Genomic DNA, 110,447 nt, shown 5'->3' with positions numbered 1-110,447 from the left:
GGAGCGCGCCGCATTCGCGCGCGTGCTGCTGGCGCGCGGCCCGTCAGCCCTCCGCCTCAACGAAGGCGAGGCCGCGGCGATCGGGGAGGCGGCGCTCGCGGAGGCCGAGGCGCGCGGCACCGTCGTGGCGGTGTCCGGCGCCGTCGACCTCCTGCGCGGCGCAGGCCGGCGCGCGACGGTGGAGACCGGGCACCCCCTCATGGCGGAGGTGACGGCGATGGGCTGCGCCCTCGGCGCGGTCGCCGCGGCCTGCCTCGCCGTCGAAGCGGATGCCTTCGCCGCCATCGCCGCTGCGCTCGACGGCTTCGGCGAAGCGGGCGCGCGCGCCGGCGCGGAGGCTGCCGGCCCGGGCAGCTTCGTGCCGCTCTTCCTCGACGAACTGCACGGCCTCGGCAGGCCGGCCGACCACCAAGGACATCCAGGATGAACCCAGTCGACCTGACGCTCTACGGCATTCTCGACCCCGCCCGCAGCCGCGGACGCCCGCTGCCGGACCTCGCCCGCGCGGCGGTCTCCGGCGGCGCGACCCTCCTGCAGTACCGCGACAAGACCGGCTCGACGCGGCAGATGGTCGACGCGGTGCGTGCCATCCGCGCTGCCGTCGCGGGGAGCGGCGTGCCGCTCCTCGTGAACGACCGCGTCGACGTCGCGCTGGCCGCGGGCGCCGAGGGCGTGCATGTCGGGCAGGACGACATGGCGGCCGGCGATGCGCGCCGGCTGCTTGGGCCGCAGGCGCTGATCGGGCTGAGCGTCAAGACGGAGGCGGAGGCGACCGGCTCCCCGCTCGACGAGATCGACTATGTCTGCGTCGGCGGCGTGTTCGAGACGCAGTCGAAGGACAATCCGGGCGCGGTCGGCGTGGCCGGATGGCGGGCGCTCGCGGCCATCCTGCGCCGCCGGCGGCCGGGCCTGCCGGTCGGCGCCATCGCGGGCATCGACGAGACGAATGCGGCGGCGATCGTCGCAGCCGGCGCCGAGGGCGTCGCGGTCATCTCAGCGCTCTTCATGGCGGACGAGGTGGAGGCGGCGGCCGCACGGCTCCGGCGCATCGTGGAGGACGCGCGCGGCGCGTCGGGGGCAGCCGCATGACGGCGATCGCGGTCACCATTGCAGGCTCGGATTCCGGCGGCGGCGCCGGCATCCAGGCCGACCTGAAGACCTTCTCCGCGCTCGGCGTCTACGGCGCGAGCGTGATCGCGGCGCTCACCGCCCAGAACACGCGGACGGTGACGGGCGTCCACGACGTGCCGCCGGCTTTCGTGCGCGCGCAGATGGACGCCGTCTACGGCGACCTCGCCGTCGGCGCGACGAAGATCGGCATGCTCTCCAACCCGGCGGTGATCGAAGCCGTCGCCGGCGGCCTCGACGCATGGGACACGGGCCCGGTCGTACTCGACCCGGTGATGGTCACGACGAGCGGCGCGAAGCTCATCGCCGACGAGGCCGTCGAGGTCCTGGCGCACACGCTCTTCACGCGCGCGCTCCTCGTCACGCCGAACCTGCACGAGGCGGCCCGGCTGCTGGACGAGCCGGTGGCGGACGGCAAGGCGGCGATGGAGCGGCAGGCCGACGCGCTGCTGGCGCAGGGCGCCCGCGGCGTCCTCCTCAAGGGCGGCCACGGCGAGGGGCCGACGGCGGCCGACCTCCTGGTCACGCCGGAGCTTCGCCGCTGGTTCGAGGCGCCGCGGCTCGACACGCCGAACACGCACGGGACCGGCTGCACGCTCTCTTCCGCGATCGCCGCCGGACTCGCCCGCGGCCTCGACCTCGAAGGCTCCGTGGCAGCCGCCAAAGCCTATCTCCACGCCGCGATCGCGGCCTCCGACACGCTCACGATCGGGTCCGGCCACGGTCCCGTCCACCATTTCCACGCCATCTGGAGCCGCTGATGACTTCCATCACACGACGCACGCTGATTGCCGGCGGGAGCGCCGCCGGCGCCGCCGCGCTCGCCGCACCGGCGCTTGCGCAGGCGCGCATCGAATGGCGCATGGTGACGTCCTGGCCGAAGAACCTGCCGGGCCCCGGCATGACGGCGGAGCGCCTCGCGCGCCGCATCGGCGAGATGAGCGACGGCCGGCTGACGGTCAGGGTCCATGCCGCCGGCGAGATCGTGTCGGGCCTCGAGGTGCTCGACGCCGTGCGCGGCGGGGCCGCCGATGCCGGCCACACCGCCTCCTTCTACTGGCAGGGCAAGCACCCGGCGACGGTGTTCTTCACCACCATGCCCTTCGGGCTGACGCCGACCGAGCACATGGCCTGGATCGAGCATGGCGGCGGCCAGGCGCTCTGGGACGAGCTCTATGCCGGCTTCGAGGTGAAGCCGTTCATGGCCGGCAATCCCGGCTTCAACATGGGCGGCTGGTTCGTGCGCCCGATCAGGACCCTCGACGACGTCCGCGGGCTGCGGCTTCGCGTCGCCGGCACGGGCGGGGAGGTCTACCGCCGGCTCGGCGCGACGCCGGTGACGACGCCGGTGGCCGAGATCCTGCCGGCGCTCCAGTCGGGCATGATCGACGGCGCGGAATTCCTCGGGCCGCAGAGCGACCTGGCGAGCGGCTTCTACAGGATCGCGCGCTACTACCACCATCCGGGCTTCAACAAGCCGAACGGGACCGGCGAGCTGATCGTCTCGCTGGCGGCGTGGAACGCCCTGCCGGCGGCGCTGAAGGCGGTGGTCGAGAACGCCGCGCGCGCCGAGAACGCCTACTCGCTCGCCGAGGCCGAGCTGATGAACGCGCGCGCGCTCGCCGCCCTCAAGGAGAAGGACATCGAGCTCGTCCGCTTCCCCGGCGACGTCATGGCTGCGGCCCGTTCGGCCGCCGGCGACATCGTGCGCGAAATCGCGGCGCGGGACGATCTTAGCGGCCGCATCGCACAATCCTATGCCGATGCCCGGACCGTGCTCGCGCCCTGGAGCGAGGTGTCGGTCCAGAGCTTCCTCGACGCGCGCCAGCCGGATTGAGGCGCGCTTGTCCGCCGGTTCGCCCGGCGGACGATCTCGCGCGGGGATCAGCCCTGGAAGGCGACGACCTTCTGGCGCTGCTCGCCGAGGCGATCCATGCCGAGGCGCATCTCGTCGCCCGCCTTCAGGAACTTCTGCGGCTTCATCCCGAGGCCGACGCCCGGCGGCGTGCCGGTGATGACGAGGTCGCCGGGCTCCAGGTCCATCTTCTCGGAGCAATAGGCGATCAGTTCCGAGACCGGGAAGATCATCGTCTTCGTGTTGCCGGTCTGCATGCGCTCGCCGTTCACGTCGAGCCACATGGCGAGGTCCTGCGGGTCGGAAATCTCGTCGGCCGTGACGAGCCACGGGCCGATCGGGCCGAAGGTCGGCGCGCTCTTGCCCTTGATCCACTGCCCGGTGCCCTCGATCTGGAAGGCGCGCTCGGAGACGTCGTTGGCGAGCACGTAGCCGAACACGGCCGAGAGCGCGTCTGCCTGGTCGACGTAGTGGCAGTGGCGGCCGATCACGAAGCCGAGCTCGACCTCCCAGTCGCCCTTCACCGAGCCGCGCGGCAGGATGACGTCGTCGTTCGGTCCGCTGAGCGAACTCGGCGCCTTGGAGAAGATGACCGGCTCGGCCGGGATCGGCTGGCCTGCTTCCTTGGCGTGGTCGACATAGTTGAGGCCGATCGCGATGAAATGGCCGGTCCGCGCGATCGGCGCGCCGAGGCGCGGATTGCCGTCGACGACCGGCAGGCCGTCGAGGTCGAGCGCGGTGAGCCGGTCGCGCAGCTCGATCGTCATCACTTCGGGCGTGAAATCGGCAACAATCCCGGAGAGGTCCCGGATGCGCCCATGCGCATCGATCGCCCCGGGCTTCTCCCGGCCCTTCTCGCCATACCGCACCAGCTTCATTGAGGTTCTCCCATCTGAATGTCGGCGGCGACGGTTGCAGGAGCGCGTTCGCCGCGTGCCGCGCCCGCAGACGCAGGATTTCGTTGCGCGATTGCCACACGGACGGCGCGGAATGATGTCATCCCGGCCGCCGTGTCAACTCGCAATTGCTCGCCGCTTGCGGCTGCTGGCTAACTGCAAGTTGCGATTCGCGCATGTTCAGCGACGCGTCATCGCGAGTGGGGGAAACGGTCCATGCCAAGTTCGAAGCGGATTGCCTTGCTGTTCGGCTCTGCCGCCGTCCTCGCACTGGCGGTGTCGGACGCCAATGCCGGCGCCTTCGCGCTTCGCGAGCAGAGCGCCTACGGCCAGGGCATGAGCTTCGCCGGCATGGCCGCGGGCGGCAGCCTCTCCTCGATCTTCTGGAACCCCGCGACGCTTTCGCAGGTCATGGGCTTCGAGGCGGAAGTGGTCGGCTCCGGCGTCTTCCCGAAGGTCGAGATCACCCCGTCCGCCACGACGGTCGGAACGCTGAACGCGCTGAGCGGCGGGCTCGCGGCCACCGGCGCAACCGGCGACATGGGGCAGGACGCCTTCGTGCCCGCAACCTACAGCGCCTACCGGCTGACCGACAGCCTCATCGCCGGCATCGCCGTCAACGGCCCGTTCGGCCTGGTGACGAACCCCGCGACGCAATGGGCCGGCCAGTCCTATTCGCGCACCTCCAAGGTGTTCTCGCTCAACGTGAACCCGATGATCGCCTATGAGATCAACCAAATGGTCTCGATCGGCGCGGGCCTGCAGTTCCAGTATTTCGACACCACGCTGAAGACCGCGACCGGCATCCTGCCGAACGACCCGACCGCGAACCTTTCCGGCGACGACTTCGGCTTCGGCTTCAATCTCGGCGTGCAGTTCCGCCCGTTCGACGGCACGGAGATCGGCATCGGCTTCCGCTCGTCGATCACGCAGTCGCTGGAAGGGACGCTCGCGATACCGGGCGCGGCGCCGCTGCCCATCACGGCCGATCTGGAACTGCCGGAGATGGTGTCCGTCGGCATCCGGCAGCGGGTCACCCAGGCCTTCACGGTTGCCGCTACGGCCGAATGGACCAACTGGAGCCGCGTCGACAGCATCGCCGTGCGCAGCCCGCTCCTTGGCGGCGCCCTGGTCGATCTCAATGCGGCGCAGGCCGGCAGCCAGGGGCTCGAGTTCGAGTACAGCGACGGCTGGTTCTTCGCGATCGGCGGCGAGTATGCCTTGAACGAGGCGACGACGCTTCGCGCCGGCATCGGCTACGAGCTGTCGCCGATCAACGATCGGGTCCGGTCCACGCGCCTGCCGGACAACGACCGCCTGTGGCTGTCGGCCGGCCTATCGCATCGCTTCGACGACCGGTTCTCCTTCGATCTCGGCTACAGCTTCATCAAGGCGGCCGACACTGATCTCAACATCACGACGGCGGCCAACCCGCACTTCAACGGGCTGCCCTTCACGGGCACCGCCGATTCCACCGTCCACGTGATCGCGGCAGCCCTGAAGGTGAAGCTCGGCGGCGCCCGTCCGCCCGCCGCGGACGTCTACGACGAGCCGCTTGTCCGGAAGTACTGACCAGGGCGCGGGCGGCGACGGGAAGAGGCCGCCCCGCCGGGCGGCCCGGCCGGCTTCTCAGAAGGCGGTCGGCTTCAACCCGCCGTCGAGCAGGAAATTCTGCCCGGTGATGTAGCCGGCGTGGTCGGAGCAGAGGAAGGCGCAGAGCTTTCCGAACTCCTCCGGCGTGCCGAACCGGCCGGCCGGCACCGCCTTGCGCTGGCGCTCGGCTTCCGCCTCCTCGCTGATGCCGGCCTGCTCCGCCGCCCAGCGCATGCCGCTGCGCAGCCGGTCGGTATCCATCTTGCCCGGCAGCATGTTGTTGATCGTGACGTTGGAGGCCGCAACCTGGCGGCAGATGCCGGCGAGGAAGGCGGTGAGCCCGGCCCGAGCGCCGGAAGAAAGGTCGAGCCCCGCAATCGGCATCAGCACCGAGGACGAGGTGATGTTCACGATCCGCCCGAACCGGCGCTCCACCATGCCGTCGAGGACCGCCTGAACGAGCTCGATCGGCGTGACCATGTTCTGGATCACGCCTTCGATCATGGCCTGGCGGTCGAGCTGGCGGAAATCCTTGCGCGGCGGCCCGGCATTGTTGTTGACCAGGATGTCCGGGTCCGGGCAGGCGGCGAGGAGGGCCGCCTGGCCCTCGCGGGTCGAGACGTCGGCGCCGACGGCGGTGACGGTGCCGCCGGTGGCGCGCCGGATCTCCTCGGCCGTCCGCTCGGCCGAGTCCTGCGTCCGCCCGTTGACCACCACCGACACGCCCTCGGCAGCGAGCGCCTCCGCGCAGCCGCGGCCGAGGCCCCGGCTCGATGCGCAGACGATCGCCTTGCGCCCCTTCAGTCCCAGTTCCATTCAAGTCTCCCTGTGCTGACCGGGCCGTTACGGCGGCCGCTCCGGCGCCGTCACAAAAGTGAGATCGGAATCGTGTCTTTGCCGGTCAGGCACATAACCGATGACCGACATGCTCGATCAACCTCCCTCGCGTCATCTGCGTACGATTTTCCTGTCCGATGTCCACCTCGGGACGCGCGGCTGCCAGGCGGGGCTCCTGCTCGACTTCCTGCGCGTGCACGACGCCGAGACGATCTATCTGGTCGGCGACGTCGTCGACGCGTGGCGCCTTCGCCGGGTCTGGCATTGGCCGCAACTGCACAACGACGTGGTCCAGAAGCTGCTCCGCAAGGGCCGCAAGGGCAGCCGGATCATCTACATCCCCGGCAATCACGACGAGTTCCTGCGCGACTATGTCGGCACGCATTTCGGCGGCATCGAGGTCCGTCGCAACGCCATCCACGAGGCTGCCGACGGGCGGCGGCTCCTCGTCGTCCACGGCGACGATTTCGACATGGTCGTCCGCCACGCCAAATGGCTCGCGCTGCTCGGCGACTGGGCCTACAGCCTCGCGCTCGGCGTGAACACCTATCTCAACGTCGTCCGCCGCGGCCTCGGCTTCTCCTATTGGTCGCTGTCGGCCTGGGCGAAGCTGAAGGTCAAGAACGCCGTGAACTTCATCAGCGCGTTCGAGGAGGCGCTGGCGCGCGAGGCGCACCGGTTCGAGGTCGACGGCGTCGTCTGCGGCCATATCCATCACGCCGCCATGCACGACCGGTTCGGGATCGCCTATCTGAACTGCGGCGACTGGGTGGAAAGCTGCACCGCGGTCGTCGAGCACCATGACGGCCGCTTCGAGATCATCCGCTGGACGCAGGCCATGGGTGCGGCCGACGTGACGGCGCCGGCCGCGCCGGAAGCGGTGGCAGCCTGAGCCGGTCCATGCGCCTCGTCATCGTGAGCGACGCCTGGCTCCCCCAGGTGAACGGTGTCGTGCGTTCGCTCCAGAGGGTCGCCGAGGTGCTGGTGGCGCAGGGCGACGTCGTCACCGTCATCGCGCCGCATCTCTTCCGCACGGTTCCCTGCCCAAGCTATCCCGAGATCCGGCTCGCCGTCACCACCTCCGCGAAGGTCGGCGCGCTCATCGAGGCAGCCGGCGCCGACCGCGTCCACATCGCGACCGAAGGGCCGCTCGGGCTGCTGGCGCGCCGGCACTGCCTGCGGACGGGCAGGGCCTTCACGACGAGCTACCACACCAAGTTCCCGGAATACCTGGCTGCCCGGCTGCCGGTGCCGCTCGCCTGGGGCTATCGCTTCATGCGCTGGTTCCACAATGCCGGCGGCGGCTGCATGGTGGCGACGCCGTCGCTGGAGGCCGACCTCGCCGCCCGCGGCTTTGGCCGCCTGATGCGCTGGTCGCGCGGCGTCGATGCCGATCTGTTCCGGCCGAGGCCGGATTGCGACCTTGGCCTGCCGCGCCCGGTCTTCCTCTCCGTGGGGCGCGTGTCGGTGGAGAAGAACCTCGAAGCGTTCCTCGGCCTCGATCTTCCGGGGACGAAGGTTGTGGTGGGCGACGGCCCGGCGCGCGCGGACCTCGAAGCCCGCTTTCCGGATGCACGGTTCCTCGGCATGCTCGAGGACGAGGCGCTTGCGCGCGTCTATTCGGGTTCGGACGTCTTCGTGTTCCCCAGCCTGACGGACACGTTCGGCAACGTCCTTCTCGAGGCGCTCGCGTCCGGCCTGCCGGTCGCGGCCTATCCCGTCACCGGCCCGAAGGACGTGCTGACTGACCCTGCCGTCGGCGTGCTCGATCCAGATCTCCGCAAGGCGGCGACTGCCGCGCTCGACCTGCGCAAGGACGACGCCCGAGCCTTCGCGCTGCAGTTCAGCTGGGAGGCGAGCGCGGCCGCGTTCCGGGCCAACGTGCTCGCGGTCCATTGACGGGCACTGCACGCGCCGCTTGCCGTTTGTGCCTGTGATCGTCTACGCCGCTCAAATGCCGATCCCGACCTACAGCGACATAATCGGCGCCGCGGAGCGGATTGCCGGCCGCGCGGTGCGTACGCCCCTCCTCGATGCGCCGGCGCTCTCCGAAGCGACGGGAGCGCGCGTCTTCCTGAAGCCGGAGTGCCTGCAGCGGACCGGCTCGTTCAAGTTCCGGGGCGCCTGGAACGCCGTCTCGCGGCTCGGCGCGAACCGCGCGGCCGGCGTCGTGGCGTGCTCCTCCGGCAATCATGCCCAGGGTATTGCCGAGGCAGCGCGTCTCGCCGGCATTCCGGCGACGATCGTCATGCCGTCGGACGCCCCGCTGGTGAAACGCGAGCGGACCGCCGCGAGCGGGGCGCGGATCGTGCCCTACGACCGTACGAGCGAGGACCGCGACGCGATCGCGGCAGCGATCGCGGCCGAGGAGGGCGCCACGCTGGTCCATCCCTACGACAATGCCGACGTCATCGCCGGGCAGGGGACCGTCGGGCTGGAGATCGCCGACGATCTCGATCGCCTCGGCCTCGCGCCGGACCTCGTCTTCGTCCCTTGCGGCGGCGGCGGCCTCACGGCGGGGGTTACGCTCGCGCTCACCGAGCGCTTTCCGGCGGTCCGCGTGAACGCGGTCGAGCCCGCCGGCTTCGACGATTACGGCCGCTCGCTCGCGGCCGGCGCGATCCGGCGCAACGAGCGCCTGTCCGGGTCGGTCGCCGACGCCCTGCTGTCCCCGTCGCCGGGCGAGATCGGCTTTGCGATCAACCGGTCACGCCTCGCCGGCGCGGTGACGGCGACGGACGACGAGGCGATGAACGCCGTCGGCTATGCCTTCGATCGCCTGCGCCTGGTGCTGGAGCCCGGCGGCGCCGTGGCGCTGGCGGCGGTTCTGGCGCGGTCGGCGGAGCTGCGGGGGCGCACCGTGGTGGTGGTTCTCTCCGGCGGGAATGTCGCCGACGAAATGCTTGCGGAGGCGCTGCGGCGCTACCGTTCCGCGTCGGCCTGACGGCGGGGAAAGGCGACCAGGACGAGGTCGTCTTCCACGTCGTCCGAGGCGGCGCGCTCGCGCGGGATCTCGGGGGCGAATATGTCGGCCGCGCCTGCGTCGTACAGGCCGGGCCGGCCGTGAGCCTCGGCGGCCGCGCCGGCGAGGCCGGCGGCCAGGCCCCGCAACTCCATCTGCAGCGAAGCGAGCTCCGACTGGGCGGCATCGCTGCGGCAGAGCCGCGCGACGCTGGAAAGCCGGCCGGCGAGATCGCTCAGCTCCTGCGGGACCGAGTCCGGGAGCAGTTCGTCGCGCACGAGCGCGATGTGTGTCTCCAGCCGCCGCATCGAGGCGACGAGCGTCTTCAGGTCCGCCGGCCGCTGTCGGCGGGCATACTCGCTCAGGAACGAGCGCCCCTTGGCCGTCGAAGTCAGCGCGTCGAGGATTTCCTGGTACTCACGGTCGTCGAGTTCGCATGGCCACGCCATACCCGCCATCTGCTCGCTCCCCTTCGCATCGAGTGTGCGGGCGGACAATGCGGCAACAAGGCTGAAAAATGCGTAAGCCGGCTTCAGCCCCAGAGCGCGGGGCCGGGCGGCTCCACCATCGAACCGGCATAACGGAGCCCCGGCTGCCGGTCGCGGGCGAGGAGGAGGGGGCCGTCGAGGTCGACGATGTGGGCGTGCTGGGCGAGCAGAACCGCAGGCGCCATCGAAAGCGACGTGCCGACCATGCAGCCGACCATCACGAGAAAGCCCCTCGCCCGCGCCTCGCGCACGATGCGCATGGCTTCCGTCAGCCCGCCCGCCTTGTCGAGCTTCACGTTCACGGCGTCGTACTTGCCGGCCACCGTGGCGAGGTCCTCGTGCGTGTGCAGGCTCTCGTCCGCGCAGATCGGCACCGGGTGCGGCACGCGGAGCAGCAGGTCGTCCCGTCCGGCGGGCAAGGGCTGCTCGATCAGGGCGACCTCGGCCTCGAGACAGGCGAGCATGTTCTCGAGGTAGTTCTCCTCCGTCCAGCCCTCGTTGGCGTCGACGATGATGCGCGCCTTGGGCGCGGAGGCCCGGACGGCACGGATGCGCGACACGTCGCCGTCCGCGCCGAGCTTGACCTTCAGGAGGGGACGGCCGGCCGCCATGCGGGCAGCCTCGGCCATGTCCTCCGGATCGCCGAGGCTGAGCGTAAGGGCGGTCTGCACCGGGCGGAGCAGCGGTCCCGCGCAGGATTCGGCGACCGAGACGTGCGAACGCTTGGCCTCGAAGTCCCAGAACGCGCAATCGAGCGCGTTGCGCGCGGCCCCTGGCGGCAGCAGGCCCTGCAGCGCGTGGCGGTCGGCGATCACACCGCGCACGGACTCGATCTGCGCCAGCACGCTGTCGGGCGTCTCGCCGTAGCGGGGATAGGGCACGCACTCGCCGCGGCCGACCGCCTCGCCTTCGGCGATCTCCACCGTGACGACCGTGGCCTCGGTGCGCGAGCCGCGCGCGATGGTGAAGCTTCCGGCGATCGGCCAGGTTTCGATCTGGGCCGTGATCGTGGGACTCATGGCGATGCGAACTCCTCGGCGATGCGGTCGACGATCGGCCCGACGCCGGTCCGGATCGGGTCGACGCTCGGCAAACCGAACCGGGCCTGCGTCGCCGCGAGGACCGCCTCGGCGGCGTGGGGGGAAAGCGCGGCGGTGTTCACGGCGATCCCGACGGGCCGGATCGCAGGGTTGGTCAGCCGTCCGAGGCGCACGGTCTGGTCGATCACGTCGCCGATCTCGGCGATCGGGTGATCGACGTTCCGCATGGTCCGGCGGGTCGGCTCGTGGCAGATCACGAAGGCGTCGGGCTGGCAGCCGTGGAGCAGGCCGAGCGAGACGCCGGCGAAGGAGGGATGGAACAGCGACCCCTGGCCCTCGACGATGTGCCAGTGGTCGGCATCGGCCTCGGGCGTGAGCCATTCCGCCGCCCCCGAGATGAAGTCGGCGACGACGGCATCGATGGCGACGCCGCGCCCGGCGATCAGGATCCCGGTCTGCCCGGTGGCGCAGAAGTCGGCATCGAAGCCGCGGAGCGTCATCTCGCGCTCGAGCGCGAGGGCGGTGTACTTCTTGCCGACCGCGCAGTCGGTGCCGACGGTCAGCAGGCGCTTGCCCGATCGCGGCGTGCCCTTGCCGACGGCGAAGGTGCGGCCGGCATGGCGAACGTCGACGAGGGCGACATTGCGCCGCGCCGCCGCCTCCCTGATCCCCTCGACCTCCCCGAGGCGGATGTGGAGCCCGCTCGCGACGTCCATGCCGGCCTCGATGGCCTGCACGATCGTCTCGACCCAGTGCTCCGGCAGCACGCCGCCCGGGTTGACCGCCCCGATCACGAGGGTTTCGGCGCCGGCCTTGCGCGCCGTCGCGAGATCCATGTCCGGCAGGCCGGTGTCCGCCCGACAGCCCGGCAGGCGCAGCTGGCCGACGCACCAGTCCCTGCGCCAATCGACGATTCCCTGCGCGGTCTTCGCCGCGAGCGGGTCCGGCACGTCGCCGAGGAAAAGAAGATAGGGTGTCCTGATCGCCATGGAGTGTGGCTTTCCTGCGCTTGCGAAGCCGGCTTCGAGGCTGCACCTTGCAGTGCAGCGACGAGTGCGTAGCACGGGCAGCGATCACCGTCAGCCGCTTGGGATTTGATGACCGCAGCGCTTGATCACCAGCTCGAGGCGGGCCGCCTCGTCATGCGGCCCGCAGGAAGCTGGGTGATCGAGGACGCGCGCCGTCTGGAAGCGGGGCTGACGGAGTTCGCGCCCGCCTCGGCCAGCGCCTCCACCGGCACCCTCGTCATCGACGTATCCGCGGTAAAGACGCTCGACACCGCCGGCGCCTATCTGCTGGTGAAGCTCGAGCAGGCCTGGAAGAGCGCGGGCCGCCAGGTCGAGTGGCTCGGCGCCGACCAGGCGCGGACCGTGCTCATCGACCGCGTCCGCGACGTGATCGCCGAGGAGCCGGCGCCGCCGCCGCCGTCGCGGCCGAACATCGTCTCGGAGATCGGCGCGACGATGATCGGCGTCGGCGCCGACGCACGGAACCTCGTCTCCATGCTCGGCGCGGTCGTGCGGGAATTCGGGGTCGCCATCGTCCGCCCCTCGACCTTCCGCGGGCATTCCGTCATCCAGCAGATGGACGTCGCCGGCCTTCGCGCCGTCCCGATCATCGCGCTGATGTCGTTCCTCATCGGCGGCATCCTCGCGCAGCAAAGCGCGTTCCAGCTTCGGGTCTTCGGCGCCGAGGTGTTCGCGGTCGATCTCGTCGGCATCATCGCGCTCCGCGAGATCGCGGTGCTCTTGACCTCCATCATGGTGGCCGGCCGGTCGGGCAGCGCCATCACCGCCGAGCTCGGCTCCATGAAGATGGCGGAGGAGATCGACGCGCTGCGGGTGATGGGGCTCGACCCGGTGAACGTGCTGGTCCTGCCGCGCGTGCTCGCCCTCGTGATCGTCGTCCCGCTCCTGACCTTCATCGCCGCGCTCGCGACACTCGCCGGCGCCATGCTGACCCTCTGGTTCTATTCCGGCATCGTACCGGAGGTGTTCCTGGTGAGGCTGCGCGACGCGGTCGACTTTACGTCACTCTTCAGCGGCCTGATCAAGGCGCCGTTCATGGCGCTCATCATCGCCTGCATCTCCTGCGCGGAAGGCATGGCGGTCGGCGGCAGCGCCGAATCCCTCGGCCGGCACACCACCGCCGCAGTGGTGAAATCCATCTTCATGGTCATCGTGGTCGACGGCGTGTTCGCCATCTTCTACGCCTCCATCAACTTCTGAGGGCGGGGCGTGGCCGAACAGGATACGGTGATCAGCGTGCGCGACCTGTCGGTCGGGTTCGGCGACCGGTACGTGCTCGAGAATCTTCAGCTGGACGTCCGCCGCGGCGAGATCCTGGCGATCGTCGGCGCCTCGGGGGCGGGCAAGTCCGTGCTGCTGCGCGCGATCCTCGGCCTGGTGCCGCGCGCAGCAGGCACGATCCAGGCCTTCAACCAGACGATCGGGGCGGACGGCCCGGACGTGGCGATCGAGAAGCGCTGGGGCGTGCTCTTCCAGTTCGGCGCGCTCTTCTCCGCGCTCACTGTGGCGCAAAACGTCGCGGTGCCGATGCGCGAGTTCCTGGACCTGCCCGTGCCGCTGATGGAGGAGCTCGCGCAGCTGAAGATCGAGCTCGTGGGCCTGAAACCCGGCGACGGACAGAAGATGCCCTCGGAGCTCTCCGGCGGCATGATCAAGCGCGCAGCGCTCGCCCGGGCGCTCGCGCTCGACCCGGAGATCGTCTTCCTCGACGAGCCGACCTCCGGGCTCGACCCGATCTCCGCCTCGGCCTTCGACACCCTCATCGAAGACCTTAGAAACACTTTGGGTTTGACTGTGGTGATGGTAACCCACGATCTCGATACGCTCCATGCGATCGTGGACCGGATTGCGGTCGTGGGGGAGCGGCGGATTCTCGTGGAGGGCGACATTGCGGCCATGCGCCGCTTCGATCATCCGTGGGTGCGAAGCTACTTCAACAGCCCGCGGGCGCGCGCGGCGCTAGGTTAGTGCGATGGAAACCAAGGCCAACACGACGCTCATCGGCGCCTTCACATTGGTCGTGCTCGCGCTCGCCTTCGGCTTCATCTACTGGCTCGCGCGGGGGCACGAGACCTCCGCGGCGAGCCGCATGTCCATCGTCTTCAGCGACCCGGTGACCGGCCTCGGCACCGGCGGGCAGGTGGTCTTCAACGGCATCAAGGTCGGCGACGTGCAGCGCCTGCGCCTCGATCCGAACAATCCGGCCCGCGTCATCGCCGACGTCGGCGTTGCCAGGGACACGCCGATCAAGACGGACACCGTCGCGACGCTCGGCTTCCAGGGGCTGACCGGCGTCGGCTACATCGAGCTGCAGGGCGGCACCGCCTCCGCGCCGAGCATCTGGACGATGGACCCGCCGGTGATCGAGGCGCAGCGCTCCAGCATGCAGGACCTCCTCGCAGGCGCCCGCAACATCCTCGCCCGCGCGGACGATACCCTGAAGGCGCTCGAGGGCCTCGTGTCGGACAACCGCGAACCCGTGAACCAGGCCGTCCGCAACGTCGCCTCCTTCACCGGCGCGCTCGCCGACAGCTCCGACGAGGTGACCGACCTCTTGCGCAACGCTTCGGACGCGTCGCAGGCGCTCTCCTCCATCAGCTCGCGCCTGGAGGCGCTCGTCGACCGCACGGAAGCGGTCATGGCGGCGGTGGACCCGACCGACATCCGCCAGACGATCAGCAACGTCCAGACCTTCACCTCGGCGCTCTCCGCGCGCACGGAGGACATCGATGCGCTGGTCACGCGCCTTTCCGCGATCTCCTCCGACGTGAGCGGGTTCACCGCGCGCCTCGGCGGCCTCGGCGACAAGGCGGACACGCTGATGACGGACGTCGCCGCGGCCGGCCAGCGCGTCTCGGAACTCGTCCAGGCGGTGGATGCCGAAGCGGTGAACCGCAGCATCACGCGCGTCGAGGAGATCACCGCGGCGGTCGACCCGGCGCAGGTCCGCTCGGCCGTCGCGTCCTTCGCCAGCGTGGCCGAGGCGATCGGCGCGCGGCGCGACGACATAGACGGCATGGTCACGCGCCTCTCCGCCATCACCTCCGACGTGAGCGGCTTCACGGCGCGGCTCGGCGGCCTCGGCGACCGGGCGGATACGCTGATGACGGACGTCGCCGCGGCCGGCCAGCGCGTCTCGGAACTCGTCCAGGCGGTCGATGCCGAGGCGGTCAACCGCAGCATCGCGCGCGTCGAGGAGATCACCGCGGCGGTCGACCCGGCGCAGGTCCGCTCCGCAGTCGATTCCTTTGCGAGCGTCGCCGAGGCGATCGGCGCGCGGCGGGACGACATAGACGGCATCGTCACCCGCCTTTCCGCCATCTCCTCCGACGTGAGCGGCTTCACCGCGCGGCTCGGGACGTTCGGCGACAAGGCCGATGCGCTGATGACCGACGTCGCCGCGGCGGGCGAGCGCGTTAACGAGATCGCCTCGTCCGTCGACACCGAGGCGCTCCGACGCACCATTGCCCGCGTCGACGAGATCGCCGGCTCCGTCGATCCGGCGCGCGTGCGCAGCACCGTGGATGCCGTGGCGAGCGTGGCCGAGGCGATCGGCGCGCGACGCGAGGAGATCGACGACCTCGTGACGCGCATCTCGGCCATCTCCGTCGACGTGGGTACCTTCGCCACCCGGCTCCCGACGATGGGCGCGCGGGTCGACGACCTGCTGGCCGCGGTGGACACCCAGAAGGTGCGGGAGTCGATCGACGGCGTGCATGAATTCGCGGACGCGCTCGGGCGCAACAGCGGGAACATCGACGCGATCGTGGCCGACGCCCGCGCCGTGTCGGGCCGCCTCAACGGGCTCAGCGAGCGTGCCGACGCGCTTCTGGCGAAGCTCGACGGCATGGTCGGCGAAAGCTCCGGCGACGGCATCATGAGCCAGGCGCGCGAGACGCTCGCAGCCGTCCAGCAGGCGGCGCGGACCTTCGATCAGCAGACCCGCGCCATCGGCGGCGGCGTCGACGACTTCACCAACAGGGGCCTGCGCGATCTGCGCAGCCTCATCAACGAAGGCCAGCGGGCGGTCAGCCGGCTGGACAGCGTCATTTCGAACCTGGAACGCGATCCGAGCCAGGTTCTGTTCGGCCCCGACGCCGTTCCGGAATATCGCGGCAGTCGGCGGCGCTAGGGGCAGGGGGCTCGGGACGTGAACAGCAGGTCGTTGACAGCCGCTCTCCGGCCCGGCCGGCCGTCGGCCCGGGCCATCCTCGGCCTGGCCGTGCTGATCGGGCTCTCCGGGTGCGCGCGGCTCCTGCCGCAGACGCCCGACGCGATCTTCGATCTCAGCGCCCCCTCGGGCTTCGCCGTGCCCTCGGGCACCAACGCGCAGATCCTGGTGCCGACGCCGTCGGCGCTGCGGGCCCTCGACACCGAGCGGATCGCGGCACGCCCCGCCGCGTCCGAATACGCGTATCTCCCCGGCGCCGTCTGGGCCGACAGCCTTCCGCGCCTCCTGCAGGCCCGCCTTCTCCAGACCCTCCAGGACAGCGGGCGCGTGCGCGCGGTCGCCCTGCCCGGGCAGGGCGTGCTGATCGATTACCAGATCATCCTGGACATACGGTCCTTCGAGATCGCCAACGGCGCGGCCGTCGCCGAGTTCGCGCTGAAGCTGATGGATGACCGGACCGGCCGCGTCGTGGCGACCGAGATCGTCCGCCAGTCGAGCCCGGTCGCCGGCAGCACGAACCCGGATTACGTGGCGGCGCTCGACCGCGCGATGGACGAGGCGTTCGTCGAGATCACGCGCAGGGTGCTCGCCCGTATCTGAGGCCGGATCGGCCGGGTCCGGCTTGCGGCCGGTTCGGGTCGGCCGCTCCCCCCGTCATGCCCCCCGGCCTGCCGTCAGCGCCGCCGGCGAGCTTGCCGGCGCGCCGTCGTTTCGCGGCTCTCCGCAAAGCGCCCGGCGAGCGCCGCCGGAGAGCGCCGTCGGCCGGTCGTCAGTTCAGCCGGCCGGCCGCGTGCGCGAGCATCGTGTAGACCTTTCCGGTGTCCGACGTCAGGTACATCTTCGCCATCGCCGGATCGGTGTCGTTCTTCGAGACCTGGGCGAGGAGCCGCTCGAAGTCGCCGATGTAATTGTCGACCGCACGGCGGAAATCGCCGTCGCGCTCGTACTTGCGACGGATCTCGTCGAACGTCTTCTGGCCCTGGAGCGTGTAGAGCCGCCGGGTGAAGACGTTGCGCTCGCCGCGCTTGTAGCGGTCCCACAGCTCCACCGACGCCTCGTGATCGATGGCGCGCGCGATGTCGATCGACAGCGAGTTCAGCGATTCCACGACCTGGGACGGCGACCGGCCGGGCCGGCCCGCCTGGGCGGGAGCAGGGCCGGGGTTCGCCGCCTCCCGCGCGGGCGCGGGCTCGGCCGCCGACGGCGCCGCCTCGGCAGGCTCGTTCGGCTTTGCCGCCTTTGCCGGTGGGAGATCCTCGTCGGACGACGCCCGGCGCAGGAGATCGGCGACCCAGCCGCGACCCTCGCCGCCGGGGCGGCTCCGCTCCTGCTGCGCGGGCGGGGCAGGCGGCGGCGCAGCGGGGCTCCGCAGCACCGGCGCAGGCGCCGACGGCGTGGCCGCCTTGCGCGGCTCGGCAACAGGCGCGGAGGGCGCGGCAGCGGGTTGCGCGGGCCGCGCCGCCGGCGTGCCGGCCTGGGCCTGACGCGCCGGTTCGGCACGGCTCGCCGGTTCCGCGGCCGGGCGGGGCTCGGCGATCCGGATCGGATCCGGCCGGGCGGGCGCTGCGGCGAGCTCGGACTCGCCCGCATACTTTGTGACGATGCGGGACAGCTCGGTGATCGCCTCGACCTGCTCGGCGATGGCGCGCCGCATGGTCGAGGTCACCTCGCGCGCCTCCGCCGGCATGTCCAGCACGCCGCGGCGAAGCTCCTCGCGCGTCTGCTCGAGTTCCTGTTCCATGCTCTTCGCCGCCTGGCGCATCTCCTGCGCAGTCTCGGCGAAGCGGCGGGTTGCATCGGCGACCGAACGGCTGACCTCCGAGACGAGCGCTTCCGCGGCACTCCGCACCGCCTCGTCCGTGCTCGCGCCGGCTGCGGCGAGCCGCTTCTCAAGTTCCGCCCGCGCCGCCTCGACGCCCTCCACGGCCTGACGGCCCTCGGCGATCGCCGCCTTCCGGAGCGCCTCCATCTGAGTGATTGCGGCGCGCGCGGAGTCTTCCGCACGCCGCCCGAGCGCCTCGGTCGCCTCCGCGATCCGCACCTCGGCCGCACCGAGCGTGTCGGCGAGCCGGCCGGTCGCGGACGTGCTGGCTTCTTCCGCCGCCTGGCGCAGGCTCGCCGCGAGCGCCTCGATCTCGCCCCGCGCGGAGCCGAGCGTCTCGCCGAGGCGCTGCGAAGCGCCGCGGCTCGTCTCGTCGGTGACGCGCGCGATCTCCTCGGCAACCTTGCCGAGATCGGTCGTGAAGGACTCGATCTGCTCGCGGGCGCGCACCAGCGTGTCGGTGACGAGCGTGCTCGCGTGCAGCGTGGTGTCCTCGGTCCGGCGCCCGATCCCGTCCGCGAGCGCGCTGAGCCGCTGCTCGGCGGTGCCGAGCGTGTCGGAGATCAGCGAGGTCAGCCCGGTGAGCCGCTGCTCCACGGTTTCGGCATGGCCGGTGAGCGCGGCGGCAACCGATTCGAGCGCCTCGCGGCGCTCGTCCAGGCTGCCGCGCATCGTCTCGCCGGTCTCGTTGAGCGCGACCGTCGCGCCCTGCAGGGCGTCCGTCTGCGTCTGGAACTGCGTGGCGATCGCCGAGATGTCGCGCAGCACGTAGGTGGAGACGTCGCGGAGCGTCCGGATCTGGTCGGACAGGAGCGAATGCGAGCTCGTCGTGTCCCGCGCCGCCGCTTCGAGCGCCTCCCGCAGGCCGGTCGCCTGTCCCGAGATGTTGGATTCGATCGCGGTGAGCTGTTCGCCGGTCGCCCCCACGACGGCCTGCAGCTCCTCGTGGGTCGTGGCGAGGCGCCCGAGCATCGAATCGATGTCGGTGCGGAACCGCTCGTTCGTCCCGGTGATCGCCTCGATGATGCCGCGCGTCTGGTTGCCGAGCGTGGTGAGGAGCCGGCGGACGCTGCTGTCGAGCGCCTCGCGCGCGCCTTCGCTCTCCTTCCCGATCGCCTCCACGACCTCGCGACCGGATCCCTCGATGCTCTCCACGATGTTGCCGCGGCGGGATTCGAGCGCTTCGAGGAAAGTCTGGGAGCGGACGTCGACGCCGTCGAGGATCGTCCGGGCGCCTTCGTCGAGGCCGGCGGTGAAGCCGCGGCTGCGCGTCGAAAGCTCGTCCAGGATGAAGCGGGTGCGGTCGTCGAGCCCGCCCGCCAGTTCCTCGCTGCGCTTGGCGATCTCGTCGAGGAGCAGGCGGTTGCGCTCGCCGACGCCCTGCTCGAGCTGCTCGAGGCGGGCGGCGAGCTCGTCGAGCAGGCTCTGGGTGCGGCTGTCGAGGCCTTCCGACAGGCTCGACGCGCGCTCGGCCAGTGCGGCGAGAAGCGCCTGCGAACGCTCGTCGAGGCCGCCGGTCATCTCCCTCGAGCGGCTCTCCACCGCCTCGATGAGAGTGCGGCTGGTCAGGTCGAGGTTCTCCGCTATGCCGCGGGCGCCGACCTGGATGCCGTCGACCAGCATGCTGGCACGGCTGTTGAGGTCCTCCACGAGCATCCGGCCGTGGCTGTCGACCGCCTCGACGAAACCGCGGCCCTGGCTCTCGAGGCTGTCGAGGACGAACCGGCCGCGGTTCGTGATGGCGTCCACGAGGCCGGAGGAGCGGGTATCGAGAAGCTCGGAGAGCTCCGCGTGTCGGGTCGCGAGCATGTCGTTCAGGAACTGCGTCCGTTCGCCGAGCGAGCCCTGCGCGGAATCGAGCGCAGATTGCAGGCTGTTGGCCCGGTCGGAGAAGGTCTCCGCGGCGCTCGCGAGGCGCTCGCCGAGGCCCTGGTTGATCTCCGCCATGCGTTCCGCGATGGAATCGGTGAGCGCCTGCGACCGGGTGCTCAGGCTGTCGCGAAGCTCGTTGAGGCGCTCGTCGAGCGCGGCGGTGACCTCGGCCTGCGTCTCGGTGAACGTCTCCGCGATGCTGCGGGTGCGCGCGACGAGGGTGTCGCTGATCTGGCGCGCGCGGGCGTCCAGCGCCTCGTTAATCCGGCCGAGCCGGTCGTCGAGGGTTTCAGCGAGCGTGTCGGCCCGCTCGCCGAAGGTCTGCGTCGCCTCGCCGATCCGGGTCGTCACGCGCGTCTCGAACTGGGCGAGGCGCCCGGCGACCGCCTGCTCGACGGAACTTGCCGAGGTCGCGATCCGGTCGGCGGCGCCGAGCGCGGTCGCAGTCATGCGGCTCTCGAAGCCGCCGAGATTGGTGTCGAGCGCATCGCCCATCTGCGCGATGCGGGCCTCGATGAGCGAATTGAAGGCTTCGCTCCGTTCGCCGAGCGCTGCCGCAAGCTCCCCGCCGCGGGCGGTCAGCACTTCGGAGATCTGCTCGAGGTTGCGCTCAATGTCGCGCCGGATGCGGTCGCCGCGCGCCGAGATCACAAGGCCTGTGCTCTCGCCGGCGGTCGTGATCGTGTTGCGGACGAGGTCGATCTGCGATTCCACCTGCGCCGCAGCCTCGCGGCCCGATTCCGCGATGCGCTCCTGCGCCTCGCCGAGACGGCCGGCGATCTCCTGGCTCTGCTCGGCCAGCGACCCGATGAGCTGCTCGCCCGAAGCGCCGATGGTCCGGCCGGCCGTCGCGAGCGCCGTCTCGACCAGGCCGAGCTGAGCCCGGATCGTCCCGTTGACCCGCTCGCCGGTCTGGCCCAGGCGCTCGTCCGCGCTCGCCAGCGCCGCCTGCGCGAGCGCGACGCGTTCCTCGATCGTGGCGGCGATGCGGTCGCCGGACGAGGCGAGCCGCTCGTCGGCCGACGAGAGTGCGGTTTCGACCGCACCGAGCTCGGCGCGGATCGCCTCCGCCATCCGCTCACCGGTCGCGCCGAGCCGGCCGTCCGCAGCTACGACGGCCGTTTCCACCTTGCCCAACTGGCTTTCGACGGTCTGGGCGATGCGGGCGCCGGCGCCGGCGAGGCGGTCATTGGCCGCCGAGAGCTCCTGCTCGATGCCCTCGATCCGTTCCCCGACGGCCCGGATCAGCCGCTCCTGCGCGCCCTCGATCCTGCCGTCCGCAGCGGCGATCACCTCGTGCAGGCTCTCGACCAGCCGCTCCCCGCGCTCGCCGATGCGCTCGTCGATGCCCGCGATCGCGGCCGTGACCTGCGCAACGCGGCTCTCGACGGAGCCGACCAGCCTTTCGGCGGTGGAGCCGAGCCGCTCGTCGGCGGCCGACAGCGCCGCCTGCACGCCCGCCACGCGTTCGGCGACGGCCTCCGCCACCCGGCTCGTGGTTGCCTCGATCCGCTCGTCTCCGGCGATGAAGGCGGAGTCGATCCGGTCGAGCCGCCGATCGATCTGCTCGACGACGCGGGATCCGGCCTCGCCGATCCGGCCGTCGAGAAGCCCGATCGCCGTATCGACCTGGCCGATGCGCTCCTCCACCGCTGCAACGAGCCGCTCGCCGGTCGCATTCAGCTGGCCGTCTGCAGCGGCGAGGGTCTTCTCCACCTCTCCGAAGCGGTCGCCGAGCGCGGACAGCACGCGCTCGCCGACGGCGCCGAGACGCGCGTCGGCCGATCCGAGCGCGGATTCCAGATGCTGAACGCGCTCGTCGAAGCCGCCGAGGAGGCGGGTGCCGGCACGCTCGATACGCGAATCGGCGGCAACCAGCGCGCTTTCGATCCCGCTGATCCGTTCGCCGATCACGCCGGCCATCTTCTCGCCGACGGCGCCGAGCCGGCCCGTGGCGTTTCCGAGCGCCGTCTGGAGGGCCGCGACCTGACCTTCGATCTGCTCGGAAATGCCGTCGCCGGCGGCGCCGACACGCTGCGCGACGGAGGCGAGGGCGTTCTCCACGCGTCCGATCTGCAGGCTGATGTTGCCGGAGATCTCGCGGCCGGCATCCGCGAAGCGCTCGTTCGCGGATCCGAGGCTGGACTCCGCCTGTTCGATCTGCGCCCGGACGGCAGCGCCGATGGTCTCGCCGCGTTCGGCGAAGCGGTCGCCGGCATGGCCGAGCAGGGTGCTCGCCTCGTCGAGGCGGCGTGCGACCGCATCCGTGACGTCGCGCCCGACGCCCTCAAAGCGTTCGCTCGCGGCGTCGAGGTTCGACTGCACTTCCTGGAGCTGGGCCGCCATGCTGCGCGACACGGTGTGGGCCGTCGCGCCGAGATGCTCGATGACGGTGCGCGAGCGCGCCTCCATGGTGTCGACGACGATCTCGCCGGCGCGCTCGATGCGGCTCGTCGATTCCTCCGAGCTCGCCTTTATCGCCGCGGCGATCTCCTCGTTCCGCGCCGCGATCTGGGCGACGAGGGCGTCGCCCTCCACGCTGATGCTGTGGTGGATCCGCTCGCCGGCGCGGGCGAGTTCGCCGACCAGGCTCGAGGATCCGTCGGCGAGCGTCGTGGCGAGGCGGCTCTGCGCCTCCTTCAGCCGGCCGTCCGCTTCCGCGGTTTGCATCGTGAGCGTGTCGGTGATGGCCGATCCGGCCGCGGCGAGCCGTTCGACGGCTTCCCGGCTGACGGCCGCCAGCCGCTCGTCGAACTCCCGGCCGGTGCGGCTCATGCCCTCCACGAGCTCGGCCGCGCGGGACGCAAAGCCGTCCGAGGCTTCGGCGACGGTGCGGTCGGCGCGCTCTGCCGCTTCCGCGCTGCGCTGGGCGATGGCGGACGACAGACGCTCGCCCGAAGAATCGAGGCGGGCGAGCAGCGCTTCACCGCGCTCCACCACCGCGGCGGCGACGTTATCCGTGCTCTGGTCGAGGCGCGCGACGAGATCGTCGCTGCGTCTCGCCACCGTGTCGGAGAACCGGTCGCTCGCCGTGTCGAGGCGCTGGAAGAGCGAGTCGGTCTGGGCCGACACGAGCTCGACCATGGCTTCGCCGCGCGACCCCAGGGCGGCGGCGATTGCATCGCCGCGTTCGGCGAGGAGGCTCGTCACGCGCTCCGCCGCGCGGTCCGCGGCGAGCGTGATCTGCTCCGCGGTGCGGACGAGCTCGCTGGAGAGGTTCTCGTGCGAGCCGTTCATCGCCTGCCGGACGCGGTCGGCGTTCTGGACGATCGCCTCGCGTTCGGTGACGAGCTCGTCCACCAGCCGACGGACGCGCAGCTCATTGTCGGTATAGGAGCGCTCGAGCGTGGCAACCTCGTTGCGCACCAGCACCTCGAGCTCGCTCGCCCGCGCGAGCGCCCGCTCGATGCCGTCGCCCATCGCCGCCACCTCGCGCCGGATCGCCTGGCCGACAGTCACGACCGATTCCTTGGCGATGTTCTCCGGTTCGGCCAGCCGGAGGGCCACCTCGGTCATGGTGCGCGAGACGAGCCGCAGCTCGTGGCTGCGCCAGATGAGCGCCGCCATCGCCCAGAACAGGAGCGGCGGCAGCACGATGCCGGCAAGCAGCGCGATCAGCTGCGGCGCCTGGCGCAGGTCGGCGAGGGAGCCGATGGCGGCGAGATCCTCCCGCCAGACCCCGGCCGCGAAGCTGATCCCGAGCGCGACCCACAGGATCGTCAGCACGAGCGCCGTCCAGTAGGGCGTGTAGGCCGGCCGCCGCTGCAGCGCGTAGAGGATGTTGCCGACGGAGCGGACGTCGTCGTTGGCGGCGCGGCGCGTGCGCACGCGCTCCTGCGCAGCCGCCTCCTTGCGCTCGGGCTGGGTCGCCGGCGCCGACGGCGCGGCGCGCCGCTTGGGCGGCTGCGCACCCGCCCGCTCGGCTGTCCTTGCATCGTCGGCGGTCGCCGCGGCGAAATCGATCTTCAGGGCCTCTTCGACGGCCGAAAGGGCCGCTTCGGTCGCTTCGCTTTTCGGAAGTTTGCTCATCGATCGTTCGCCCCGGCCCGTACGCGTGAACTCAAAACGGATGCGCCGTCATCGCGCGGATGCGTGCCGTCTCCACGCTGACGGCGCGCATACTACTGACACTGCTGCGGTCGTGAAAGGCCGAAACCGCCGATTCCCCGGCGGAATCCCAAGCTTTCCGAACGATCTGAAGGTCGGGCCGCAAGTATCGTCTCAATTCTGGACAGGTCGTGGCCGGGCCTGTCGCCGCCCATCGGGAAAGCGCAACCTGCAAAGCGCGCGCAGAGCGTGTCCCTGCATCGGGACTGTGGCTGCCGAAGGGCAGGAGCGGCCCGGCGCCAGCGCGTTTTACCGTCGGCAAACCGGCCGCTCGTGCGGCAGTTGCTCGCCTTGACAGCGGGGGGTGGCAGTCTAAACCGCGTCCCGCATTCCAAAGGGCGCCGACAAGATGGCAAGAATTACCTTCATCACCTCCGACGACACGCGCTACGAGGTGGAGGCCGGATCCGGATCCACCGTGATGGAGGCGGCGATCAGGAACGGCGTTCCCGGCATCGAGGCGGAATGCGGCGGCGCCTGCGCCTGCGCGACCTGCCATGTCTATGTCGAGGACGAATGGCGCGCCGCGACCGGCACGCCGGAGCCGATGGAAGAGGACATGCTCGACTTCGCCTACGACGTCCGGCCGGGCTCCCGGCTTTCCTGCCAGATCCGGGTGACGGACGCGCTGGACGGGCTGATCGTGCGGGTTCCGGAGCGCCAGGCCTGATCCTTTCCGCGGATCGCACCGATTGGAGTTGCCATGCTTACCAACCTGGTCGAAACCGATGTCGTGATCGTGGGAGCGGGCCCGTGCGGCCTGTTCGCCGTGTTCGAGCTCGGGCTGCTCGACCTGAAATGCCATCTCGTCGACATTCTCGACCGTCCGGGCGGTCAGTGCACGGAGCTCTACCCCGAGAAGCCGATCTACGACATCCCGGCCTGGCCGGAGATCTCGGCCCAGGGCGTCGTCGACAAGCTGATGGAGCAGATCCGGCCCTTCGCGCCCGAGTTCCATTTCGGCGAGATGGTGACCGAGCTCGAGCGCACCGAAGAGGGCGACTTCCGCCTGCGCACCGACGGCGGGACCACCTTTCGCTGCAAGGTGGTGGTGATCGCCGCCGGCGGCGGCTCGTTCCAGCCCAAGCGCCCGCCGATCCCCGGCATCGAGGCCTATGAGGGAAAGAGCGTCTTCTATTCGGTGCGGCGCATGGAGGATTTCCGCGGCCACGATCTCCTGATCGTCGGCGGCGGCGATTCCGCGCTCGACTGGACGCTCAACCTGCAGCCCCTCGCCAAGAGCCTCACGCTCGTGCACCGCCGGCCGGAGTTCCGCGCCGCCCCCGATTCCGTCAACAAGATGTTCGCGCTGCGCGATGAGGGCGCGATCGCCTTCCAGCAGGGGCAGATCTCCGCGCTCGCGGGAGAGAACGGCGAGCTGCGCGCCGCCGTCGTGAAAGGCCCGGACGGCGAGATCGAGGTGCCGTGCACGCGCATGCTGCCCTTCTTCGGGCTCACCATGAAGCTCGGCCCGGTGGCCGACTGGGGCCTGAACCTCCACGAGAACCTGATCGCGGTCGACACGGAGAAGTTCGAGACGTCGGAGCCCGGGATCTTCGCCATCGGCGACATCAACTGGTATCCGGGCAAGCTGAAGCTCATCCTGTCCGGCTTCCACGAGGGCGCGCTGATGGCGCAGGCGGCGAAGCGGATCGTCCACCCGAACCAGCGGATCGTGTTCCAGTACACGACCTCGTCCTCGTCGCTGCAGAAGAAGCTCGGCGTGATCTGAGCCGCGCCGGCCCGGCCGTCTCAGATCCGCAAGGCCCGGCCTGCGATGGCCGAGCGGATCGGGGCGGGGAGGGAATAGAACACGCGCTTCATCCCGGGTCGCAGGCGCCGCACCACGAGGTCGAGATAGAGCTCGCCGCGCCGGCTGGTCGGGATGGCGTAGTCGAACACCTCGACCTCGCCGGTGCTCCAGTCCGACTTGTGCTGCGAGCGCGGCGCCATCATGTCGTAGACGCCGATGCCGTTCTCCGCGCACCACTCGATCGCCTGCTGGGCCAGCAGGTTGCCGGTGCTGAACTTCGCGTAACGCTGCGAATAGGTGCCGAGATAGAGGAAGTATCGGCCGGCATCGATCAGGCCGACCTCGTAGGCGGCGGGCTCGCCGGAGACGGTCAGCCGCGCGACCGCCAGGCGGACCGGCGAGGTCGCCTCGCCGAGGCCGCGGGCGAGCGCGGGGAAGAGCTCGTTCGTGCGCTCGTCCATGTAGGTCGTGCTCACCTTGCCCGTATCGGTGAGCCACTGGCGCTTCATCTCGATCGCCTTCGCCAGCCAGTCGGCCGCCGTTCCGCTGTCGCCCGAGACCTCGAAGCGGACCTCGCCTTGCTCGCCGAGGAGCCGCAGGCGGCGGCGCTGCTCGCGTCCGACCTTCTGCTTGATCCGGCTCATGAATCCCGCGAAGCCGTCGGGCCCGATCTCGGCATAGGGGGCGCCTTCGGCGCTGATCGGCTCCTTGTCCGCGAGCAGCGTCCGAAAGAGGGCGCTGTCCTTCCGGACCTGCGCGAACTGCAGGATGTCGGGCCTGACGTCGGCCATCAGCCGGTCGTAGGCGGCGCGCGTCGCCTCGGCCTGGCTGCAGCGCGGATCGAGGATGAACTCGTCATATTGCGAGAAGGGCCGCCCGGCGGCGACCGCGACCTTCGCAAGTTTGCCCCCGGCAATTTGAAGGGGCCAGATCAGCACGGGCCGGCCAGCCTGCCGCACCACGATCGTCTTCAGCGTCCGGTCGAGAGGCCCCTTGGCGAAATGGTCTGCCCAGAGGCTGAGGAAATCCGGTGCCTGGAACACCGAGGCGCTCGGCTGGAGAGCCTTGACGAGCAGCCAGTCGGAGCGCAGGGCCGCATAGGCTCCCGCGCCCGTCAGGACCTCGGAAGCGAGCCCCGGAGCGGGTCGCGCGGGCGCCGCATCGTCGTGCGCTGCAGGCTCGTCGTTCATCGCAAATGCCGGTTCTGCCACGGATCCGCCCCGTTACCCACGGACCCCGTTCTAGCGCCGCACCTCTTCAGGAACGGTAAAGGCCGGGCACCTGCTAGCGGGCGAGCGCCCGCATCGCCCCCTCCAGGCCGTCGAGGGTGAGGGGGTACATCCTGCCGCCCATCAGCTCGCGCACCGCCCTGATCGTCCAGGTGTGGCCCCAGTGCTCCTCCGGCACCGGGTTGAGCCATGCCGCCTTCTCGAAGCGATCCAGCATGCGGGCGAGCCAGACGGCGCCGGGCTCCTCGTTCCAGTGCTCGACGGAGCCGCCCGGGTGGGTCAGCTCGTAAGGGCTCATCGAGGCGTCGCCCACGAAGACGACGCGGTAGTCGGCAGGGTAGGTGCGCAGGATGTCGACCGTCTCCAGCCGCTCGGCGTGGCGTCGCGCGTTCTCCTTCCAAACCGTTTCGTAGAGGCAGTTGTGGAAGTAGAAATGCTCCATCGTCTTGAACTCGGAGCGCGCCGCGGAGAACAGGTCCTCGGTGACCTGGACGTGCCAGTCCATCGAGCCGCCGACGTCGAAGAAGAGAAGCACCTTCACGGCGTTCCGCCGCTCCGGCCTGAGGCGCACGTCGAGAAAGCCGCGGTGCGCGCTGGAGCGGATCGTCCCGTCGAGATCGAGCTCCTCGGCGGCGCCCGTGCGGGCGAACCGGCGCAGCCTGCGCAGCGCCACCTTGATGTTGCGGGTGCCGATCTCGCGGGTGGAATCGAGGTCGCGGAAGCGGCGCTCGTCCCAGACCTTGGCGGCGCGGAAATTGCGGTTCTCGTGCTGACCGATCCGGATGCCCTCCGGATTGTAGCCGAATGCCCCGAACGGCGACGTGCCGCCTGTGCCGATCCACTTCGATCCGCCTTGGTGACGCGCCCTTTGCTCGGCAATGCGCTTCTTCAGGGTCTCCATCAGCGCCTCGAAGCCGCCGAGCGACTCGACGAGCCGCTTCTCCTCTTCGCTGAAGTGCCGCTCTGCGAGCCGGCGGAGCCAGTCCTCGGGGATGTCCGCCGCGATTCCGTCGCCGGGCGCCTCCAGGCCCTTGAAGACGGTTCCGAAGACGCGGTCGAAGCGGTCGAGATTGGCCTCGTCCTTCACCAGCGCCGTGCGCGCGAGATAGTAGAAGTCCTCGACGCTCTTGCCCGGGAGGTCGGCCTCCATCGCCTCGAGCAGGGTCAGGTATTCCCGCAACGTGACGGGAACGCCCGCGCTTTTCAGCTCCGCGAAGAAGGTGAGGAACATCGCGCCATCCGGAATGCCGGCGCGATCCTAGACCGGCGGGGCTCCGGCCGGTAGCCCGGCAAGGCCGGTCCTATCGGACGTTGGCGAGGCGGCTGCGCGAGGAGGCGTCGAACTCCGACAGGTCGATGTTCGGCAGCCCCATCTCGGACGCTTCCTTCCGCGTGAAGCCCATCGCGGCGACCGGGATGTGCCGGTCGTTCTTGCGGTCGTAGAGGGACAGCACGACCTTCATCTGCTTGTCGCCGATCGGCTCCGCCACCATGCTGCCCTGGGCCGGGCCGCGGACGAGGCGCAGCGAGACCCCCTTGTCGGTCTGGCTTCCCATGAGGTCGACGCCGTTGCCCGCCGCCCCGTCCATGAAGGCGCCGTAGAAGCGGGCGGTCTCCTCGTTGTAGCGGATGTTGGCGTAGACCGGCGCCGACAGCGATCCCATCCAGCACTTGCCGGTCATTCCGAGCGTCATCTGCGTCCGGCTCGGGTCCCCGGCGAGCGCGCAGTGGAACTTCGTCCCGACCTGAGGGCCGATCAGCAGCTGCCCCGTGCCGAGCCATTCGCCCGAGAAGCGCTGCATGAAGGTGAGTGCCTCGTCCGGGGCGGCCATCGCGGCCGGCGCGGTCGCGACGAGGGCGGCGAGGGCGAGTGCGGGCACGCGCGGCATCTTCGGACTCCATGGCTCGCGAACGGCGGCTGTGGAGCGAGTCTATTCGTCCAAATCCAAACGGATCGTTAACCGTAACGGACGTTCAGCGGAGCTGCTGGAGCGCCTCGCGCTCGCCGCCCGTGACGAGCCCGGAGGCGAGGTCCTTCAGCCGCGGCCGCTCCTCCTTGATGAAGGGCAGCGGGCGGCAGACATCCATCGCGGCGAGCCCGATCCTGGCGCTCATCAGCCCGTTGACGACGCCTTCGCCGAATCGCGCCGATAGCCGCGCGGCGAGGCCGTGGCCGAGCACCTGCTGCAGGACGGTGTCGCCGACGGCGATGGTCGCGGTGACGGCGAGATGCGTGAACACCGCCTTGGTGAGCCGCACCATGCCGAACGTCCCCGGCCGTCCGCCGTAGAGCGTCGAAAGCCGCCGGATCAGCCGGAGGCTCTCCCAGAGCACGTAGGCGATGTCCATGAAGGCGCGCGGGCTGACGGCGGTCACGACGGAGACGCGGCGCGCGGTTCCGGAGATGATTGCGCGGGCGCGCTCGTCGAGCGGCCGGACGAGGTCGCGTTCGGCGAGGATCAGGAGATCGCGCCCGTCCATGATCTCGGCGGCGTGCTGCGCGACCATGCGGCGGCCCTTGGCCGTGTCGGCGCGGCCGGCGAAATGGGCGAGCAGACCCGCCACCGCGCGGTCCGCATCCGTGCGCGCGTTGCTTTCGGCCGCCTTGTCGGCGGCGAGGCGCAGGCGCGCCAGCCGCTTCAGCCGCGCGATGCCCAGGAGTTCCCGGCCGACCATCGCCAGGACGGCGACCACGAACAGGCCGGCGAGGCCGAGCGCCAGCCATCCCAGCCAGTCGGCGCGCGCGAAGAGATCCCGGATGAGCCGGTCGATCGAGAGCCCGATGGCGAGCGAGACGAGCATGCCGCCGGTCGCGGCCGCGAGCGCGCCCCAGCGGATGCCGCGCCGGGCCGGATGGACGATCATCTCGACCGCCTCGTGCGCCTCGTCGGCCGCCGGCTCGAGATCATCGAGCAGGCTCTCGCGGACCTCCGCGAGGTCGGGATCGTCGAGCCGGAAGGCGGCCGGGCGGCGCTGGCCGCGTACTGGTCCCTCGCTCATCGGAGCTTGTCCCCGACGAGGTACTCGATCGCCTGGTCGAGCCGGATGTGCGGCAGGGAGAGCGTCATGCCTTCGGCGGTTCGTTCCAGGCGCGGGGGCCGGAAGCGGAGATAGCGGAGCGTGGCGGCGTCCTTGCTCATCCCGGTGCGGCCCGCGGCGGCGCCCGCCTCGAACAGGATCTCGGGATCGCGCGGCAGGTCGCCCGGGAAGAGGGCAATCTCCGTGTTCCCGTCATAGGTCTCGCCGTCCACCCTTTCGCCCTCGATCGGGGTCCCGACGAGCGCCGGCAGGCTTTCGCCGCGGCGGTCGATCGTCACCTCCCGGGTGGCGCGCACCGCCGCGAGCGGCATGACCCGGACCTCTGCCCCGGCGAAGGAGGCGCGCACGGCCGCCTGCTTGGTCAGGCGGGCGAGCAGGCGCGCGAGGTTCTCGTGGTCGGTGTGATGCACGTGGTCGGCCTTGGTCGCGACGAACAGGATGCGGTCGATCCGGCGGGTCAGGATGGACGTCAGCCAGCTTGCCCGGCCAGGCCGGAAGCAGGCGAGCACGTCGGCGAGCGCGGCTTCGAGATCCCGCATGGCGGCCGGGCCGGCATTGAGCGCGGCGAGCATGTCGACGAGGACGATCTGCCGGTCGAGCCGGGCGAAATGGTCCCTGAAGAACGGCTTCACGACATGGCTGCGATAGGCCTCGTAGCGCCGCTCCATCATCGCTGCCAGCGTATCGCGGCCGGCGCGATGATCGGGGGGCACGTCGAGCGGCGCGAAGGTGAGGGCGGGCGAGCCCTCAAGGTCGCCCGGCATCAGGAAGCGCCCCGGCGGCAGCATCGAAAGCGCGTGCTCGTCGGCGCGCGCCGCGCGGAGATAGCGCGTGAACGCCTCGGCGAGCTCGCGTGCCGCGCCCTCGTCCTCCGGCCCGTCCGGCGCCACCCGGGCGAGCGCGCCGTGGAATTCGGCGGCGAGGCCGGCGCGGTGGGTCTCCCGCGACAGCCGCACCGCCTCCTCCGACCACCCGGCGTAGGATTTCCGGAGGAGGGCAAGGTCGAGGAGCCATTCGCCCGGATAGTCCACGATGTCGAGGTGGAGGCGGCCGCGGCCGAGGCGGCGGCGCAGGCCGCTCGCCGATTCGAACTGGATGGTGAGGCGGAGCTCGCTGATGCGGCGCGTCGAGCGCGGCCAGACGCGTTCCGTGACGAGGTCGTGGACGTGCGCCTCGTAGTCGAAGCGCGGCACCTCGTCGTCGGGCTGCGGCTGGAGCCTGGCGTCGGCGAGCCGACCCGAAGAATAGGCCTCGAAGAGCGGCAGCCGCCCGCCGTGGACGAGGTTGTGGACGAGCGCCGTGATGAAGACGGTCTTGCCGGCGCGGGACAGCCCGGTCACGCCGAGCCGCAGCGTCGGCGTGCCGCCGCCAAGGATGGTGCCCACCACGTTGTCGATCGCGATGCGGGCTTCGTCGGTGATGGTCGTGATGGATGCCAAGCCCGTCTCCCCGGCCCCAGATAGGGCAGGAACACGGATCCTTCAAAGCGTCCCGTGACCTGCGAGGTCGCGCGGCCGGATGAAGGCCCTGAGAACGGCGGCGCCGGGGCGAAGGTCGGACCAGGGGCCGTCGAAGTCGAGCACGGCAAGGGCGGCGGTCGGGTACTTTCCGGCCATCGCATCCCGATCGGCGTCCGGTCCGCTGCTGCCGGCGAGCGCGAGCGCCGCCTGCTCGATGGACGGATTGTGCCCGATGACGAGGAGTGCGCCGGCCTCCTTGCCCTCGAGCTTCACCAGTGCGAGCAGGGTCGCCTCGTCCGCCTCGTAGAGCTCGTTCACGAACCGCACGTCGTCGACTGGCGCGAGGCGCGGCAGGACGAGGTCCAGCGTCTCGCGCGTGCGGGCCGAGGGCGAGCAGATGACGGTCTCGGGCTGCAGCCCGCGCTCAGCCATGACGCGGCCGATGGCGGCGGCGTCGCGGCGGCCGCGCTCGGAGAGCGGACGGTCGATGTCGGCCGTCCCGGACGGACGGTCGGACTTGGCGTGTCGAAGCAGCATCAGGCAGGGCATCCTGCCTGCCTAGCGGGCGGAGGCGGTCTCCGCAACGGCCGCAACCGGACGGGCATGCGGCGGATCGCCGGCGACGCGCTCCGGTTCGAGCTCCGTCGCCAGGCCGTAGCTCGTCAGCTCATCCGGCGTGAACAGATAGAGCTTGGTCTTGGGCGTCGCCATCGCGTGGACCCAGACGCGCGGGTCTACGCCGAGTTCGACCAACAGGAGCTGCGCCTCCGCGCTGACGCGCTGCGCCTGGTCCATGCCTTCGGCGAGCGAGCCCATCGCGGACGGCAGCGTGTAGACCTGATGGACACCGATCCAGGCCTTCGGGTGGGCGATCCGCTCGGCGCCCCCGGCAAAGAGGAGGGGGCAGGACGAGGCGCAATAGCCGTCTTCGAGCACGTGGGTGGCGAGCCCGCTCTTCCGGATCGCCCGCGCCATCGCCATCGCGTCGGTCACCGAGCCGCCCGGCGAATGCAGCACGATCTCCTTCAAGCCCCTGGCGCGCTCGCCCGCGAGAACGGCCTCCAGCAGGCCTGCCGTGCCGGGCGTCACCGTGCCTTCCGCGTAGAGCGCGCCGCCCGCACCGAACCGGAAGGTCATCGGCTCCGCCTCGCGCGCGTCGCGCGGTCGCGTGCGGCCGGGGCTCGGCCCTGTTTCGTCAGGGGCGACCGGGCGGGCCGTCGGCAGATAGGGCCGGATCTGGTCGTTCTTCTCCGGGCGCTCCATGCGGACCGGCGTCGGCATGGCGAACGGCGCGAGCGACTGCTGGTCCAGAAGGTCGCGCAGGTCGGTATGCAGCATGACCGCGGTCGTCGCGACGAGGCCGCAGAAGGTGAACCAGAGGAAGCTGCCTTCGGGAAATCGCCGCCTGCGGAGAGCCATCGCTAGCCTCCCGTCTCGGTGCGGCCGCGCGCACCGGGCGTGAGCGGGGTGACCTTGCCGGAAGCCGGCTCGGCGGCGACGGTCGGCGGGACCGCGGCGGCGGGTTCGTCTGCAGCCGGGGCGGGGGCGTGGGCGGCGGGCGGCTGGTCGAGGCGGTTGATGGCGATGTCCTCGCGCCGCATCCGCTCGTAGAGCCGGAGCGCCGACATCATGTCGGCCGCCGTCATCACCGCCTCCGACGCCTGCGGCTCCTCCTCGCGGCGGATCGCGGCATGCACCGCAACGAGGATGAAGACGAGCACGGCCGGCAGCAGGTCGATCGAGATCGCGCCGGCCCAGGACGGCAGGAAATCGCCCGCATAGCGGAGCACGGCCTCCGGGGTCGACAGGGGCACGAAGCGGCCGGGCACGACGGACGGACGGGCGAGGATCTCGTTGGCGGCTGCGGCGAGCGCCTTAGACTGCGACTCCACCGCGCCGGCGACGTTGCCCACCACCTCGGTCTGCCGGTTGCGGAGATCCTGGTCGAGGCCGCCGGCGATCGGCGCGATGAAGGTCGTGCTGAGATCCTCCGCGGCGCGCTTGACGGCGGGCGCCACCGACGTCTGCTGGAGGCTGGCGATCACGCCCGTCAGCGCCACCGCTTCCTCGGAGAACGCGTCGGCGCGCGGGGCGATCGCGCCGCGCGCCGAGACGAGCCCGCGCATCGCCGCGAGGTGCTTGCCGCCCTCCTCGAACAGCACCTTGACGCGCTCGCGCGAGGCCGCGACCTCCTCGCCGAGCGTGCCCAGGTCGCGGCTCGTCTGCTGCAGGAGCTGGACGACGGTGCCGAGCCCGGAGGTGCCGGTGAGCGCGCCCGAGGCCCGCTCCTCCTCCGCGAGCCGTGCGAATCGCTCGGAGGCAAGCTGGATGTCCGGAAGGAGGGACTGCGCCGCGAGCGCGTTGTTGTGCGCGGCGTCCAAGTCCTGCGCGAAATCCTCGAGCGTGTTGGCGAGGTGCTGTTCGAGCGCGGCCGAGCCGGCGAGCGCTGCGGCGTTGAGCCAGGACGACATCGCCACGATCATCAGCGAGCCGAGCACCATCGCGGCGACGAGGGCGCGCCGCGCCGCGCCGTCCCGCACCAGCGGCAGGAAGCGCATGAGGTAGGTCCAGAAGGCGTAGATGGCGACGGAGACGGCGGAGGAATAGATGATCGCGCCGAAGAAGGTGAGCGTCGCGTCGCCGTTCAGGAGCTCGCGCACGCCGAGATAGGTGTAGACGCCGGAGGCGAGCGCGAGCACCGCCAGCGTCGCCCTGGTCGTAAGTTGAAGGGATTCGATGCCCTGCCGGAGCGCCCGCGCCATTTGCCTCTCCCTCGGCGCCGCTGCCGGCACGGATGGCGGCGTCGGCCGGTTGGCGGCATCCGGCCGCATGATCCTATACTCGCTGCGAACACGGCAATCGAAATGTGGCCGCTGAAAGGCGCCGAGCGCCGCCAGCGGCGCAATCGGGAGGTCGGATGAGCGCGGACGAATGCAACGGGATCGAGACCACCACCTGCCTCGTCGCCGGGGGCGGGCCGGCCGGCATGATGCTCGGCTTCCTGCTGGCGCGGGCGGGCGTCGACGTGATCGTCTGCGAGAAGCATGCCGACTTCCTCCGCGATTTCCGCGGGGACACCATCCACCCTTCCACGCTGGAGGTGATGAAGGAACTCGGGCTGCTCGAGCACTTCCTGGAGCGCCCGCACGCCGAGACCCGCCGGCTGGCGGCCTGGGTCGGCGACGAGGAGGTCGTCGTCGCGGACTTCGCGCATCTGCCGACCACCTGCCGGTTCGTGGCCTTCATGCCGCAATGGGAGTTCCTCGATTTCCTCGCCACGGAGGGCCGCCGCTACCCGGGCTTCCGCCTGATGATGGAGACGAAGGTCACGGGACTGATCGAGGAGGAGGGGCGGGTGACGGGCGCCCGCGTCGAGGGGCCCGACGGCCCCCTCGCGATCCGTGCAAGCCTCGTGGTCGGCGCGGACGGACGGCATTCGAACATCCGCGCGCTGGCCGGGCTGACGCCGGTCGATCTCGGCGCGCCGATGGACGTGCTCTGGATGCGGCTGTCGCGGCGCCCGGACGACCCGGAGCTTTCGCTCGGCCGGATCGACGCCGGGCACATGGTCGTCCTGATCAACCGCGGCGACTATTGGCAGTGCGCCGACGTGATCCCGAAGGGCACCTACGACTCGCTGCGGCGCGAGGGCCTCGACGCCTTCCGGCGCACGCTTGCGGCGCTCGTGCCGTTCCTGAAGGACCGCGTCGAGGAGATTGCGAGCTGGGACGAGGTGAAGCTCCTCACCGTCGCGGTCGACAGGCTGGAGCGATGGTGGCGGCCGGGGCTGCTGTGCATCGGCGATGCGGCCCATGCGATGTCGCCGATCGGCGGCGTCGGCATCAACCTCGCCGTGCAGGACGCGATCGCCGCCGCGAACATCCTGGCGGAGCCGCTTCGGGGCGGCACGTTGGCCGATTCGGACCTCGCCGCCGTGGAGAAGCGCCGCATCTGGCCGACGCGCGCCACCCAGCGGCTGCAGGTCCTCCTGCAGAATCGCGTCATCGCGCCGACGCTCGCGCGGCGGGAGCGCGTCGCCGTTCCGCCCCCGCTCCGGTTGCTCGCCCGCTTCCCGGTTCTCCGCCGCATTCCCGCGCGCCTGATCGGCATGGGGTTCCGCCCGGAGCACGTTCGAACCGCGGAACGAATGCCGGCCTGACGCCTTCGCGATCGGGCGGGATGCCCTATCTTGCATTCGCGACGGCAATGAAAAGGAGCGCATCACATGGACGGTGTCTCGATCCGGAACGGGGACTGGGTGCTGGTGGGCGACGGCGTCAAGGCCATGCTCTTCCGCAATGACGGCGACGCCGACTACCCGAACCTTGCGGTGATCGACCTCGTCGAGCACGAGAACCCCGCGACGCGCGAGCAGGGGACGGACCGGCCGGGCCGCATGTATGACGCCGGCCCTGGCCACAAGAGCGCGATGGAGGAGACCGACTGGCACCGCTTCGAGAAGGAGCGGTTCGCCAAGGACCTTGCCGACATGCTCTACAAGAAGGCGCACCGGCGGCAGTTCGACCGCCTGGTCATCATCGCGCCGCCGACCACGCTCGGCGACCTGCGGAAGGCGCTCCATGGCGAGGTGAGCGCGCGCGTCGTCGCCGAGGTCGACAAGACGCTCACCAACCACCCCGTCAACCAGATCGAGAAGATGCTGACCCGATCCTGATCGGCCGGGCGCCTCTTCAGGGCTCGGCGTCGGCCGGGCCCTCGCCCGAGACGGCGCGGACGTAGCGCTCCGCGGAACGCAGGACGGCGTCCTTGCCGCCGCTCCGGATCGAGCGCTGGCGGAAGGCGCCGTGGACGCGGTCGAATGCGAGCGGCTCGAGCCTCTCCACGATCCGGCGAACCACCGCGCCGGAGAGGGGGATGAGGTTCGGGTAGCTGCGCATGAAGGAGACGTGCCGGTTGTCCTCCACGACCTGGAGGACGTCGCCGGGAAGAAGCGCTCCCTTGCCCTCCGCTCCGGCGGACCAGTGCAGCACCGTGCCGCCTTCGAAATGCCCGCCGCACCGGATCAGCGTGACGCCATCCTGCAGGACGAGGCGGTCGCCCGACCAGAAGCGCAGCATCGGGCTCGGCCGCATCACCCATTCGCGGTCGCCTTCGTGCAGGTGGACGGGTGCGTCGAACGCCTCCGCCCATTCGACCATGGTCGTATAGTAGTGGGGGTGCGAGATGGCGATCGCGGACAGGCCGCCGAGCGCGCGGACGATCTCGATGGTCGCGCCGTCGATCAGAGCGAGACAGTCCCAGAGCACGTTCCCGGCCGGTGTGCGCAGGAGGAAAGCGCGCTGGCCGATGGCGAATGCGGGCACCGTGCGGATTGCGAAGAGATCCGGCTCGCATTCGGCGAAGCTGTTGGCGTGGCGCGACCGAAGCTCTTCAAGCGTGGTCCAGGACTGACCGCCCGGCCCGACATATTGCCGCTCGTCCTCGCAGATCGGGCAATGCTCCGGCGGACGGGTGCCGGGCGCGAACTGGGTGCCGCAGGTCGTGCAGATGAAGGGCGTCACGCCGCCGCCCCGCTCAGCCGCGCCGGCTCATGAAGGCGAGCTTCTCGAAGATATGGACGTCCTGCTCGTTCTTGAGGAGGGCGCCGTAGAGCGGCGGGATCGCCTTTGCCGCGTTCTTCTCCCTGAGCGTGGCGGGGTCGACGTCCTCGTTGAGGAGGAGCTTGATCCAGTCGAGGAGCTCGGACGTGGAGGGCTTCTTCCGGAGGCCGGGCACCTCGCGGAGGTCGTAGAAGGCGGCGAGCGCTTCCCGGAGGAGCCGCTGCTTCAGCCCGGGAAAATGCACCTCGACGATCCGCTCCATCGTCTCGCGGTCGGGAAAGGCGATGTAGTGGAAGAAGCAGCGGCGCAGGAACGCGTCCGGCAGGTCCTTCTCGTTGTTCGAGGTTATGATGACGACGGGGCGGACTTCGGCCCGCACCGTCTCGCCCGTCTCGTAGACGTGGAACTCCATGCGGTCGAGTTCCTGCAGGAGATCGTTCGGGAACTCGATGTCGGCCTTGTCGATCTCGTCGATGAGGAGGACCGGCCTCGCCGGGCTCGTGAAGGCTTCCCACAGCTTGCCGCGGCGGATGTAGTTCCGGATGTCGGAGACGCGCGGATCGCCGAGCTGGCTGTCGCGCAGGCGGGCCACCGCATCGTACTCGTAGAGGCCCTGGGCCGCCTTCGTCGTCGACTTGACGTGCCATTCGATGAGCGGCGCGGAAAGGCTCCTCGCCACCTCGCGCGCAAGCTCAGTCTTGCCCGTGCCCGGCTCGCCCTTCACGAGGAGGGGGCGCTGCAGCACGACGGCGGCGTTGACGGCGACCTTCAGGTCGTCGGTGGCGACGTAGCGCTCGGTTCCGGAAAATCCCATCGTGGCACCGTCCCTCCTGGAGAGATCACGGTGGTACGGGCTCCGCTCGCCCGCGGCAAGCCGGCCGTCAGGCGGCGGCGTCGAGGGGCGGTACGCCGTCGAACGCGGCGGCGGCCCGGACGGCGGCCAGCACGGCGAGCTCGATCTTGAGCAGCGCGGCGAACGCGCTGCGCTGCGCCTCGAGCCGCAGCCGAAGGTCGGGGGCCGTCCGCTCGAACGCGGCCAGCCGCGCCTGCGCCATGCGGATCGCTTCGAGATAGCCGCGCGAGGCGTCGCCGAGGCGGAGCTGCAAATGCTGGGCCTCGTCGCGGCGGCCGGTGCGGAGCGCGGCGCAGACGCGCTCGATCGCGTCGATCACCGCCGATTCGGCGCGTGCGACTGCAGCGAGCATGGCTTCTGCCGAGCGAACCGCGTTCGAAGCGGCGCCCTCACCCGATTCGGTCATGAACGAAATGTCCCCTTCCGGCCCTTAACAGCCGGTAAGTATGGCCAAGCTAAGGCGTTCGGGTCGCGCGCCTTTTCATGAAAACTTCATTCCCGCATAGCTTGTCACCGCCGCTCGATCTCCGTATATGCGCTCCCCACAGGGAACGGGGCAACACATTGGGGTCGGGCCGATGATGTTGGAGGAGGATCGGGTTTATAGCCCGAGCGACGACGAGCCGTTCATGAATGAACGGCAGCGCGAGTATTTTCGCCAGAAACTGCTGGACTGGAAAGAAGAGATCCTGGTCGAGAGCCGGGAAACCTTGGAAGCACTTCAGCTCGATAACCAGAATCATCCTGATCTGGCGGATCGGGCATCTTCGGAGACCGACCGGTCGATCGAGCTCAGGGCGCGCGACCGGCAGCGGAAACTGATCGCCAAGATCGATGCGGCACTGAAGCGCATCGAGGACGGCACCTACGGCTATTGCGAGGAAACGGGCGAGCCGATCAGCCTGAAGCGGCTGGATGCCCGGCCGATCGCCACGCTTTCCATCGAGGCGCAGGAGCGCCACGAGCGCCGCGAGCGCGTCTACCGGGACGAATAGAGATCCCGGAAAGGGCCGGGGCGGGCGTCCCGGCCGACCCTTTCATCGCCTGTTCGTTTCCGTGGTGAGCTCGCCCAGGAGGCGCGCCATCTCGTCCTCCAGCGCGTCCTGCGTTTCGCGGCGCCGGGCCTCCAGGTCGATCACCGCCGCATCATCGGTGCGCTCGATCTGCGCGACGGATTCGCGAACCGGCTGGACCGCAGGGGCCGGAGGAATGAGCGGCGGGGCCGGTCGATCCCGGCCTTCCGGCGCGGCGGGGGATGCGGGGGCGCGCTCCGTTTCCATCGGGCCAACCTGCCTCCGCAGGTCTCCGGCCGGTTCCCGCGCCTGTTTGGCGAGCGCCACTTCGAGCTGCTCGGCCAGGTCGCCGAGCGTGGTCGGAGCGGTCGCAGGCGCCTTCGCGCCGGGCACGCCGCCGGCTGGGGGCTGGGAGGAAGACGACGCCGGAGCCGGCGCCGCGGTCGGCTGCCGCATGGCCGGCGAATGGGGCACCGGAGCCGGCGGTGCCGACCCGGCCGGGAAAGCGGGCGGAGGCGCCGTCACCCCTTGCGAACGAAATGCCGGCCTCGCCTCGGCGGCTGCCGGGCCGGGTCGTGCCGCCGGAGGCGCGGCCGGTGCGGCCTGGACCGCCGTCTCCCCGAGCGGCGGCAATGGCGGCACGGGTGTCGGCTGCTGCGCCGGACGCCGTGCCGCCGTGTCCGCATCGGGCGGAATGTCGATTGTCGTGGCACGGGGTGCCTGGCGCGGCGGGTCCCGCGGCGGCGGCTCCGTTCCCCTGGCGCCCTCGTTCGGGCGCGCACGCTCGCCGCGTTCGGCGCGCGCTTTCGCGGTCTCCTGCTGCGCGGCCGCCCGATCCCCCGCGGCAAGGGTGGGGGCTGGCCCGACCATGGGCGGCGGCGGTGCGGCAGTGCGGCTTGGAGCCGCGCTTGATGCCTTCGCCGGCTCGGCAGGTGCGCCCGCCGATGCCGGTTCGCGGCCGATGCCAACCGGGTCCCTCTCGGCCTTGCGCACGTGCATCGGCGCTTCGGCGCCGGTCTTCAGCGGAGGCCGGAGCTCGGCCTGGGCTCTCGCAGGTTCGGGAGAGGGTGCTGCCGGCGGCCGAATCCCCGACCTGTTCGCTTCCGCCGCGGCCTGTGGGCGGGGACGGCCCGGCGCAGGGGCAGGCGTATCGAGCCGCGCTTCGGCGCGATCCCGCACGGGCGCGGGCCGCTGCGCAGGCTCCTGCTGCGGACGCACCGCGCCGATCCCGGCCTCGACCACGATGTCCGATGGCCCGCCGATCATGATGAGGTGCTCGACCCCGTCGCGCCGGACGAGGACGAGCCGCCGACGGTCGTCGATCGCGACGTGATCGACGACGGCGAGGCGCGGCCCGCTGCCCTCATGGCGGCGCACGCGGCCCCGCAGCAGGCGGCTCAGCATGATCAGCAGCAGCCCGAGCAGGAGAACGACCGCGAGCGCACCGGCGACGATCGCGATCGCTGAGCCCTCGCCCAGCAGTGCTGAAATCATATCGCCCATCTGCATCTCCTCCGCGGTCCCGTCGGATGGGCGGGCGCGTTGTTCCTGGCCTTGCATCCATACCGTTCGGGCGGCTCCTCTTCAAACGCATCGTCGGCTTTCGACGGGCGTGCGCGGCGTTGAAAAGCCGCCGCGCCCGGTCCAAGGTCGCCCGGGCAATGCCGCGCCGAATCGGCCGCCCATGGGGCAGAGTTATGGCGATGGGGCAAATCGAGACGGATGCGGCGATGACGACGCGGCCCGCCCGGACGGGCAATCCTCTGCTGCTTCTGTTGCTTGGGCTGGGGCTTCTCGTCGCCGCCGGCGCCTACTGGGCGTTGCCGCCGGCTCTCGCCAACGTCATCGTCCTGGCCGCGCTGGGGCTGCTGGCGACTGCCGGGGTCGTAGCGCTCTTCGCCGCGGCGGCCGGCCTGCTCGCCTTCCGTTCCTCGCCGCCGTCGGGCACGGAAGAGGGCGAGAACGCGCGCGCCTTCCTGGAGGCGCTCTCCGACGGCGCCCTGATCGCCACGGGTCACGGCAACCCGGTCAAAGCGAACCCCGCCTATCTGAAACTCGCCGGGGTGGAGCAGGGCGCGGACGTGCCGTCCGTGGAACGGCTCTTCTCGGGCAATCCCGACGCATCGGAAGCGATCTACCGGCTGGCGGCCGCGGTCGAGCAGGGCAGGCGCGCGACCGAGGAGGTCCGCATGCCGGGCGGCATCGGCGGCCGGGCGAGCGCGGCGCGCTGGTATCGCATCCGCGTCAACCCGATCGCTGCCGGCCGCGACCAGGTCGCCTGGCTCGTCGCGGACATCACCCGCGAGCGCGAGCACCAGGAGAACATCTTCCGCGAGCTGCAGAACGCGATCGATTACCTCGACCACGCGCCGGCCGGTTTCTTCTCGCTCGAGCCGGACGGCCGGATCCGGTACCTGAACGCCACCCTCGCCGAATGGCTCGGCATCGATCTGGCCGAGTTCGAGCCGGGCGCCCACCACATCCGGAGCTTCCTGACCGTCGAGAGCCTCTCCGTTCTCCAGGCGGCGAGCCCGACGCGCGGCGGATCCGGCTCGGAGAGCATCGACGTCGACCTCGTCCGCACCGACGGCACGCGGCTGCCGGTCCGGCTCCTGCACCGGGTGCCGCTCGCGCCGGACGGCACGATCGGCGCGTCCCGCACGCTCGTCCTCGACATGCGCCTGCGCGACGACAGGGAAGCCGGCCGCATCGCCGAGATGCGGTTCGCGCGCTTCTTCAACAACACGCCGATGGCGATCGCATCCGTCGACAGGAGCGGCCAGCTCGCGCTCACGAATGCCCGGTTCGTGATGCTGTTCGGCCGGGCCGCCGCAAGCGGGCAGCCGCGACGCCTCGCCGACGTCGTCCAGCCGGGCGACCGTGCGGCGCTCGCCGCCGCAGTCGATGCGGCGATCGCCGGGCAGAACGACATCCCGCCCGTCGACGCTGCCTTCGCGGACGCGCCGGAGCGGAGCGCGCGCTTCTTCGTCAGCCCGATCGTGGAGGCGCAGGAGAGCGAGGACGCGGCGATCATCTATGCGCTCGAGACGACCGAGCAGCGCGCGCTGGAGGCGCAGTTCGCCCAGAGCCAGAAGATGCAGGCGGTCGGGCAGCTCGCCGGCGGCATCGCGCACGACTTCAACAACGTCCTGACCGCCATCATCGGCTTCTCGGATCTGCTGCTCACCAGCCATCGGCCGACCGACCCGGCGTTCCAGGACATCATGAACATCAAGCAGAACGCGAACCGGGCGGCGGGGCTCGTGCGCCAGCTCCTCGCGTTCTCGCGCCGGCAGACGCTGAGGCCGAAGACGATCGACCTCGCCGACGTGCTCTCCGATCTCTCCGTCCTGCTCGACCGGCTGCTCGGCGAGCGGGTCCAGCTGAAGGTCGAGCACGGCCGCGATCTCTGGCCGATCCGGGCCGACCTGAACCAGCTCGAGCAGGTGATCGTCAATCTCGCCGTGAACGCGCGCGATGCCATGCCGGAGGGCGGCACGCTGACGATCCGGACCCGGAACGTTCCCGAAGCGGAGACCGCCGGCTATCGCGAGCAGGGTTTCCGGCCCGGCGACTTCGTCCTGATCGAGGTCGCCGACACCGGGACGGGCATGGCCCCGGACGTGGTGGAGAAGATCTTCGAGCCGTTCTTCTCCACTAAGGAGGTGGGCAAGGGGACGGGCCTCGGCCTTTCAACCGTCTACGGGATCGTGAAACAGACCGGCGGCTACATCTACGTGGACAGCAAGCCGGGCGAGGGCTCCGTCTTCCGCATCCTGCTGCCGCGCCATCAGCCCAAGTCGGACGAGGAGGCGGCGCGAAAGTCCGCTTCCGCCGCCCCTGCCGATCTCACCGGCAATGCGCGCATCCTGCTGGTGGAGGACGAGGAGGCGGTCCGCGCCTTCGCCAGCCGGGCGCTCGCGGCACGCGGCTACCGCGTTCACGAGGCCGCTTCGGGCAGCGAGGCGCTGGAGGTCATGCGCCAGCTGGAGCAGCCGGTCGATCTCGTCATCAGCGACGTCGTCATGCCGGGAATGGACGGGCCGAGCCTCATCGCGGAGGTCCGGAAGCTGCAGCCGAAGGTGAAGGTGATCTTCGTGTCCGGCTATGCCGAGGACGCCTTCGCCAAGCACCTGCCCGAGGACGAGTCGTTCCAGTTCCTGCCGAAGCCGTTCTCGCTCAAGGAGCTCGCGACCGCGGTCAAGAAGAGCCTGGGGGAGAGCTGATCGCCTCTTTACAGACGTGAACAAAAAGAGTACGGATCAGGCTCATCCGGAGCCGGGATGCGGTCGAATAGCCCTTGAACGGGAGTGCGCGAGATGGTGAATTCGCTGAAAGTTGTCGAGGGAAGCAAGGGCGGCATGGACAAGACCCGGGCGCTGGATGCCGCCCTCAGCCAGATCGAGCGCTCGTTTGGCAAGGGCTCGATCATGCGCCTCGGTCGCGAGGGCAAGGTCGTCGAGATCGCGACGATCCCGACCGGCTCGCTCGGCCTCGACATCGCGCTCGGCGTGGGCGGCCTGCCGCGCGGCAGGATCGTCGAGATCTACGGGCCGGAATCCTCGGGCAAGACGACGCTGGCGCTTCACACGGTCGCCGAGGCGCAGAAGCGCGGCGGCATCTGCGCCTTCATCGATGCCGAGCACGCGCTCGACCCGATCTATGCACGCAAGCTCGGCGTCGATCTGGACGAGTTGCTGATCTCGCAGCCGGATGCCGGCGAGCAGGCGCTGGAGATCGCCGACACGCTGGTGCGTTCCGGCGCGGTCGACGTGCTCGTGATCGATTCGGTCGCGGCGCTGACGCCGCGCGCCGAGCTCGAGGGCGAGATGGGCGACTCGCTCCCGGGCATCCAGGCCCGGCTGATGAGCCAGGCGCTCCGGAAGCTGACGGCGTCGATCTCGCGCTCGAACACCATGGTGATCTTCATCAACCAGATCCGGATGAAGATCGGCGTCATGTTCGGCAGCCCCGAGACGACCACCGGCGGCAATGCGCTGAAGTTCTATGCCTCGGTCCGGCTCGACATCCGCAAGATCGGCCAGATCAAGGATCGCGACGAGGTCGTCGGCAACCAGACCAGCGTGAAGGTGGTGAAGAACAAGCTCGCGCCGCCGTTCAAGCAGATCGAGTTCGACATCATGTACGGCGAGGGCATTTCGAAGCGCGGCGAGCTCATCGACCTGGGGGTCAAGGCCGGCATCGTGGAGAAGTCCGGCGCCTGGTACTCCTACGACAGCCAGCGGCTCGGCCAGGGCCGCGAGAATGCCAAGCAGTTCCTGAAGGACAACCCGAAGATCGCCGACGAGATCGAACAGGCGATCCGCCAGCATTCCGGCCTGATCGCCAGCCAGCTGCTCGATTCGCCGCCTGCCGACCTGGCCGAGGAGGCCTGAACCGGCACCGCCCGGCCGGGCGTCCGGCCGGGCCTTTGCCGCGCGTCGCGGACCGGCGCTTCGCTGGGCGGCGGAGCGCTAGCTTGCCGGGTAGACCCGGCGCCAGTCTGCCGGCCGCCGGCCCTGGCATTTCTCCTCCACGGCGAAGCGGTCGAGGCGGTAGGCGTAGTCGGTCCAGGTCCATTCGGCATAGGTGCCGCAATCGCCCTTCGGCGAAGCCTTGTAATGTGCCGTGAGGCGCGGGCCGTCCAGGGCGACATTGTAGAGGAGGTCGGTGCCGCTCCAGCCGTGCTCCTTCGACCAGGTCGCGAAGTAGAGAACGGTGACGCCGCCGACTTCTCCGCTTTCGCGGACATAGAGGCGATAGGTGGTGTTCACGCCGCTTGCGGTGCACGGGATCGCGAAGAGCGTGGCGGTCGGGCTAAGCGCCGACGCAATGCCAGGAAACCGTTTCATGTGGTCGGAGGCCGGGTCCTCGCAGTCGGATTCGGCATGCCTGGCGAGCACCATGCCGATCGAGGTCTCCTGCTCCGGGGGCGCGCCGTCAGGCGGTACCGGGCCCGTCTGGGCGGCCGCGGCGGGGGCCGCCGCGAGCAGGATCAATCCGGCGAGGATTCCGTCTCTCATCGTCGTTCACCGTGCAGCGGGGAGCCTCAGTCGGCGATCCTGGCAGCCGTTCCGGTCGACTTCGGGGCAGCGGCGGAACTGGAGTTCGCGCGTCATGCAGATGCGGACGTCGGCGAGATGGCCGCCGCGGCAGGACAGTGCGATCCCGCGCTCGCTCATGCCGGGATTGGCCGCGATGAAGGCGTGCTCGACATCGCGCGCCGAGAACGTCCGCGCCCGATCCGCATCGCCGAGGCTTTCGGGAATCCGCACCCGGGCGAAGGCGGCGCGCATCGTTTCGAAATAGCCGTCCTGGTCGAGCCCGGTGCAGCGTCCATGCTTGCGCCACTGCCAGCCTGCGGCGCCGGCATCGGGAATGAGATCGGCAACCGAGCGGGCCAGGCTGTTCGGCACCCGGGACGGGCCCGCGCTTTCGCAGAATTCGGGATAGCCCGCCTCGTGCTGCGGCCAGAGCCCGTGAACCGTGAAGGCGTGGCGGACGCCATCGTCGCATTCGGGGCTGCGCCGCCCGGTGTCCCTGAGCGCGCAATGGCTCGGATGCCAGGAGAGAGCGAGCACGTAGAAGGCGAAGTCGCCAGCCCTATGGCCCACGCTTTCGCCCGCCGAAGCGCTGCCGGGCGCCGCATGGAGGAGGTACGCGGCGAACGCGGCGGCCGCGAGCCTCAACGGACGGTTCGGCAGGCCGCGTCGTGCACGTACCAGGGATCGAGCCCGAGCACGCAGAAGTCGATGCCCGTCCCGATCGAGGCGAAGCCGGTCTGCTCCTCGATCGTATAGTAGACCGTGCGCACGCTTCCGTCGGTCATCACCGCGGAGCCCTCGCAGAAGGTGGTCGGGATCATCCGGATCGCCTGGTGCTCGTCGGGACGCACGCGCGGATAGTCGATGCGCTGCATCGCGAAGCCGCGCTGCCAGGTGTGGCGCTCGGCCCAGGCAAAGCGCTCCAGGATGCGGCCGATGACTTTGGGGCGGCTGCACGGGGTTTCCACGACGGCGACCGCGGCCGCCGGACCTATCCGGACCGAAAGATCGGCGGCCGATGCGGTCCCCGCCATCGTCGCGGCGGTGAGGCATGCGGCGGCGGCGGACAGCAGGCATGAGCGCATCGGGACCTCCTTGGGGCTTCGAACCATGCCTGCGCAGCGGCGCGGAATCAAGAATCTCCGCGTGCGGGCGGGCTCCGGCGCGGCAATGCGCACGGCCCCCCCGGCGGACTCCTCTTGCCAAAGCCCGTGCCGACTGAGACGATTTCACGAGCCCTCGGCCGGGGCGGGCGCAATGCCGTGCCCCACCCGCGCCCGAAGGAAGAGATCGGACCTCTCACGCTTCGGCAAAGGCCGCGTGGCTGCCCGCCGGTGGCGATCGAGGGCGCGCAGGGAGGAATCATGACCGATAGCGCACGCAGGAGCGGACCCCGCTGCATTGCCATTGTCGGCCCGTTCGCCAGCGGCAAGACGACGGTGCTCGAAGAGATCCTCGCCCGCACCGGCGCGATCGAGAAACCGGGCTCCGTGACCGGCGGCAACAGCGTCGGCGACAGTTCCCGCGAGGCGCGCGCCCACGGCATGAGCGTGGAGTGCAACATCGCCGAGACCGACTTCCTCGGCGACAGCTACACCTTCATCGACTGCCCCGGATCGGTCGAGTTCACATACGAGATGGAGCCCGCGCTGGCGGCCGTCGATGCGGCGATCGTCGTCGCCGAACCCGACGAGAAGAAGATCCCCGCCCTCCAGGTCGTCCTGCGCGGGCTCGAGGAGCGCAACATTCCGCGCTTCCTCTTCCTCAACAAGATCGACAAGGCGAATATCGGCGTGCGCGAGGCGCTCGCGCTTCTCCAGCCCGCGTCCCAGACGCCGCTCGTGCTCCGGCAGATTCCGATCTGGAAGGACGGCATCGCGACCGGGTTCATCGATCTCGCGCTCGACCGCGCCTTCGTTTACCGCGAGCACGCGGCGAGCGAGATCATCGACGTCGGCGGAGACGACGAGGCGCGGCGGAAGGAAGCGCGCTACACCATGCTGGAGACGCTCGCCGATCATGACGACGCCCTCATGGAGCAGTTGCTCGAGGAGATCGAGCCGCCGCGCGACGCCATCTTCGCCGACCTCGTCCGGGAACTCCGCGAAGGCGAGATCGTGCCGGTCCTGATCGGCTCGGCAATGAACGGCAACGGCATCCTGCGGCTCCTCAAGGCGCTCCGTCACGAGGCGCCCGGCATCCGCGAGACGTGCGAGCGGCTCGGGCTCGGCGACTTGGCAGGCCCGGTCGTTCAGGTCATGAAGACCATCCACACCACCCACGGCGGCAAGCTCTCGGTCGCGCGCATTCTGGCCGGGCGCGTCGAGGAGGGGGCCGAACTCCTGGCGCCGCAGGGCGAGGCGGGGAAGGTCGGCGGCATCAGCCGCCTCGTCGGCCAGAAGGCGGCGAAGCGCGGAGCAGCGGAGGCGGGCGAGACGGTGGCGCTCGGAAAGATGGATGCCGTTCGCACCGGCGATACGCTCGTCGCGCGGGGCGCCGCGGCGCCGGCCGTTGCGGTCCGCGAGCCGCAGCAGCCGGTTCTCCAGAAGGTCGTGAAGCTCGGCGAGCGCAAGGACGAGGTGAAGCTCTCCGCCGCGCTCGCCCGCATGGGGGAGGAGGATCCCTCCCTCATCGTCACCCATCGCCAGGACACCGGCGAGACGCTCATCGGCGGCCAGGGGGAAATGCATCTGCGCGTCGCCGTCGAGCGGCTCGCCAACAAATACGGCCTCGCGCTGGCGACGAGCCCGGCCCTGGTACCCTACCGCGAGACGATCCGCGGCTCGGCGACTAAGCGCGGCCGGCACAAGAAGCAGAGCGGCGGGCACGGCCAGTTCGGCGACGTGGTGCTCGAGGTGAAGCCGCTGCCGCGCGGGTCGGGCATCGAGTTTTCGAGCGCGATCACCGGCGGCGTCGTGCCCAAGCAGTACATCCCGGCGGTCGAGGCGGGCGTCCGCGAAGCGCTGCAGGCGGGTCCGCTCGGCGGATTCCCGGTGGTCGACGTGGCGGTGACGCTCGCCGACGGCTCCTATCACACGGTCGATTCCTCCGAGCAGGCGTTCCGCATGGCGGCCATCCTCGGCATGCGCGAGGCGCTTCCGGAGTGCCAGCCGGTCCTGCTTGAACCGATCCTGAAGGTCTCCGTGGCGGTGCCCAACGAGGCGACGGCACGCGTCAACGCCATCGTTTCCAGCCGGCGCGGCCAGCTGATGGGCTACGACGCGCGGCCGGGCTGGAACGGCTGGGACGTGGTCGAGGCGCTCATCCCGGAGGCGGAGATCGCCGACCTCATCATCGAGCTCCGCTCCGCGACGGCCGGCGTCGGCACCTTCACGACGACCTTCGACCACCTCGCCGAGGTGCAGGGCCGCCTCGCCGACGACGTGCTGGCGAGCGCGGGGAAGAAAGCCGCTTAGGCCGGGGGAAGGCGGGCGGGGCGGGTCAGTAGTTCCAGCGCCGCGCGTTCGACAGCAGGAAGTCCCGGAACACCGTCACGCGCGCGGAATCCTTCAGCTCGGCCGGATAGACGAAATAGGTGTCGAAGCTCGGCACCTCCGCCTCCGGCAGGATCGTGACGAGGTTCGCGCCCGGATTGATGATGTAGTCGGGCAGCATCGCAATGCCGAGCCCGCGCTCGACCGCGCGCTTGATCGCGACCACGTTGTTCACGGAGAAGGCGACCACGCGCGGGTTGGACGGATCCCGCCCTGCCGTGCTCAGCCGGTTCATGTCCTTCAGGTAGGTCGGGGCGTTCTCGCCGAAGGTGATGATCCGGTGCTGGTCGAGATCGTCGACCGATTTCGGCTGGCCGAACCGCTTGAGGTATTCCGGCGACGCATAGACGTGGAAGTGCACCGTGAAGAGCCGGCGCTGGATGAGGTCCGGCTGCGTGGGCGCGCGCAGGCGGAGCGCGACGTCGGCCTGGCGCATCGCCAGGTCGAGCTCGACGTCGTCGAGGATGAGCTGCAGCGAGATCGCCGGATAGAGGTCGAGGAACTCGTTCACCCGCGAGGCGAGCCAGGTCGAGCCGAGGCCCACCGTCGTCGTGGCCCGGAGCACCCCGCCCGGCTGGCCGCGCGAATCCTGGAGCCGGGCACGGACGGCCTCGAGCTTGATCGTCACGTCCTGGGCGGTGCGCATCAGCAGCTCGCCCTCCTCGGTGAGGATCAGGCCGCGGGCGTGGCGGTGGAAGAGCGGCGTCCCCAGCTCCTGCTCGAGCGCGCTCACCTGCCGGCTCACCGCCGACTGGCTCATATTGAGCGTGTCGCCGGCATGGGTGAACGACCCGGCCTGCGCAGCCGCGTGGAAGATCCTCAGCTTGTCCCAGTCCACGGAATTCCCCCCTGCTGCAGCCCCAGCGACGGCGTCCGCCCCACCGCCGCCGGACCGCTTTCCCTTGCGCCGCCTATTCCGCGGCGTGGCGCTCCATGTCGAGCCCCATCAGGTACTTTTCCGCCTCCAGCGCCGCCATGCAGCCGAGCCCCGCCGCCGTCACCGCCTGCCGGTAGACGTCGTCGGTGACGTCGCCCGCCGCGAAGACCCCCGGGACGTTGGTCGCGGTGGAATCGGGGGCGGTCCAGAGATAGCCGTTGGGCTTCAGCTTCAGCTGCTCGCGGAAGAGCTCCACCGCCGGCGCATGGCCGATGGCGATGAAGATGCCGTCCGCCGGCACCTCGGTGACCGCGCCGGTCTGCACGTTGCGCAGCCGCGCCCCCGTCACCGCCGGCGGGAAGCCGCTCTTGCCCACCACCTCGTCGAGCACGCTGTTCCAGATCACCTCGACGTTCGGCTGCGCCGCGAGCCGCTCCTGCAGGATGCGCTCGGAGCGGAACTGGTCGCGCCGGTGCACGACCGTCACACGGGAGGCGATGTTGGAGAGATAGAGCGCCTCCTCGACGGCGGTGTTGCCGCCGCCGATGACCAGCACCGCCTTATCCTTGTAGAAGAAGCCGTCGCAGGTGGCGCAGGCTGAGACGCCGAAGCCCTTGAAGCGCTCTTCCGACGGGATGCCGAGCCAGCGCGCCTGCGCGCCGGTGGCGACGATGACGGTATCGGCGGTCCAGGTGTCGCCGCCGTCGAGCTTGACCCGGAACGGGCGCTGCGCGAGGTCGGCCTCCACGACCGTGTCGTGCACCATGCGGGTGCCGACGTGCTCGGCCTGGAGGCGCATCTGCTCCATCAGCCAGGGTCCCTGGATGACGTCGGCGAAGCCGGGGTAGTTCTCGACATCGGTGGTGATGGTGAGCTGGCCGCCCGGCTGGAGCCCGGCGATCAGCACCGGCTCCAGCAATGCGCGCGCGGCATAGATCGCGGCCGTGTACCCGGCCGGACCCGACCCGATGATCAGCACGCGTGCGTGATGGACGGCGTTCATGACCGCTTCCGTTGCTCCGTGGACGTGAAACTGGAATAGGCGGTGAGGACGCGGGCGGCAAGTTCCGCGGTCGCGTCGAGCGGCCGCCGGCGCTCTCGCGAAATGATGCCGGGAAACGGCCGGATCAGCTCGCGCGCGGTCGCGAGATCGAGGAAGCGGGCGATGCGGCGATTGAGCACCTTCGGCCGCAGCACGTGGACGGGCGCGCCGGAGGCGAGCGCCTCGCTCACCATGTTGTGGCTGTCGCCGGTCACGACGAGCGCGTCGGCGAAGGCAAGGATGGCGGGCAGGGGGTTCTCGCCGGTGCCGTCCCAGACGAGGCCCGGCTTGCCGGCTGCGACGTTTCGCACCGCCTCGGCGAGCGCGGGCGGCGTGCGGCGGGACGGCGTGGCGAGGATGCTGCCGAAGGCGGGCAGGGCGGCGGCGAGCGCTTCGGCGAAGCCGGCGATCTCGGCGGGCGCATAACGGGTGCCGCCGGCATCGCCGCCGAGCACGATTCCGAGGATCGGGCGCGGCAGCGCGGCGAAGGCGGAAGGCGCCTGGCGCAGGGCTGCGAGGCGCGCCGGCGAGAACCGGTGAGGGGCGGTGAGCGTCGTCACGACGTTCTCGCCGGCGAGCCCGTCATGCTCGGGCGCCCAGACGAGGTCGGCGATGCGTGGGGAGACCCGTGGGTTTTTCAGGAAGACGGTGAACGGGCGCGCGCCCTCGCGACGGCGAAGGCTGCGCACGGTCGGCACGGTGCGCCGGCCGGTGGCGATGACGAGGTCAGGCAAGGGGGGCGCGTACCGGCCGCCCGGGCGTTTCGGATCGTCGAGCGGGTCGGGCGGGCCCCAGGGCGCGAGCCACGACCATGGCCGGCGGGCGGCGACGTCCCGCCGTTCCCACTTGCCGCCGAGTGCGGCCGCGAGGCCTTCGGCCTGCGCGAGGTCCCCCGCCTTGCCGTCGGTGATGAGCCAGATCGTCCCGGGATGTCCCATGCGCTTCCGTGTTTGCCGTTCGATGCGCGGCGAAGTCTTCCGCCGCAGGCCTGTTCGTTCGGGAATGCCTAAAATGCTATCCTTTGCCCAAGCCGTGTGCAGGACGCATGACTGGTATGCAGTCGACCAACTTGCCGGTTGCACGCGGTTCGGGCAGATCCCGTCCTAGCTGATGGCTCGACGGCGCGCGACGCTTCCTCCCCTGTCGCGTGTCAGAGGCGCCAGCTGTTCCCTCCTTGGAAGCCCGGCCGGCATCCCGAATGCGTCAGGTGGGCCTCTATCCCCTGCCGGACCCGTCCCCCCGGGTCCGGCATTTTCTTTATGCGGGCCGCTCTCCGGTGAGCGCCTCGATCCGCCAGCCGCCGGGGAACCGCGCATCCTTGTCTGCGAGGCGCTCGACGAGCGCAGGCAGGATCCTGCGGAGCTCGCCCTCAAGCTTCCAGGGCGGGTTCGCCAGGATCAGGCCCGCGCCGTTCATCCGCTCCTTCCGGTCCGCGCGCCGCACGGTCAGTTCCACCCGCAGCGTCTTCGGGATCGCGAGCGCCGCCACGCGCCGCGCAAGCGCGGTCGCGTCCGCCTGCGCCTTGATCGGATACCACGCCATCAGCACGCCGGTGGCGAAGCGGCGGTGCGCTTCCGCGAGCCCCGCGAGCAGCTTCGCCTGCTCGTCGGCGGCCTCGTAGGCGGGGTCGATCAGCACGAGGCCGCGCCGCTCCGGCGGGGGAAGCAGCGCCTTCGCCGCCACCCAGGCGTCCTGCCCGGTGATCCGGATGCGCCGATCGCCGCCGAAGCGCTTGGAGAGCGTCCGGTGGTCCTCCGGATGCAGTTCGTTGAGGACGAGCTTGTCCTGGTTGCGGGTCAGCCGCCGCGCGATCTCCGGCGAGCCGGGATAATGCAGGAGGCGGGCGCCGTCGTTCGCCGAGGCGATCGCCTGGCGCCACGGCGCGATGAGGGCCTCGGCGGCCGCCGTGAGCGGCACCGGCGCCATCGTCCCGTCCGCGTAGAGCCGGCCGACGCCGTCGAGCCACTCGCCGGTGCGGCCGGCCTCGTCGCCGGCAAGGTCGTAGAAGCCGATCGCCGCATGCAGGTCGATCACACGGAAAGGGGCGGGCTTCGCCTTCAGGTGCTCGATGACGCGCGCGAGCACGACGTGCTTCAGGACGTCGCCGAAATTGCCGGCGTGGAAGGCATGGCGGTAGTTCACGCGCGTCTCACCCCCGGAACACGAAGAACGCGCCGGCGGCGATCAGCGCGAAACCGATGAGATGGTTCGGCGTCAGGCTCTCCTTCAGCCAGAGCACCGAGAAGCCGGCGAAGATCGTGAGCGTGACCACCTCCTGGATCGTCTTCAGCTCGACCGCCGAATAGACCGAGTGCCCGATCCGGTTGGCGGGAACGGCGAGCCAGTACTCGAAGAACGCGATGCCCCAGCTCACCAGCACCGCGGCCCAGAGCGGCGCCGCCTTGAACTTCAGGTGCCCGTACCAGGCGAACGTCATGAAGACGTTGGAGGCGACGAGCAGGGCGATCGGCGCGACATAGGGCCAGAGGAAGGCGGAGGCGACGTTCGGCACCATGGGCGGCGCTCTGTTCCTTGCGGTCGGCCGGAGGGAACATGCCCATAGCGCAGCCGCCCGGCGCGGCAAAGCGGCGAGAAATTGCGTTCGATCGGCGGAATGCTTGCGCTGGATCAAGGAGCGCCGGGCGAAGCTTTCATATTCATGCATGCGCATGTGACGAATGGCGCGTCCGGAGAGCGCAATGAACCTCGAACCCCTGATGGAATTCTTCGGCGAGGACGCGACGCTCGCGCTCGGCGGCCTGGCCGTCGGGATCCTGTTCGGCGTCTTCGCCCAGCGCAGCCGCTTCTGCCTGCGTGCCGCCGTCATCGAATTCCGCCGCATGAATTTCGGCCGGAAGCTCGCCGTCTGGCTGCTCGCCTTCGCCTCGGCTCTGGCGGGAACGCAGGCACTCGTTCTGGCCGGTCTGCTCGAGACCGGGGACGTCCGCCAGCTCGCCACCACCGGCAGCCTGTCGGGCGCCGCGATCGGCGGACTCATGTTCGGCGCGGGAATGATCCTCGCGCGCGGCTGTGCGAGCCGTCTCCTCGTCCTGTCAGCCAACGGCAATCTGCGTGCGCTCCTCTCCGGGCTCATCTTCGCGGTCACCGCGCAGGCTGCCTGGACGGGGGCGCTCGCGCCGGCGCGCGAGGCGCTCACCGGGCTGTGGCTCGTCGAGGGCGGGCCGTCGCGCGACCTCCTCGCCATCACCGGGCTCGGCCATGCGGGCGGCCTCGCCTTCGCGTTCGTCTGGCTCGCGGCAGGCCTCTATTTCGCGGCGCGGAGCCGGCTCGAGCTGCGCGGCCTCCTGGGCGGGATCGGCGTCGGTCTCGCCATCGCCGCCGGCTGGTTCTTCACCTACCAGGCCGGCACGCAGGCCTTCGGCCTCGTGGAGACGAAGTCCGTCACCTTCTCCGGCCCGTCCGCGGAGACGCTGATGTACGTCCTCGACCGCGAGCGCTCCCCCTTCGATTTCGACATCGCGCTGGTGGTCGGCGTCTTCCTGGGCTCTTTCGTCGCCGCCTGGCTCGGGCGTGAACTGACGCTCGAAGGGTTCCGCGACGCGCGCTCGATGCGGCGCTACATTGCGGGCGCCGTGCTGATGGGCTTCGGCGCCATGCTCGCGGGCGGCTGCGCCGTCGGCGCCGGCGTCACCGGCGGCTCGGTCTTCGCCATCACAGCCTGGGTGACGCTCTTCGGCATCTGGATCGCGGCCGCCGCGACCGACTGGGCGCTGGAGCGCTTCGGCACCGGGGACGCCTTCCCCGAGCCGTCCCGCACTCCCGGCTTCCCCGCCCCGCCCGTGCCGCTCGTCCCGGCAGAGTGATACGGGCCATGTGAAACGACGCTCGGCCGGCGCAAACCCCCGGCCAGGCGATCTTTCCGCCTGGCCGGCCCCATCTCCCGGCGGGCCCAAGCAGGGCAACGCCTCCGCGCCCGGCGCTCCTGCAGCGCGGTTCAGCCGCGCGGCGTGATCGTGACGGTGCAGCCGTTGCCGGAACTCAGCGTCAGGCTGGTCATGCCGTACTGAGCCTCGTCCGCCGCGCCGGCGCTGGCCCCGGCCGTGTCCGACGCGGCTCCGGCGCCGGCATCGGCGCGGGCGCTCGGGCTCGCCGGTGGCGAACCGGCTGCGTCGGATGCCGAAGAGGCCTCGCTGCCGGCCCCGCCGCCCGGAGCGGCCTGGCCCGCGCCCGCGGTCGCGGCTGCTCCGGCATCCGGGGTCCCGGTGGCCGGCGCGGCGGCCGGATCCGCCATCGAGCCCGTGCCGAAGGCGCCGCTGGCCGAGCCGGTTGCACCGGCCGACGCCGCGTCGGAGCCGGATGCCTGCGCGGATGGCGCGGAGGGCGCGGCCCCTCCCGTGTCGGCCGAGGCCGCGCCGCTCGCGGGCGCCGCATCCGAGCCGGTGGCGGCGGTGCCTTCGGGCGCCGGGCCGATTGCGCTGATCGTGACCGTCATGCCGGGTTCGACCACGATGGTGCGGGCCTGACCGTTTCCGTCTCGCACCGGCCCGCCGGAGGCGTCGCCCGCTGCGCTGCTCGCCGCTGCCGACATGGCCTCTGCGCCCGCTGCCGCCGTGCCGTCTCCGGACGGCATCGCGCTCCCGGACACGCTCGCCGCCCCGGCGGCCGCCGAGCCGGAAGGCGCGCCGCCCGTTGCGAGCGTGGCCGATCGCGGCCCTGTCTGGATGATGGTGCAATGGACTTCGCTTGCGGCACCGGCCGCCGCTTCCGTGCCTTGAGCCCCTGCCGCCTGGCCGCCTGTATCCTGCCCGAAAGCCGTGCCGGACAGCGCGAATGCGCAGGTGAGGGCCGTGCCCAGCATGAAACGTGTCTTCATGGGTGTCTCCTCGGTTGGTCGTGTCGCCACGCCGCGGCGCTCGCCGCAGGGCATGGAAAGGGTGGCAACGGTCGGGCACCCCGTTCCGCTCCGGCGAAAAGCGCGAATCGTCTTCGACGCCGCCGCGCGCTTCGGCTGCGGCCGGCGCGAGCGGCTCGTCGCCGCTTGCGGCGCCGGTTGCGCTCGCCTAGACCGCCGCCGCCATGACCCGTCTTGCCGCCAATTCCCTCCTCCTCCTCGCTGCGCTGATCTGGGGCGGCGGCTTCATCGCGCAGGCGACGGCCATGCAGAAGATCGGCCCGCTCGCCTTCATCGGCGCGCGCTTCCTGGTCGCCGCGCTCGTGCTCCTTCCCTTCGCGCTCGCCGAGCGGAAGACCGCCGGCGCCGCAAGCGGCAGTGCGGGCGGCGGGGCGGTACGGATCCTTGCGCTGGTCGCGCTCGCCTTCCTGGCGGCGCAGACCGTCCAGCAGTTCGGGATCGTCCACACCAGCGTCACGAATGTCGGCTTCCTCACCACGCTCTACGTCGTGATGGTCCCCGTCCTCGCGATCGCGCTCTACGGCGAATGGCCGCATCTCGCGGTCTGGCCGGCGGCGGCGCTCGCCATGGTCGGCACCTGGCTGCTCACCGGCGGGATCGATGGCATCCGGGTCGGCGACCTGCTGGCGGTCGTCTGCGCCTTCTTCTGGGCGCTGCACGTCGTCTTCGTCGGCCGGGCCGTCGCCGTGACGGGACGGCCTGTGAGCGTGGTCTTCGTCCAATGCCTCGCGACCGGGCTGGCCGCGGGCGTCGCGGCCTATGCGCTGGAGGCCGTCGAGATCGCCGCGCTCGCGGCGGCATGGCCGGAAATCCTGTTCGCAGGTGCAGTCTCCGGCGGCCTCGCCTTCGCCCTGCAGGCCATCGGCCAGCGCCGCACCCGCGCGGCCGACGCGGCCATCATCCTGTCGGCAGAGGCCCCCTTCGCGGCTCTCTTTGCGGCCGTCCTGCTAGGCGAACGGGTCGATCCGGCCGGCTGGGGCGGCGTCGTCGCCATCTTCGCGGCCGTGCTGGCGGTCCAGCTCGCGCCCGTCCGGGGTTCCCGCCGCCGCGTCAGGGTTGCAGAGCCGCTTCTTTGACATTCCTCAATGGAACTTATTCACGATCCCCGTCATATTCTCCACGAGGGGTCATCTCGGAGCGGAGAGCGCGATGAGGAAACGTATCATTCTGGCCGCTGCCGTGCTGCTCGGCCTCGCTTTGCCGGGCGCGGCCGCGGCTGCCACCGGCGGATATACGACCGGCAACGTCAACATGCGCGCGGGGCCGGGGACGCAGTACCCGCCGGTCACCGTGGTGCCGAGGGGCAGTTCCGTCACGATCCACGGTTGCACGAGCGGCTATTCCTGGTGCGACACGCAATGGGCGGGCTATCGCGGCTGGGTCTCGGGCTCCTATCTGGAGTTCGTGTACCAGCAGCGCCGCGTCCTGGTGCCGAATTACGGGCCCGCCATCGGCCTGCCGATCATCGCCTTCAGCATCGGCGACTATTGGGGCCGCTACTACCGCCATTATCCGTGGTGGAACGACTGGGGCCGGTGGGCGCCGCCGCCGCCGCGCCGCATCGCACCGCCGCCGCCGCGCGGGCCGATCGTCGGACCCGGACCCGGGCCGCGTCCCGGACCCGGACCCGGACCACGCCCCCCTCTACCTGGACCGGGACCCGCCCCGCGGTTCTAAGTCTTTAGGACACTTCGCAAAAGTGCGCCGCGCCGCTTTGAAAGAGCGGCGCGGCGCACCATCTGATCCGTACAGAGTGGGGCGCCAACACAGGACCATGCCGATGAGACCACGATCCATACTGGCCGGCCTGGCGCTGCTCGCGGCGACGCTTGCGCCCGCCATCGCCAACGCCGCCACCACCGCCTACACGACCGGCAACGTCAACATGCGCGCGGGGCCGAGCACGCAATATCCGCGCATCGCGACCGTCCCGCAGGGAAGCCGCGTGACCGTCTACGGCTGCACCCAGGGCTACGGCTGGTGCGACAGCGCCTGGGCCGGTCGCCGCGGCTGGATTTCCGGCCGCTATCTCTCGTTCGCCTATCAGGGCCGGCGCGTGCTCGTTCCCGATTACGGGCCGCGGATCGGGTTGCCGATCATCGGCTTCAGCCTCGGCACCTATTGGGGCCGCTACTATCGCGACTACGACTGGTACGACCGCTGGCCGCGTGATCGAGGCTGGCGCGACGGCCGTCCGGTCCGTCCGCCGGTGCGCGTCCAGCGTCCGCGCGACGAACGCCCGGTTGCGCCGCGGCGTGTCGTGCCGGGCCAGGTCCAGCCGCCCGCGCGCGGCGTGCAGCGTCCGCCGGCGGGCTCCAACGAGAACTGGTACCGCTTCCGGCAGCTCAGGGATCAACGGAGCTAGCCGCGCGCCGCAGTGTCCTTTTGGGCCCGGGTCGTTCCCGGGCCCTTTTTTATGCCGGATCGAAGGGGCATATTGCCGAAATGTCCTCACCCCGGAAATCATCCCCGCCGCGTCCCGACGAGGCGGCTGAGGAGCCGCCGCGCGGCTTCGGCGAGGCGCCGCAGCCGTCGCTCGAAGGCGCCCCGGTCTCGGAAGCCTTCGCCGGCCCCGTCTCGCGCTGGGCCGATGCGCTCGCCGACGAGGCCGAGCAAGAGGGCCGGCGTAACCGGCAGACCGCGAAGCGCGTCGGCAGCCGCAATCCGATGATGACGGACCAGTCCGTCCCCCTCGTCCCGTCCGCCGACGAGGCTGCGCCGAAGCGGCGGGCGCGGTCGAAGGCCCCGCCCGCCGGGCCGGAGAAGGACGCGAGGCCGCTCAAGACTGCGCGCGGCACCTCGATCGGCGGGCCGGGCACGGCGAAGGAGCGCGCCGCCGCCGGCCTCAACCCGATCGCCGGGCTCGACGTCGCGCTGGAGGACGTGGCGAGCCTGCCGCAATCGGGCGTCACCGCGACCGTGCAGGCGCTGTCGGCGCTGATCGAATCCGGCCGCCCCGAGTTCCGCGACAAGACTTGGGTGCCGCACCGGCCGCCGCGGCCGGAGAAGAGCGAGGGCGGGCGCGCGCTGCGGATCGTGTCGCAATACGAGCCGCGCGGCGACCAGCCGGCCGCGATCGCGGAACTCGTCGACGGCATCGCGAACCAGCACGAGCGCACCCAGGTGCTGCTCGGCGTCACCGGCTCCGGCAAGACCTTCACCATGGCCAAGGTCATCGAGGCGACGCAGCGCCCCGCGCTCATCCTCGCGCCGAACAAGACCCTCGCAGCCCAGCTCTACGGCGAGTTCAGGTCGTTCTTCCCCGACAACGCGGTCGAGTACTTCGTCTCCTACTACGACTATTACCAGCCGGAGGCCTACGTCCCGCGCACCGACACCTATATCGAGAAGGAATCCTCCATCAACGAGCAGATCGACCGGATGCGCCATTCGGCGACGCGGGCGCTGCTCGAGCGCGACGACGTCGTGATCGTCGCCTCCGTGTCGTGCATCTACGGCATCGGCTCGGTCGAGACCTATACCGCGATGACCTTCGGCCTCGCTCTCGGCGAGCGCATCGACCAGCGCCAGCTCCTCGCCGACCTCGTCGCCCTGCAGTACAAGCGCGCCGACCTGAACTTCGTGCGCGGCACGTTCCGCGTCCGCGGCGATACGGTCGAGATCTTCCCCGCCCATCTGGAGGACCGGGCCTGGCGCATCTCGCTCTTCGGGGACGAGATCGAGCAGATCGCCGAGTTCGACCCGCTCACAGGCCAGCGCACCGGCGACCTGAAGAGCGTGAAGGTCTACGCCAACTCGCACTACGTCACGCCGAAGCCGACGCTGCAGCAGGCCATCCGCTCCATCAAGGAGGAGCTGACCTGGCGCCTCAGCGAGCTCGAGAAGGCGGGGCGGCTCCTGGAGGCGCAACGGCTCGAGCAGCGCACCAGGTTCGACATCGAGATGATGGAGGCGACCGGCTCCTGCGCCGGCATCGAGAACTATTCGCGCTACCTCACCGGCCGCAAGCCGGGCGAGCCGCCGCCGACGCTCTTCGAGTACCTTCCCGACGACGCGCTCGTCTTCGTCGACGAGAGCCACGTCACGATCCCGCAGATCGGCGGCATGTATCGCGGCGACTTCCGCCGCAAGGCGACGCTCGCCGAGTTCGGTTTCAGGCTGCCGTCCTGCATGGACAACCGGCCGCTCCGCTTCGAGGAGTGGGACGCGATGCGGCCGCAGACGGTCGCGGTCTCGGCGACGCCCGGCGGCTGGGAGCTTGGCGAGACCGGCGGCGTCTTCGCCGAGCAGGTCATCCGCCCGACCGGCCTCGTTGATCCCCCGGTCGAGGTCCGCCCCGCCAAGAGCCAGGTCGACGACCTGCTCGGCGAGGTGAAGCGCGTCGCGGGCCTGGGCTACCGCGCGCTCGTCACCGTGCTGACCAAGCGGATGGCCGAGGACCTGACCGAATACCTCCACGAGAACGGCGTGCGCGTGCGCTACATGCATTCCGACGTGGAGACGCTGGAGCGCATCGAGATCATCCGCGATCTCCGGCTCGGCGCCTTCGATTGCCTGGTCGGCATCAACCTGCTGCGCGAGGGCCTCGACATCCCGGAATGCGCGCTGGTCGCGATCCTCGACGCCGACAAGGAGGGTTTCCTGCGCTCCGAGACGTCGCTGATCCAGACCATCGGCCGCGCGGCGCGGAACGTCGACGGCAAGGTCGTCCTCTACGCCGACCGCGTCACCGGTTCGATGGAGCGGGCGATGGCGGAGACGGAGCGCCGCCGCGAGAAGCAGCTCGCCTACAATGCCGAGCACGGCATCACGCCGGAATCGGTGAAGCGCTCAATCGGCGACATCCTCGATTCCGTCTTCGAGCGCGATCACGTCCGCGTCGATACCGGCCTCGCCGAGGAAGGCGCGCTGATCGGGCACAATCTCGAGGCGCATCTCGCCGATCTGGAGAAGCGGATGCGCGACGCCGCCGCCGATCTCGAGTTCGAGACCGCGGCGCGGCTGCGCGACGAGATCAAGCGTCTGCGCGAGACCGAGCTCGCGATCTCCGACGATCCGCTCGCCCGGCAGAGCGCCGTGGAGGGACGCGCCGGCGGCTTCGGCGCGGGCGGCCCGCCCGGCGCCCCGCGCGGCAAGGGTCGAGGCGGCGCGACAGCCTCGCGCGTCCGTAAGCCGACGCTCGACGAGATGACGGTCGGGCGGACGGAGGTCCCGCTGGGCGGCCGAGCGCCGGCGAAGCCGGAGGACGGGCCGGGGGCCGTTCGCCGCGGCCGGATCGGCGCCGGTTCCTACGAGGATCCCGCCGAGGAGCGCCGCCGCGCCCGCCGCTCGCGCAAATCGGGGCGGCCGGGGAACTGAGCGGCCTTCGCCCGGAACGCGGGGCGGAGCCCTCGCGTTCAGCATCCGTGGAATCACGGAGCGCTGACGATGGCGAAGAAGAAAAAGAAGAAATCGGGGCTGCCGAAGACGATCGCCGGGGTGAAGATCCCGAAGGAGATCCGCAAGGGCGCGGTCGGCCAGTTCATCGCCTCGCCGGCCGGCCAGGCCATGATCGGCGAGATGCTGTTCGCGGCGGTGGCCGCGTTCCGGAACAGCGGCAGCCGCTCCAAGCTCGCCATCGCGGCGCGGCATCCGGCGGCGACGGCCGAGTTCGCCGCTTCAAAGGCGGCGGACGTCACGTCCGACGCGATCGAGGCGCTCCGCGAGCGCACGGCGAGCCTTTCCGAGGCCTTCGGCGAGGCCGCGCGCCAGTTCATCGACACCATGGCGCAGGGTGCCGGCGGCGAGCCGGAGGAGACGGACCGCAGCGGAGAGCGCCCGTCTCGCCGGCCGCGCGCCGCACACTAGCTCCGAACCGGCCACGGGAGGTCCGTTCATGCTGCCCGGCACGGAAGAGCGGGTTCCCGCTCACACCGAATACGAGATCAACCGGCGCATCGCCCGCGAGACCGCCGAGCGCATCCGCGCCTGCATGGCCAGGCCGGAGCTGATCGAACGGCGTCTCGCCGAGCTCGAGCGCGAATGGGACATCGAGCGCACGCTCGAGGCGAACGCCGCCACCTTCGCCTTCCTGGGCACGATGCTCGGCGCGCTCGTCCGCCGCCGTTTCCTGCTCCTGCCGGCAGCGGTCTCGGGCTTTCTGTTCCAGCACGCGACGCAGGGCTGGTGCCCGCCGCTCCCCGTGCTCCGCCGGCTCGGGTTCCGCACCGCGCGGGAGATCGCGACGGAGCGTTTCGCCCTGAAGGCGCTGCGTGGCGATTTCGACCGGCTCGCCGGCCTGGAAGGTGCTGCCCGCGCCGACGCGGCGCTCGCTGCCGTGAAGCGCTGAGGGGGCAACGAAGAGCCGCAACGCCGGCCGGCGCCGGCATCGCCAGCCCCTTGTCGTCTCCGCCGGGCATCGTCCGGGCATCCAGCCCTGCCGTACCGCGACGGAGGTGCTGCTTGAATCGCCGGGTCGATGCCCGGCGATGACGACAGAGAGCGAGGCGGCCGCCGCTCAGGCCGCGGCCTTGCGGTTCAGCTCGAGCTGGGCGTCGACGAGCGCCACCGTCTCGTCGACGACCGGGTTGCGCATGCCCTTCTGCGCCGCGATCTTCTGCACGAGGCGGTCGACGCGCTCGATGTTCGGCGCTCCGGCATAGAGCGCGCGCGCGGCCGAGGAGGGCCGCACCAGCCCCTGCGCCGCGTTGGCGTACTTCTCGAACGGCACCAGGTCCGCCGGATCGGCGCCGAGCGCGATGCAGACCCCGCGCACCCAGTCGTAGACCGAGCGCGACGCTTCGATGTCGGTGTGGACCGCCTCCTTGATGGAGCGCGCGCCGGCCCTGGTCACGCAACGGTAGTTGCCGGTGAGGAGCATGGCCCACTTGGCGAGCGGCACGAAAATGGAATCGTGGACCTTCAGCTTGACCGGCAGCTCGGTCGGGCCGTCGCCGGCGTCGAAGCGGACCGCCTCGATGCCGGCCTGCATCCGACGGAGCATCTCGGTGTGGTCCTCCGAATCGAAGCGGGCGACCTTGAAGTTGGTCGGGAGCGTCACCTGCAGCACGTTCACCTTCTCCTCGGGCGGACGGAAGGCCTGCGGGTCGGGGCTGCAGAGCGTCATCAGCGCCGGGTCGAAGTTCCGCCAGACGGAGGCGTCGGTGAAGCAGTCGGCGAGGCCCTCCGTGGAGAGGCCCGGAATGCGCTTGAGATAGGGGAGGGGCGGCATGTTCATGATCGACATGCACGGCACCTTCTTCGTCGCGACGCCGTCGAGAAGTTCGCGCACGCCGGCGGCGCGGTATTGCGGCTCCTGCATCGCGAGGCCCACGAGGTCGTACTCGGCCGGATCGACCGCCGTCGGCACGTCGGCGGACACCGTGCCCGGAAGCTTGCGGGAGTCGATCTCGACGAGGCCGCTGCGGCCCTTCACCGGCAGCCGCACGCGCGTGCCTTCGCGGTTGATCACCTCCGCCTCGCTCGGCAGGCAGACGAGCTTCACGTTGTGGCCGGCGAGCATGTGTTTCGTGGCCAGGAGCGACCCGTAGGACGCGCCGAGGATCAGGACGTTGTAGGGCTTAGCCATCAGACGTTTTCTCCGGTCGGTTCTCTAGAGTTCTACCCGGGTGCGGCCGGACGATCCGGCCCGCGCTGCGGTCCGACGTCCGCGCGCTTGTAAAGATTATGACAGGATGAACGCCGAATCCATGCGCAATCGATTGCGCGATTGCATTATGAATGCATTTCGGCGGGTTTCGGCCGGCTCAGGTCGGCGTGCCGTGGGTGTGGAAGCTCTCGATGGTCTTCAGTCCCCAGGCCTGGCCCTTCTTCCGCTCGGCCTCGGTCCAGGTGACGGGCTGCCAGTCGGGGGCCAGGATCAGCCGTGCGCCGGCATTGGCGACCTCCACGCGGTTGCCGGCCGGCTCGTAGACGTAGAGGAAGAAGGTGCCCTGGATCGCATGCTTGTGCGGCCCGGTCTCGATGAAGACGCCGTTCTCCAGGAAGATGTCGGCCGCCCGCAGCACGTCCTCGCGCTGGTCGACGGCATAGGTGACGTGGTGGAAGCGCCCCTGCCGGCCGGTGTGGTCGCGAGTGTAGGCGATGTCGTAGCTCTTGTTGTTGACCGTGAACCAACAGCCGGCAACCGTGCCGTCGTCGAGCACGATCTGCTCCGTGACGCGCGAGCCGAGCGCCTTCGGCATGAAGTCCCTGATCGCGCCGACATCGGCGGCCAGCATGTTGAGGTGGTCGAGCCGGCGAACGCAGACGCCGCGGCCGTGATAGCGCTGCGCGATGTTCTTCAGCGCCGGCCGTTCGCCTTCCGGCGCGGCGTAGCGGTGGGTCTCGTAATAGAGCTCGAAGACGTGCCCGTCCGGGTCGCGGAAGCGATAGGCCGGCCCGTGGCCGAGATCGCCGTCGCTCCAGCCGATGCCGCAGCCGAGCGCCTCAATCGCGCGCACCCGTCGCACGAGCGCCTGCGGGCTCGCGCAGCGATAGCCGACATGGCCGACGCCGGTCGTGTCCGCCGCAGTCAGCTTCAGCGTGTGGAACTCGTAATCGTCGAAGGCGCGGAGAAAGACCGAGCCGCCGTCCCGCCCGCTCTCGGTGAGCCCGAGCACGTTCACGAAGAAGGCGAGGCTCTCCTCGGGCCTGTTCGTGAGGAGCTCGACGTGCCCGAGATGGGCGACGTCGAAGCAGGGCTCGGTGTCGGACATGGCGTGGCTCCGCGAGGGGCTCCGGCTCACTTCATCCCGGCGAGGGCGTCGGCGCCGGCCGACCAGTCGACCGGCCCGTCGACATAGCGCAGGCCCTTCTCGCGGAGGCGCTCGCGCATGCCGTATATGTCGAGGCCGAGCTCGCCGGCGGCGAGCCGCTCCCGCGCCGCCGCCTCCTTGTCGATCCTGGCCTGCGCGGCTGCAAGGATTTCGTCGGCGCGCTTGCGCGGGACGACCACCACGCCGTCATCGTCGGCGACGATCACGTCGCCGGGCTGCACCGCCGCTTCGCCGCAGGTGATCGGCACGTTGACGGAGCCGAGCGTCTCCTTGACGGTCCCTTGCGCCGAGACCGCGCTCGACCAGACGGGAAACTGCATTTCCGCGAGCTCCCGCACGTCGCGCGCACCCGTGTCGGTCACCACGCCCCGGCAGCCGCGGGCGCGCAGCGAGGTCGCGAGCAGCTCGCCGAAGAACCCGTCGGAGGAGGGCGACAGCGTGGAGACGACGAGCATGTCGCCGTCCTGCACCTGCTCGACCGCGACGTGGATCATCCAGTTGTCGCCGGGGGCGCAGAGCGCCGTGACGGCGCTCCCCGAGGCGCGCGCGCCGGGATAGACGGGCCGCATCCGCGGCCGCATCAGCCCGATCCGCCCCATCGCCTCGTGCACCGTGGCGGTGCCGAGCTCGCCGAGCGCGGCAATGGTCTCCGGCCGCGCGCGCTCGATGTTTCGGACGACGATACCCATCATGATGTGATCCGTTCGGCTTCGATGCTTTGGACAGTGCGGGCGGCCGCGCCGAGGTGCGCGGCCGCCCTCGGCGCGGGGACGGCCGTCACGCGGCCTCGGCCATGCGCCGGTTGTTCCAGATCGCGCCGGGCACGAAGATCTCGCCCGACATGAGCTTGCGCGCGGTGCGGATCGCGCCGCCGCTCACGACCTCCATGTTCGGCCCTTCGCCGCGGGTGACGAGCGCCACGTCGAAGACGCCCGAGGGATGCTCGATCAGGATCTCGCGGTCGTCGCCGGGCGGGACGTTGGCCAGGCCGTCGGCCACCGAGCCCCTCAGCACGGCGCAGCTCGCGATGCAGAGGCCGCCGGTCACCGCCATCGCGGCATGGGCCTTGTGCGGCACGAAATAGCGCGCGGCGATGGCGCCGCCCGCCTTCGGCGCCGCGAGGATCGCGGCCTTCGGCACCACCATGTCGGCGACGTCGCCGAGCCCCATCATGCGGCCGGCCTCGCGGCGCAGCGCCTCCAGCCGGGCGAAGAAGGCGCGGTCGCCGTCGAGTTCGGCCGGGCTCTCGTAGCCGGTCTTCCCGAGGTCGGCGGCGCGGACCATCATCATCGGCACGGAGACGTCGATGAGCGTCACCTCGGTGCCGTCGATCACGTCGGTCGCGTTGCCGGTGGCCAGCAGCGAGCCCGTCTTGGATCCGACGATGTCCATGAAGTTGAGGCGAATGGGCGCGGCGGTGCCCGGCACGCCGTCGATGCGCGCGTCGCCGTCGTACCGGACCATCCCGCCCGGCGTCTGCACCACCGCCTCGATGCGGCTCTTCGTGTTGACGTTGTAGATGACGACCCGGGTCTCGCCATCCTCGGCCTTCACCATGCCGGTCTCGATCGCGAACGGGCCGACGCCCGACAGGATGTTGCCGCAGGACGGCGCCACGTCGACGATCGGCTTGTCCACGGAAACCTGGGCGAACAGGTAGTCGACGTCGGCGTCCGGGCGCTCCGACGGCCCGACGATCGCGACCTTGCTGGTCAGCGTGTCGGCGCCGCCGATCCCGTCGATCTGGCGGGCGTCGGGCGAGCCCATCGCCGCCAGGAGCACGCGGTCGCGCGTCTCGGCGTCCTGCGGCAGGTCGGAGCTGCGGAAGTAGGGGCCCTTCGACGTGCCTCCGCGGAAGATCATGCAGGGGATAGCTGTCTGGATGGTCATGGCGTTTATCCTCTGAGAGGCCATGGCAGATCGGGGTAGTAGCCCTGGAGAAGGCCGCCCGGAAAGACGAGCGACAGCCCATTGGCGAGCGTCAGCAGCATCGCGATGGCGAGCAGCGTGAGCACGATCGTCATGAGCCACGACGCCTTCGAGACGATCCGCAGGAACGCGACGAAGAAGACGACGAGCGCGATGAAGAAGCCGACCAGCGCCACGCCGCCGACGAACGCAACGATCCAGCCGAGATAATAGTACGTGCCGCGGTCGCCCGGCTCGCGCGGCCGGTCGTCGAGGTCGAAGTTGGCGGAGGAGTTCCGGCCGGTCGTCATCAGCGAGAGGAGCACGAGCAGGGAGGCGACGCCGCCGATCCCGGCGATCATCATCGGGAAGACGGCGCCGAGGAAGGTGAGGTCCCAGGCTTCCCAGAGCGTGAAGGCGAACAGGGCTATCGCGAAGAGCACGAAGGCGATCTGCGGCCACAGCGTGTCGGCCTTCGAGCTGTCGGCGCTGCCCTCGGTGTGGAGGATGCCGCCCTCGGCCGACCGGCTGCGCGCGGCGAACCAGGAGGAGGCGAGGATCAGCGCGATGATGACGAGCACGACGGGCCGGGTGAGGAAGCCCCAGCCGTCGAACTGCACCGCCTGGTAGAGGTAGCGCTCGCTCTGCGTCGCCAGCACGAAGCCGATGAGGAAGGCCGGCCGCGACCAGCCGAACCGCCGCATGAAGACGCCGACGAAGCCGATCGCGAGGAGGGCGATCAGGTCGTAGAGCGTGAAGTTCGACTGGAATGCCGCGAACGAGATGATCATCACCATGAAGGGTGCGATCAGCGCGAAGCGGACGGTCGTCAGGCGCGCGATGCCCGGCGACAGCACGATGCAGAGCACCGTCCCGATGATGTTGGCGATCGCGAGCGACCAGATGATCGTGTAGGTGACGTCGAGGTTGCGGCCGACCATGGCGGGACCGGGCTGGAGCCCGAGCAGCAGCATGCCGGCCATGAAGATGGCCATCGAGCCGGAGCCGGGAATGCCGAAGAGGAGCGTCGGCACGAGCGCGCCGCCGTCCTTCGCGTTGTTGGCCGATTCCGGTGCGATCACGCCCCTGATGTCGCCCTTGCCGAACTGACTCCGGTCCTTGGATGTCTGCATCACGTGGCCGTAGGCAATCCAGTCGATGACGCTGCCGCCGAGGCCGGGCAGGGCGCCGAGCATCGCGCCGATGGCCGAGCAGCGCAGCGCCAGCCACCAGTTGCGCATCGTGTCCCGGAGGCCCTGCACCCAGCCGCGGCCGAGCCTGCCGTCGCCGGCGATCGAGCCGCCGCCGCGCAGGAGGTCGATGATCTCGGGTATGGCGAAGAGGCCGAGGCCGACGATGGCGAGCGGCAGGCCGGTGGAGAGATAGAGGGTCTCGAAATCCATCCGGTACTCGCCGGTCGCCGGCGCGGCCCCGATCGAGCCGAACGCCAGGCCGATCGCGCAGGCCGCTATGCCCTTGGGCAGGCTCGCTCCCGAGAGCACGCCCACCATCGACAGGCCGAAGATGGTGAGCATGAAGAGCTCGGCCGCGCCGAAGGCGAGGATGAGCGGCCTCGCGATGAGGACGAAGGCTGTCAGCAGGAGCGCGCCGAAGACGCCGCCGATGAAGGAAGCGGAGAACGCGGCGCTGAGGGCGCGCGCGGCTTCCCCCTTCTTGGCCAGCGGAAACCCGTCGAGCACGGTCGCCTGGGAGGAGGAGGAACCGGGGATGCCCATCAGCACCGACGAGAAGGTGTCGGACGTGGGAATGACCGCCACCATCCCCATCAGCATGCCGAGCGCCGCGGTCACCTCCATGCCGTAGATGAAGGGCAGCAGCAGGGACATGCCGGCAATTCCGCCGAGCGCGGGCAGGATGCCGACGAGAAGGCCGACGCTCACCCCGAGCAGCATGTGGAGGAGGTAGTTGACGCTCAGGATGTGCGACAGGGCGGTCGTGACTGCGTCGGCGATCATGGGGTGCCTTTCAGGTCGGCGGCCGAAGTCTTCCGGGCGAGTTGTTACTCCGCCGCCTCGCTGCGCGCCTCCCGCGGCGCCTCGGTCGTCGCGTAGCGCTCATGGCGGTCGGCCACCGCATCGGCGAGCGAGCCGTCCATCCCGAGATCCCGGAGCATCCCTGCCACTTCGCGCATCTCGGCCGAGCGGCGGACGCCGTGCCTGGCGACCCGGCCCGGCATCGTCGCCGCGATCTCGTTCCAGTCCATGCCGGGATAGCTGTCGTAGAAGCTCTTGAAGACGTCGTCGGTCACGCCGAAGGCGGCGGCCGCGCGGGTGCAGTCGATGATCAGGGCCTCGAGCCCCTTGATCATGATGCTCCGGCAAAGCTTGGTGGCCGACGCGCGCCCGATCTCGGCGGCCACCGGCCGGATGTTCATGCCGACGGCGTTGAGCCTTTCCGTTATCTCGGCCGCGCGTCGGCCGGCGCTGAGGATCGGCACCTTCAGATTGGGGCCGATGACGGGCGCCATTACGGCGCCCTCCACATAGGCCGCGGCCGACTTCTCGACCGCCGCCGCGGCCGCCTGCTTGGTCGCGGGCGAAACCGAGTTCACGTCGAGGAAGACCTGGCCGGGCTGGAGGAAGCCGGCCGCGCCTTCCGCGACGCGGAGCGCCTGGGAGGCGGTCACGCAGGAGAACACGATTTCCGCCCCGCCGCAGGCCTCGGCGGCGCTCGGGGCCGGCGTGACGCCGGCGCGCCTGGCATCCGCGATCCGGTCCGGCCCCGCCTTCGGGTCGTCGAAGAGGATGTCGTAGACGGCGATCTCCGCGCCGTTCTCCAGCAGATCCTTCGCGAACACGTGCCCGACTTCGCCGAAGCCGATCATCGCCAGTCTCAGACGCGGTTTGGCGCTCATCGCGGTCTCCCTTCAGCGGCATCTGCCGGCCGCATTCGATGTCCCCGTGCCCGGGCCGGGGGGTGGTCCGTGACGCCTAACGCGGCGCGCAGGAGATGATCTTGGTGGTTGCGGCCGGGACGCGGACCGTTCATTGCGGCGCCAGCTTCTCCCATAGCAGGCAGGCCTTGGCGCACCAAGTCGGTCTCGTCCGGGCTCTGCGTCCTTCTCGCTGCCGATTGCATACAATTGTTGACAGGGAGGTCAAGCTCGTCAAGCATAAGGGCATTGCTCCTGACCATGCTGTCCTTCGGCAGCTGGTTGCGCCAGAACGGCATGCCCGCGTCGGAATCCGGTATCCGGGTCCGCGGCGCTGGCCGTCGTGCTAGGGTTGCCTGCCGGCTGTCGCTGCGGTTGGAACGAGTGTGTGCATGAGGCGATCGGCGGTGAACCGTCGGGAAGCCCGCTTTCAGCGTCTGGGAGGATCGAAATGAAGATTGATCGCAGAACTTTCCTGGCCGGAACGGCCGCCACCGCCGGTGTCGCCGCGGTCTCCGGTCCGCAATCCGCGTTCGCCGCGGCCGACTTCTCGGGGCAGACCGTCGAGTGGATCTGCCCGTTCAGCGAGGGCGGCGGCAGCAGCGTGCTCGCGCGCTACTACCAGCCCTACCTGAAGAAGTACCTGCCGGGTAATCCGGACGTCGTGATCCGGAACATCCCCGGCGGCGGCTCGATCACCGGCACCAACGAGTTTGCGGCCCGCGCCCGTCCCGACGGCAAGATGATCATCGTCACGTCGGCGACCACGCAGTTCCCGTACCTGCTCGGCGACCCGCGCGTCCGCTACGACTACAAGAACTTCACGCCGGTGCTCGTCTCGCCGACCGGCGGCGTCTGCTACCTGCCGCCGAACCTCGGCGTGGAATCGGCGGCCGACCTGAACAAGATCAAGGACCAGGAGCTCATCTATGGCAGCCAGGGGCCGACCTCGCTCGACCTCGTGCCGATGATCGCGTTCCTCGTGCTCGGCCTGAACGTGCGCTACGTCTTCGGCATGCCGGGCCGCGCCGACGGCCGCCTCGCCTTCGAGCGCGGCGAGACGACGATCGACTACCAGACGTCGGGCGCGTATCTCTCGAATGTCGTGCCGCTCGTGGAGGCCGGCAAGGCGGTGCCGATCTTCTCCTGGGGCGTGCTCGACGCGAACGGGGAGTTCGCCCGCGACCCGACCTTCCCGGACCTGCCGCATTTCGTGGAAGCCTACGAGATGATGCACGGCAAGAGGCCGGAAGGCATCGAGTTCGACGTCTACAAGGCCGTGTTCGGCTCGGGTTTCGCCGCCCAGAAGCCGGTCATGCTGCCGAAGGGCACGCCGCAGGACATCGTCGACGCCTACACCAAGGCGTTCGAGGACGCCGTCGCCGATCCCGAGTTCCAGGCCGGCAAGGGCGAGGTCCTCGGTGAGTACGAGCAGGCGACGGGCGACGCCGCGCTCCGCCTCTACGACGTCGCGACCAACATGCCGGACGAGGCCCGCGACTGGCTGCGCAACTACCTCACCACCGAGTACAATGTGAGGTTCTGACGCTGAAGCGCGGCGGCCTTTCCGCCGCGCTCCACGGCACGTGACGAGGGGCGGCTTCCGCGGGAGCCGCCCCTTTTCCTTCAGGGTGCAGGTGCAGGGCGGGTCGAGCGGAGCGTCAGCAGCGTCGGAATGGCGAGGAAGAAGGCTAGCCCGGCGATCACGAAGACGTAGCTCGGCTCGTAATGGTCGAGCACAATGCCGAAGACGAGCGGCGCCACGAAGAAACCGATGTCCAGGCCGGAATAGGTGATCCCGAACACGCGGCCGAGCGTCTGCGGCGAAGCGATGCGGCGCACGAGCACGTCCCGGGAGGGGAGCGCGACGCCCTTCGTGAAGCCGCCCACGCAGAGCAGCGCGACGCAGAGAACGGGGACATGGGTCGTGAATCCGGCCGCGAGGATGGCCGCCGCCGTGACGGTGAGCGCGGCCATCGCCACCGCCTGGTGGCGGTCGGTGCGGTCGGCGAGGATGCCGCCGACGAACATGCCGCCGGAATTGCCGAGCTGGTAGCCGGTCACGGCGAAGGTCGCGAGCGCGAGCGCGACCGCGTAGCCCTCCGTCAGGACGGCGATGCCGAAGCTCTGCACGCCCGAGCCGGCGATCGAGGTGAGCACGAAGAACGCGAGCAGCGTGAAGACCACCGGCTTCAGCAGGATCTGGAGGAAGCTCGCGGTCGCCGGTGCCGCCGGGCCTTGATCTTGCTTCGCATCGTGCCGGACGGGCGATCCGCAGGCGATCGCCTTCCAACTCGAGAGCACGAACAGGAAGAGGCCGGCGGCGATCAGTGCGGCGGCCACGATCGCGCCGCGCCAGCCCAGGACGGTGACGAGCGCGGCCACCACGAGGGGGGACACGGCAGCGCCCGTCGCGCCGCCCATCGCGTGATAGGCGAAGCCGCGCCCGAGACGTTTCGGCTCGACGCGCCGGCTGATGATCGACAGATCGGCGGGGTGATAGACGCTGTTGCCGAGGCCGGCCACGAAAGCGAGGGCGATCAGCGCCGCCGTGCCGGGGGCGAAGCCCATCGCCGCCGTCGCCGCAGTCTGGAGCGCCATTCCCGCCAGGAGCAGGCGGTCGGGCCCGATCCGGTCGACGAGCACCCCGGCCGCCATCTGGCCGGCCCCCGACGTGCCGTAGAAGACCGCGAGGACGAAGCCGAGCTCCGTGAAGCTCACCCCGAGATCGCCGCGAATGAAGGGCAGCAGCGGCGCGAGCGCGAGCTGAAGGAAGTGGCTCACGAAATGGGCGAGGGTGACGGCCAGGATCGTTCGCGTGCTCGACCCGCCGAGCATGTCGGATCCGGTCACATGGATGGCGGTCATGGTCGCGCGGGCTCGGCGGGCATCGATCGGGTCATTGTGCAGGAAGCCGCGGCAGCCGAAGAAGGTTTCGGACGGACCTGACGGCAACCGGATCTGCTAGGATCGCCTCGTCTGTACACAACCGCATGCGACAATGGCAATCGCTGCAGGCGGCGCGGCTTGACACCCGTGGCCCTGGATGCAAGCGAATGCAACGCGCCGGGACCGGGCGCGATCGGCAGCGCCGCAAGGCGCTCCGCATGCCTAAATCCCGCAACTGCACTCGCAGAGGACGATCCATGCACCTTGGCACCGACAGGATCCTCGCCGAGGCGGGCGACGGCATCGGGTGGCTCGTCCTCAACAATCCGGAGCGGCGGAACGCCATCTCGCTGGAGATGTGGAACGGCATCACGGCGGCGCTCGACGCCTTCGAGGCCGATCCGGCCGTCCGCGTGGTGGTGCTGAGGGGCGCGGGGGATCGCGCCTTCACCGCGGGAGCCGACATTTCGGAGTTCGACGAGAAGCGCGCCGACGCGGCGGCCGGCGAGCTCTACAAGGAGATCACCACCAGCGGCCGGATGCGGCTCGCCTCCTTCGCCAAGCCGCTCATCGCCATGATCCGTGGCTTCTGCCTCGGCGGCGGGCTGGCGGTCGCCATGAAGGCGGACCTCAGGATCGCGTCGGAGGACGCGCAGTTCGGAATCCCGGCGGCGCGCCTCGGCCTCGCCTACGGCATCGAGAACCTCAAGATCCTTACCGATCTCGTCGGCCCGGCCTACGCCAAGGAGATCCTCTTCACCGGGCGCCGGCTGGACGCGGAGGAGGCGTGGCGGATCGGGCTCTTGAACCGCGTCGTGCCGGCCGACCGTCTGGAGGAGACCGTGCGCGGGATCGCGGCGCAGATCGCCGAGAACGCGCCGCTCACCGTTGCCGCCTCCAAGGCGACGATCGACGCCGTGCTGAAGGATCCCGGCGAGCGGGACGTGGCGCGTCTCGACGCCCTCGCCGCCGCCTGTCTCGACAGTGCCGACTATGCCGAGGGGCGCCGCGCCTTCAAAGAGAAGCGCAAGCCCGTCTTCACCGGCCGCTGAGCCTGACGCGGGACTGCGAACGAGACAGGACGACGATGACCCAGCAAGAACCGGCCCCGGGCCAGCCGCCCGAAACGGTCTACGCGGACCCCGAGGCCGCCCGCCGCTTCGTGACGGCGCTCCTGGAGACCTACGACCTGCCGGCGGCGGACGCGCGCATCGTGGCGCAGTGCCTCGTGCGGGCGGATCTGCGCGGCGTCGACACGCACGGCCTCATGCGGCTGCCCGGCTATCTCGACCGGCTCCGCCGCGGCCTCGTCAACGCCCGCCCCAACCTGAAGCCGCGCCGCGTCATGCCGGCGGTCGCCCATCTCGACGGCGAGGACGGCCTCGGCTTCGTCGTCGCCACGCGGGCGATGGCGGAGGCGATGGCGATCGCGCGCGAGATGGGCATCGGGATGGTGTCGGCGAAGCGCAGCACGCATTTCGGCATGGCCGCGACTTACCTGCTCCAGGCCATCGAAGCGGGATTCATCGCGCTCGTCTTCACCAATGCCTCGCGCGCGATGCCGCCATGGGGCGGCCGCGAGGCGCTGCTCGGCACGAGCCCCTTCGCGGCCGGGGCGCCCGGCGGCGAGAAGGGGCCGTTCATCCTCGACATGGCGCCGAGCGTGGCCGCGCGCGGCAAGATCCGGCGCGCCATCCGGCTCGGCGAGCCGATCCCGATCGACTATGCGCTCGATGCCGACGGCAAGCCGACGACCGATCCGGTCAAAGCGCTGGCTGGCGTTGTCCTGCCGATGGGCGGGCCGAAGGGCTCCGGCCTCTCGATGCTGATGGACATCCTCGGCGGCGTCATCTCCGGCGCGGGCTTCGCCGGCGACGTCGCCGACCAGTACAAGGACTACACGCGGGCGCAGAACGTCGGGCACTTCTTCCTGGCCATCAAGCCCGACCTCTTCATGAGCGCGGAGGAGTACCGGCAGCGCATGGACGTCCTCGTCGAGCGCGTGAAGGCGGTGCCGCTCGCCGAAGGGTTCGAAGAGATCCTGATGCCGGGCGAGCCGGAAGCGCGCCAGGAGCAGCGCCGGCTAGGCGCCGGGATCCCGTACCAGACGAAGGATCTCGAGCCGCTCCAGGAGGATGCCCGAGCGCGCGGCGTTCCCCCGCTCGCGACGCGAGCAACACCGCTCGACGCCTGAACGAGGAGGGACCGGTGAACGCCAGCAACGAAACGCTTGTCCGCAACCCGCTGAAGGACCGGATGGCGGCCGACGACGTCGCCCTCGGCATGGTCGTGCGCCTCGGCCGCTCGGCCGAGATCGCCCGCATCGCGAGGGCGACCGGGCACGACTTCATCTTCGTCGACGGCCAGCACGCGCTCTACTCGCCGGAGACGATCGGGCACATCGCGCAGGCCGCGATCGGCTGCGGCGTCGCGCCGATCGTGCGTGCCCGCCACCTGGCGGACGCCGATGTGCCCCGCTTCCTCGACAACGGCGTCATGGGCATCGTCTATCCGGACGTGAACAACGCCGAGGAGGCGCGGCGGGCGGTCGAGGCCTGCAAGTTCCCGCCGGTCGGCAGGCGCTCCGTCTCGGGCGCCTATTCCATCTTCGACTTCAAGCCGATGCCCGTGGCCGAGAGCAGCCGCATACTGAACGACACCACCCTCGTCATCTGCATGATCGAGACGGCGGAGGGGCTGGAGAACGTCGAGGCGATCGCCGCCGTCGAGGGCGTCGACGTCGTCCATATCGGCTGCAACGACCTGCTCACCAATCTCGGCAGGCCGGGCGCGTTCGGCGATCCGATCATCATGGATGCCATCGACCGCATGATCCGGGCCTGCAAAGCGCATGGCAAGTGGGCCGGCCTCGGCGGCGACAGGGATCTCGGCCGGCAGGCGGAGCTGATCGGCCGGGGCATCCGCTTCATCACCACCCAGACCGACATCGGCTTCCTGATGGCGGAGGCGGGGCGGCGCGTCTCGGAGCTGCGCAAGGTCGCGGAGGCCAACCGCTGACGCGGCCGGCCCGCCGGCGGGCATCGGCTCAGGCGTAATCGAACATCATCGAGAGGCGGGCGTCCTGCGCCTTCTCGATGTGCTGCCGCGCCTCGCGCTCCGCATCGTCCGGGTTCCGCCCCTCGATCGCCGCGAGAACGCGGCCATGCTCCTCCACCGCCTTCTCGGTACGGCCCGGCACCGTGAAGGTCGTGCTCGGCAAGAGCGCCATCGCGTCGTGGATCTCGTCGAGCGTGCGCATGAGATAGCGGTTGTGCGCCGCCTCATAGATCGCGCCGTGGAACTCGCGGTTGTAGCGGGCGAGCTTGTCGGGGTCGCCCGCCGAGCGCGCGAAGGCCTCCGCCAGGCGGTGCAGGTTGGCGATCTCGCTCGGCGAGGCGTGCTGGGCCGCGAAGCGCGCGGCGGAGCCCTCGAGGATCTCGCGCATCGCGTAGAGCTCGATCGTCTGCGGCCGCGTCAGCGTCGCGACGACGAGGCCGCCCGGCGCCATTTCGAGCAGGCCGCGGGCCTGCAGGCGGGACAGCGCCTCGCGCACGGGTGTGCGGCTCACCCCGAGGGCGCGCGCGACCTCCTCCTCGCGGATGCGTTCGCCGCGGGCGTAGCGGCCTTCCTGGATCCCGTTGCGCAGCGATTCGAACACCCAGTTGGCGCGCGAGGTCTTGGACGGGCCGCCGGCTCCGACGCCGACGGCGGGAGAGGCGTGCATCGCTGCGCTCTTGTCTGCCATCTCGGACTGATCCCGATCTGAACCGATCCCGCCGACGGCGTCGGGAGACGGAAAACATTTCCATGTAGCGGGAGGCGACGCGCGAGTCCAAGGTGGACCGCGGTTCCGGGTCCCCACGGCGCATGCAACCCTGGGACGGAATATACATGGAGGGACGCGCCGTGGCATCTTCCGTATACATCTGCATTCCCGAACGCGGCCCGGGTGCGGCAGGTCGGCGATCGTGGCCGGCCCATGCAGGCGTTCCAAGCGAACCGATGGCGCCGGGAAGGCCTCCGCGGGCCGGGCTGGACAGCGCGGCCACGCTGTTGCATACGCGCGTATACGAACAAGGGATCCAGCATGGCGGCGGACAGCACGGCAGCACTGCAACAGCCATCGCCGGAGATCGCCGGCCGCTATGACGTGCTGGTGATCGGCGGCGGAAACGCGGCGCTCTGCGCCGCGATCAACGCCCGTCGCGCGGGGCGCACGGTCGCGGTGGTCGAGGCGGCGCCGAAATTCTATCGGGGCGGCAACACCCGCCACACCCGCAACATGCGGGTCGCTCACGACGAGCCGAACGAGGTGCTGACCGGCCCCTATTACGAGGACGAGTTCTGGGACGACCTGCTGCGCGTGACCGGCGGCCAGACCGACGAGGAGCTCGCCCGCTACACGATCAGCCAGTCCAAGGAGCTCTGGGACTTCCTCTTTGCGCAAGGCGTCAGGTTCCAGCCATCGCTCGGCGGCACGCTCAGCCTCGGCCGCACCAACGCCTTCTTCCTGGGCGGCGGCCGCTCCATGCTGAACGCGCTCTACCGGACCGCCGAGGATCTCGGCATCGCGATTTTCTACGACGCTCCCGTCGTCGACATCGACATCCGGGACGGCATGTTCCTCTCGGCGACGGTGCGCAGCGGGGAGCGCGACCACGTCGTGCGCGCCGGAGCGCTCGTGGCGGCGAGCGGCGGCTTCGAATCGAACATCGAATGGCTGAAGGAGTACTGGGGCCCGCCCGCCGACAACTTCCTCATCCGCGGCACCCGCTACAATCGCGGCAGCGTCCTGAAGATGTTGCTCGACCGCGGGGTCCAGCCGGTCGGCGACCCGACCCAGTGCCATGCGGTGGCCATTGACGCGCGCTCGCCGAAATATGACGGCGGGATCGTGACGCGGCTCGATTGCGTGGTGTTCGGCATCGTCGTCAACCGCGATGCCGAGCGCTTCTACGACGAGGGCGAGGATTTCTGGCCGAAGCGCTACGCCATCTGGGGGCGCCTGGTGGCCGGGCAGCCGGACCAGATCGCGCACATCATCATCGACCACAAGTCGGTCAGCGCCTTCATGCCCTCCGTCTATCCGCCGCTGAAAGCGGACACGCTCGGCGGGCTTGCGGCGCAGCTGAACCTCGACCCGCAGAGGCTCGAGAAGACGGTGTCTGAGTTCAACGCTGCGGTGAGGCCGGGCACGTTCGATTCCACCGTGCTCGACGATTGCCGGACGGAGGGGCTGACGCCGCCCAAGAGCCATTGGGCGCGCACGATCGACGTGCCGCCCTTCTACGCCTATCCGGTGCGTCCGGGCATCACGTTCACCTATCTCGGGACGCGCGTGAACAAGGAGGCCCGCATCGTCATGGACGACGGCATGCCATCGGCGAACATGTTCGCCGCCGGCGAGATCATGGCCGGCAACGTGCTCGGGAAGGGCTATCTCGCCGGCATCGGGATGACCATCGGAAGCGTTTTCGGTCGGATCGCAGGACGAGAGGCAGCTGCAAATGCCCGCAACTGACACCACCGCGGAAGCGGATCGCATCATGACGATCTGCAATGCCTGCCGCTATTGCGAAGGGCTTTGCGCCGTCTTCCCGGCGATGGAGATGCGCCGGGCCTTCACGCCCGGCGACCTGAACTACCTCGCCAATCTCTGCCATGCCTGCGGCGCCTGCTACTACGACTGCCAGTTCTCGCCGCCGCACGAGTTCAACGTCGACGTGCCGCGCACGCTGGCGAAGCTGCGCGGCGAGACCTACCAGGCCTATGCCTGGCCACGCGCCTTCGCCGGCATGTTCGAGCGCAACGGCCTGATGATCAGCATCGTGGCGGCGCTGAGCGTCGCCGTCTTCATCATCGGCTTCATCGCCTTCAACGATCCGTCCGTGCTCTTCGCCACCCATACCGGGCCGGGCGCGTTCTACCGGCTGATGCCGCACAATGCGATGGTCGCGATCTTCGGCGCGGCCTTCCTCTATGCCGTCGTCGCGCTCGTCATGGGCTTCCGCAACTTCTGGCGCGACATCGGCGAGCCGAGCAAGCCGCTCTCCGACGGCGGCTCGATCTGGCAGGCGATGAGGGACGCCATGTCGCTGCGCTATCTCGACGGCGGCGGCATGGGCTGCATGAACGAGGACGAGCGGCCGAAGAAGGACGGCCGCAGGCATGCGCACCACGCGACCTTCTACGGTTTCCTGCTCTGCTTCGCCTCGACCAGCGTCGCCACGCTCTACCATTATGTCCTGGGACGCGAGGCGCCCTATCCGTGGTACGACCTGCCGGTCGTCCTCGGCACGCTCGGCGGCCTCGGTCTCGTGATCGGGCCGATCGGGCTCTACATGGCGAAGCAGCGCCGCGACCCGGCCCTGCTCGACCATTCGCGGCTCGGCATGGACGTCGCCTTCCTCGCCATGCTCTTCCTGACGGGGGTGACGGGGCTGCTGCTCCTCTTCCTGCGCGCCACCCCGGCGATGGGGATCCTGCTCGCCGTCCATCTCGGCTTCGTGTTCGGCTTCTTCGTCACCATGCCCTACGGCAAGTTCGTCCACGGCATCTACCGCTTCGCGGCGCTCGTCCGCTACGCGCGGGAGTTGCGGGCGCACGAGACGCCGCCGGTCAAGGCTGCGCCCGGCGCAGCGCGCCCGGCTTCGGCGGCCGCCTGAAGGATAAGGAAGGCTGCCGCGCGACTTGAGAGGGCGCCGGGGGACGCGTGCCTACCTGCCGGGCTGCAGCGCGTCGGCCAGTTCGCGGAACGGGTCGAGTGCGGGGGGCGACGACGGTTCCTGCACGAGCGCGCGGTAGAGCGCCGGGACGAGCGCCACGGCCTGATCGAGATCCGGATCCGCCCCGGCATGGTATCCGCCCATCAGGCGGAGGTCGCGGCTGTCCTCGAAGCTCGCCACCATCGCCTTCAGCTTCGTGACGAGGCCGCGCTGCTCGGGCGCCCACGCGTGATGCGCCAGGCGTGATACAGATGCCAGGATGTCGACGGCCGGGTAGCGCCCCTGGTCGGCGATCGACCGGCTCAGCACGATGTGCCCGTCGAGCGTGCCGCGGATCGCGTCGGACACCGGCTCATTGAGGTCGTCGCCGTCCACGAGGACCGCGAAGATGCCGGTGATCGTGCCGCTGCCGTCCTCGCCGGGGCCGGCGCGCTCGAGGAGCCGCGGCAGGTCCCCGAAGACGCTCGGCGCATAGCCCCGCGCCACGGCTGGTTCGCCCGCGGCGAGCGCCACGTCGCGCGCGGCATGGGCGTAGCGCGTGATCGAATCGACGATGAGAAGCACCGATTCGCCGGCGTCGCGCAGGGCTTCGGCGACGGTCATCGCGGTGCGCGGGGCGAGGCGGCGCATCATCGCGCTCTCGTCGCCGGTGGCGACCACGGTCACGGCGCGCTTGCGGTTCGGCCCGAGGCTCTCCTCGAGGAACTCGCGCACCTCGCGGCCGCGCTCGCCGACGAGCGCGATCACGATGCTGTCGAAGCCGCGGGCGTGCGCGAGCATGGAGAGGAGCGTCGACTTGCCGACGCCGGAGCCGGCGAAGATGCCGACGCGCTGGCCGCGGCAGATCGGCGTGAAGATGTCGATCGCCCGCACGCCGGTCGCCACCGGCTCCCGCGCCCGCGCACGCCGGATCGCCGGCGGCGGCGCGGCATCGACGGGGCGCGGCTCGATGCCGGGGACGAGCGGCCCGTCCCCGTCGATCGGACGGCAGATTGCGTCGATGACGCGGCCCTTCCAGGCGATGTCGGGTGCAATGGCGAGCGGGCCGATCCGGAAGGCACGCGTGCCCGGCCCGACCTCGAGCCGATTGGCATAGGGCTTCACGGTGGCGCCGGCGTCGTCGATGCGGACCACTTCCCCGATCGGCTCCGGCCCGTGCTCCGCCGCCCCGATGCAGTCGCCGAGCTTCAGGAAGTGGGACAGGCCGGCAAGCCGGAAGTGGGTCGGCGCGACCTCCGTCACGACGCCGCTCATGCGCAGCGCCGGCACCCGGCCCGGCCCGGAGGCGGCCGCGAGGCGGTCGAGGGCGCTCACCGCCCCGGCCGCTTCGGAGAGCGCCGACCGGACGGCGCCCCGTCAGGGCTCAGCTTCTCCCCCCGAGCGTGCGGATGCCGTCCTTCAGCGACGATTCGGTGTCGGCAATCGCGGTCGCAGTCGCCTCGAAGGTGCGCGACACCATGATGAGCTTGGTCAGCTCGCGGATCGGGTCGACGTTCGAGCCCTCCACGAAACCCTGGGCGATCCCGTTTGCCGTGAAGTCGAGCACCGGCGCCGCCGCGATGTCGGGGATGACGGCGGCGTTCTCGTACCGGGCGAGGCCGGCCGCCGGCTCGATCCGGAACAGCCCGATGGCGCCGACCTGCTGGCCGTCCTGCGTGATCATGCCGTCGCGCGCGATCTTCACCTCGCCGCCGTTCGGGTCGAGCAGGATGGGCGCGTTGCCGACGTCGAGGACGGGATAACCGTTGAGCGTCTGAAGCTCGCCGGCCGGGGTGATCCGCATGCGGCCGTCGCGGGTGTAGGCGGTGCCAGCGGGCGTCGCGATGCCGAGCCAGGCGTCGCCGTCGACCGCCACGTCGAGCGGATTGCCGGTCTGCGTCAGTGCGCCCGGCTGCCGCAGGATGAAGGTCTCGCCGGCGGAGGCGAAGGCGACCGGATCCCGCATCCCTGCAATGACCGCCTCGAAGCTCACCTCGTCGGCGCGATAGCCTGCGGTGCCGACATTCGCCATGTTCCGCGCGATCGTGTCGAGCCGCCGCTCCAGCGCGATCTGGCCCGACAGGGCGACGTAGAGCCCGCTCTCCATCACGAGCCCCCGAGCTTCAGGCGCTGCAGGCTCATCAGCAGGTCGGCGCCGATGCCCGCCTCGCGCGGCTGGCTGATGAGGATCGCGGGCGAGGTCGCGGCGGCAGTGCCGTTCTCGATGTCCCACATTGCGGTGAAGCGCTGCATCAGCCTCTTCACCTTCTCCGGATCCTTCAGATCGGCGACGTCGAGCTTGGAATCGAAGAGGGCCGCCTGGCGGTCGATGTCCGCCGTCGACATGCTGGCCGGGATTCCGAACGTTACCTGCACGACCTTCAGGAGCGCCGGATCCGCGAGCAGGCCGTAGGCGCTCTTCACGGACGACGCCTTGCGCTCGAAATAGAGCGCGAGCCGCACCCCCTCGTTGGCCGCGCCGGCATCCTCCTCGAGCGTCTGGCGGACGTAACGGTCGACGGTGCCCTGCTGCGCCCTGGTGAACACCGTCGCATTGGCGCCGTTTCGGACGAAATTGAAGGTCTCGACGAAGTCGCGGTAGCGCGTGTCGCTCAGCTTGTTGGCGAAGCTGTCCGGATCGTCGATCCCGCCCTCAAGCGCCTTGCGCATGAACGCCTTGGCGTAGGTCATGTCGGCGAGCCCGTGCGCCTTCATGGCGTAGGCGAACAGGCGGTCGTCCTTCATGAAGTCCTCGATCGACTTCACCTTGACGATGGCCTCCAGGTAGTACGCGCTCTCGCGCGCCACGACCGGCTGCGCGGCGGTCCGCGTCAGCGACTGCGTGATGTTCCCGGCGACGAACTGGTAGGCGGTGGCGGTGGTCAGCACGGCGATCCCATCGAGAGCCCGACACGCGCGACCATCGCCGACCCGGCTTGCCCGAAGCTGGCGTGGGCCAGTTTCGCGCAAGCCTTGGCCTCTATGCCCCGCTTCGGGGAGAGCTTGCATCCGGAGCTGAGGCGTTGGGGTTCTTCATCGGTCTCGTCATCGCGCTCGGCTGCATGCTCGGGGGCTTCGCCGCCATGGGCGGGCATATCGGGGTCATCTGGCAGCCCTGGGAGTTCGTCATCATCGGCGGGACGGCGCTCGGCACGTTCATCATCGCCAATCCGCTCGCCACCGTCGCCGACACCGGGCGGGCGAGCGTCAGCGCGGTGCTCGGGTCCGGTCCCAAGCCGCGCGACTATCTCGATCTCCTCGGCCTGCTCTACGTGCTGATGCGCGACCTGAGGAGCAAGGCCCGCAACGAGGTCGAGGAGCACATCGACAACCCCGACCAGTCGGAGATCTTCAAGCGCTTTCCGAGCGTCCTCGCCGACAAGGATCTCACGCATTTCATCTGCGACTATTGCCGCCTCATCATCATCGGCAATGCGCGCACGCACGAGATCGAAGCGCTGATGGACGAGGAGATCCACACCATCAACCGCGACAAGCTCAAGCCGTATCACGCGCTCGTCTCGGTCGCGGAAGGCCTGCCGGCGCTCGGCATCGTCGCGGCGGTGCTCGGCGTCATCAAGGCGATGGGCGCGCTCGACCAGTCGCCCGAGCTTCTCGGCGGCCTGATCGGCGCAGCGCTCGTCGGGACGTTCGCCGGCATCTTCCTGTCCTATGCGATCGTCTCGCCGCTCGCCCACAAGGTGAAGGTCGGGCGCGAGAAGAGGTGCCGCCTCTTCGTGATCGTCAAGCAGACGCTGCTCGCCTTCATGAACGGCGCGATGCCGCAGATCGCGCTCGAGCACGGGCGGAAGACGATCTCGTCGCTCGACCGGCCCTCCATCGACGAGGTGGAGAGCGAGACGATCTCGGGCGGCTCCCGGGACGTTCCCCAGAAGCAGGCGGCGTGAGGCCGATGACGGCGGAAGCGGAAGAGGCCGCGACGATCCGTCCGGGCGGCGTCCCGGACCGGCTCCTCGACGTCGCCGGCATCTCGATCGACCGGATGCCGATGCTGAAGGTCGTGTTCGACCGCCTCGCGACGATGTGCGCGGACAGCCTGCGGCCGCTCTCGCCCTCGCCCGTCCTCCTGAGCCTGGAGGGCGTGGAGACCTGCCGGGTCGGCGACATCATCGCCGCCTACGAGCAGGGCGCCGTCGCGGCGGTCTTCTACGCCTGCGAGTGGGACGCGCGCGTCCTCGTCGGGCTCGACCGGCCGAGCCTCGACGCCCTCATCGAGGCGCTCTTCGGCGGCGACGGGGCCGAGCGGCGCGGCGCCGAGGATCGGCCGATCAGCACGATCGAGATGCGGGTCGGCCAGCTGGTCTTCGATCTCGCCGCAGCCGCCCTCCAGGCGTGCTTCGCCTCCGTCGCGGAAACGCCGTTCAGGTTCGAGCGGATCGAGACGCGGCTCGACTTCGCCGTGATCGGCCGCCGCAACAATCCGGCGATCGTGGCGCGCCTCGCTCTGCAGGCGCTCGATTCCGGCGGCGAGATGTTCGTCGTCATCCCGCAATCGGCCCTCACGCCCATGCGGCAGAACCTTGCCCGGGTGCTCTCCGGCGACGTGTCGCCGCGCGATCCGCGCTGGACCCGGCAGATCCAGTCGGAGGTTGCGCGCACCGAGGTGAGCCTCACCGCGATCCTCGACGAGAAGCAGATGACGCTCGGCGAGATCGCCGGCCTGAAGGTCGGCACGGTGCTGGCGCTCGACGCCGGCCCGCGCAGCAAGGTGCGCCTGGAATGCGGCGACCAGCCGCTCTTCTGGTGCGAGCTCGGTCGCTCCGACTCCGCCTACACCCTCCGGATCGAAGACTTCGTCGACACCAACGAGGACATGATCGATGACCTCCTATCTGGTTGAGGGCGTGCTGCTGATCGCGCTCGTCGTGACGAGTGCGCGCGTGGCGGCGATGTACCGCGAGCTTAAGCGCCTGCGCGCCCATCACGAGGCCTACGAGCGCGTCTTCGAGGAGACGCGCCGCGCGCTCGGCGGCCTGGAGCGGGCGATCGAGGACATGAACGGCCGCTCCGGCGAGACGCTGGCGGCGCTCGGCGAGCGGATCGACGAGGGGCGGGCCGTCGTGGAAGCGCTGGACGGCAGGCTGCGGACGGCCGCGGCGCTCGGCGCCGGCCGCGGCGCGGACGCCGCAGAGAGTTCCTGGGCGGCCGCGCCCGTCTCGGGCAGCGCGTGATGAGGCCCGCGTGCACGGCCCCTTCTGCCAGGTTGCGAGGTGACAGAGATCATGTCTCACAGTGAAGCGCTCTTCGCGGGCGGCGAAGCCCCGGGCCGCGAGCCGTCGAACGGCAGGGCCGGCGGCGAAGGCGGCAGCCACCTCGACGCCATTTTGCGCATCCCCGTCTCGGTGCAGGTCGTCCTCGGCTCGACCACCATGCCGGTCGCCAACCTGATGAAGCTCGGGCGCGGCGCCGTCATTCCGCTGGACCACCGGATCGGCGAGCCGGTGGACGTCGTCGTGAACGGACGCGTCGTGGCGCGCGGCGAGGTGGTGGTCGTGGAGGAGGACAATTCCCGCTTCGGCGTCTCGCTCACCGAGATCGTCGGCCAGTCGGCGACCGATGGCGGCGCCTGACCTCAAGTTCGCCGTCTCGGGCGGATCGGGGAAGCCGGCCGGCCCGGCGAAGCCGCTGCGCGGCACCGACAAGGTGGCCGCGCTCCTGCTCGCCATGGGCAAGCCGCTGGCGAGCCAGCTCCTCAAGCATTTCGATCCGATCGAGCTCAGGCAGATCACGCGGGCGGCGACGGAGCTCGGCCCGCTCTCCCCCGCCGCGATCGAGGCGGTCATCGAGGAGTTTGCGACCGAGTTCTCCGCCGGAACCGGGCTCCTCGGCACCGCGCGGGAGGTGGAGCAGCTCCTGTCCGGCGTCCTGCCGCCCGAGCAGATCGCCGACATCATGTCGGACGTGCTCGGCAGCTCGAACCAGACGATGTGGGAACGGCTCTCAAACGTCTCCGAGACGATGTTCGCCGCATACCTGGTGAAGGAGCATCCGCAGACCGCGGCGCTGATCCTTTCCAAGGTGAGCCCGGCCTGCGCCGCCAAGGTCATGGGCCAGCTGCCGCGGACGGTGCGCAACGAGCTGATGCGCCGCATGTTCAGCATGAAGCCGGTGATGGAGCCGGCGATGCGGCTGATCGAGAGCACGCTGCACGAGGACCTGCTCCTCAACCTCGCGCGCAAGACCGGCGCCGACGCGCATGCGCGCATGGCCGACATCATCAACAAGATGGAGCGCGACCAGATGGAGGACGTGCTCCAGAGCCTGGCCGCGGAACGGCCGAAGGCGGCGGAAGTGCTGAAGGGCCTGCTCTTCACCTTCGAGGACATCGTCAAGCTCGCGCCGAAGGCCCGCATGGTCCTGTTCGATCAGGTCTCGACGGAGCGCATCGTGCTGGCGCTGAAGGGCACCGACGCTTCGTTCCGGGATTTCATCCTGTCCTCGCTCGCGGCCCGCGCCCGGCGCATCGTCGAGGCGGAGCTCGCCAATGGCGAGCCCGCCCCGCAGCGCGAGGTGGCCAAGGCCCGGCGGGCGATCGCGGATATGGCGCTCGCCATGGCCGAGCGCGGCGAGATCGAGCTGAACGCGGCCGATGAAGCCGAATATTACCAGTAGCTTGCATTTACATGGCCGATACGCCTGAAAAAGACAGCAAAACCGAAGAAGCTACTGAAAAGAAAATTCGCGATTCCATCGAAAAAGGCCGCGTGCCGGTCTCGAAAGAGGTGGCGGTCTTCGCATCTTTCAGTGCTGTACTGATCATCTCGGGCTTCCTCGTGGAGGCGAATGCCGCAAGGCTGGCGGTGACGCTGAGCAGGCTGCTCGACGACCCGGCCGGGTGGACGCTCGACAATGGCGCGGACGCGATCCTTCTGTGGCAGGCGGTGTTCCGGGAAGCCGCGCGCTTCCTGGTCCCGATCATCGTCGTGCTCACCGTCGCGGGCATCGCCGCCTCGATGCTGCAGAATGCCCCGCGGCTCGTCGCCGAGCGGATCAAGCCCGAATGGTCGCGGATCTCTCCGAGCAAGGGCTGGTCGCGGATCTTCGGGCTGCAGGGCCAGGTCGAATTCGCAAAGTCGCTGTTCAAGTTCACCGCAATCATCGGCGTGGTCGTGCTGGTGCTCGGGGCCGAATGGCTCGCGATGTTCAACGCCATGCTGATCGACCCGAACGCCGTACCCGCGATGATGCTGGACATGGCGATCCGGCTGCTCTCCGCGGTCAGCATCGCTACGATCCTTCTCGTTTCCGCCGATCTCGTCTGGGCCCGGGTGCAATGGCGGCGCGACCTCCGCATGACGCGCCAGGAGGTCAAGGACGAGTACAAGCAGACGGAGGGCGACCCGATCGTGAAGGCGCGCCTGCGCTCGCTCGCGCTCGACCGCTCGCGCAAGCGCATGATCGCCGCCGTCCCGCGCGCCACGCTCGTGATCGCGAACCCCACCCATTTCGCGGTCGCGCTGCGCTATGTCCGAGAGGAGGGCGGTGCGCCGGTGGTCCTCGCCAGGGGGCAGGATCTGATCGCGCTCACGATCCGCCGCATCGCCGAGGAAAACGGCATTCCCGTCATCGAAGACAAGGCTCTGGCAAGGTCCCTCTACGACAGTACCGAGGTCGACCGCGCCATTCCGGCCGAGTTCTATCGCGCCGTGGCGGAAGTGATATACTTCCTCTACGCCAAGGCGGGCGGTCGCAATCCGGCGAGGTAAGGCTGCTCGGCATGCTTCTGAAAGTCAGAGACGATCATGCGCTGACGCGCGAGGGCATTCTGGCCCGGGGGCTCGGCCGCGTGGCGAGCGAGCTTCGCCTCGTCGACGTCATCGACCTGATCGCGTTCATCCGGACGGAGCAGTACGCGAACATCGGCGACCTGGTGAATTCCTCGGCCGAGCTCTACTTCAAGCCGGGCACCCTCCGGTTCGGCTCGGCCGCGGAGGCGCGCGTCGACTGGGACCGTCCGCCGACAATCCTGCTCGACATGGAGTTCCGCCACCTGGGCGTTTCGGCCTTCTTCGGTCTCGAGCTCCGCGAGCGCGAGGCGGCGATCGACCTTCATTACATCAGCTTCGCCGAGGCCGCTCCGAGCGCGGACGAGAACACGCGCAGCCTGGCCGCCGCTCTTCTCGACGCCCAGCGGCCCGACGCCCTTTTCGACGAGATCCCGCCCTCCCTTTGCCCCTGAGGCGGGCGAGGCGCCAGCCTCGGGCAAGATTCCGCACCTACTCTGCCGGTGAGGAATTGGGGGAACACGTGGACGGCGTCTATCTGTTCGGTCTCGCCGCGCGGCATTCCGCCTGGCTCGCCGTGAGGCAGGCGGCCGTCGCGCAGAACGTTTCGAACGCCGACACGCCGGGCTACCGTGCGCGCGAGGTCGAGCCGTTCGACCGCGTGCTCGACGCTTTCGACGTGCGCCTGGCGGCGACGTCGCCCGCGCATATGGTTGCCGAGCCGGTCGCGTTCCGCCCGGGCAGGGCAGAGAAGGTCGACGGCTGGGATGTCTCCGTCTCGGGCAATTCCGTGACGCTCGAGCAGGAGATGATCAAGGCCGGCGAAGTGGAGCGCGCCTCCTCGCTCAACGTCAGTGTCGTGAAGGCCTTTCACCGGATGGTGATGGCGGGGTTGAGGTGACATGATCGACGCTCTCCAGGCCGCTCTCCGTGTTTCCGCCTCGGCGCTCGCCGCGCAGTCCACACGGCTGCGCGTCGTCTCGGAGAACCTCGCCAATGCGCAGTCCACGGGCCAGGCGCCCGGCGCCGATCCCTATGCGCGCAAGGTGGTCACCTTCGCGGAGGAGCTCGACCGGGCAGCCGGCGTGGATCTCGTGCAGGTGAAGCGGATCGCGACCGACCGGGCGCCCTTCCGCGTGGAGTTCGATCCCGGCCACCCGGCCGCCGACGACGCGGGCTACGTCAAGCTGCCGAACGTGAACGTGCTGATCGAAATGGCCGACATGCGCGAGGCGAACCGCAGCTACGAGGCCAATCTCCAGATCATACGCCAGACGCGCGAAATGGTCTCGCGCACGATCGATCTCCTGAGGTCCTCATGACGGACGGCCTGTCCATCGTCGCCGCTTCGCTGCGGCACGTCTCCGGTGCCGGCGCGACCCCCATTGCGGCCGGGGCCGGGCGCGCGGCGGCGCCCGCCGGCCAGGGCCCGGACTTCTCCGCCGTGCTGGCCGACGTGGCATCCGGCGCGGCCGAGAAGCTGCATGCGGGCGAGGCGGCGGCGATCTCCGGGATCACCGGCACCGCTTCCGTGCAGGAGGTCGTGCAGGCGGTGATGTCCGCCGAGCAGACGCTCCAGGCCGCCATCGCGATCCGCGACAAGGTCGTGGCCGCGTATCAGGAAATCAGCCGTATGGCGATCTGAGGGATCTTCGAATGAGAGCGCTCGCCATTGCTGCCACGGGCATGACCGCCCAGCAGATGAATCTCGAAGTCATCGCCAACAACATCGCCAACATCAACACGACCGGCTTCAAGCGGGCCCGGGCGGAGTTCACCGACCTCCTCTATCAGGCGGAGCGCCTGCAGGGCGTTGCCAACAGGGGCGGGGAGAGCGCGATCCCGGAGGGCGCCCAGCTCGGGCTCGGCGTGCGCACCGCCGCGATCCGCAACCTGCACCTCCAGGGCGCGCTGGCCAACACCGGCAACAGGCTCGACCTCGCGCTGAACGGCCGCGGCTGGTTCCAGGTGGTCGGCCCGGACGGCGAGACGCTCTACACCCGCGCCGGCTCCTTCAACACCAATGCCGACGGCCAGCTCGTCACGCTCGACGGCTATACGGTCGAGCCGGCGATCCTGGTGCCGCCGGAGACGGTCGAGATCGTCGTCAACGAATCCGGCCAGGTCTTCGCCACCCTCGACGGTGACGCCGAGCCGCAGCTTCTCGGCCAGCTCACGCTCGCGAATTTCGCCAACGAAACCGGGCTCGAGCCGCTCGGCGGCAATCTCTACCGCGAGACGACGGCCTCCGGCGCGCCCGTCGTCGGCGTGCCCGCAGATCCGGGATACGCGCGCATCCACCAGGGCTATCTGGAAGCCTCCAACGTCGATCCGGTGAAGGAGATCACCGAGCTGATCGCGGCCCAGCGCGCCTACGAGATGAACTCTAAGGTGATCCAGGCCGCCGACGACATGGCCGGTGTCGTCTCCAAGGGCATCAGGTAAAGGGGGGGGGGGCGCCGTGCGCGCAGCATTCCTCGCAGCCATGCTCGCCCTCGGCTGGGCGGCCGCGTCCGCCGCTCCGGCGGCGGCGCAGTCGCGGCTCCTGCCCGTGCCGACCGTCACGGTCTATCCGGGCGACGTCCTCGGACCCGGCGAGGTCGTCGACCGGGCGTTCCGCAGTTCCGCCAGCCTGCAGAGCTTCGCGGCCGATCGCTTCGAGGTCGTCGGCAAGGTCGCGCGCCGGACCCTCGTGGCCGGCCAGCCGATCCCGCTCGGTGCGCTCGGCGAGCCGCAGCTCGTCGCCCGCGGCGCCTCCGTCCAGGTCGTGTTCCGCGAGGGCGGCCTCGTCATCACCGCCTACGGCTCTGCGCTCGAGCCGGGCCGGGCCGGCGACGTCATCCGCGTCCGCAACCTCGACAGCGGCACGATCATCAACGGCATCGTCCAGCCGGACGGCTCGGTCCGGGTCGGAGCCGGCTGATGCTGAGGCTCGCCGCCGCGCTCCTCCTCTGCCTGACCGTCGCGGCGGACGCCTCGGTCCGCATCAAGGATGTCACCGGGCTGCGCGGCGTGCGCGAGAACCAGCTCATCGGCTACGGCCTCGTCACGGGCCTGAAAGGCACCGGCGACAGCCTTCGCAACTCGCCCTTCACCGAGCAGGCGCTCCAGTCGATGCTCGACGCCATGGGCATGAACGTCCGGCGCAGCCAGCTCCGGACGCGGAACGTCGCGGCCGTCATGGTCACCGCCGAGCTGCCCGCCTTCATCGGCAAGGGCTCGCGCATCGACGTGACGGTGTCCTCGCTCGGCGATTCGACCTCGCTCATGGGCGGGACGCTCATCCTCACGCCGCTCGCCGGCGCCGACGGCCAGACCTATGCGGTGGCGCAGGGGCCGGTGGCGGTGTCCGGCTTCTCCTCCCAGGGTGACGCCGAGACGCTGACGCAAGGCGTTCCGACCGTCGGGCGGATTCCGAACGGCGCCATCGTGGAGCAGCGCGTCCCCGGCCGGTTCGGCGATTCCGGCTCGCTGACCCTCGAGCTGAAGAACCCGGACTTCAAGACCGCCATCCTCGTGACCGATGCGATCAATGCCTTCACGATGGCGCGCTACGGCATGCGCACGGCATACGAGCAGGATCTCCGCACCGTTGCGCTGGTGAAGCCCAGCAATGTCGGCGCGACCCGCTTCATCGCCGAGATCGGCGAGCTGCGGATCGAGCCGGACACGCCCGCCCGCGTCGTCGTGGACGAGCGCACCGGGACCGTGGTCATGGGGCAGGACGTCCAGATCTCGACCGTCGCAGTCACCCACGGCAACCTCACCGTGCGCATCACCGAGATGCCGACGGTCTCGCAGCCGCAGCCCTTCTCGGCTGGCGAGACGGTCGTGACGCCCCAGACCCTGGTCCAGGCCGAGCAGGGCGATGGCCAGCTCGCCATCGTCGGCGGCGCCGACCTCCAGATGCTGGTGCGCGGCCTCAACCGGATCGGCCTGAAGCCGACCGGCATCATCGCCATCCTGCAGGCGATCAAGACGGCGGGCGCGCTCCAGGCGGATCTCGTCATCCAGTAGCGGCCGCGTCGCCAGCCCGGCGCAAGCTTGTCCGGGCAGGGTGTGCGCGGTCCGTCGGAAGAGCCTGCCGCCGAAATGAGATCGCGCTTCGTCCGCTTTGCCGTCTTGTTGCCGGTGGTGGTGTCCGCCGCGGCGGTGCTCGGCTGCGGTCCGGCGCTCGCCGCGGAGGAGCCCGGCGCGGCAACCCTGCGGACCGTGCCGCCCGGTGTCGATGCGGCAACCCTTACCGATGCCGACCGCTACTGCCGCAACATCGCCGACGCCGCGGCCGACGCGCGTGCGGCATGGCAGGCGCGCAAGCTGCGCGAGCTCGAGGAGCAGGTGGAGGCCCGGCTCGTGCTGCTCGAGGCCAAGCAGGCGGAGTTCGCCGACTGGGTGCGCCGCCGCGAGGCGCTGCTCGCGAGTGCGGAGGAGGGCGTGGTCGCCATCTACGGCCGTATGCGACCCGACGCTGCCGCGCGCCAGCTCACCTCCATGGATGGCGACGTCGCGGCGGCGATCCTGGCGAAGCTCAACGCCCGTGTCGCCAGCGCCATCCTGAACGAGATGGAGCCGGCGCGCGCGGCCGGGCTCGCCGACACGATATCCGGCGCGCGGAGCCTGCCCGCCGGGGGGAAGGGATCCTGATGCGCCGCATCGCCGTGCTGTCCGTCTGGCTGCTCCTCGGGGGCTGCGCGGGCGAGGTCCAGGATTTCGGCCGCGAGCCGCGCCTCAGCCCGGTCGGAAGCGGCCTCCAGGCCTATCGGGAGCCGGTGCCGGTCGCGGTCTTCCCGCCCTCGGCCGGTCCCTCGGAACAGTCGCTCTGGGACGCGAGCCGGCCGAACCTCTTCCGCGATCCGCGTGCCGGCAAGGTCGGGGACGTGGTCACGGTGCGGATCGCCATCAATGACCGCGCGACGCTCGACAACGCCTCCGGCCGTTCGCGGGATTCGAGCGCCAAGACGGGGATCGGCTTCGCCTTCGGGCTGGACGGGTCGGGTTCGAAGCTGAGCGCATCCGCCGACGCGGCCGGCCAGTCCACCTCGAAGGGCAAGGGGTCGATCGACCGTTCGGAGCGGATCGAGCTCTCGATCGCGGCGGTGGTGAGCGAGGTCCTGCCGAACGGCAACCTCGTGATCAGCGGGTCGCAGGAGGTCCGCGTCAATTTCGAGGTGCGCGTGCTCAACATCGCCGGCATCGTGACGCCGCGGGACATCGCGAGCGACAACACCGTCTCCTACGAGAAGATCGCGGAAGCGCGTATTTCCTATGGCGGTCGCGGGCGCCTGACGGACGTGCAGCAGCCCGGCTGGGGGCAGCGCCTCTACGACGCCGTCGCGCCGTTCTGAGCGGGAAGGGGAACGGGAGTGGCGCCTCGCAACTTGCCCGCGACAACCGGCGGCCGACCGGACGGCGGCAGGCGGGGTGCGGCGGGCTGGCTGCCCGCGATGGCGGCACTGACTTTGCTGGCCGCCGGGGCCGGCGCTTTCTTCGGGCTGAACCTCGTCGATTTCGTCGCCTCGTCGGGCGCGGCGCGGCATGGTCCGACGGCCGAGGCGGCGCACGGCCCGGTCTCGCCCTCCAATCTCCGGCCGTTGCCGCCCGTCATCACCAACCTCGCCGATCCCCCGAACGTCTCCATCCGGCTCGACGCCGCGCTCGTCTTCGCCGACCCTGCGCCCCCGCAGGCGGAGGCGCTCGCGAGTGCGATCGCGGAGGACATCCTCGCCTTCCTCCGGACCGTGTCCCTGCGGCAGATCGAGGGTCCAAGCGGCCTGCAGCACCTGCGCGAGGATCTCGTCGAGCGGGCGTCCATCCGCGCGGAAGGCGAGGTGCGCGACCTGGTCATCCAGACGCTGGTCGTGCAGTGAGGCGCTGCGCGCTCGCCGTCCTGGCGCTTGCGGCCATGACCGCGCCGGCCGTCGCGCAGATGGCCGGGCTGGAGGCGCTCATCCCGGAGGGGCAGGGCAGCGTCGCGGGGCGGATCATCCAGCTCGTCGCGCTCCTGACGGTCCTCGCGGTGGCGCCCGGGCTGCTCGTAATGGTGACGAGCTTCACGCGCTTCGTCGTGGCGCTCTCGTTCCTGCGCTCCGGCCTCGGCCTCCAGAGCACGCCGGCGAACCTCATCCTGATCAGCCTTTCGCTGTTCATGACCTTCTTCGTGATGGGGCCGACCTTCGACAGGGCCTGGCAGAGCGGGCTGCAGCCGCTCATCGAGAACCGCATCACGGAAGAGGAGGCGTTCGCCGCCATTGCCGAGCCGTTCCGCGAGTTCATGCTGGCGCAGGTCAGGGAGAAGGACCTCCGGCTGTTCGAGGACCTCGCCCGGAACGGGCCGGGCGGTCCGCAGGAGGGCGCCCCGGCGGAGGCTGCTCCGGCGGCGGGGGACGACGCGGTGGAGCTGCGCATCCTCGTTCCGGCCTTCATGATCTCGGAGCTGCGGCGGGGCTTCGAGATCGGCTTCCTGATCGTGCTTCCCTTCCTCGTCATCGACATGATCGTTGCAACCCTGACGATGTCCATGGGCATGATGATGCTGCCGCCGACGGTGATCTCGCTGCCCTTCAAGATCCTGTTCTTCGTGCTGATCGACGGCTGGAACATGTTGATCGGCGGCCTGGTCAGGTCATACGTTTGAATGAGCGGCGAATCGTTGCCGGTTAAGGGTGCCGTAACGTTCGACTGCTAGTCGTATCACCACGGTCGGTCGGGAGCCGGACAGGCGCTCCCGAAGGCATGATGCCGCCCGTCCGTACCGGTGGAAGCCCGGTATGTCCCATCCGCGTACAACTCAATTGGGACACTCAGCATGACCAGCCTTCTGACCAATGCCGCGGCGATGACCGCGCTGCAGACGCTTTCCGCAACCAACAAGAACATGGAGACGACGCAGGCCCGCATCGCCACCGGCCTGAAGGTCGGCAGCGCGGCCGACAACGCGGCCTACTGGTCGATCGCCACCACCATGCGCTCCGACAACAAGGCGCTGTCCACGGTGAAGGACGCGCTCGGCCTCGGCGCCGCGAAGCTCGACGTCGCCTATACCGGCCTCAACTCGGCGATCGAAGTGGTCGACGAGATCAAGACGAAGCTCGTGGCGGCGCGCGAGCCCGGCGTCGACAAGGCGAAGATCCAGTCCGAGATCACTTCTCTCCAGAAGCAGCTGATCAGCAATGCCGGGGCGGCCACGTTCAGCGGCGAGAATTGGCTTTCGGTGGATTCCAGCGCCGCGGGATACAGTGCCACGAAGTCGATCGTCGCGTCCTTCACGCGCGATGCCGCGGGCTCAGTGTCGGTCGGCACGATCGACATCGACATCACGGGCACCGAGCTCTTCGACGCGGACGACCAGTCGGGCATTCTCGACACCACCTTCACGACGACCGGCGGCGGCGCGGTGACGGTATCCGTGTCGGATCTGGACATCACCGCTGCCGGCATCGACAACACGGACATCGACGAGATGATCGCGGCCGTCGACGGCGCCCTGTCGTCGATGACGACGGCGGCCTCCGACCTCGGTGCCGCCAAGAAGCGCGTCGATCTGCAGAACGCGTTCGTGTCGAACATGATGGACGCGATCGGCCGCGGCGTCGGCCAGCTCGTCGATGCCGACATGAACGAGGAATCGACGAAGCTGCAGGCGCTGCAGGTACAGCAGCAGCTCGGCATTCAGGCGCTCTCGATCGCCAACCAGAGCAGCCAGAACATCCTCTCCCTGTTCCGCTGATCGCGGCAGAACCGGCTCGAACGCGGCCGCGCCCTTCGGGGCGCGGCCTTTTTCGTGCAACCCCCGCACAAGCTTCGCGCGCGAAGGTCCGCTCGGACTCTGCGCATGAAGGGATTCGATGGGGCGCGAACAGCTCGAGCGGCTCTGGGCGAGCATGGCGGGGCTCGGCGCGCGCCGCCTTGCGGCGCTCGCCGTCATCGGTCTCACCGTCTTCGCACTGGCGGGCATTGGCGGCTACTTCCTGAGCCGTCCGGAGATGGACGTCCTCTATGCCGGGCTCGAGCGCGACGACGTCGGCCGGATCGGGTCGGCCCTGACCGAAGCGGGCGTCCGCTTCGACGTGAACACCGCCGGCGACACTGTCTTCGTCGGCTACGGCGATACCGCCCGCGCCCGCATGCTCCTCGCCGAGAAGGGCCTGCCGAACAGCGCGAGCGCCGGCTACGAGCTCTTCGACGATCTCGGCTCGCTCGGCCTCACCTCGTTCATGCAGGAAGTCACGAGGGTGCGCGCGCTCGAGGGCGAACTCGCCCGCACGATCCAGACGATGCGCGGCATCAAGGCCGCCCGCGTCCATCTCGTCCTCGCCGACGAGGGGTCGTTCCGCCGCGCCCGGCAGCCGCCGTCGGCCTCGGTGGTGATCCGTAGCGATGCGCGTGCGGAAGCTGGCGGCGCGCAGGCGATCCGCCACCTCGTCTCGGCCGCGATCCCCGGCATGAAGGCCGAGAACGTCACGGTGCTCAACACGGAGGGCGCGATTCTCGCCTCCGGCGAGGCCGGGGCCGATCTCGCACCGGGCAAGCTGGTCGGGCTGGAGGGGTCCGTCAGCGAAGGCATACAGGACCGGATCCGCGCGACGCTCGCGCCCTATCTCGGCCTCGACAATTTCCAGGTGAGCGTCTCGGCGCGGCTGAACACCGACAAGAAGCAGATCAACGAGACGGTGTTCGACCCCGAATCCCGCGTGGAACGCTCCGTGCGCGTGATCCGGGAGAACGCCGTCTCGCAGAACGCGACCGTGAAGCCGCCGACGACGGTGGAGCAGAACATCCCGACCGAGGAGGTTCGCGCCGACGGCGGCGAGCGATCCAACGAAGAGAACGAGCGCCGGGAGGAGATCACCAATTTCGAGGTCTCCTCGAAGCAGGTGACGACGCTGAGCGACGGCTATGTCGTGGACAGGCTGTCGATTGCGGTCCTCGTCAACCGGTCCCGGCTCGCCGCGGCGCTAGGCGAGAACGCCACGCCGGACGCCGTCGAGGCCCGGCTGCAGGAGATCGAGCAGCTCGTGACCTCGGCCGCCGGTTTCGAGCAGGCGCGCGGCGATTCGATCAAGGTTTCGCTCGTGGAATTCCTCGGGGCGGGGGAGCGGCTCGACCCGGTCGATCCGCCAGGCTGGTCCGAGGTGCTGTTCCGGCAGTTTGGCACGATCGTCAACGCCCTGACCGTGCTGGTGGTGACGGGGCTCCTGATCTGGTTCGGGCTCCGCCCGGCGACCGCGGCGATCCTGCAGCGGTTCGAGCCGGCGGGACAGGCGGTTCCTGCCATTGCCGGCGGCCCCGCTGCAGAGGGCGCGCCGGCGCTCGAGCAGGGCGCCGCCCTGCCGGGCCTTCCCGCGCCCGAGGCGAACCTGATCGAGGACCTGACGAGCCGGATGAACCGCAACCCTCAGAAGCGGCTGGAGCAGATGATCCAGTTCGACGAGGAACAGGCGGCGGCGATCCTTAAGCAGTGGATGCACGAGGGCAGCCGGGCATGAGCCTCCTGCCGCTCGCGCACTATCTGATCGATTTCACCGATCTGTCGGCGGCCGGAGGGGTGGGCGCCCCGGCGGCCGGGCCGCAGGCGGAAGCCGTGCCGGCCGACCGGCCGGAGGGCGTGGAGGAACGGATCGGCGAGGCTCGCCGCGCAGCCTGGACAGAAGGATACGCCGCTGCCGAGGCGGAGATGACCCGCCGGATGGCGCTAGAGCGGGAGGCCCATGCCGCTGCGCTGGCCGCGGAGCGGGCGCGTTGGGCGGAGGAAGAGGGCGAGGTGCTGCGGGCCGCCTTCTCGGCCGGCATGGAGCAGCTGCGCGCCGGGATCGAGGCGGGGCTCGGCCGCGCCCTCCGCAGTGTGCTGGAGGAAGGGCTTCGCAGGCGGGCCGTTGCCGCCGTCTCGGAGGCGCTCGCCGTCTTGATCGAGCATCGCGGCCGGGACCTCGTGAAGGTCAGCGGCCCCGAGGACCTCCTGGAAGCGATCCGCCGTGATCTCGGCGCCGTCGGATCCGCGGTGGTCTTCGAGCCTGGCCAGGGCCCTGACGTGCGTGTGGTCGCCGACCAGACCCTCATCGAGACGGAACTCGCGGCGGCGCTCTTGCGCCTCGACGAGGCGGTCGCCTGATGGCCGGCGAACCGAATTCGGGCGAGCACGAGCTCGTCATCATCCGCCGGCGTCACGACGGTGAGCACGAGGGCCATCACGGCGGCGTCTGGAAGATCGCCTACGCCGACTTCATGACCGCCATGATGGCCTTCTTCCTGGTCATGTGGCTCATCAACGCGACCAACGAGAAGACGCGGGCGTCGGTGGCGAGCTATTTCAACCCGATGAAGCTCGCCGACACGACGGCGAACCCGAAGGGCCTCAGCGACCCGAAGCGGGTCGACGGCGGCGGCAGGCTGGACGGCGGAAGCGAGACCAAGCCGGAGGCGACGGAAGGTGACGGCGGCGAGAAGGGGGCTGGCGGCGGACAGGCGCCGCGATCCGTCGAGGGTGCGGCCGGGGCCGCGGGCAGCGCCGCGCAATATACCGAGCAGGAGCTCTTCGCCGACCCCTATGCGGTCCTCTCCGAGATTGCCGGCCGCGCCGGGCCGGACCAGGGCTTTGCGAAGGCCGCTGCGGAGGAGGCGCGGGGTAGCGGCGATCGCGCCGGCATGACAGGCGGCGAGGCCTACCGCGACCCCTTCGATCCGAGCTTCTGGCCGGCCATCAGCGGCTACGCCGAGGATGCGCAGCCCGGGGAGCCGGCCGACTCCCCTGGACCGTCCGCATCGCCCATGGCGCCGGCCATTCCGGCCGAACGCCCGACCGATGCGGGCGCGCCGGTCCCGGGTGTCGGCGGTGACGACGCCGAGCGCGCTCCCAAGTTTGCGGGCAAGCCTGCTGCCGGAACCGCATCGCGGGAGCCAGCCGCTCCTCACGATCCGTCCGGGCGCGGCGAACAGCAGGCCGCCTCCGTTTCGTCGCCCACGGCAACGGATCCGGACGCCGTCGCCGCCGAGATCCTGCGGGCGATCGAGCCGGCGACGACGGGCCGTCGCCTGCCGCAGATCGAGGTCACGGCAACCGGCGAAGGGTTCCTCGTAAGCCTCACCGACGACAGCGATTTCGGTATGTTCGCGATCGGCTCGGCCGAGCCGCGGCCGGAGGTCGTGGCGATCATGGAGAAGATCGCCGGGGTGCTCGCGAGCCGCACGGGGGCGATCGTCATCCGCGGCCACACAGACGGCCGGCCGTTCCGCTCCCGGGATTACGACAATTGGAGGCTTTCGACCGCGCGCGCCCACATGGCGCAGTACATGCTGGTGCGCGGCGGGCTCGACGAGGCGCGCATCGAGCGCCTGGAAGGCTATGCGGATCGTGCGCTGAGGAAGAAGGACGATCCCGACGCGGCGGAGAACCGGCGGATCGAGATCCTTCTTCGGGAGGATCGGCCATGATCGGCCCGCTGCGCGGCGTAGCGGCCGCCGTCGCAATGTTCGCGGCGATATCGGCGCCGGCCTTCGCCGAGGGGGACGAGCCGTACCGGATGGTGCGAACCCTGCAGGCCCTCCAGGACGGCATCGCCGCCGGTGATCCCGCCGCCCAGGAGGCGCAGCAGGAGCAGATCGCCGGGATCGGCCAGGCCTTCGCGGCCGCCGGGGAGGGCGCTTGGCAGGACCCGAGGAATGCGAGGGCCGCGGTCGTTTACGTCCTCAGCGGCGGCCGCCCGGATCCGCTCAGATCGCTGGTGCGCCGTGAGGATTACGGCATCGCCCCCGCGCTCGTGCGCGGCGCTCTCGCCTTTGCTGAAGGCCGTTCGGAGGAGGCGAAGGCAGCTTTCGCGACGCTCGACCCGCGCACCCTTCCGCAGAGCCTCGGCGGGCAGGTGGCCCTCGTCCACGGCCTGCTGGCGATCGGTGCCGATTCCACCGAAGCCGATCGCCTGCTCGATCTCGCCCGGCTCCTGATGCCGGGAACCCTCGTCGAGGAAGCGGCGCTCCGGCGGCAGGCGATGCTCGCTGCGGACGCTCAGGACTATGAGCGTTTCGCCGCCCTCTCCGAGCGGTACTTCCGCCGCTTCGCGCAGTCGCTCTACGCCGGCGGCTTTCTCAGGCAGTTCGCCGCCGCCGCTGCCCAATTCGAGTTCGATACTTTCTCGGCCGGCCCGATGCCGCTCCCGAGGCTGCTCTCGGAAATGGAGCCCGACACGCGGCGTGCCGCCGCGCTCGCGATCGCGCGGGCGGCCCTCGTCGCGGGATCGGTGAGGGTGACATCGCTCGCGGCCGGGCAGGCGTCAGCGATATCGGCGCCGAACACCCGGGAAGGCGCCTCGGGGACGCTCTACCAGGCCGCGGTCCACCTCCTCACGGATGCCGAGGAGGCCGAAAGGCGGCTGCAGGGCATGCCCGACCGCCTGCTCGCGCCGGCCGACCGCGTCTTGCACCGTGCTGCGCTGAGCCTGTCGCGGCGGATCATGGAATGGCCGGTCGGGGAGGAAGCGGGAGGCCTGCCCGAAACCACAGGTGTGGAAGGGGAAACCGGGCTGCTCAGGCGCGGGCGCACAGTGCTCGCCGAAGCCGATGCCCTGCTAGCCGGGGCCCGATGACGGGCATCGGCCGGCATTTCCCCTTGGGGAGCGAGCGCATTGCGACAGTCTCGGATCGGGACCAGTCCGCGCTTCGGGGAAAGGTGCGCAACCGCGACCTCGGGACCGAGGCGTTCGAGGCGCTTCTGCACGCGAAGGCTGATCGTCCCGACGCCGCTGGACGGTCGCCACCCGCCGGGCCGCCCGCCAATCCGCGATCCGATGCGGAGCGTCAGGAAGGCGCGGCACCGCAGAGGAGAGGCGTTCCCAGCGTTCCCGAAGTCCGGGCCATGGCCGCCGGCGGCGTCGCTGGAATGCCTGCGGCGCAGCCTGGCCGCGGCTCGCCTGCTGCTCCCCCTGGCGGGACAGAGGCGGCAGACGGGCTCGGCACGCCCGAGCATGGACGCCCTGCCGCCACCGAGGCGCTGGCGGCCGACCGGCCGCTGCGAGGGAACCGGGCACCAGGTGCGGACCCACTTGAACGCGGCTCCCGCCTCCGACATTCCGGCCCTCTGCCGGAGGCGCCTCCTGTCCGCCCCGAAGAGGGCAATTCAGAGAGCATCGCCGGAGACGGTCCTCCGGACCTGAGCGCGACCGATCCGCATGCTTTCGGCCGCGATGCGCCAGCGGACAGCGGGGCTTGCGGGGCGGGCCGACCGCCCGATCCTGTCGCAACCGCGGCTGCGGTCGTGCCGGTTCTCCATCCGGGCGCCGGGGTTTCGGCGCAGCGGGCCGAGGTGGCGCGTCCGGCGCGGGCGACCATCGAATCGCCGGTGGCGCTGAACCGCCGCCAAGGCTTGATGGCTCGTCCGGCCGCCGGGGCTGAGCCCGGCGAAACGCCCGGCGCATCCGATCCGACCGAATCGCCAGGAACGGCGGGGCCGCAGAGCCCCCCGGCGCGCGGCGCGCTGCTGTCGGCCTTGAACATTCCGCAGGCGCGGGAAGGTCGCCGCGACGGCGGAAACCTCGGCGGGATGCACCTCGCACAGCGTCCACCCGGTGCAGCCTCGGCCCTGCTCGATGCGCCCGTTCCTGAAGCCACAGCGGTGCGGGGCGCTCCGCGGGCGCCGGTGTCCCAAGCGCTTGGAGGCTCCGGGCCTGGCGACGAGGCCAAGCCCGCCGGAGTGCTCGTGACCCGCGTCGAGATGCACTTCACTCCTGCACAAGCCTTCGATGCGATCCGCCAGATCGGCGACAGGATCGCTGCAGGCGCCGCGCCGACTCCGCCCCCGGTCCGGACAGAGCCGGCCGTGCCCGGCCGTACAACTTCCGGCCCGGTGATGCGCAGCCTCGAAATCCGGCTCGATCCGGAGCAACTCGGCGAGGTGGGCGTGCGACTGCGACTGCGCGGCTCCGTCATCGACATCGTGCTCGACGTGGCGCGAGACGATCTCGCGCGGGAACTTCGGGCTCATCAAGGCGGCCTCGCCGAGCGACTGGGGAGAGCTGGCCTCGAACTCGATGCGCTCACGGTCCGCAGCGGCGACCCGGCCGCGCCGCGCGCCGACCCCTTCCCGCCGGCCGCGCGTCCCGGCGATGACCTGCCGGGCGGCGCCGGACGTCAGCACGCCAATCCGGAGCGGCACGACGGCGCGCCGCCACGGCGCTCGCGGGTTGAAGACGATTCCGCTCCCTCCACGACGCAATCCGATGCACAGAACGCACCTGTCGATCGCCGCGCTGGCAGCCATCTCTATCTCTAGTTTCGCCGGGGTTCCTGTCGCCCAAGCGAGCGTTTGCGAGCGCGAGATGTCGGCTGCCTCGAAGCGGTACGACGTGCCGATCGGCATGCTCTATGCCGTCGGCCTTACGGAGACGGGTCGACGCGGTTCGCTGCAGCCCTTCGCCCTCAACATCGCCGGTCGCCCGTTCTTCGGCTCCGACGCCCGCGACGCGCTCGGGGCATTCCGGGCCGCCCGGCAGAGCGGGATCGACCTGATCGACGTCGGCTGCATGCAGATCAACTACCGCTATCATGCGCGGGCATTCGGCTCGGTCGAGGAGATGCTGGACCCGGCCAGGAACGTCACCTATGCGGCGCGGTTCCTGAAGGAGCTGCGGGCCCGCGAGGGCAGCTGGACGATGGCGGTGGCGCGCTACCATGCCGGGCCGAACAACAATCCGGCGCAGAAGCGCTACATATGCGCGGTCATCACCAACATGGTCGCCACGGGCTTCGGCTCGTGGACGCCGGCAGCACGCGCGTTCTGTCGCTAGGCGCCGCTCGCCGGCCGGGCGCTGGTCCGGCCGGGCCGCGGCCTCTCTCTTGCCTGCGGCGGTTTGACTCGCCCGCAACTAGTCCGTGTCGAAACAATTCAAATTGTATGACCGAAAGTGTAAGTTCCCTAAGCGATTCGGGGGAATCGAAAACGATTCGGGGGTTATGGTGTTCGTCATTGTCGACGATCGGGACATCGTCACAAACGGCTATGCATCCAGGTTCAGCCGCGAAGGAGTGTCATCGACGGGGTTCTGTCCAAGCGAGTTTCGAGACTGGGTCGAAACTGTGCCCGAGACGGATTTGACGGCTGTCGAGGCGTTTCTTCTTGGCGAGTGCGTGGATCGGAGCGTTTATCCGAGGCTTATACGTGAGCGTTCGCGGGCTCCCGTAATTGCGGTCAATGAAACGCAGTGCCTGGAGAAGACGCTGGAGCTTTTCGCGGCCGGCGTCGACGACGTAGTCCGCAACCCGATTCACATTCGGGAGCTGCTGGCCCGCGTGGGTGCGATCCGACGGCGCTTCGAGGCTGCCACCGACTGCAGGCTGGTCGGCGAGATGCGGGTCTTCTTCGACGGCCGCGACCCTGAGATCCGGGGCGACGTGCTGCCGCTGCCGCGCCGGGAGCGCCGCATCCTGGAATATCTCGTCACGAACCAGGGGCGGCGGGTCAGCAAGTCCCAGATCTTCAATTCCATCTACGGAATATTCGACGAGGACGTCGAGGAGAGCGTGGTCGAGAGCCACATCAGCAAGCTCAGGAAGAAGCTGCGGCACCGGCTGGGATACGACCCGATCGATTCGAAGCGCTACCTCGGATACTGCCTGGCGGCTCGATAGGGCCGCCGGGTCCACGGAAGGCAGACAGGCGGTGGCGGGCCGCGGCGGCCGGCGAAGCCGGCGTCCGACAGCCTCGCACAAGCTAGGCGGGTTCTACTCTGCCCGTTGAACGCGCACGGGGAGCAGCGCGGATGAGCCTCTACACAGTCATGCGTGCCGGCGTGTCCGGCATGAACGCCCAGTCCAATCGCCTCTCCGCAGTCGCGGACAACATCGCGAACTCCGATACCGACGGCTACAAGCGCGCCGTGGCAGACTTCTCCTCGATGGTCGTGCGCGGCGGCGCAGCGGACTATCAGGCAGGCGGGGTCGCGAGTCGCACGACCTATGCGATCAGCGAGCAGGGCAGCATCCAGTACACCGCCTCCGCGACCGACCTCGCGGTGAGCGGCAAGGGCTTCATGGTGGTGAGCGACCAGGCCGGGAACTCGTACCTGACCCGCGCCGGCTCCTTCGTGCCCGACAGCAACGGCAACCTCGTGAACGCCGCCGGCTATTACCTCATGGGATACCCGCTGGAGAACGGGGACGCCACGCTCGTGGCGAATGGGCTCGCCGGCATGGAGCGCGTGAGCATCTCGGATGCCGCTCTGGCCGCCACGCCGAGCCGCTCTGGCAGGCTCGTCGTCAACCTTCCCGTTGCCGCGGAAGCTGTCGCGGCGGGCTCGCGCCCGTCCGACAACCAGCCGGACGCCGCGTTCGCCGCCAAGACCTCGCTCGTCGCCTACGACAATCTCGGCGGTGAGGTCCTTCTCGACGTCTATTACACCAAGACGGACGCCGACACGTGGGAGGTGGCCGTCTTCGACCGTTCGACGGCGGCTGACGGCGGCGGTTTTCCGTATTCCTCCGGCCCGCTCGCCGTGGAGGGCCTGTCCTTCGATCCGGCGACCGGCGCCCTGACGGGGGCGAGTCCGTCCTCGCTGTCCTTCGCCGTCCCGAATGGGGCGGCGGTGACGGTCGATCTTGCCGGGACGACCCAGCTCGCGGCCGGCTACACCATGATCGCCGCCGTGCTCGACGGAAACGCGCCGAGCGCGATCGAGACGGTCGAGATCACGGGCGACGGCACGCTCTATGCGGTTTACGAGAACGGCAGCCGGCTGGCCGTCTACACGATCCCGCTGGCCGACGTTCCGAGCCCCGACAATTTGACGCCGCTTTCCGGCAACGTCTTTGCCATCAACCTGGCTTCGGGCGACGTGCGTGTCGGGGTCCCGGGAGCGGGTGGGTTCGGGACGATGATCTCGGGCGCCATCGAGAAGTCGAACGTCGATCTCGCCTCCGAACTTACCTCCATGATCGAGGCGCAGCGCGGCTACACCGCGAATTCCAAGGTGTTCCAGACGGGCGCGGACCTTCTCGACGTGCTCGTCAATCTGAAGCGGTGAGCGGCCTCGTGATCCGGGCAGCGCTTCGATGAGCCTCACCGCCGCCCTTACGACCGCGCAGTCGTCGCTCAAGACCGTCGCCGGTCAGACGGCGGTCGTCTCGCGCAACGTCGCGGGCGCGGGCGAGGCGGGGTACACCCGGAAGACCGCCCTCGCAGTGACGGGTGCCGACGGCGGCGTCCGGGGAATTAATGTCGGGCGGGCGACGGATCGCGCGCTCTACGAGCGCGTGCTCCAGGCCAGTTCGAAGGCAGCCGGGGGCGCGGCGCTCGCCGAAGCCCTGGAGCGCCTTCAGTCGAGCCTCGGAACGGATTACGCACGCTCGCCGTCCGTGGCGCTCGGCGCGCTGCAGCAATCGCTGCATCTGTTCGCCGCCGCTCCAGGCGATCTCACCCTCGCCCAAGGCGTGCTCTCGCAGGCGGAGACGGTCGTCACCACCCTGCACGAGGGCTCGGCCGCAGCGCAGGCGCTGCGGGCGGATGCCGATGCGGGGATCGCCGCCTCGGTGGACCGCGTCAACGGCATCCTGAGCAAGTTCCAGAGCGTGAACGCCGCGATCGTCAACGGGACGATCGCGGGTAGCGACGTGACGGCCCTGATGGACACGCGCGACGGCATGATCGCCGAACTCGCGGCGGAGATCGGGATCACCGTGGTCGGTCGCGGCAACAACGACGTGGCGCTCTACACCGAGAGCGGCGTGACCCTGTTCGAGACGGTGCCCCGGACGGTCAGTTTCGTCGCCACCCACGCCTTCGGCGCCGGCACGGCCGGCAATGCCGTCTACGTCGACGGCGTGCCGGTGACCGGCGACGGGGCGATGGCCGTCCGGAGCGGCCGGATCAGCGGGCTCGCCGCCGTCCGCGACGAAGTGGCCGTCGAATATCAGGCCGCGCTCGACGAGATCGCCCGCGGCCTGATCGAGGCCTTCGCCGAGGCCGATCTGAGCGCCGTCCCGACGCTCCCGGATCGACCGGGCCTGTTCACCTGGCCGGGCGAGCCGGCGATTCCGGCCGGCGGCGCGATTCACGCCGGCCTCGCGGCCACCATCGTCATCAACGCGAATGCCGATCCCGCCCGGGGCGGCGACCTCGCGCGCCTGCGCGACGGCGGCATTTCCGACCCCGGCAATCCCGCCTACGTCTCCAACGTGGACGGCGGCGCCGGCTTCTCCGCACGCATCGAGGCGCTCGTCGATCAGATGACCGCTGCCCGTGCGTTCGACCCGGCTGCCGGCGGCGGGAGCACGACCGGCCTCCTCTCCTTCGCCTCGGGAAGCATCGGGCGGCTCGAAGCGGCGCGGCAGGGCGCGTCGGCGGACGGCGCCTACCAGACGGCCTTCCTCGAGCGGGTGAGCGAGGCATTCGCCAACGCCACGGGGGTCAATCTCGACGACGAGATGGCCGAGATGCTGCGTCTCGAACGCTCCTATCAGGCGTCGGCCAAGCTCATTGCGGCGATCGACGCGATGCTCGCCATGCTTCTGGACGCGACGGGGTAAACGATGAAGACCGGCTACGTGGCGACCAGCACCATCGCCTACGCGACCCGGACCTCGCTCCTGCGGATGCAGGCCGAGCTCGTGAACGCCCAGAAAGAGCTGGTGAGCGGCAAGGTGGCCGATCCGGGCCTGGCCCTCGGCGCCCGCGCAGGAAAGCTCGTGTCCATCGACCAGGAGCGAAACAGCCTCCAGGCGATGATCGACGCCAACAAGATCGTCGCTTCCCGACTGCAGGCGACCCAGGCGGCGCTCGGCGGAATCGCCGAGCAGGCGTCGAGCTTCCTCGGCGCGCTCGTGGGCGTTGGCCAGGCAGACGGCGCGGCCTCCGCGCTGCGCTCCGAAGCGGACGCCGCGCTTCGCGCCATCACGGGAACGCTCAATACGGCCTACGGCGGAACGCATCTCTTCGGCGGGATCAATATCGATGTCCGGCCGGTGGCCGACTTCTTCTCCGACCCGCCGTCCGCCGGCCGGCAGGCGATCGATGCGGCCTTCATGGCGGCATTCGGCACCGCGCCCGACGACGCTGCCGCCGGCGCGATCGACGGCGCGGCGATGCAGGCCTTCCTCGACGGCGCGTTCGCGGCCCTCTTCGACGAGGCGGCGTGGTCCGCCGATTGGTCGGCCGCTTCGGACCGCAACATCAGGAGCCGGATCTCCCGGACCGAGCTGATCGAGACCTCCGTCAGCGCCAACGAGACGCCTTTCCGCCAGGTCATGATGGCGCTTGCCATGGTCGGCTCGCTCGCGAGCGACGAACTCAACGGCGCGGCGCGTCAGGCGATCGTCGACTCGGCGACCGCGCTCCTCGGCAAAGCGGTCGGCGGGATCACGGCCATGCAGACCCGGCTCGGCAGCGCGGAGTCGCGGCTCGACGAGGCCACCGAGACGATGACCGTCCAGACCGATCTGCTCCAGAGCTACATGAGCGCGCTCGAGGGCGTCGATCCCCTGGAAGCCGCGGCGCGCGTCAATGGCCTGACCACCCGGATCGAGACGGCCTATGCCCTCACCGCCCGGCTCCAGCAGCTGAGCCTGTTGAACTTCCTCTGACGAAGAGACGCGTGGAAGGACCCTGACGGATGTACCAGTTCGCGTATTCCGAGATCCTTGACGACAGTCCGGACACGATGCGGGACGGCGAGCGCCGCGCCTTCGACCATGCGATCGCGTTGCTGGAGGCGGCCGAGCGCGCGGGGCCGCGCTCCATGGAGGCCATCGAGGCGCTCCATTTCGTCCGGCGCCTCTGGTCGGTGCTGCTGGACGATCTCGTCGCGCCGGAGAATGCGCTGACCGAAGAACTCCGCGCCGGTCTCATCTCGATCGGGATCTGGGTCATCCGCGAGGCGGAGCGGATCCGGCTCGAGGAGGTCGAGAGCTTCGCCGGGATCATCGACATCAACCGTACGATCCGCGCCGGCCTGGAGGGACAGGCCTGATGATCGTGTCGCTTCGCCCAGGCGAGAAGATCTACATCAACGGCGCGGTGCTGAGGGCCGACCGGAAGGTGTCGCTCGAGCTGCTCAACGACGTGACGTTCCTGCTCGAAAGCCACGTCATGCAGCCGGAGCAGGCCACGACGCCGCTCCGGCAGCTCTATTTCGTGGTGCAAACGCTCCTGATGACCCCGGGCGATCCGGCTGCGCGCGACGTTTTCGAGGAGATGCGCGCACGCCTCCTCGAGTCCTTCGCGAATGCGGGAATCCGTTCCGGTCTTGCCGAGATCGAGCGGCAGGTCGCGGCGAAGCGGCCGTTCGATGCGCTCAAGACGATCCGGGGGTTGCTGCCGGTCGAAGAACGAATCCTGGCCGGGGCGGAAGACGTCTCGCCGCCGCGCGCCGCCTGAGGAGGCCGTCATGGAAGTCACGTCCACCACCGCCGCAGGAACCGCCGGCACCGCCCGGACCAGCGCGTCCGCGGCGTCGATCGACTACAATTCCTTCCTGAAGCTCCTCATCGCGGAGATGAAGAACCAGGACCCGACGAACCCGATGGATTCGTCCGACTACGTCGCCCAGTTCGCCGCCTTCTCGAACGTCGAGCAGGCGCTCGCCACCAATGCGAGGCTCGACGCGCTGCTGACCTCCTCCGCGCTGGCCCAGGCCGACGGCGTGATCGGCCGCACCGCGACCTCGCCGGACGGCACCCTGTCCGGCAAGATCACCTCGATCCGCATCACTTCGGGCGCGCCGGTGGCCCTCCTGGAGAGCGGCAGGGAGCTCGTGCTCGACGCGGGCGTGACGATCAGCTGAGATGAACGAGGCGGACGCGCTTGATCTCGTCCAGCAGGCGATCTGGACCGTGATCCTCGGCTCCGGCCCCGCAGTCGCCGCCGCAATGATCGTCGGCGTCGCCATCGCGCTCTTCCAGGCCGTCACGCAGATCCAGGAGATGACGCTCACCTTCATTCCGAAGATCGTCGTGATCCTGGTGGCGATGACGCTGACGGCGCCCTTCATCGGCGCGCAGATCTACGCCTTCACCGAAGTCGTCTACGGCCGCATCGAGAGCGGGTTCTGAGCGAGAGGTCGAAGCTCGTCGAGGCGACGGGCTTCAATACTGCCCGGCGAGGCTCGATTCCAGCAGGGCGATCTCGTCGGCCGTGAGGTCGAACAATCCGTAGACGATGCGGTCGATCTCGCGCTCCGCCGCCGCGATCTCGGCGGAGAGGCGGCGCACTTCTGCTCCGCTAGCGGCGAGGAATCGCTCCCAGTCGCCACGCTCGCGCACGGGGATGTCGGCCTTGAAGGCGCGGTTCGCTTCGGCGCGGAAGCCAGCGAAATCGAGGTCCCACCAGTGTTCCAGCCGCCGCGTCAGCTTGAAAGGCCGGTCCGCCGGGCAGAGATCGCGGAGGCGGTGCTGGACCGCTGAGATTTGCGCCGAGCGCTGTATCGCTGCAGTTGCGCATGATTCGGACAGACCTGCAGCACTTGCGTGAGGCGCTGCCGAATGGAAGGGCATTGCGATTTCCTGAACGTACTGCGCCTCGGCCTCGATGTAGCCTCCACGCTTTAATCTAGCCATTGAAGCCAGTTGAAACCAGGATGCTGTACTGTTCAATACGGCTGATACGTAAGGATCCTCGGCAGAGAGAAAGAAGCATTTGTTGTTGAGGTAGCTCCCGGTGAAATCACTAGCAAATGACCGCTCATCTTGGAAGTGCGGCCAGGCAATCTTCGGCGTCTCAAACTTCGGCTGATACGCCAGCTGTGCCTGCTGCAGCTCCCACCATTCCTGCCTGGTCGCGCGCTTCTCCAGTTCCGGGCGGAAGGGCAGCAGCCAGTCGCGGATGGCGGGATAGCGCTCGATGTCGACCAGCCCCTTCGGCGTGTTGATGAGGAACAGCCCCTCCGGCTCCACCCGCCAGCGCTTGATGTCCTCGCCGCGCAGGAACGGCTTCAGGAGTTCCGCCGAGCGCGGGTCGGCGGCAACCAGCCGGTCGCGCGTCGGCGTGTTGATGACGAAGGCTTCATTCAAGCCTGTAACGATACCGCGCAATGGCGGGCCGTAGACCTCGCCGAGCGTGGGCCGGCCGGCGGTGATCTTGTCGCGCAGGCGCGCCAGCGGCTCGTCCTCGAACCGCCACGAGCCCGTGCCGAGCCGCGCGCGCGACATTGGCCGCGCTTCCTTCTCGAAGGTCGCCGTCAAATCCTTCGGCAGCGTCTCCTGAACCTTGAGGAAGAGCAGGTCACCGCTCTGCGGAGCGTCCGTCTTCTTCAGCGTGACGATTGCGGGGTAGGTGGTGACTCCCTCGAAGAGCTGGAGGTCGCCGAAGTCGACCACCGTCTCCACCGCTGCCCCGTCGCCCAGGAAAGTCCGCAAGTTCTCGCCCGAGCCGGTGCGGAAGAACGTGGAGGAGGAGATGTAGCCGAGACGACCGCCCGGCTTCAGGATGCGAACGCCCCGTTCGAAGAAATAGGCGTAAAGGTCGGCCCGGTCTGCCGCGACGACGTAGTTCTTCTCGAGGTACGGCTTGACCGGCTTCAGGTGCTCCATGCGCACATAGGGCGGGTTGCCGATCGCCACGTCGAAGCCGCCATCCGCGAAGACGTGCGGGAAGGCCGCGCGCCAGTCGAACGGCCGTGCGGTGTAAGCCGGGTCGTCGATGAGGCTGTCGCCGACCTTGATGGTCGCCTCCAGGTTCTGCAGCCGGTGCTTGTAGCGGGCCGTCTTAAGCCAAAGTGCGAGCCGGGTGATCTCGACGGATTCGGCATTGAGGTCGACGCCGTAGAGGTTCTTGGTGACGATCTCGTCAAAGGGATCGAACCCGACCGGCTCCCCGAGATCGAGCAGGCGCTCCGTCACGCGGCGATACTCGGCGGCGAGAAGATCGAACGCGGCGACCAGGAAGGCGCCTGAGCCGCAGGCCGGGTCCACGATGGTGAGCGAGCGAAGGGTCGCGAGGTAGTCGCGCCAGAAGCCCCGCTCGGACGCCTCGCCGTCGCGCCAGCGGATCGCATCGCCGTTCTCGGGCAGGGCACCGTCCTCCGCATGGGTGGCCAGCCGGGCGGCGAAGCGTTCCTCCAGGGTCTTTCCGACGGTGCGCTCGACCAGAAAGCGGGTGACGATGTCGGGCGTGTAGACGACGCCCTCGCGCTTTCGCTTCGAGACCACCGGCGTCGGCTGGCCGGTAAGTTCCGCCCGCTCCTTCTCGAGATCGGTGATTGACTGCTCGAAGATGTGGCCGAGCAAGGTGACCGGCACGTCGGTGCGGTAGTCCCACTGGCCGAGCCTGCTCACGTCCTCGGCGAGTTCGTCCGGCAGGATGAGGTCGTCGGCGATGGGGTCGGGCGCGAAGAGGCCGCCATTGTAGGCGTGGATGTAGAGCCGCGGCTCGCCTTCGTCGATGAAGCGAAAGAGAGCCAAGAAATTGCGCCAGACGGGTTGCGGCACGAAGGTGCTGCGCTCGGCCGCCGCCTTCTCCAGTGTCCGCTCGGGCAGCAGGTCGTGGCGCTGCGCGAAGGCGATGAACAGGATCCGATCGAGCAGCTTCTGCGCCAGCTCGATTGCCGAAAGCGGAGCGAGGCCAGGGCCGTCGGCGGCGTTGATCAGGAATCCGATGAGCCTTTGCCTGAGCTGGCTGTATTCCCGATAGAGTTCGTCGGTGATGGTGCGGTAGGCGCTGTCGGTCTCCGCGAGCAGCTTCTCCGTCGCGCCGCCTAGAAAGCGGTCGGCCGCGAGCAGGAGCCACAACCTTTCGTGCTGGTCGTGCTCGTCCAGTCGCGTCAGGTCGAAACTCTCATACGCTTCGCGTCCGCGGCCGAAAGCATAGAGACGCACTTCGAGGCAATTCGAGACGAGCACCCACCGCGAGCCCGGCGCGTCGATGGCGTAGTCCCAAGCCTGCTGAACAGGGCTGCGGCCCCGACCGGGCGGCACGGCGTCGAGGTCGCGGGCTCCGGGCCCTTTCAGCTCGAAGGGCGCGAGGATGCGGTCGATCCCTTCGGCATCCGGAAACAGGCCTAGCGCGACATCCACTGCACCGCGCCGAATGGATCGCTCGCGATCCAGCGTGAACGGATGGTCAGGGTCGTACGAGCGGTAACCGAGGACGCGACCGAGTACCTGTTCGACGAAGACGTCGCGGACGGCCGTCTCCTTCTGCTTCAGGAACCGTGCGCTGCGGGCCTTGCGGGCATAGTCCTGCGCGGCGGCGAGCTGGTCCGCCGATGGATCGAATGTGGTTCGCTGCAGCGCCTCCTGGAGGACGCGGTAGTTGAACAGCGGCACGCGGAGGCTGCGCGGGGCAGGGCGGCCGCCCTTTCCTCCGCGCCCGCCCGCATGAGAGAGCGGGATGCCCGCCGCCACGAACAAGTCCATGCGGCGAGCCTACTTGGGCCGGCAGGGTCGGTCGAGTTGATGCAGTCGATCTCAACAGCTTTCACCTTGACGGGCGCCCGTACAAGACGGCGGCGGCCCGCCGCCGCGCGCCCGACCACCTCCGCGCAAGCTTGATCGGGCATCGTGCCGGCCGCATGCGCCAAGGTGGGTAATGGCCGACACGCTCGTCTCCTCTGCGCCCGTCGACCGGAAGGGCGGCCGGGACATCG

At 70.0% G+C, this 110,447-nt stretch carries 106 protein-coding genes (2 of these 106 only partly in view); 67 read left to right on the top strand and 39 right to left on the bottom strand.

The features are described 5' to 3' along the window. The 4 genes in view from ACUN0C_RS09660 to ACUN0C_RS09645 are tightly spaced (each overlapping or abutting the next) and all read left to right on the top strand, a layout consistent with a single transcriptional unit that may run on beyond the window. Positions 1-427: the 3' portion of a hydroxyethylthiazole kinase gene (locus ACUN0C_RS09660; RefSeq protein ID WP_445466144.1), read on the top strand. It extends 311 nt beyond the left edge of the window; the window shows 427 of its 738 coding nt (coding positions 312-738); its start codon lies beyond the left edge, outside the window; the stop codon is at positions 425-427. Then, positions 424-1,089, top strand: a complete 666-nt coding sequence (gene thiE / locus ACUN0C_RS09655; RefSeq protein ID WP_445466143.1) for a thiamine phosphate synthase — start codon at positions 424-426, stop codon at positions 1,087-1,089. Before ACUN0C_RS09660 ends, thiE begins: the two co-directional genes overlap by 4 nt. After that, positions 1,086-1,889, top strand: coding sequence for a bifunctional hydroxymethylpyrimidine kinase/phosphomethylpyrimidine kinase (gene thiD / locus ACUN0C_RS09650; RefSeq protein WP_445466142.1), 804 nt, complete (start codon positions 1,086-1,088; stop codon positions 1,887-1,889). Before thiE ends, thiD begins: the two co-directional genes overlap by 4 nt. Further along, complete coding sequence (locus tag ACUN0C_RS09645) at positions 1,889-2,965, top strand: TRAP transporter substrate-binding protein (protein WP_445466141.1); 1,077 nt, start codon at positions 1,889-1,891, stop codon at positions 2,963-2,965. The genes thiD and ACUN0C_RS09645 overlap by 1 nt, the downstream gene beginning before the upstream one ends. A gap of 47 nt (positions 2,966-3,012) precedes the next feature. On the opposite strand, the gene ACUN0C_RS09640 is transcribed toward ACUN0C_RS09645, so the two are convergent. Further along, positions 3,013-3,861 carry a fumarylacetoacetate hydrolase family protein gene (locus ACUN0C_RS09640; RefSeq protein ID WP_445466140.1) on the bottom strand — a complete coding sequence of 283 codons (849 nt, stop codon included), beginning with the start codon at positions 3,859-3,861 and terminating at the stop codon, positions 3,013-3,015. Between the two features lie 234 nt (positions 3,862-4,095). Between ACUN0C_RS09640 and ACUN0C_RS09635 the strand changes: the two genes are divergently transcribed. Next, positions 4,096-5,451, top strand: a complete 1,356-nt coding sequence (locus tag ACUN0C_RS09635) for an OmpP1/FadL family transporter (RefSeq protein WP_445466139.1) — start codon at positions 4,096-4,098, stop codon at positions 5,449-5,451. A gap of 57 nt (positions 5,452-5,508) precedes the next feature. Here the strand turns inward: ACUN0C_RS09635 and ACUN0C_RS09630 are convergent, their stop codons facing one another. Then, positions 5,509-6,288 (bottom strand): SDR family oxidoreductase, encoded by a 780-nt coding sequence (locus tag ACUN0C_RS09630; RefSeq protein ID WP_445466138.1) that lies wholly within the window; start codon positions 6,286-6,288, stop codon positions 5,509-5,511. 109 nt (positions 6,289-6,397) lie between these two features. On the opposite strand from ACUN0C_RS09630, the gene ACUN0C_RS09625 reads away from it, so the two are divergent. Genes ACUN0C_RS09625 through ACUN0C_RS09615 form a run of 3 tightly spaced genes read left to right on the top strand, consistent with a single transcriptional unit; the run spans position 6,398 to position 9,253 of the window. Further along, complete coding sequence (locus tag ACUN0C_RS09625; RefSeq protein WP_445466137.1) at positions 6,398-7,201, top strand: UDP-2,3-diacylglucosamine diphosphatase; 804 nt, start codon at positions 6,398-6,400, stop codon at positions 7,199-7,201. A gap of 8 nt (positions 7,202-7,209) precedes the next feature. Further along, positions 7,210-8,208 (top strand): glycosyltransferase family 4 protein, encoded by a 999-nt coding sequence (locus ACUN0C_RS09620; protein WP_445466136.1) that lies wholly within the window; start codon positions 7,210-7,212, stop codon positions 8,206-8,208. A gap of 55 nt (positions 8,209-8,263) precedes the next feature. Then, a complete protein-coding gene (locus ACUN0C_RS09615; RefSeq protein WP_445466522.1) occupies positions 8,264-9,253 on the top strand; it encodes a threonine ammonia-lyase in 990 nt (329 codons plus the stop codon). On the opposite strand, the gene ACUN0C_RS09610 is transcribed toward ACUN0C_RS09615, so the two are convergent. The 3 genes from ACUN0C_RS09610 to dgcN all read right to left on the bottom strand — a co-directional run bounded on the left by ACUN0C_RS09610 (position 9,232) and on the right by dgcN (position 11,788). Continuing rightward, complete coding sequence (locus tag ACUN0C_RS09610) at positions 9,232-9,729, bottom strand: hypothetical protein (protein ID WP_445466135.1); 498 nt, start codon at positions 9,727-9,729, stop codon at positions 9,232-9,234. The genes ACUN0C_RS09615 and ACUN0C_RS09610 overlap by 22 nt on opposite strands. 74 nt (positions 9,730-9,803) lie before the next feature. After that, entirely contained in the window at positions 9,804-10,778 is a 975-nt protein-coding gene (gene dgcA, locus ACUN0C_RS09605; RefSeq protein WP_445466134.1) for an N-acetyl-D-Glu racemase DgcA, read from the bottom strand. Continuing rightward, positions 10,775-11,788, bottom strand: coding sequence for an N-acetyltransferase DgcN (gene dgcN, locus ACUN0C_RS09600; RefSeq protein WP_445466133.1), 1,014 nt, complete (start codon positions 11,786-11,788; stop codon positions 10,775-10,777). The genes dgcA and dgcN overlap by 4 nt, the downstream gene beginning before the upstream one ends. Before the next feature lie 108 nt (positions 11,789-11,896). On the opposite strand from dgcN, the gene ACUN0C_RS09595 reads away from it, so the two are divergent. Genes ACUN0C_RS09595 through ACUN0C_RS09580 form a run of 4 tightly spaced genes read left to right on the top strand, consistent with a single transcriptional unit; the run spans position 11,897 to position 16,598 of the window. Continuing rightward, positions 11,897-13,027, top strand: coding sequence for an MlaE family lipid ABC transporter permease subunit (locus ACUN0C_RS09595; protein WP_445466132.1), 1,131 nt, complete (start codon positions 11,897-11,899; stop codon positions 13,025-13,027). A 9-nt stretch (positions 13,028-13,036) separates the two neighbouring features. After that, a complete protein-coding gene (locus ACUN0C_RS09590; RefSeq protein WP_445466131.1) occupies positions 13,037-13,795 on the top strand; it encodes an ABC transporter ATP-binding protein in 759 nt (252 codons plus the stop codon). Positions 13,796-13,799: 4 nt separating this feature from the next. Beyond that, on the top strand, positions 13,800-15,959 hold the full coding sequence (locus tag ACUN0C_RS09585; RefSeq protein WP_445466130.1) for an MlaD family protein: 2,160 nt from the start codon (positions 13,800-13,802) through the stop codon (positions 15,957-15,959). A 33-nt stretch (positions 15,960-15,992) separates the two neighbouring features. After that, entirely contained in the window at positions 15,993-16,598 is a 606-nt protein-coding gene (locus tag ACUN0C_RS09580) for an ABC-type transport auxiliary lipoprotein family protein (RefSeq protein WP_445466129.1), read from the top strand. 169 nt (positions 16,599-16,767) lie between these two features. On the opposite strand, the gene ACUN0C_RS09575 is transcribed toward ACUN0C_RS09580, so the two are convergent. Then, positions 16,768-23,721, bottom strand: a complete 6,954-nt coding sequence (locus ACUN0C_RS09575) for an apolipoprotein A-IV repeat region-like domain-containing protein (protein WP_445466128.1) — start codon at positions 23,719-23,721, stop codon at positions 16,768-16,770. Between the two features lie 427 nt (positions 23,722-24,148). On the opposite strand from ACUN0C_RS09575, the gene ACUN0C_RS09570 reads away from it, so the two are divergent. Beyond that, entirely contained in the window at positions 24,149-24,469 is a 321-nt protein-coding gene (locus ACUN0C_RS09570; protein ID WP_445466127.1) for a 2Fe-2S iron-sulfur cluster-binding protein, read from the top strand. A 33-nt stretch (positions 24,470-24,502) separates the two neighbouring features. Beyond that, positions 24,503-25,531 carry an NAD(P)/FAD-dependent oxidoreductase gene (locus ACUN0C_RS09565; protein WP_445466126.1) on the top strand — a complete coding sequence of 343 codons (1,029 nt, stop codon included), beginning with the start codon at positions 24,503-24,505 and terminating at the stop codon, positions 25,529-25,531. 20 nt (positions 25,532-25,551) lie between these two features. Here ACUN0C_RS09565 and ACUN0C_RS09560 read toward each other — a convergent pair whose 3' ends face one another. From ACUN0C_RS09560 to ACUN0C_RS09525, 8 genes are all read right to left on the bottom strand, one after another. Beyond that, the gene (locus ACUN0C_RS09560) at positions 25,552-26,742 is read right to left on the bottom strand and encodes a GNAT family N-acetyltransferase (protein WP_445466125.1); all 1,191 of its coding nucleotides are present in this window, start codon (positions 26,740-26,742) and stop codon (positions 25,552-25,554) included. Between the two features lie 94 nt (positions 26,743-26,836). Beyond that, positions 26,837-28,012 carry a vWA domain-containing protein gene (locus ACUN0C_RS09555; protein ID WP_445466124.1) on the bottom strand — a complete coding sequence of 392 codons (1,176 nt, stop codon included), beginning with the start codon at positions 28,010-28,012 and terminating at the stop codon, positions 26,837-26,839. A gap of 70 nt (positions 28,013-28,082) precedes the next feature. Then, a complete protein-coding gene (locus ACUN0C_RS09550; RefSeq protein WP_445466123.1) occupies positions 28,083-28,670 on the bottom strand; it encodes a hypothetical protein in 588 nt (195 codons plus the stop codon). A gap of 85 nt (positions 28,671-28,755) precedes the next feature. Then, positions 28,756-29,781, bottom strand: coding sequence for a YcjF family protein (locus ACUN0C_RS09545; RefSeq protein WP_445466122.1), 1,026 nt, complete (start codon positions 29,779-29,781; stop codon positions 28,756-28,758). Next, positions 29,778-31,259: a YcjX family protein gene (locus ACUN0C_RS09540; protein WP_445466121.1), complete on the bottom strand. Its 1,482-nt coding sequence runs from the start codon at positions 31,257-31,259 to the stop codon at positions 29,778-29,780. The genes ACUN0C_RS09545 and ACUN0C_RS09540 overlap by 4 nt, the downstream gene beginning before the upstream one ends. Positions 31,260-31,301: 42 nt before the next feature. After that, positions 31,302-31,817 carry a SixA phosphatase family protein gene (locus ACUN0C_RS09535; RefSeq protein WP_445466120.1) on the bottom strand — a complete coding sequence of 172 codons (516 nt, stop codon included), beginning with the start codon at positions 31,815-31,817 and terminating at the stop codon, positions 31,302-31,304. 21 nt (positions 31,818-31,838) lie between these two features. Next, complete coding sequence (locus ACUN0C_RS09530; protein ID WP_445466119.1) at positions 31,839-32,699, bottom strand: ATP-dependent Clp protease proteolytic subunit; 861 nt, start codon at positions 32,697-32,699, stop codon at positions 31,839-31,841. Between the two features lie 2 nt (positions 32,700-32,701). Beyond that, positions 32,702-34,042 carry a hypothetical protein gene (locus tag ACUN0C_RS09525; RefSeq protein ID WP_445466118.1) on the bottom strand — a complete coding sequence of 447 codons (1,341 nt, stop codon included), beginning with the start codon at positions 34,040-34,042 and terminating at the stop codon, positions 32,702-32,704. 155 nt (positions 34,043-34,197) lie between these two features. Between ACUN0C_RS09525 and ACUN0C_RS09520 the strand changes: the two genes are divergently transcribed. Both ACUN0C_RS09520 and ACUN0C_RS09515 read left to right on the top strand, forming a co-directional pair. After that, positions 34,198-35,439, top strand: a complete 1,242-nt coding sequence (locus tag ACUN0C_RS09520) for an FAD-dependent oxidoreductase (protein ID WP_445466117.1) — start codon at positions 34,198-34,200, stop codon at positions 35,437-35,439. Positions 35,440-35,505: 66 nt separating this feature from the next. Continuing rightward, complete coding sequence (locus tag ACUN0C_RS09515) at positions 35,506-35,955, top strand: host attachment family protein (protein WP_445466116.1); 450 nt, start codon at positions 35,506-35,508, stop codon at positions 35,953-35,955. A 16-nt stretch (positions 35,956-35,971) separates the two neighbouring features. Here the strand turns inward: ACUN0C_RS09515 and ACUN0C_RS09510 are convergent, their stop codons facing one another. The 3 genes from ACUN0C_RS09510 to ACUN0C_RS09500 form a co-directional block, all read right to left on the bottom strand. Next, a complete protein-coding gene (locus ACUN0C_RS09510) occupies positions 35,972-36,802 on the bottom strand; it encodes an MBL fold metallo-hydrolase (RefSeq protein ID WP_445466115.1) in 831 nt (276 codons plus the stop codon). Positions 36,803-36,815: 13 nt separating this feature from the next. Beyond that, entirely contained in the window at positions 36,816-37,655 is an 840-nt protein-coding gene (locus ACUN0C_RS09505; protein ID WP_445466114.1) for an AAA family ATPase, read from the bottom strand. A gap of 67 nt (positions 37,656-37,722) precedes the next feature. After that, positions 37,723-38,100, bottom strand: coding sequence for a hypothetical protein (locus ACUN0C_RS09500; protein WP_445466113.1), 378 nt, complete (start codon positions 38,098-38,100; stop codon positions 37,723-37,725). A gap of 175 nt (positions 38,101-38,275) precedes the next feature. Between ACUN0C_RS09500 and dksA the strand changes: the two genes are divergently transcribed. Beyond that, positions 38,276-38,689, top strand: coding sequence for an RNA polymerase-binding protein DksA (dksA, locus tag ACUN0C_RS09495; RefSeq protein WP_445466112.1), 414 nt, complete (start codon positions 38,276-38,278; stop codon positions 38,687-38,689). A 42-nt stretch (positions 38,690-38,731) separates the two neighbouring features. On the opposite strand, the gene ACUN0C_RS09490 is transcribed toward dksA, so the two are convergent. Continuing rightward, entirely contained in the window at positions 38,732-39,163 is a 432-nt protein-coding gene (locus ACUN0C_RS09490) for a hypothetical protein (RefSeq protein WP_445466111.1), read from the bottom strand. 816 nt (positions 39,164-39,979) lie between these two features. Here ACUN0C_RS09490 and ACUN0C_RS09485 point away from each other — a divergent pair. The 3 genes from ACUN0C_RS09485 (at position 39,980) to recA (ending at position 44,103) form a co-directional block, all read left to right on the top strand. After that, entirely contained in the window at positions 39,980-40,174 is a 195-nt protein-coding gene (locus ACUN0C_RS09485) for a hypothetical protein (protein ID WP_445466110.1), read from the top strand. Positions 40,175-40,404: 230 nt separating this feature from the next. Next, positions 40,405-42,933 (top strand): cell cycle histidine kinase CckA, encoded by a 2,529-nt coding sequence (cckA, locus tag ACUN0C_RS09480; protein WP_445466109.1) that lies wholly within the window; start codon positions 40,405-40,407, stop codon positions 42,931-42,933. A gap of 93 nt (positions 42,934-43,026) precedes the next feature. Beyond that, positions 43,027-44,103 carry a recombinase RecA gene (gene recA, locus ACUN0C_RS09475; RefSeq protein WP_445466108.1) on the top strand — a complete coding sequence of 359 codons (1,077 nt, stop codon included), beginning with the start codon at positions 43,027-43,029 and terminating at the stop codon, positions 44,101-44,103. Positions 44,104-44,181: 78 nt separating this feature from the next. On the opposite strand, the gene ACUN0C_RS09470 is transcribed toward recA, so the two are convergent. From ACUN0C_RS09470 to ACUN0C_RS09460, 3 genes are all read right to left on the bottom strand, one after another. Then, complete coding sequence (locus ACUN0C_RS09470; RefSeq protein ID WP_445466107.1) at positions 44,182-44,730, bottom strand: DUF1176 domain-containing protein; 549 nt, start codon at positions 44,728-44,730, stop codon at positions 44,182-44,184. 6 nt (positions 44,731-44,736) lie between these two features. Beyond that, a complete protein-coding gene (locus tag ACUN0C_RS09465; RefSeq protein ID WP_445466106.1) occupies positions 44,737-45,321 on the bottom strand; it encodes a ribonuclease T2 family protein in 585 nt (194 codons plus the stop codon). A 71-nt stretch (positions 45,322-45,392) separates the two neighbouring features. Further along, entirely contained in the window at positions 45,393-45,836 is a 444-nt protein-coding gene (locus ACUN0C_RS09460; RefSeq protein WP_445466105.1) for a hypothetical protein, read from the bottom strand. Between the two features lie 279 nt (positions 45,837-46,115). Between ACUN0C_RS09460 and ACUN0C_RS09455 the strand changes: the two genes are divergently transcribed. Beyond that, a complete protein-coding gene (locus ACUN0C_RS09455) occupies positions 46,116-48,167 on the top strand; it encodes an elongation factor G (RefSeq protein ID WP_445466104.1) in 2,052 nt (683 codons plus the stop codon). A gap of 25 nt (positions 48,168-48,192) precedes the next feature. Here ACUN0C_RS09455 and ACUN0C_RS09450 read toward each other — a convergent pair whose 3' ends face one another. The 5 genes from ACUN0C_RS09450 to ACUN0C_RS09430 form a co-directional block, all read right to left on the bottom strand. Continuing rightward, entirely contained in the window at positions 48,193-49,083 is an 891-nt protein-coding gene (locus ACUN0C_RS09450) for a LysR family transcriptional regulator (RefSeq protein WP_445466103.1), read from the bottom strand. Between the two features lie 73 nt (positions 49,084-49,156). After that, the gene (trxB, locus tag ACUN0C_RS09445) at positions 49,157-50,125 is read right to left on the bottom strand and encodes a thioredoxin-disulfide reductase (RefSeq protein WP_445466102.1); all 969 of its coding nucleotides are present in this window, start codon (positions 50,123-50,125) and stop codon (positions 49,157-49,159) included. Then, a complete protein-coding gene (locus ACUN0C_RS09440) occupies positions 50,122-51,102 on the bottom strand; it encodes a mitochondrial fission ELM1 family protein (RefSeq protein ID WP_445466101.1) in 981 nt (326 codons plus the stop codon). The genes trxB and ACUN0C_RS09440 overlap by 4 nt, the downstream gene beginning before the upstream one ends. 319 nt (positions 51,103-51,421) lie before the next feature. Continuing rightward, positions 51,422-52,306, bottom strand: a complete 885-nt coding sequence (locus tag ACUN0C_RS09435; protein WP_445466100.1) for a 23S rRNA (adenine(2030)-N(6))-methyltransferase RlmJ — start codon at positions 52,304-52,306, stop codon at positions 51,422-51,424. 7 nt (positions 52,307-52,313) lie between these two features. Beyond that, positions 52,314-52,679, bottom strand: coding sequence for a DMT family protein (locus ACUN0C_RS09430; protein ID WP_445466099.1), 366 nt, complete (start codon positions 52,677-52,679; stop codon positions 52,314-52,316). Positions 52,680-52,863: 184 nt separating this feature from the next. On the opposite strand from ACUN0C_RS09430, the gene ACUN0C_RS09425 reads away from it, so the two are divergent. Next, positions 52,864-53,988 (top strand): YeeE/YedE family protein, encoded by a 1,125-nt coding sequence (locus ACUN0C_RS09425; RefSeq protein ID WP_445466098.1) that lies wholly within the window; start codon positions 52,864-52,866, stop codon positions 53,986-53,988. A 131-nt stretch (positions 53,989-54,119) separates the two neighbouring features. Here the strand turns inward: ACUN0C_RS09425 and ACUN0C_RS09420 are convergent, their stop codons facing one another. Then, a complete protein-coding gene (locus ACUN0C_RS09420) occupies positions 54,120-54,998 on the bottom strand; it encodes a hypothetical protein (RefSeq protein WP_445466097.1) in 879 nt (292 codons plus the stop codon). 203 nt (positions 54,999-55,201) lie between these two features. Here ACUN0C_RS09420 and ACUN0C_RS09415 point away from each other — a divergent pair, with 203 nt between their 5' ends. The 6 genes from ACUN0C_RS09415 (at position 55,202) to ACUN0C_RS09390 (ending at position 61,326) form a co-directional block, all read left to right on the top strand. Beyond that, positions 55,202-56,113, top strand: coding sequence for a DMT family transporter (locus ACUN0C_RS09415; protein ID WP_445466096.1), 912 nt, complete (start codon positions 55,202-55,204; stop codon positions 56,111-56,113). A 73-nt stretch (positions 56,114-56,186) separates the two neighbouring features. After that, complete coding sequence (locus tag ACUN0C_RS09410) at positions 56,187-56,714, top strand: SH3 domain-containing protein (RefSeq protein ID WP_445466095.1); 528 nt, start codon at positions 56,187-56,189, stop codon at positions 56,712-56,714. Positions 56,715-56,817: 103 nt separating this feature from the next. Next, positions 56,818-57,402: an SH3 domain-containing protein gene (locus tag ACUN0C_RS09405; RefSeq protein ID WP_445466094.1), complete on the top strand. Its 585-nt coding sequence runs from the start codon at positions 56,818-56,820 to the stop codon at positions 57,400-57,402. A gap of 80 nt (positions 57,403-57,482) precedes the next feature. Next, positions 57,483-60,356 carry an excinuclease ABC subunit UvrB gene (gene uvrB, locus ACUN0C_RS09400; RefSeq protein ID WP_445466093.1) on the top strand — a complete coding sequence of 958 codons (2,874 nt, stop codon included), beginning with the start codon at positions 57,483-57,485 and terminating at the stop codon, positions 60,354-60,356. 69 nt (positions 60,357-60,425) lie between these two features. Beyond that, entirely contained in the window at positions 60,426-60,845 is a 420-nt protein-coding gene (locus tag ACUN0C_RS09395; protein WP_445466092.1) for a hypothetical protein, read from the top strand. A gap of 28 nt (positions 60,846-60,873) precedes the next feature. Beyond that, positions 60,874-61,326: a hypothetical protein gene (locus tag ACUN0C_RS09390; RefSeq protein WP_445466091.1), complete on the top strand. Its 453-nt coding sequence runs from the start codon at positions 60,874-60,876 to the stop codon at positions 61,324-61,326. Positions 61,327-61,494: 168 nt separating this feature from the next. Here the strand turns inward: ACUN0C_RS09390 and ACUN0C_RS09385 are convergent, their stop codons facing one another. From ACUN0C_RS09385 to ACUN0C_RS09360, 6 genes are all read right to left on the bottom strand, one after another. Beyond that, entirely contained in the window at positions 61,495-62,565 is a 1,071-nt protein-coding gene (locus ACUN0C_RS09385; RefSeq protein WP_445466090.1) for a hypothetical protein, read from the bottom strand. A gap of 178 nt (positions 62,566-62,743) precedes the next feature. Continuing rightward, positions 62,744-63,694 (bottom strand): catechol 2,3-dioxygenase, encoded by a 951-nt coding sequence (locus ACUN0C_RS09380; RefSeq protein ID WP_445466089.1) that lies wholly within the window; start codon positions 63,692-63,694, stop codon positions 62,744-62,746. Between the two features lie 26 nt (positions 63,695-63,720). Next, positions 63,721-64,443 carry a 4-carboxy-4-hydroxy-2-oxoadipate aldolase/oxaloacetate decarboxylase gene (locus ACUN0C_RS09375; RefSeq protein ID WP_445466521.1) on the bottom strand — a complete coding sequence of 241 codons (723 nt, stop codon included), beginning with the start codon at positions 64,441-64,443 and terminating at the stop codon, positions 63,721-63,723. 88 nt (positions 64,444-64,531) lie between these two features. Next, positions 64,532-65,644, bottom strand: coding sequence for a 4-oxalomesaconate tautomerase (locus ACUN0C_RS09370; RefSeq protein WP_445466088.1), 1,113 nt, complete (start codon positions 65,642-65,644; stop codon positions 64,532-64,534). 5 nt (positions 65,645-65,649) lie between these two features. Then, positions 65,650-67,638: a tripartite tricarboxylate transporter permease gene (locus ACUN0C_RS09365; protein WP_445466087.1), complete on the bottom strand. Its 1,989-nt coding sequence runs from the start codon at positions 67,636-67,638 to the stop codon at positions 65,650-65,652. A gap of 44 nt (positions 67,639-67,682) precedes the next feature. Continuing rightward, positions 67,683-68,537, bottom strand: coding sequence for a DUF1932 domain-containing protein (locus ACUN0C_RS09360; protein ID WP_445466086.1), 855 nt, complete (start codon positions 68,535-68,537; stop codon positions 67,683-67,685). A 469-nt stretch (positions 68,538-69,006) separates the two neighbouring features. Between ACUN0C_RS09360 and ACUN0C_RS09355 the strand changes: the two genes are divergently transcribed. Then, positions 69,007-70,101, top strand: a complete 1,095-nt coding sequence (locus tag ACUN0C_RS09355; RefSeq protein WP_445466085.1) for a Bug family tripartite tricarboxylate transporter substrate binding protein — start codon at positions 69,007-69,009, stop codon at positions 70,099-70,101. An 80-nt stretch (positions 70,102-70,181) separates the two neighbouring features. On the opposite strand, the gene ACUN0C_RS09350 is transcribed toward ACUN0C_RS09355, so the two are convergent. Further along, positions 70,182-71,423 carry an MFS transporter gene (locus ACUN0C_RS09350; protein WP_445466084.1) on the bottom strand — a complete coding sequence of 414 codons (1,242 nt, stop codon included), beginning with the start codon at positions 71,421-71,423 and terminating at the stop codon, positions 70,182-70,184. 278 nt (positions 71,424-71,701) lie between these two features. Here ACUN0C_RS09350 and ACUN0C_RS09345 point away from each other — a divergent pair, with 278 nt between their 5' ends. From ACUN0C_RS09345 to ACUN0C_RS09335, 3 genes are read left to right on the top strand one after another with little or no spacing between them, the layout of a single operon-like run. Next, the gene (locus tag ACUN0C_RS09345; RefSeq protein ID WP_445466083.1) at positions 71,702-72,496 is read left to right on the top strand and encodes an enoyl-CoA hydratase; all 795 of its coding nucleotides are present in this window, start codon (positions 71,702-71,704) and stop codon (positions 72,494-72,496) included. Positions 72,497-72,531: 35 nt separating this feature from the next. Beyond that, positions 72,532-73,638: an Ldh family oxidoreductase gene (locus tag ACUN0C_RS09340; RefSeq protein WP_445466082.1), complete on the top strand. Its 1,107-nt coding sequence runs from the start codon at positions 72,532-72,534 to the stop codon at positions 73,636-73,638. A 14-nt stretch (positions 73,639-73,652) separates the two neighbouring features. Further along, on the top strand, positions 73,653-74,462 hold the full coding sequence (locus ACUN0C_RS09335; RefSeq protein ID WP_445466081.1) for an HpcH/HpaI aldolase family protein: 810 nt from the start codon (positions 73,653-73,655) through the stop codon (positions 74,460-74,462). A gap of 28 nt (positions 74,463-74,490) precedes the next feature. On the opposite strand, the gene ACUN0C_RS09330 is transcribed toward ACUN0C_RS09335, so the two are convergent. Further along, positions 74,491-75,189, bottom strand: coding sequence for a GntR family transcriptional regulator (locus tag ACUN0C_RS09330; RefSeq protein ID WP_445466080.1), 699 nt, complete (start codon positions 75,187-75,189; stop codon positions 74,491-74,493). Between the two features lie 342 nt (positions 75,190-75,531). Here ACUN0C_RS09330 and tcuA point away from each other — a divergent pair, with 342 nt between their 5' ends. After that, entirely contained in the window at positions 75,532-76,965 is a 1,434-nt protein-coding gene (gene tcuA / locus ACUN0C_RS09325; RefSeq protein ID WP_445466079.1) for an FAD-dependent tricarballylate dehydrogenase TcuA, read from the top strand. After that, positions 76,952-78,109 carry a tricarballylate utilization 4Fe-4S protein TcuB gene (tcuB, locus tag ACUN0C_RS09320; protein ID WP_445466078.1) on the top strand — a complete coding sequence of 386 codons (1,158 nt, stop codon included), beginning with the start codon at positions 76,952-76,954 and terminating at the stop codon, positions 78,107-78,109. Before tcuA ends, tcuB begins: the two co-directional genes overlap by 14 nt. Before the next feature lie 51 nt (positions 78,110-78,160). Here tcuB and fliI read toward each other — a convergent pair whose 3' ends face one another. The 3 genes from fliI to ACUN0C_RS09305 are packed head-to-tail and all read right to left on the bottom strand — an operon-like array spanning position 78,161 to position 81,037. Next, positions 78,161-79,483, bottom strand: a complete 1,323-nt coding sequence (gene fliI, locus ACUN0C_RS09315; RefSeq protein WP_445466077.1) for a flagellar protein export ATPase FliI — start codon at positions 79,481-79,483, stop codon at positions 78,161-78,163. Positions 79,484-79,532: 49 nt separating this feature from the next. Beyond that, the gene (gene flgF / locus ACUN0C_RS09310; RefSeq protein ID WP_445466076.1) at positions 79,533-80,255 is read right to left on the bottom strand and encodes a flagellar basal-body rod protein FlgF; all 723 of its coding nucleotides are present in this window, start codon (positions 80,253-80,255) and stop codon (positions 79,533-79,535) included. Further along, on the bottom strand, positions 80,255-81,037 hold the full coding sequence (locus tag ACUN0C_RS09305; protein ID WP_445466075.1) for a DUF1217 domain-containing protein: 783 nt from the start codon (positions 81,035-81,037) through the stop codon (positions 80,255-80,257). Before ACUN0C_RS09305 ends, flgF begins: the two co-directional genes overlap by 1 nt. A gap of 134 nt (positions 81,038-81,171) precedes the next feature. Here ACUN0C_RS09305 and motA point away from each other — a divergent pair, with 134 nt between their 5' ends. The 32 genes from motA (at position 81,172) to fliQ (ending at position 106,917) form a co-directional block, all read left to right on the top strand. Beyond that, positions 81,172-82,056, top strand: a complete 885-nt coding sequence (gene motA / locus ACUN0C_RS09300) for a flagellar motor stator protein MotA (protein WP_445466074.1) — start codon at positions 81,172-81,174, stop codon at positions 82,054-82,056. Between the two features lie 5 nt (positions 82,057-82,061). Further along, entirely contained in the window at positions 82,062-83,009 is a 948-nt protein-coding gene (locus ACUN0C_RS09295; protein ID WP_445466073.1) for a flagellar motor switch protein FliM, read from the top strand. Next, complete coding sequence (locus tag ACUN0C_RS09290; protein ID WP_445466072.1) at positions 82,990-83,340, top strand: hypothetical protein; 351 nt, start codon at positions 82,990-82,992, stop codon at positions 83,338-83,340. Before ACUN0C_RS09295 ends, ACUN0C_RS09290 begins: the two co-directional genes overlap by 20 nt. Positions 83,341-83,391: 51 nt before the next feature. Next, entirely contained in the window at positions 83,392-83,739 is a 348-nt protein-coding gene (gene fliN / locus ACUN0C_RS09285; RefSeq protein WP_445466071.1) for a flagellar motor switch protein FliN, read from the top strand. Then, positions 83,726-84,781 (top strand): flagellar motor switch protein FliG, encoded by a 1,056-nt coding sequence (locus ACUN0C_RS09280; protein WP_445466070.1) that lies wholly within the window; start codon positions 83,726-83,728, stop codon positions 84,779-84,781. The genes fliN and ACUN0C_RS09280 overlap by 14 nt, the downstream gene beginning before the upstream one ends. A gap of 11 nt (positions 84,782-84,792) precedes the next feature. Beyond that, complete coding sequence (gene flhB, locus ACUN0C_RS09275) at positions 84,793-85,875, top strand: flagellar biosynthesis protein FlhB (RefSeq protein ID WP_445466069.1); 1,083 nt, start codon at positions 84,793-84,795, stop codon at positions 85,873-85,875. Positions 85,876-85,886: 11 nt separating this feature from the next. Next, positions 85,887-86,348, top strand: coding sequence for a hypothetical protein (locus ACUN0C_RS09270; RefSeq protein ID WP_445466068.1), 462 nt, complete (start codon positions 85,887-85,889; stop codon positions 86,346-86,348). Positions 86,349-86,404: 56 nt separating this feature from the next. Beyond that, a complete protein-coding gene (flgB, locus tag ACUN0C_RS09265; RefSeq protein ID WP_445466067.1) occupies positions 86,405-86,794 on the top strand; it encodes a flagellar basal body rod protein FlgB in 390 nt (129 codons plus the stop codon). Between the two features lies 1 nt (position 86,795). Beyond that, a complete protein-coding gene (flgC, locus tag ACUN0C_RS09260; RefSeq protein ID WP_445466066.1) occupies positions 86,796-87,215 on the top strand; it encodes a flagellar basal body rod protein FlgC in 420 nt (139 codons plus the stop codon). Next, positions 87,212-87,538 (top strand): flagellar hook-basal body complex protein FliE, encoded by a 327-nt coding sequence (locus ACUN0C_RS09255; RefSeq protein ID WP_445466065.1) that lies wholly within the window; start codon positions 87,212-87,214, stop codon positions 87,536-87,538. The genes flgC and ACUN0C_RS09255 overlap by 4 nt, the downstream gene beginning before the upstream one ends. 11 nt (positions 87,539-87,549) lie before the next feature. Beyond that, on the top strand, positions 87,550-88,338 hold the full coding sequence (gene flgG, locus ACUN0C_RS09250) for a flagellar basal-body rod protein FlgG (protein WP_445466064.1): 789 nt from the start codon (positions 87,550-87,552) through the stop codon (positions 88,336-88,338). A gap of 16 nt (positions 88,339-88,354) precedes the next feature. Continuing rightward, positions 88,355-88,816: a flagellar basal body P-ring formation chaperone FlgA gene (gene flgA / locus ACUN0C_RS09245; RefSeq protein WP_445466063.1), complete on the top strand. Its 462-nt coding sequence runs from the start codon at positions 88,355-88,357 to the stop codon at positions 88,814-88,816. Next, a complete protein-coding gene (flgI, locus tag ACUN0C_RS09240; RefSeq protein ID WP_445466062.1) occupies positions 88,816-89,910 on the top strand; it encodes a flagellar basal body P-ring protein FlgI in 1,095 nt (364 codons plus the stop codon). The genes flgA and flgI overlap by 1 nt, the downstream gene beginning before the upstream one ends. A 75-nt stretch (positions 89,911-89,985) precedes the next feature. Further along, positions 89,986-90,537, top strand: a complete 552-nt coding sequence (locus ACUN0C_RS09235; RefSeq protein WP_445466061.1) for a MotE family protein — start codon at positions 89,986-89,988, stop codon at positions 90,535-90,537. Continuing rightward, entirely contained in the window at positions 90,537-91,238 is a 702-nt protein-coding gene (gene flgH / locus ACUN0C_RS09230; protein ID WP_445466060.1) for a flagellar basal body L-ring protein FlgH, read from the top strand. The genes ACUN0C_RS09235 and flgH overlap by 1 nt, the downstream gene beginning before the upstream one ends. 99 nt (positions 91,239-91,337) lie before the next feature. Continuing rightward, a complete protein-coding gene (locus ACUN0C_RS09225) occupies positions 91,338-91,760 on the top strand; it encodes a flagellar basal body-associated FliL family protein (protein ID WP_445466059.1) in 423 nt (140 codons plus the stop codon). A 35-nt stretch (positions 91,761-91,795) separates the two neighbouring features. Continuing rightward, a complete protein-coding gene (gene fliP, locus ACUN0C_RS09220; RefSeq protein ID WP_445466520.1) occupies positions 91,796-92,527 on the top strand; it encodes a flagellar type III secretion system pore protein FliP in 732 nt (243 codons plus the stop codon). A gap of 171 nt (positions 92,528-92,698) precedes the next feature. Beyond that, entirely contained in the window at positions 92,699-93,619 is a 921-nt protein-coding gene (locus tag ACUN0C_RS09215; RefSeq protein WP_445466058.1) for a flagellin N-terminal helical domain-containing protein, read from the top strand. Between the two features lie 118 nt (positions 93,620-93,737). Beyond that, complete coding sequence (fliF, locus tag ACUN0C_RS09210) at positions 93,738-95,378, top strand: flagellar basal-body MS-ring/collar protein FliF (RefSeq protein WP_445466057.1); 1,641 nt, start codon at positions 93,738-93,740, stop codon at positions 95,376-95,378. Beyond that, positions 95,375-96,001, top strand: coding sequence for a hypothetical protein (locus ACUN0C_RS09205; RefSeq protein ID WP_445466056.1), 627 nt, complete (start codon positions 95,375-95,377; stop codon positions 95,999-96,001). Before fliF ends, ACUN0C_RS09205 begins: the two co-directional genes overlap by 4 nt. Beyond that, on the top strand, positions 96,001-97,320 hold the full coding sequence (locus ACUN0C_RS09200) for a MotB family protein (RefSeq protein ID WP_445466055.1): 1,320 nt from the start codon (positions 96,001-96,003) through the stop codon (positions 97,318-97,320). The genes ACUN0C_RS09205 and ACUN0C_RS09200 overlap by 1 nt, the downstream gene beginning before the upstream one ends. After that, a complete protein-coding gene (locus tag ACUN0C_RS09195) occupies positions 97,317-98,468 on the top strand; it encodes a chemotaxis protein (protein WP_445466054.1) in 1,152 nt (383 codons plus the stop codon). Before ACUN0C_RS09200 ends, ACUN0C_RS09195 begins: the two co-directional genes overlap by 4 nt. 668 nt (positions 98,469-99,136) lie before the next feature. Next, positions 99,137-100,150 (top strand): flagellar hook-length control protein FliK, encoded by a 1,014-nt coding sequence (fliK, locus tag ACUN0C_RS09190; protein WP_445466053.1) that lies wholly within the window; start codon positions 99,137-99,139, stop codon positions 100,148-100,150. After that, a complete protein-coding gene (locus ACUN0C_RS09185) occupies positions 100,098-100,664 on the top strand; it encodes a transglycosylase SLT domain-containing protein (protein ID WP_445466052.1) in 567 nt (188 codons plus the stop codon). The genes fliK and ACUN0C_RS09185 overlap by 53 nt, the downstream gene beginning before the upstream one ends. Positions 100,665-100,833: 169 nt before the next feature. Then, positions 100,834-101,505, top strand: coding sequence for a response regulator transcription factor (locus ACUN0C_RS09180; protein WP_445466519.1), 672 nt, complete (start codon positions 100,834-100,836; stop codon positions 101,503-101,505). A 131-nt stretch (positions 101,506-101,636) separates the two neighbouring features. Beyond that, a complete protein-coding gene (locus ACUN0C_RS09175) occupies positions 101,637-102,896 on the top strand; it encodes a flagellar hook protein FlgE (protein WP_445466051.1) in 1,260 nt (419 codons plus the stop codon). A gap of 28 nt (positions 102,897-102,924) precedes the next feature. After that, positions 102,925-104,397, top strand: coding sequence for a flagellar hook-associated protein FlgK (gene flgK / locus ACUN0C_RS09170; RefSeq protein ID WP_445466050.1), 1,473 nt, complete (start codon positions 102,925-102,927; stop codon positions 104,395-104,397). A 3-nt stretch (positions 104,398-104,400) separates the two neighbouring features. Next, positions 104,401-105,450 carry a flagellar hook-associated family protein gene (locus ACUN0C_RS09165; protein ID WP_445466049.1) on the top strand — a complete coding sequence of 350 codons (1,050 nt, stop codon included), beginning with the start codon at positions 104,401-104,403 and terminating at the stop codon, positions 105,448-105,450. A gap of 29 nt (positions 105,451-105,479) precedes the next feature. Then, the gene (gene flaF, locus ACUN0C_RS09160; RefSeq protein ID WP_445466048.1) at positions 105,480-105,836 is read left to right on the top strand and encodes a flagellar biosynthesis regulator FlaF; all 357 of its coding nucleotides are present in this window, start codon (positions 105,480-105,482) and stop codon (positions 105,834-105,836) included. Beyond that, complete coding sequence (flbT, locus tag ACUN0C_RS09155) at positions 105,836-106,243, top strand: flagellar biosynthesis repressor FlbT (RefSeq protein ID WP_445466047.1); 408 nt, start codon at positions 105,836-105,838, stop codon at positions 106,241-106,243. The genes flaF and flbT overlap by 1 nt, the downstream gene beginning before the upstream one ends. A 10-nt stretch (positions 106,244-106,253) precedes the next feature. Then, positions 106,254-106,649, top strand: coding sequence for a flagellar hook assembly protein FlgD (gene flgD / locus ACUN0C_RS09150; RefSeq protein ID WP_445466046.1), 396 nt, complete (start codon positions 106,254-106,256; stop codon positions 106,647-106,649). Position 106,650: 1 nt separating this feature from the next. Further along, positions 106,651-106,917, top strand: coding sequence for a flagellar biosynthesis protein FliQ (gene fliQ, locus ACUN0C_RS09145; protein ID WP_445466045.1), 267 nt, complete (start codon positions 106,651-106,653; stop codon positions 106,915-106,917). 33 nt (positions 106,918-106,950) lie between these two features. Here the strand turns inward: fliQ and ACUN0C_RS09140 are convergent, their stop codons facing one another. Further along, positions 106,951-110,217: an Eco57I restriction-modification methylase domain-containing protein gene (locus ACUN0C_RS09140; RefSeq protein WP_445466044.1), complete on the bottom strand. Its 3,267-nt coding sequence runs from the start codon at positions 110,215-110,217 to the stop codon at positions 106,951-106,953. A 172-nt stretch (positions 110,218-110,389) separates the two neighbouring features. Between ACUN0C_RS09140 and flhA the strand changes: the two genes are divergently transcribed. Next, a protein-coding gene (gene flhA, locus ACUN0C_RS09135) for a flagellar biosynthesis protein FlhA (RefSeq protein WP_445466043.1) crosses the window boundary here: on the top strand, positions 110,390-110,447 show its 5' end (the start). It continues 2,030 nt past the right edge of the window; only the first 58 of its 2,088 coding nucleotides appear in the window; its start codon is at positions 110,390-110,392; its stop codon lies beyond the right edge, outside the window.

This window comes from Faunimonas sp. B44 (assembly GCF_052655945.1).
This window is presented reverse-complemented; position numbering and strand designations above follow the sequence as displayed.

What these genes read in the sequence shown, in the direction of transcription:
- thiE (WP_445466143.1), top strand. Translation starts at nt 424, where the DNA reads ATGAACCCAGTCGACCTGACGCTCTACGGCATTCTCGACCCCGCCCGC.
- thiD (WP_445466142.1), top strand. Translation starts at nt 1,086, where the DNA reads ATGACGGCGATCGCGGTCACCATTGCAGGCTCGGATTCCGGCGGCGGC.
- ACUN0C_RS09645 (WP_445466141.1), top strand. Translation starts at nt 1,889, where the DNA reads ATGACTTCCATCACACGACGCACGCTGATTGCCGGCGGGAGCGCCGCC.
- ACUN0C_RS09640 (WP_445466140.1), bottom strand. Translation starts at nt 3,861, where the DNA reads ATGAAGCTGGTGCGGTATGGCGAGAAGGGCCGGGAGAAGCCCGGGGCG.
- ACUN0C_RS09635 (WP_445466139.1), top strand. Translation starts at nt 4,096, where the DNA reads ATGCCAAGTTCGAAGCGGATTGCCTTGCTGTTCGGCTCTGCCGCCGTC.
- ACUN0C_RS09630 (WP_445466138.1), bottom strand. Translation starts at nt 6,288, where the DNA reads ATGGAACTGGGACTGAAGGGGCGCAAGGCGATCGTCTGCGCATCGAGC.
- ACUN0C_RS09625 (WP_445466137.1), top strand. Translation starts at nt 6,398, where the DNA reads ATGCTCGATCAACCTCCCTCGCGTCATCTGCGTACGATTTTCCTGTCC.
- ACUN0C_RS09620 (WP_445466136.1), top strand. Translation starts at nt 7,210, where the DNA reads ATGCGCCTCGTCATCGTGAGCGACGCCTGGCTCCCCCAGGTGAACGGT.
- ACUN0C_RS09615 (WP_445466522.1), top strand. Translation starts at nt 8,264, where the DNA reads ATGCCGATCCCGACCTACAGCGACATAATCGGCGCCGCGGAGCGGATT.
- ACUN0C_RS09610 (WP_445466135.1), bottom strand. Translation starts at nt 9,729, where the DNA reads ATGGCGGGTATGGCGTGGCCATGCGAACTCGACGACCGTGAGTACCAG.
- dgcA (WP_445466134.1), bottom strand. Translation starts at nt 10,778, where the DNA reads ATGAGTCCCACGATCACGGCCCAGATCGAAACCTGGCCGATCGCCGGA.
- dgcN (WP_445466133.1), bottom strand. Translation starts at nt 11,788, where the DNA reads ATGGCGATCAGGACACCCTATCTTCTTTTCCTCGGCGACGTGCCGGAC.
- ACUN0C_RS09595 (WP_445466132.1), top strand. Translation starts at nt 11,897, where the DNA reads ATGACCGCAGCGCTTGATCACCAGCTCGAGGCGGGCCGCCTCGTCATG.
- ACUN0C_RS09585 (WP_445466130.1), top strand. Translation starts at nt 13,800, where the DNA reads ATGGAAACCAAGGCCAACACGACGCTCATCGGCGCCTTCACATTGGTC.
- ACUN0C_RS09575 (WP_445466128.1), bottom strand. Translation starts at nt 23,721, where the DNA reads ATGAGCAAACTTCCGAAAAGCGAAGCGACCGAAGCGGCCCTTTCGGCC.
- ACUN0C_RS09570 (WP_445466127.1), top strand. Translation starts at nt 24,149, where the DNA reads ATGGCAAGAATTACCTTCATCACCTCCGACGACACGCGCTACGAGGTG.
- ACUN0C_RS09565 (WP_445466126.1), top strand. Translation starts at nt 24,503, where the DNA reads ATGCTTACCAACCTGGTCGAAACCGATGTCGTGATCGTGGGAGCGGGC.
- ACUN0C_RS09560 (WP_445466125.1), bottom strand. Translation starts at nt 26,742, where the DNA reads ATGAACGACGAGCCTGCAGCGCACGACGATGCGGCGCCCGCGCGACCC.
- ACUN0C_RS09555 (WP_445466124.1), bottom strand. Translation starts at nt 28,012, where the DNA reads ATGTTCCTCACCTTCTTCGCGGAGCTGAAAAGCGCGGGCGTTCCCGTC.
- ACUN0C_RS09550 (WP_445466123.1), bottom strand. Translation starts at nt 28,670, where the DNA reads ATGCCGCGCGTGCCCGCACTCGCCCTCGCCGCCCTCGTCGCGACCGCG.
- ACUN0C_RS09545 (WP_445466122.1), bottom strand. Translation starts at nt 29,781, where the DNA reads ATGAGCGAGGGACCAGTACGCGGCCAGCGCCGCCCGGCCGCCTTCCGG.
- ACUN0C_RS09535 (WP_445466120.1), bottom strand. Translation starts at nt 31,817, where the DNA reads ATGCTGCTTCGACACGCCAAGTCCGACCGTCCGTCCGGGACGGCCGAC.
- ACUN0C_RS09530 (WP_445466119.1), bottom strand. Translation starts at nt 32,699, where the DNA reads ATGGCTCTCCGCAGGCGGCGATTTCCCGAAGGCAGCTTCCTCTGGTTC.
- ACUN0C_RS09525 (WP_445466118.1), bottom strand. Translation starts at nt 34,042, where the DNA reads ATGGCGCGGGCGCTCCGGCAGGGCATCGAATCCCTTCAACTTACGACC.
- ACUN0C_RS09520 (WP_445466117.1), top strand. Translation starts at nt 34,198, where the DNA reads ATGAGCGCGGACGAATGCAACGGGATCGAGACCACCACCTGCCTCGTC.
- ACUN0C_RS09515 (WP_445466116.1), top strand. Translation starts at nt 35,506, where the DNA reads ATGGACGGTGTCTCGATCCGGAACGGGGACTGGGTGCTGGTGGGCGAC.
- ACUN0C_RS09505 (WP_445466114.1), bottom strand. Translation starts at nt 37,655, where the DNA reads ATGGGATTTTCCGGAACCGAGCGCTACGTCGCCACCGACGACCTGAAG.
- ACUN0C_RS09500 (WP_445466113.1), bottom strand. Translation starts at nt 38,100, where the DNA reads ATGACCGAATCGGGTGAGGGCGCCGCTTCGAACGCGGTTCGCTCGGCA.
- dksA (WP_445466112.1), top strand. Translation starts at nt 38,276, where the DNA reads ATGTTGGAGGAGGATCGGGTTTATAGCCCGAGCGACGACGAGCCGTTC.
- ACUN0C_RS09490 (WP_445466111.1), bottom strand. Translation starts at nt 39,163, where the DNA reads ATGCGGCAGCCGACCGCGGCGCCGGCTCCGGCGTCGTCTTCCTCCCAG.
- cckA (WP_445466109.1), top strand. Translation starts at nt 40,405, where the DNA reads ATGGCGATGGGGCAAATCGAGACGGATGCGGCGATGACGACGCGGCCC.
- recA (WP_445466108.1), top strand. Translation starts at nt 43,027, where the DNA reads ATGGTGAATTCGCTGAAAGTTGTCGAGGGAAGCAAGGGCGGCATGGAC.
- ACUN0C_RS09470 (WP_445466107.1), bottom strand. Translation starts at nt 44,730, where the DNA reads ATGAGAGACGGAATCCTCGCCGGATTGATCCTGCTCGCGGCGGCCCCC.
- ACUN0C_RS09460 (WP_445466105.1), bottom strand. Translation starts at nt 45,836, where the DNA reads ATGCGCTCATGCCTGCTGTCCGCCGCCGCCGCATGCCTCACCGCCGCG.
- ACUN0C_RS09455 (WP_445466104.1), top strand. Translation starts at nt 46,116, where the DNA reads ATGACCGATAGCGCACGCAGGAGCGGACCCCGCTGCATTGCCATTGTC.
- trxB (WP_445466102.1), bottom strand. Translation starts at nt 50,125, where the DNA reads ATGAACGCCGTCCATCACGCACGCGTGCTGATCATCGGGTCGGGTCCG.
- ACUN0C_RS09440 (WP_445466101.1), bottom strand. Translation starts at nt 51,102, where the DNA reads ATGGGACATCCCGGGACGATCTGGCTCATCACCGACGGCAAGGCGGGG.
- ACUN0C_RS09430 (WP_445466099.1), bottom strand. Translation starts at nt 52,679, where the DNA reads ATGGTGCCGAACGTCGCCTCCGCCTTCCTCTGGCCCTATGTCGCGCCG.
- ACUN0C_RS09425 (WP_445466098.1), top strand. Translation starts at nt 52,864, where the DNA reads ATGAACCTCGAACCCCTGATGGAATTCTTCGGCGAGGACGCGACGCTC.
- ACUN0C_RS09420 (WP_445466097.1), bottom strand. Translation starts at nt 54,998, where the DNA reads ATGAAGACACGTTTCATGCTGGGCACGGCCCTCACCTGCGCATTCGCG.
- ACUN0C_RS09415 (WP_445466096.1), top strand. Translation starts at nt 55,202, where the DNA reads ATGACCCGTCTTGCCGCCAATTCCCTCCTCCTCCTCGCTGCGCTGATC.
- ACUN0C_RS09410 (WP_445466095.1), top strand. Translation starts at nt 56,187, where the DNA reads ATGAGGAAACGTATCATTCTGGCCGCTGCCGTGCTGCTCGGCCTCGCT.
- ACUN0C_RS09405 (WP_445466094.1), top strand. Translation starts at nt 56,818, where the DNA reads ATGAGACCACGATCCATACTGGCCGGCCTGGCGCTGCTCGCGGCGACG.
- uvrB (WP_445466093.1), top strand. Translation starts at nt 57,483, where the DNA reads ATGTCCTCACCCCGGAAATCATCCCCGCCGCGTCCCGACGAGGCGGCT.
- ACUN0C_RS09395 (WP_445466092.1), top strand. Translation starts at nt 60,426, where the DNA reads ATGGCGAAGAAGAAAAAGAAGAAATCGGGGCTGCCGAAGACGATCGCC.
- ACUN0C_RS09390 (WP_445466091.1), top strand. Translation starts at nt 60,874, where the DNA reads ATGCTGCCCGGCACGGAAGAGCGGGTTCCCGCTCACACCGAATACGAG.
- ACUN0C_RS09385 (WP_445466090.1), bottom strand. Translation starts at nt 62,565, where the DNA reads ATGGCTAAGCCCTACAACGTCCTGATCCTCGGCGCGTCCTACGGGTCG.
- ACUN0C_RS09380 (WP_445466089.1), bottom strand. Translation starts at nt 63,694, where the DNA reads ATGTCCGACACCGAGCCCTGCTTCGACGTCGCCCATCTCGGGCACGTC.
- ACUN0C_RS09375 (WP_445466521.1), bottom strand. Translation starts at nt 64,443, where the DNA reads ATGGGTATCGTCGTCCGAAACATCGAGCGCGCGCGGCCGGAGACCATT.
- ACUN0C_RS09370 (WP_445466088.1), bottom strand. Translation starts at nt 65,644, where the DNA reads ATGACCATCCAGACAGCTATCCCCTGCATGATCTTCCGCGGAGGCACG.
- ACUN0C_RS09365 (WP_445466087.1), bottom strand. Translation starts at nt 67,638, where the DNA reads ATGATCGCCGACGCAGTCACGACCGCCCTGTCGCACATCCTGAGCGTC.
- ACUN0C_RS09360 (WP_445466086.1), bottom strand. Translation starts at nt 68,537, where the DNA reads ATGAGCGCCAAACCGCGTCTGAGACTGGCGATGATCGGCTTCGGCGAA.
- ACUN0C_RS09355 (WP_445466085.1), top strand. Translation starts at nt 69,007, where the DNA reads ATGAAGATTGATCGCAGAACTTTCCTGGCCGGAACGGCCGCCACCGCC.
- ACUN0C_RS09350 (WP_445466084.1), bottom strand. Translation starts at nt 71,423, where the DNA reads ATGACCGCCATCCATGTGACCGGATCCGACATGCTCGGCGGGTCGAGC.
- ACUN0C_RS09345 (WP_445466083.1), top strand. Translation starts at nt 71,702, where the DNA reads ATGCACCTTGGCACCGACAGGATCCTCGCCGAGGCGGGCGACGGCATC.
- ACUN0C_RS09340 (WP_445466082.1), top strand. Translation starts at nt 72,532, where the DNA reads ATGACCCAGCAAGAACCGGCCCCGGGCCAGCCGCCCGAAACGGTCTAC.
- ACUN0C_RS09330 (WP_445466080.1), bottom strand. Translation starts at nt 75,189, where the DNA reads ATGGCAGACAAGAGCGCAGCGATGCACGCCTCTCCCGCCGTCGGCGTC.
- tcuA (WP_445466079.1), top strand. Translation starts at nt 75,532, where the DNA reads ATGGCGGCGGACAGCACGGCAGCACTGCAACAGCCATCGCCGGAGATC.
- tcuB (WP_445466078.1), top strand. Translation starts at nt 76,952, where the DNA reads ATGCCCGCAACTGACACCACCGCGGAAGCGGATCGCATCATGACGATC.
- flgF (WP_445466076.1), bottom strand. Translation starts at nt 80,255, where the DNA reads ATGGAGAGCGGGCTCTACGTCGCCCTGTCGGGCCAGATCGCGCTGGAG.
- ACUN0C_RS09295 (WP_445466073.1), top strand. Translation starts at nt 82,062, where the DNA reads ATGACGGCGGAAGCGGAAGAGGCCGCGACGATCCGTCCGGGCGGCGTC.
- ACUN0C_RS09290 (WP_445466072.1), top strand. Translation starts at nt 82,990, where the DNA reads ATGACCTCCTATCTGGTTGAGGGCGTGCTGCTGATCGCGCTCGTCGTG.
- fliN (WP_445466071.1), top strand. Translation starts at nt 83,392, where the DNA reads ATGTCTCACAGTGAAGCGCTCTTCGCGGGCGGCGAAGCCCCGGGCCGC.
- ACUN0C_RS09280 (WP_445466070.1), top strand. Translation starts at nt 83,726, where the DNA reads ATGGCGGCGCCTGACCTCAAGTTCGCCGTCTCGGGCGGATCGGGGAAG.
- flhB (WP_445466069.1), top strand. Translation starts at nt 84,793, where the DNA reads ATGGCCGATACGCCTGAAAAAGACAGCAAAACCGAAGAAGCTACTGAA.
- ACUN0C_RS09270 (WP_445466068.1), top strand. Translation starts at nt 85,887, where the DNA reads ATGCTTCTGAAAGTCAGAGACGATCATGCGCTGACGCGCGAGGGCATT.
- flgC (WP_445466066.1), top strand. Translation starts at nt 86,796, where the DNA reads ATGATCGACGCTCTCCAGGCCGCTCTCCGTGTTTCCGCCTCGGCGCTC.
- ACUN0C_RS09255 (WP_445466065.1), top strand. Translation starts at nt 87,212, where the DNA reads ATGACGGACGGCCTGTCCATCGTCGCCGCTTCGCTGCGGCACGTCTCC.
- flgG (WP_445466064.1), top strand. Translation starts at nt 87,550, where the DNA reads ATGAGAGCGCTCGCCATTGCTGCCACGGGCATGACCGCCCAGCAGATG.
- flgI (WP_445466062.1), top strand. Translation starts at nt 88,816, where the DNA reads ATGCTGAGGCTCGCCGCCGCGCTCCTCCTCTGCCTGACCGTCGCGGCG.
- ACUN0C_RS09235 (WP_445466061.1), top strand. Translation starts at nt 89,986, where the DNA reads ATGAGATCGCGCTTCGTCCGCTTTGCCGTCTTGTTGCCGGTGGTGGTG.
- flgH (WP_445466060.1), top strand. Translation starts at nt 90,537, where the DNA reads ATGCGCCGCATCGCCGTGCTGTCCGTCTGGCTGCTCCTCGGGGGCTGC.
- ACUN0C_RS09225 (WP_445466059.1), top strand. Translation starts at nt 91,338, where the DNA reads ATGGCGGCACTGACTTTGCTGGCCGCCGGGGCCGGCGCTTTCTTCGGG.
- fliP (WP_445466520.1), top strand. Translation starts at nt 91,796, where the DNA reads ATGACCGCGCCGGCCGTCGCGCAGATGGCCGGGCTGGAGGCGCTCATC.
- ACUN0C_RS09215 (WP_445466058.1), top strand. Translation starts at nt 92,699, where the DNA reads ATGACCAGCCTTCTGACCAATGCCGCGGCGATGACCGCGCTGCAGACG.
- fliF (WP_445466057.1), top strand. Translation starts at nt 93,738, where the DNA reads ATGGGGCGCGAACAGCTCGAGCGGCTCTGGGCGAGCATGGCGGGGCTC.
- ACUN0C_RS09205 (WP_445466056.1), top strand. Translation starts at nt 95,375, where the DNA reads ATGAGCCTCCTGCCGCTCGCGCACTATCTGATCGATTTCACCGATCTG.
- ACUN0C_RS09200 (WP_445466055.1), top strand. Translation starts at nt 96,001, where the DNA reads ATGGCCGGCGAACCGAATTCGGGCGAGCACGAGCTCGTCATCATCCGC.
- ACUN0C_RS09195 (WP_445466054.1), top strand. Translation starts at nt 97,317, where the DNA reads ATGATCGGCCCGCTGCGCGGCGTAGCGGCCGCCGTCGCAATGTTCGCG.
- ACUN0C_RS09185 (WP_445466052.1), top strand. Translation starts at nt 100,098, where the DNA reads ATGCACAGAACGCACCTGTCGATCGCCGCGCTGGCAGCCATCTCTATC.
- ACUN0C_RS09175 (WP_445466051.1), top strand. Translation starts at nt 101,637, where the DNA reads ATGAGCCTCTACACAGTCATGCGTGCCGGCGTGTCCGGCATGAACGCC.
- flgK (WP_445466050.1), top strand. Translation starts at nt 102,925, where the DNA reads ATGAGCCTCACCGCCGCCCTTACGACCGCGCAGTCGTCGCTCAAGACC.
- ACUN0C_RS09165 (WP_445466049.1), top strand. Translation starts at nt 104,401, where the DNA reads ATGAAGACCGGCTACGTGGCGACCAGCACCATCGCCTACGCGACCCGG.
- flaF (WP_445466048.1), top strand. Translation starts at nt 105,480, where the DNA reads ATGTACCAGTTCGCGTATTCCGAGATCCTTGACGACAGTCCGGACACG.
- flbT (WP_445466047.1), top strand. Translation starts at nt 105,836, where the DNA reads ATGATCGTGTCGCTTCGCCCAGGCGAGAAGATCTACATCAACGGCGCG.
- flgD (WP_445466046.1), top strand. Translation starts at nt 106,254, where the DNA reads ATGGAAGTCACGTCCACCACCGCCGCAGGAACCGCCGGCACCGCCCGG.
- fliQ (WP_445466045.1), top strand. Translation starts at nt 106,651, where the DNA reads ATGAACGAGGCGGACGCGCTTGATCTCGTCCAGCAGGCGATCTGGACC.
- ACUN0C_RS09140 (WP_445466044.1), bottom strand. Translation starts at nt 110,217, where the DNA reads ATGGACTTGTTCGTGGCGGCGGGCATCCCGCTCTCTCATGCGGGCGGG.